Source organism: Sphingorhabdus rigui, assembly GCF_014196595.1.
Classification (GTDB): Bacteria; Pseudomonadota; Alphaproteobacteria; order Sphingomonadales; family Sphingomonadaceae; genus Sphingorhabdus_B; species Sphingorhabdus_B rigui.
The window spans coordinates 1,048,546-1,163,888 of record NZ_JACIEA010000001.1; the positions used below are offsets into that span (position 1 = coordinate 1,048,546).

At 55.4% G+C, this 115,343-nt stretch carries 102 protein-coding genes, 1 tRNA gene, 1 other RNA gene and 1 pseudogene (1 of these 105 running past the window's edge); 66 read left to right on the forward strand and 39 right to left on the reverse strand.

Going from position 1 to position 115,343, the window contains the following annotated elements:
• The 4 genes from GGR91_RS04765 to GGR91_RS04780 all read left to right on the forward strand — a co-directional run.
• Positions 1-1,479, forward strand: a 1,479-nt coding sequence (locus tag GGR91_RS04765) for a calcium-binding protein (protein WP_281370182.1), incomplete at its 5' end; no start/stop codon positions are given.
• Positions 1,479-3,299 carry an HlyD family efflux transporter periplasmic adaptor subunit gene (locus GGR91_RS04770; RefSeq protein WP_183940555.1) on the forward strand — a complete coding sequence of 607 codons (1,821 nt, stop codon included), beginning with the start codon at positions 1,479-1,481 and terminating at the stop codon, positions 3,297-3,299. The genes GGR91_RS04765 and GGR91_RS04770, both read left to right, overlap by 1 nt.
• A 127-nt stretch (positions 3,300-3,426) precedes the next feature.
• Positions 3,427-5,445, forward strand: a complete 2,019-nt coding sequence (locus GGR91_RS04775) for a site-2 protease family protein (RefSeq protein WP_183940557.1) — start codon at positions 3,427-3,429, stop codon at positions 5,443-5,445.
• Complete coding sequence (locus GGR91_RS04780) at positions 5,445-7,424, forward strand: preprotein translocase subunit SecA (RefSeq protein ID WP_183940559.1); 1,980 nt, start codon at positions 5,445-5,447, stop codon at positions 7,422-7,424. Before GGR91_RS04775 ends, GGR91_RS04780 begins: the two co-directional genes overlap by 1 nt.
• A gap of 48 nt (positions 7,425-7,472) precedes the next feature.
• Here the strand turns inward: GGR91_RS04780 and GGR91_RS04785 are convergent, their stop codons facing one another.
• The 6 genes from GGR91_RS04785 to GGR91_RS04810 all read right to left on the reverse strand — a co-directional run bounded on the left by GGR91_RS04785 (position 7,473) and on the right by GGR91_RS04810 (position 16,422).
• Positions 7,473-8,375 carry a methyltransferase gene (locus GGR91_RS04785; protein WP_183940561.1) on the reverse strand — a complete coding sequence of 301 codons (903 nt, stop codon included), beginning with the start codon at positions 8,373-8,375 and terminating at the stop codon, positions 7,473-7,475.
• 128 nt (positions 8,376-8,503) lie between these two features.
• Positions 8,504-8,950 (reverse strand): nucleoside/nucleotide kinase family protein, encoded by a 447-nt coding sequence (locus GGR91_RS04790; RefSeq protein ID WP_183940563.1) that lies wholly within the window; start codon positions 8,948-8,950, stop codon positions 8,504-8,506.
• A 1,271-nt stretch (positions 8,951-10,221) separates the two neighbouring features.
• Positions 10,222-10,611 (reverse strand): c-type cytochrome, encoded by a 390-nt coding sequence (locus GGR91_RS04795; RefSeq protein WP_322788769.1) that lies wholly within the window; start codon positions 10,609-10,611, stop codon positions 10,222-10,224.
• Positions 10,612-10,674: 63 nt separating this feature from the next.
• Positions 10,675-12,888, reverse strand: coding sequence for a catalase/peroxidase HPI (katG, locus tag GGR91_RS04800; RefSeq protein WP_183940565.1), 2,214 nt, complete (start codon positions 12,886-12,888; stop codon positions 10,675-10,677).
• 349 nt (positions 12,889-13,237) lie between these two features.
• Complete coding sequence (locus GGR91_RS04805) at positions 13,238-14,281, reverse strand: response regulator (protein ID WP_183940567.1); 1,044 nt, start codon at positions 14,279-14,281, stop codon at positions 13,238-13,240.
• Between the two features lie 8 nt (positions 14,282-14,289).
• On the reverse strand, positions 14,290-16,422 hold the full coding sequence (locus GGR91_RS04810; protein WP_183940569.1) for an EAL domain-containing response regulator: 2,133 nt from the start codon (positions 16,420-16,422) through the stop codon (positions 14,290-14,292).
• A gap of 274 nt (positions 16,423-16,696) precedes the next feature.
• Between GGR91_RS04810 and thyA the strand changes: the two genes are divergently transcribed.
• The 5 genes from thyA to GGR91_RS04835 all read left to right on the forward strand — a co-directional run bounded on the left by thyA (position 16,697) and on the right by GGR91_RS04835 (position 21,523).
• Entirely contained in the window at positions 16,697-17,629 is a 933-nt protein-coding gene (gene thyA / locus GGR91_RS04815; protein ID WP_183940571.1) for a thymidylate synthase, read from the forward strand.
• 109 nt (positions 17,630-17,738) lie between these two features.
• The gene (locus GGR91_RS04820) at positions 17,739-19,025 is read left to right on the forward strand and encodes a thiamine pyrophosphate-dependent enzyme (protein WP_246337051.1); all 1,287 of its coding nucleotides are present in this window, start codon (positions 17,739-17,741) and stop codon (positions 19,023-19,025) included.
• The gene (locus tag GGR91_RS04825; protein WP_246337052.1) at positions 19,025-20,053 is read left to right on the forward strand and encodes an alpha-ketoacid dehydrogenase subunit beta; all 1,029 of its coding nucleotides are present in this window, start codon (positions 19,025-19,027) and stop codon (positions 20,051-20,053) included. Before GGR91_RS04820 ends, GGR91_RS04825 begins: the two co-directional genes overlap by 1 nt.
• A gap of 4 nt (positions 20,054-20,057) precedes the next feature.
• Positions 20,058-21,317 (forward strand): dihydrolipoamide acetyltransferase family protein, encoded by a 1,260-nt coding sequence (locus tag GGR91_RS04830; protein WP_183940575.1) that lies wholly within the window; start codon positions 20,058-20,060, stop codon positions 21,315-21,317.
• A gap of 129 nt (positions 21,318-21,446) precedes the next feature.
• A tRNA-Asp gene (locus tag GGR91_RS04835) sits at positions 21,447-21,523 on the forward strand.
• A 12-nt stretch (positions 21,524-21,535) separates the two neighbouring features.
• Here the strand turns inward: GGR91_RS04835 and GGR91_RS04840 are convergent.
• From GGR91_RS04840 to GGR91_RS04855, 5 genes are all read right to left on the reverse strand, one after another.
• Positions 21,536-21,772 carry a DUF2842 domain-containing protein gene (locus GGR91_RS04840; protein WP_183940577.1) on the reverse strand — a complete coding sequence of 79 codons (237 nt, stop codon included), beginning with the start codon at positions 21,770-21,772 and terminating at the stop codon, positions 21,536-21,538.
• Positions 21,769-22,338, reverse strand: a complete 570-nt coding sequence (locus GGR91_RS04845; RefSeq protein WP_183940579.1) for a 5-formyltetrahydrofolate cyclo-ligase — start codon at positions 22,336-22,338, stop codon at positions 21,769-21,771. Before GGR91_RS04845 ends, GGR91_RS04840 begins: the two co-directional genes overlap by 4 nt.
• Positions 22,339-22,358: 20 nt before the next feature.
• Positions 22,359-22,529, reverse strand: a non-coding RNA gene (ssrS, locus tag GGR91_RS11790) — 6S RNA.
• A gap of 24 nt (positions 22,530-22,553) precedes the next feature.
• Entirely contained in the window at positions 22,554-22,874 is a 321-nt protein-coding gene (locus GGR91_RS04850) for a cell division protein ZapA (RefSeq protein ID WP_183940581.1), read from the reverse strand.
• Entirely contained in the window at positions 22,874-23,059 is a 186-nt protein-coding gene (locus tag GGR91_RS04855; protein WP_183940583.1) for a hypothetical protein, read from the reverse strand. The genes GGR91_RS04850 and GGR91_RS04855 overlap by 1 nt, the downstream gene beginning before the upstream one ends.
• A gap of 222 nt (positions 23,060-23,281) precedes the next feature.
• On the opposite strand from GGR91_RS04855, the gene tkt reads away from it, so the two are divergent.
• The 27 genes from tkt to GGR91_RS04990 all read left to right on the forward strand — a co-directional run bounded on the left by tkt (position 23,282) and on the right by GGR91_RS04990 (position 48,704).
• Positions 23,282-25,240 carry a transketolase gene (gene tkt / locus GGR91_RS04860; RefSeq protein WP_183940585.1) on the forward strand — a complete coding sequence of 653 codons (1,959 nt, stop codon included), beginning with the start codon at positions 23,282-23,284 and terminating at the stop codon, positions 25,238-25,240.
• A gap of 11 nt (positions 25,241-25,251) precedes the next feature.
• Positions 25,252-26,259: a type I glyceraldehyde-3-phosphate dehydrogenase gene (gene gap, locus GGR91_RS04865; RefSeq protein ID WP_183940587.1), complete on the forward strand. Its 1,008-nt coding sequence runs from the start codon at positions 25,252-25,254 to the stop codon at positions 26,257-26,259.
• Between the two features lie 2 nt (positions 26,260-26,261).
• Positions 26,262-27,458 carry a phosphoglycerate kinase gene (locus tag GGR91_RS04870; RefSeq protein ID WP_183940589.1) on the forward strand — a complete coding sequence of 399 codons (1,197 nt, stop codon included), beginning with the start codon at positions 26,262-26,264 and terminating at the stop codon, positions 27,456-27,458.
• A gap of 75 nt (positions 27,459-27,533) precedes the next feature.
• Positions 27,534-28,421, forward strand: coding sequence for a fructose bisphosphate aldolase (locus tag GGR91_RS04875; RefSeq protein WP_183940591.1), 888 nt, complete (start codon positions 27,534-27,536; stop codon positions 28,419-28,421).
• 71 nt (positions 28,422-28,492) lie between these two features.
• The gene (gene thiE, locus GGR91_RS04880) at positions 28,493-29,116 is read left to right on the forward strand and encodes a thiamine phosphate synthase (RefSeq protein WP_183940593.1); all 624 of its coding nucleotides are present in this window, start codon (positions 28,493-28,495) and stop codon (positions 29,114-29,116) included.
• An 81-nt stretch (positions 29,117-29,197) separates the two neighbouring features.
• Complete coding sequence (gene efp, locus GGR91_RS04885; protein WP_183940595.1) at positions 29,198-29,761, forward strand: elongation factor P; 564 nt, start codon at positions 29,198-29,200, stop codon at positions 29,759-29,761.
• On the forward strand, positions 29,761-30,579 hold the full coding sequence (locus GGR91_RS04890) for an inositol monophosphatase family protein (protein ID WP_183940597.1): 819 nt from the start codon (positions 29,761-29,763) through the stop codon (positions 30,577-30,579). Before efp ends, GGR91_RS04890 begins: the two co-directional genes overlap by 1 nt.
• Positions 30,580-30,680: 101 nt before the next feature.
• Positions 30,681-31,055, forward strand: a complete 375-nt coding sequence (gene ndhC, locus GGR91_RS04895) for an NADH-quinone oxidoreductase subunit A (protein ID WP_183940600.1) — start codon at positions 30,681-30,683, stop codon at positions 31,053-31,055.
• Positions 31,046-31,582 (forward strand): NuoB/complex I 20 kDa subunit family protein, encoded by a 537-nt coding sequence (locus GGR91_RS04900; protein ID WP_183940602.1) that lies wholly within the window; start codon positions 31,046-31,048, stop codon positions 31,580-31,582. Before ndhC ends, GGR91_RS04900 begins: the two co-directional genes overlap by 10 nt.
• Positions 31,579-32,286, forward strand: coding sequence for an NADH-quinone oxidoreductase subunit C (locus GGR91_RS04905; RefSeq protein ID WP_407698388.1), 708 nt, complete (start codon positions 31,579-31,581; stop codon positions 32,284-32,286). The genes GGR91_RS04900 and GGR91_RS04905 overlap by 4 nt, the downstream gene beginning before the upstream one ends.
• Positions 32,287-32,288: 2 nt before the next feature.
• Positions 32,289-33,494, forward strand: coding sequence for an NADH-quinone oxidoreductase subunit D (locus GGR91_RS04910; RefSeq protein WP_371930405.1), 1,206 nt, complete (start codon positions 32,289-32,291; stop codon positions 33,492-33,494).
• Complete coding sequence (locus GGR91_RS04915; RefSeq protein ID WP_183940609.1) at positions 33,494-33,673, forward strand: hypothetical protein; 180 nt, start codon at positions 33,494-33,496, stop codon at positions 33,671-33,673. The genes GGR91_RS04910 and GGR91_RS04915 overlap by 1 nt, the downstream gene beginning before the upstream one ends.
• Positions 33,666-34,334: a complex I 24 kDa subunit family protein gene (locus tag GGR91_RS04920; protein WP_183940611.1), complete on the forward strand. Its 669-nt coding sequence runs from the start codon at positions 33,666-33,668 to the stop codon at positions 34,332-34,334. The genes GGR91_RS04915 and GGR91_RS04920 overlap by 8 nt, the downstream gene beginning before the upstream one ends.
• Entirely contained in the window at positions 34,334-34,471 is a 138-nt protein-coding gene (locus GGR91_RS04925; protein WP_183940613.1) for a hypothetical protein, read from the forward strand. The genes GGR91_RS04920 and GGR91_RS04925 overlap by 1 nt, the downstream gene beginning before the upstream one ends.
• Complete coding sequence (nuoF, locus tag GGR91_RS04930) at positions 34,471-35,766, forward strand: NADH-quinone oxidoreductase subunit NuoF (protein WP_183940615.1); 1,296 nt, start codon at positions 34,471-34,473, stop codon at positions 35,764-35,766. The genes GGR91_RS04925 and nuoF overlap by 1 nt, the downstream gene beginning before the upstream one ends.
• 2 nt (positions 35,767-35,768) lie before the next feature.
• Positions 35,769-37,769 carry an NADH-quinone oxidoreductase subunit NuoG gene (nuoG, locus tag GGR91_RS04935; RefSeq protein WP_183940618.1) on the forward strand — a complete coding sequence of 667 codons (2,001 nt, stop codon included), beginning with the start codon at positions 35,769-35,771 and terminating at the stop codon, positions 37,767-37,769.
• Positions 37,766-38,812: an NADH-quinone oxidoreductase subunit NuoH gene (gene nuoH, locus GGR91_RS04940; RefSeq protein WP_183940620.1), complete on the forward strand. Its 1,047-nt coding sequence runs from the start codon at positions 37,766-37,768 to the stop codon at positions 38,810-38,812. The genes nuoG and nuoH overlap by 4 nt, the downstream gene beginning before the upstream one ends.
• Positions 38,809-39,297: an NADH-quinone oxidoreductase subunit NuoI gene (nuoI, locus tag GGR91_RS04945; protein ID WP_183940622.1), complete on the forward strand. Its 489-nt coding sequence runs from the start codon at positions 38,809-38,811 to the stop codon at positions 39,295-39,297. The genes nuoH and nuoI overlap by 4 nt, the downstream gene beginning before the upstream one ends.
• Before the next feature lie 12 nt (positions 39,298-39,309).
• A complete protein-coding gene (locus GGR91_RS04950; protein WP_183940624.1) occupies positions 39,310-39,930 on the forward strand; it encodes an NADH-quinone oxidoreductase subunit J in 621 nt (206 codons plus the stop codon).
• On the forward strand, positions 39,927-40,232 hold the full coding sequence (gene nuoK, locus GGR91_RS04955) for an NADH-quinone oxidoreductase subunit NuoK (protein ID WP_125230259.1): 306 nt from the start codon (positions 39,927-39,929) through the stop codon (positions 40,230-40,232). The genes GGR91_RS04950 and nuoK overlap by 4 nt, the downstream gene beginning before the upstream one ends.
• Before the next feature lie 6 nt (positions 40,233-40,238).
• Entirely contained in the window at positions 40,239-42,281 is a 2,043-nt protein-coding gene (nuoL, locus tag GGR91_RS04960; RefSeq protein ID WP_183940627.1) for an NADH-quinone oxidoreductase subunit L, read from the forward strand.
• On the forward strand, positions 42,281-43,840 hold the full coding sequence (locus GGR91_RS04965; RefSeq protein WP_183940629.1) for an NADH-quinone oxidoreductase subunit M: 1,560 nt from the start codon (positions 42,281-42,283) through the stop codon (positions 43,838-43,840). Before nuoL ends, GGR91_RS04965 begins: the two co-directional genes overlap by 1 nt.
• A gap of 2 nt (positions 43,841-43,842) precedes the next feature.
• Positions 43,843-45,285 (forward strand): NADH-quinone oxidoreductase subunit NuoN, encoded by a 1,443-nt coding sequence (gene nuoN / locus GGR91_RS04970; protein WP_183940631.1) that lies wholly within the window; start codon positions 43,843-43,845, stop codon positions 45,283-45,285.
• Entirely contained in the window at positions 45,252-45,998 is a 747-nt protein-coding gene (locus GGR91_RS04975) for a biotin--[acetyl-CoA-carboxylase] ligase (protein WP_322788770.1), read from the forward strand. The genes nuoN and GGR91_RS04975 overlap by 34 nt, the downstream gene beginning before the upstream one ends.
• An 11-nt stretch (positions 45,999-46,009) precedes the next feature.
• A complete protein-coding gene (locus GGR91_RS04980) occupies positions 46,010-46,792 on the forward strand; it encodes a type III pantothenate kinase (protein WP_183940633.1) in 783 nt (260 codons plus the stop codon).
• On the forward strand, positions 46,792-48,435 hold the full coding sequence (locus GGR91_RS04985; protein WP_183940635.1) for a ribonuclease J: 1,644 nt from the start codon (positions 46,792-46,794) through the stop codon (positions 48,433-48,435). Before GGR91_RS04980 ends, GGR91_RS04985 begins: the two co-directional genes overlap by 1 nt.
• Positions 48,432-48,704 (forward strand): DUF1467 family protein, encoded by a 273-nt coding sequence (locus tag GGR91_RS04990; RefSeq protein WP_183940638.1) that lies wholly within the window; start codon positions 48,432-48,434, stop codon positions 48,702-48,704. The genes GGR91_RS04985 and GGR91_RS04990 overlap by 4 nt, the downstream gene beginning before the upstream one ends.
• A 3-nt stretch (positions 48,705-48,707) precedes the next feature.
• Here the strand turns inward: GGR91_RS04990 and GGR91_RS04995 are convergent, their stop codons facing one another.
• Entirely contained in the window at positions 48,708-50,996 is a 2,289-nt protein-coding gene (locus GGR91_RS04995) for a coiled-coil domain-containing protein (RefSeq protein WP_183940640.1), read from the reverse strand.
• Positions 50,997-51,066: 70 nt separating this feature from the next.
• Between GGR91_RS04995 and GGR91_RS05000 the strand changes: the two genes are divergently transcribed.
• From GGR91_RS05000 to GGR91_RS05010, 3 genes and pseudogenes are all read left to right on the forward strand, one after another.
• A complete protein-coding gene (locus GGR91_RS05000; protein ID WP_183940642.1) occupies positions 51,067-51,378 on the forward strand; it encodes an Hpt domain-containing protein in 312 nt (103 codons plus the stop codon).
• Positions 51,379-51,436: 58 nt separating this feature from the next.
• Positions 51,437-52,663 carry a hypothetical protein gene (locus GGR91_RS05005; RefSeq protein ID WP_183940644.1) on the forward strand — a complete coding sequence of 409 codons (1,227 nt, stop codon included), beginning with the start codon at positions 51,437-51,439 and terminating at the stop codon, positions 52,661-52,663.
• A 94-nt stretch (positions 52,664-52,757) separates the two neighbouring features.
• Positions 52,758-52,889, forward strand: a pseudogene (locus GGR91_RS05010) (sensor histidine kinase); the annotation flags it as partial.
• On the opposite strand, the gene GGR91_RS05015 reads toward GGR91_RS05010, so the two are convergent.
• Positions 52,890-54,176 (reverse strand): citrate synthase, encoded by a 1,287-nt coding sequence (locus GGR91_RS05015; RefSeq protein WP_183940646.1) that lies wholly within the window; start codon positions 54,174-54,176, stop codon positions 52,890-52,892.
• A 272-nt stretch (positions 54,177-54,448) separates the two neighbouring features.
• Here GGR91_RS05015 and GGR91_RS05020 point away from each other — a divergent pair, with 272 nt between their 5' ends.
• Positions 54,449-56,578 carry a ComEC/Rec2 family competence protein gene (locus GGR91_RS05020; protein ID WP_183940648.1) on the forward strand — a complete coding sequence of 710 codons (2,130 nt, stop codon included), beginning with the start codon at positions 54,449-54,451 and terminating at the stop codon, positions 56,576-56,578.
• Here the strand turns inward: GGR91_RS05020 and lexA are convergent.
• From lexA to GGR91_RS05065, 9 genes are all read right to left on the reverse strand, one after another.
• The gene (lexA, locus tag GGR91_RS05025; RefSeq protein WP_183940650.1) at positions 56,572-57,258 is read right to left on the reverse strand and encodes a transcriptional repressor LexA; all 687 of its coding nucleotides are present in this window, start codon (positions 57,256-57,258) and stop codon (positions 56,572-56,574) included. The genes GGR91_RS05020 and lexA overlap by 7 nt on opposite strands.
• Positions 57,259-57,351: 93 nt before the next feature.
• Entirely contained in the window at positions 57,352-58,533 is a 1,182-nt protein-coding gene (locus GGR91_RS05030) for a molybdopterin molybdotransferase MoeA (protein WP_183940652.1), read from the reverse strand.
• Positions 58,530-58,997, reverse strand: coding sequence for a cyclic pyranopterin monophosphate synthase MoaC (gene moaC / locus GGR91_RS05035; RefSeq protein ID WP_183940654.1), 468 nt, complete (start codon positions 58,995-58,997; stop codon positions 58,530-58,532). The genes GGR91_RS05030 and moaC overlap by 4 nt, the downstream gene beginning before the upstream one ends.
• Positions 58,990-59,772 (reverse strand): indole-3-glycerol phosphate synthase TrpC, encoded by a 783-nt coding sequence (gene trpC / locus GGR91_RS05040; RefSeq protein ID WP_183940656.1) that lies wholly within the window; start codon positions 59,770-59,772, stop codon positions 58,990-58,992. The genes moaC and trpC overlap by 8 nt, the downstream gene beginning before the upstream one ends.
• Positions 59,772-60,767 carry an anthranilate phosphoribosyltransferase gene (gene trpD, locus GGR91_RS05045; protein WP_183940658.1) on the reverse strand — a complete coding sequence of 332 codons (996 nt, stop codon included), beginning with the start codon at positions 60,765-60,767 and terminating at the stop codon, positions 59,772-59,774. Before trpD ends, trpC begins: the two co-directional genes overlap by 1 nt.
• On the reverse strand, positions 60,764-61,348 hold the full coding sequence (locus GGR91_RS05050) for an anthranilate synthase component II (RefSeq protein ID WP_183940660.1): 585 nt from the start codon (positions 61,346-61,348) through the stop codon (positions 60,764-60,766). Before GGR91_RS05050 ends, trpD begins: the two co-directional genes overlap by 4 nt.
• Entirely contained in the window at positions 61,345-62,334 is a 990-nt protein-coding gene (locus tag GGR91_RS11735) for an SRPBCC family protein (RefSeq protein ID WP_183940662.1), read from the reverse strand. The genes GGR91_RS05050 and GGR91_RS11735 overlap by 4 nt, the downstream gene beginning before the upstream one ends.
• 13 nt (positions 62,335-62,347) lie before the next feature.
• Positions 62,348-63,865, reverse strand: coding sequence for an anthranilate synthase component I family protein (locus GGR91_RS05060; RefSeq protein WP_183941563.1), 1,518 nt, complete (start codon positions 63,863-63,865; stop codon positions 62,348-62,350).
• Positions 63,810-65,750 (reverse strand): peptidylprolyl isomerase, encoded by a 1,941-nt coding sequence (locus tag GGR91_RS05065; RefSeq protein ID WP_183940664.1) that lies wholly within the window; start codon positions 65,748-65,750, stop codon positions 63,810-63,812. Before GGR91_RS05065 ends, GGR91_RS05060 begins: the two co-directional genes overlap by 56 nt.
• A gap of 154 nt (positions 65,751-65,904) precedes the next feature.
• Here GGR91_RS05065 and tpiA point away from each other — a divergent pair, with 154 nt between their 5' ends.
• The 3 genes from tpiA (at position 65,905) to GGR91_RS05080 (ending at position 68,824) form a co-directional block, all read left to right on the forward strand.
• A complete protein-coding gene (gene tpiA / locus GGR91_RS05070; RefSeq protein ID WP_183940666.1) occupies positions 65,905-66,651 on the forward strand; it encodes a triose-phosphate isomerase in 747 nt (248 codons plus the stop codon).
• A gap of 84 nt (positions 66,652-66,735) precedes the next feature.
• Complete coding sequence (secG, locus tag GGR91_RS05075) at positions 66,736-67,089, forward strand: preprotein translocase subunit SecG (protein WP_183941564.1); 354 nt, start codon at positions 66,736-66,738, stop codon at positions 67,087-67,089.
• 100 nt (positions 67,090-67,189) lie between these two features.
• Positions 67,190-68,824 (forward strand): CTP synthase, encoded by a 1,635-nt coding sequence (locus GGR91_RS05080; RefSeq protein ID WP_183940669.1) that lies wholly within the window; start codon positions 67,190-67,192, stop codon positions 68,822-68,824.
• Positions 68,825-68,974: 150 nt separating this feature from the next.
• Here the strand turns inward: GGR91_RS05080 and GGR91_RS05085 are convergent, their stop codons facing one another.
• The gene (locus GGR91_RS05085) at positions 68,975-69,460 is read right to left on the reverse strand and encodes an Hsp20 family protein (protein WP_183940671.1); all 486 of its coding nucleotides are present in this window, start codon (positions 69,458-69,460) and stop codon (positions 68,975-68,977) included.
• Positions 69,461-69,911: 451 nt separating this feature from the next.
• Here GGR91_RS05085 and GGR91_RS05090 point away from each other — a divergent pair, with 451 nt between their 5' ends.
• From GGR91_RS05090 to GGR91_RS05110, 5 genes are all read left to right on the forward strand, one after another.
• On the forward strand, positions 69,912-71,162 hold the full coding sequence (locus tag GGR91_RS05090) for a lipoprotein-releasing ABC transporter permease subunit (RefSeq protein WP_183940673.1): 1,251 nt from the start codon (positions 69,912-69,914) through the stop codon (positions 71,160-71,162).
• Positions 71,155-71,826 carry an ABC transporter ATP-binding protein gene (locus GGR91_RS05095; RefSeq protein ID WP_183940676.1) on the forward strand — a complete coding sequence of 224 codons (672 nt, stop codon included), beginning with the start codon at positions 71,155-71,157 and terminating at the stop codon, positions 71,824-71,826. The genes GGR91_RS05090 and GGR91_RS05095 overlap by 8 nt, the downstream gene beginning before the upstream one ends.
• A gap of 13 nt (positions 71,827-71,839) precedes the next feature.
• The gene (locus GGR91_RS05100) at positions 71,840-72,331 is read left to right on the forward strand and encodes a glutathione peroxidase (protein WP_407698389.1); all 492 of its coding nucleotides are present in this window, start codon (positions 71,840-71,842) and stop codon (positions 72,329-72,331) included.
• Between the two features lie 62 nt (positions 72,332-72,393).
• Positions 72,394-75,870, forward strand: coding sequence for a DNA polymerase III subunit alpha (dnaE, locus tag GGR91_RS05105; protein WP_183940678.1), 3,477 nt, complete (start codon positions 72,394-72,396; stop codon positions 75,868-75,870).
• A 65-nt stretch (positions 75,871-75,935) separates the two neighbouring features.
• Positions 75,936-77,534 carry a long-chain fatty acid--CoA ligase gene (locus GGR91_RS05110; protein WP_183941566.1) on the forward strand — a complete coding sequence of 533 codons (1,599 nt, stop codon included), beginning with the start codon at positions 75,936-75,938 and terminating at the stop codon, positions 77,532-77,534.
• A gap of 35 nt (positions 77,535-77,569) precedes the next feature.
• Here GGR91_RS05110 and GGR91_RS05115 read toward each other — a convergent pair whose 3' ends face one another.
• The 4 genes from GGR91_RS05115 to GGR91_RS05130 form a co-directional block, all read right to left on the reverse strand.
• Entirely contained in the window at positions 77,570-78,658 is a 1,089-nt protein-coding gene (locus GGR91_RS05115) for a PA0069 family radical SAM protein (RefSeq protein ID WP_183940680.1), read from the reverse strand.
• An 88-nt stretch (positions 78,659-78,746) separates the two neighbouring features.
• Entirely contained in the window at positions 78,747-79,256 is a 510-nt protein-coding gene (gene moaB / locus GGR91_RS05120; protein WP_407698400.1) for a molybdenum cofactor biosynthesis protein B, read from the reverse strand.
• 4 nt (positions 79,257-79,260) lie between these two features.
• Positions 79,261-81,003: a lytic transglycosylase domain-containing protein gene (locus GGR91_RS05125; RefSeq protein ID WP_183941567.1), complete on the reverse strand. Its 1,743-nt coding sequence runs from the start codon at positions 81,001-81,003 to the stop codon at positions 79,261-79,263.
• A gap of 41 nt (positions 81,004-81,044) precedes the next feature.
• Positions 81,045-81,806 (reverse strand): uracil-DNA glycosylase family protein, encoded by a 762-nt coding sequence (locus GGR91_RS05130; protein WP_183940684.1) that lies wholly within the window; start codon positions 81,804-81,806, stop codon positions 81,045-81,047.
• A 114-nt stretch (positions 81,807-81,920) separates the two neighbouring features.
• Here GGR91_RS05130 and GGR91_RS05135 point away from each other — a divergent pair, with 114 nt between their 5' ends.
• Genes GGR91_RS05135 through GGR91_RS05165 form a run of 7 tightly spaced genes read left to right on the forward strand, consistent with a single transcriptional unit; the run spans position 81,921 to position 90,152 of the window.
• Entirely contained in the window at positions 81,921-83,561 is a 1,641-nt protein-coding gene (locus tag GGR91_RS05135; RefSeq protein WP_183940686.1) for an electron transfer flavoprotein-ubiquinone oxidoreductase, read from the forward strand.
• Complete coding sequence (locus tag GGR91_RS11740) at positions 83,536-85,185, forward strand: tetratricopeptide repeat protein (RefSeq protein ID WP_183940688.1); 1,650 nt, start codon at positions 83,536-83,538, stop codon at positions 85,183-85,185. Before GGR91_RS05135 ends, GGR91_RS11740 begins: the two co-directional genes overlap by 26 nt.
• Positions 85,185-86,015 carry a 4-(cytidine 5'-diphospho)-2-C-methyl-D-erythritol kinase gene (locus tag GGR91_RS05145; protein ID WP_183940690.1) on the forward strand — a complete coding sequence of 277 codons (831 nt, stop codon included), beginning with the start codon at positions 85,185-85,187 and terminating at the stop codon, positions 86,013-86,015. Before GGR91_RS11740 ends, GGR91_RS05145 begins: the two co-directional genes overlap by 1 nt.
• Positions 86,015-86,749: an N-formylglutamate amidohydrolase gene (locus GGR91_RS05150; RefSeq protein WP_183941568.1), complete on the forward strand. Its 735-nt coding sequence runs from the start codon at positions 86,015-86,017 to the stop codon at positions 86,747-86,749. Before GGR91_RS05145 ends, GGR91_RS05150 begins: the two co-directional genes overlap by 1 nt.
• Before the next feature lie 36 nt (positions 86,750-86,785).
• Positions 86,786-88,507 carry a dihydroxy-acid dehydratase gene (gene ilvD / locus GGR91_RS05155; protein WP_183940692.1) on the forward strand — a complete coding sequence of 574 codons (1,722 nt, stop codon included), beginning with the start codon at positions 86,786-86,788 and terminating at the stop codon, positions 88,505-88,507.
• A complete protein-coding gene (locus GGR91_RS05160) occupies positions 88,488-88,922 on the forward strand; it encodes a hypothetical protein (RefSeq protein ID WP_183940694.1) in 435 nt (144 codons plus the stop codon). Before ilvD ends, GGR91_RS05160 begins: the two co-directional genes overlap by 20 nt.
• A gap of 30 nt (positions 88,923-88,952) precedes the next feature.
• Positions 88,953-90,152: a class I SAM-dependent RNA methyltransferase gene (locus GGR91_RS05165; RefSeq protein ID WP_183940696.1), complete on the forward strand. Its 1,200-nt coding sequence runs from the start codon at positions 88,953-88,955 to the stop codon at positions 90,150-90,152.
• Here the strand turns inward: GGR91_RS05165 and GGR91_RS05170 are convergent.
• The 5 genes from GGR91_RS05170 to GGR91_RS05190 all read right to left on the reverse strand — a co-directional run bounded on the left by GGR91_RS05170 (position 90,149) and on the right by GGR91_RS05190 (position 94,821).
• Complete coding sequence (locus GGR91_RS05170; RefSeq protein WP_183940699.1) at positions 90,149-90,592, reverse strand: MAPEG family protein; 444 nt, start codon at positions 90,590-90,592, stop codon at positions 90,149-90,151. The genes GGR91_RS05165 and GGR91_RS05170 overlap by 4 nt on opposite strands.
• A gap of 35 nt (positions 90,593-90,627) precedes the next feature.
• Positions 90,628-91,056, reverse strand: coding sequence for an MAPEG family protein (locus GGR91_RS05175; RefSeq protein WP_183940701.1), 429 nt, complete (start codon positions 91,054-91,056; stop codon positions 90,628-90,630).
• Between the two features lie 67 nt (positions 91,057-91,123).
• Positions 91,124-92,329, reverse strand: coding sequence for a type III PLP-dependent enzyme (locus GGR91_RS05180; protein ID WP_183940703.1), 1,206 nt, complete (start codon positions 92,327-92,329; stop codon positions 91,124-91,126).
• A gap of 129 nt (positions 92,330-92,458) precedes the next feature.
• A complete protein-coding gene (locus tag GGR91_RS05185; RefSeq protein ID WP_183940705.1) occupies positions 92,459-93,613 on the reverse strand; it encodes a carboxynorspermidine decarboxylase in 1,155 nt (384 codons plus the stop codon).
• Positions 93,613-94,821 carry a saccharopine dehydrogenase family protein gene (locus GGR91_RS05190; protein WP_183940707.1) on the reverse strand — a complete coding sequence of 403 codons (1,209 nt, stop codon included), beginning with the start codon at positions 94,819-94,821 and terminating at the stop codon, positions 93,613-93,615. The genes GGR91_RS05185 and GGR91_RS05190 overlap by 1 nt, the downstream gene beginning before the upstream one ends.
• Before the next feature lie 54 nt (positions 94,822-94,875).
• Between GGR91_RS05190 and GGR91_RS05195 the strand changes: the two genes are divergently transcribed.
• A complete protein-coding gene (locus tag GGR91_RS05195; protein WP_183940709.1) occupies positions 94,876-95,862 on the forward strand; it encodes a threonine ammonia-lyase in 987 nt (328 codons plus the stop codon).
• On the opposite strand, the gene hemA is transcribed toward GGR91_RS05195, so the two are convergent.
• Both hemA and murI read right to left on the reverse strand, forming a co-directional pair.
• Complete coding sequence (gene hemA, locus GGR91_RS05200; protein ID WP_322788772.1) at positions 95,850-97,070, reverse strand: 5-aminolevulinate synthase; 1,221 nt, start codon at positions 97,068-97,070, stop codon at positions 95,850-95,852. The genes GGR91_RS05195 and hemA overlap by 13 nt on opposite strands.
• 129 nt (positions 97,071-97,199) lie before the next feature.
• Positions 97,200-98,003 carry a glutamate racemase gene (gene murI / locus GGR91_RS05205; protein WP_183940713.1) on the reverse strand — a complete coding sequence of 268 codons (804 nt, stop codon included), beginning with the start codon at positions 98,001-98,003 and terminating at the stop codon, positions 97,200-97,202.
• A 100-nt stretch (positions 98,004-98,103) separates the two neighbouring features.
• Here murI and plsY point away from each other — a divergent pair, with 100 nt between their 5' ends.
• From plsY to topA, 3 genes are all read left to right on the forward strand, one after another.
• Positions 98,104-98,703 (forward strand): glycerol-3-phosphate 1-O-acyltransferase PlsY, encoded by a 600-nt coding sequence (gene plsY / locus GGR91_RS05210; protein ID WP_183940715.1) that lies wholly within the window; start codon positions 98,104-98,106, stop codon positions 98,701-98,703.
• Positions 98,704-98,711: 8 nt separating this feature from the next.
• Entirely contained in the window at positions 98,712-99,806 is a 1,095-nt protein-coding gene (dprA, locus tag GGR91_RS05215) for a DNA-processing protein DprA (RefSeq protein WP_183940718.1), read from the forward strand.
• An 80-nt stretch (positions 99,807-99,886) separates the two neighbouring features.
• Positions 99,887-102,430 (forward strand): type I DNA topoisomerase, encoded by a 2,544-nt coding sequence (gene topA, locus GGR91_RS05220; RefSeq protein ID WP_183940720.1) that lies wholly within the window; start codon positions 99,887-99,889, stop codon positions 102,428-102,430.
• A 67-nt stretch (positions 102,431-102,497) separates the two neighbouring features.
• Here topA and era read toward each other — a convergent pair whose 3' ends face one another.
• From era to lepB, 3 genes are read right to left on the reverse strand one after another with little or no spacing between them, the layout of a single operon-like run.
• Positions 102,498-103,391, reverse strand: coding sequence for a GTPase Era (gene era, locus GGR91_RS05225; RefSeq protein WP_183940722.1), 894 nt, complete (start codon positions 103,389-103,391; stop codon positions 102,498-102,500).
• On the reverse strand, positions 103,388-104,056 hold the full coding sequence (rnc, locus tag GGR91_RS05230) for a ribonuclease III (RefSeq protein ID WP_407698390.1): 669 nt from the start codon (positions 104,054-104,056) through the stop codon (positions 103,388-103,390). The genes era and rnc overlap by 4 nt, the downstream gene beginning before the upstream one ends.
• On the reverse strand, positions 104,053-104,901 hold the full coding sequence (lepB, locus tag GGR91_RS05235; protein WP_183941570.1) for a signal peptidase I: 849 nt from the start codon (positions 104,899-104,901) through the stop codon (positions 104,053-104,055). The genes rnc and lepB overlap by 4 nt, the downstream gene beginning before the upstream one ends.
• Positions 104,902-105,057: 156 nt before the next feature.
• Between lepB and pgi the strand changes: the two genes are divergently transcribed.
• Positions 105,058-106,560, forward strand: a complete 1,503-nt coding sequence (pgi, locus tag GGR91_RS05240; protein WP_183941571.1) for a glucose-6-phosphate isomerase — start codon at positions 105,058-105,060, stop codon at positions 106,558-106,560.
• 93 nt (positions 106,561-106,653) lie between these two features.
• Positions 106,654-108,000, forward strand: coding sequence for a glutathione-disulfide reductase (gene gorA / locus GGR91_RS05245; RefSeq protein ID WP_183940724.1), 1,347 nt, complete (start codon positions 106,654-106,656; stop codon positions 107,998-108,000).
• A gap of 60 nt (positions 108,001-108,060) precedes the next feature.
• Here the strand turns inward: gorA and GGR91_RS05250 are convergent, their stop codons facing one another.
• A complete protein-coding gene (locus GGR91_RS05250) occupies positions 108,061-108,690 on the reverse strand; it encodes a glutathione S-transferase (protein WP_183940726.1) in 630 nt (209 codons plus the stop codon).
• Positions 108,683-109,624: an oxygen-dependent tRNA uridine(34) hydroxylase TrhO gene (gene trhO, locus GGR91_RS05255; protein WP_183940728.1), complete on the reverse strand. Its 942-nt coding sequence runs from the start codon at positions 109,622-109,624 to the stop codon at positions 108,683-108,685. Before trhO ends, GGR91_RS05250 begins: the two co-directional genes overlap by 8 nt.
• 144 nt (positions 109,625-109,768) lie before the next feature.
• Here trhO and GGR91_RS05260 point away from each other — a divergent pair, with 144 nt between their 5' ends.
• The 5 genes from GGR91_RS05260 to bioB all read left to right on the forward strand — a co-directional run.
• Complete coding sequence (locus GGR91_RS05260) at positions 109,769-111,295, forward strand: acyl-CoA carboxylase subunit beta (protein WP_183940730.1); 1,527 nt, start codon at positions 109,769-109,771, stop codon at positions 111,293-111,295.
• 9 nt (positions 111,296-111,304) lie between these two features.
• Complete coding sequence (mce, locus tag GGR91_RS05265; protein WP_183940732.1) at positions 111,305-111,742, forward strand: methylmalonyl-CoA epimerase; 438 nt, start codon at positions 111,305-111,307, stop codon at positions 111,740-111,742.
• A 46-nt stretch (positions 111,743-111,788) separates the two neighbouring features.
• The gene (locus tag GGR91_RS05270) at positions 111,789-112,574 is read left to right on the forward strand and encodes an enoyl-CoA hydratase-related protein (protein ID WP_183940734.1); all 786 of its coding nucleotides are present in this window, start codon (positions 111,789-111,791) and stop codon (positions 112,572-112,574) included.
• A gap of 101 nt (positions 112,575-112,675) precedes the next feature.
• Entirely contained in the window at positions 112,676-114,799 is a 2,124-nt protein-coding gene (gene scpA, locus GGR91_RS05275; RefSeq protein ID WP_183940736.1) for a methylmalonyl-CoA mutase, read from the forward strand.
• Positions 114,796-115,343: the 5' portion of a biotin synthase BioB gene (gene bioB / locus GGR91_RS05280; protein WP_183940738.1), read on the forward strand. The gene runs 460 nt beyond the window's last position; only the first 548 of its 1,008 coding nucleotides appear in the window; its start codon is at positions 114,796-114,798; its stop codon lies off the right edge, out of view. Before scpA ends, bioB begins: the two co-directional genes overlap by 4 nt.

Consider the following 115,343-nt stretch of genomic DNA (forward strand, 5'->3'; position numbering starts at 1 on the left):
GTGCTTGCAGGCTTTGGCGCAGACCGTGTCGAGACGCTTGGCGGCGTAGATGTGGTGCTGGGCGATAATGGCACGGTACGCTTTGATGAAGCTGGTCGTTTAGTTTCAATGTTCAGTCGCAATTTGCACCTAGGCGGCAATGATGGGATTAATGTCGGTGACGGCACCAACTTGGTTATCGCAGGCTTTGGCGCAGATCGCGTATCGAGCGGTGTTGGCGACACCACAGCGATTGGCGATAACGGGGAGATTTTGTTCGCTGCTGGCGTGCGCAGCAGGGTCCGTTCGACCGACGATAGCCCATCCACCGCCGGTGACGACAGAATTGCTATGGGCACCGGCAGGAGCGAGGCCATCGGTGGCTATGGTGCCGATACGATTAGTAACCGTGGCGGCGAGACGGTGATCATCGGTGACGATGGAACAATTCAAAATGATGCTGCTGGGCGCTATGTTTTTGCGATTACTGGAGATGCACGGCGCGGAGGTAATGACTCAGTATCGGGCGGCATTGATCGCGACGTGATCTTGGGAGGCTTTGGTGCTGATAAGCTAGCAGGTGGCGCCGGTAACGACGTGATGTTTGGCGATGCCGCGCGCATTGTTCGGACGGACGAGCGCATTGTAATTGAGGCAATGGATCTTTTTACGGGTGATGACGACATCCTCAATAGCGGGTCGGGCAACGATTACTTGGTGGGTGCGGACGGGAATGACGTGTTCCATGCCGACCTTGGTGACGACATAATGCTGGGCGAATATGGCCGTATGCAATTCGCTGTCGCAGAAGATGGCAGCGAGAAGGCGCTGTCTGTTGTAACCTTGGCGGCGGGACGTTTGGATCTCCAGCGCAGCGAGATGTTGGCGCTTTACCGAGCCGAAAACCGCCCGAACGCCGATTTTGTGCGCTCTGATAATAATGGAGAATATAAGCCGGTATCGCCTGCCACGATCGCAGATTTGGCTTCGGCCATCGCTATGCCCGGCGCTACTCCTACTTACGAAGCGTTTTGGAAAAAGTTTCAATATGTTCTAGATGTTGATGCCGACTGGCGGGGCGCATCATTCGGCAATAATGAGCTGGACATCACCGGCGACATTCAGGATGAGCCTGTGGCGCCTGAACGGGTTGAAAGTGCTGCGGCGTCTACGTCCAAATTGGGGGATGGCAAATCCAAGTCCACTGAATCCAGATTGGAAAATGTGGAGCAACGAATCCGACGTCGCGTCTCGAGGCCTCAGATGCAGGCGGATAGCCCGTTGCACGAGAGCGACGTACTTGCCGTCGGTGTTGCAGCCGGAATATTGCCCTTGGCTGTTAGCAGCGCGGTGCGAGACGGTGAGGGCAGTGCGCGCAAGAAATTGCAGAGCCTCTCCCTTCGGCGTCAACTGAAAAAGATACGACGGTGGGTTGATGTAGCAAATCCGCCGAAGACCGGGGACGCGCGTGAAAAAGAGAATTGCGAGTTGATATTATAATGAGAGAAGAAAACGTCGTTCAAGGGGCGCTTCCTCCTGCTCAGCTGGGTGTTGACGAGACGCTGAGCGTACAAGTCCAGAACTGGTTGGAAGTACAATGTAGCCAGATACCGACTGCGCTTGGCGGGTTGGTGATGTTGGTCGACGCAGAGGGTTTGCAGCCTGAAGCGCTGTGGCCTGATGCAAAGGCCGTTGAGCCCTTGCTTGATTTGAGCGAACGAGCCGGCGCACGCCGCGAAGGCCTTATTGCGCCGCTGCCTTCGTCGGATGGTTTTGGAATCGCGTGGCCTCTCATGGAGGATGGGAGTCTCATCGCGGTTGCTGCGTTAGCGATTGAGGTAGGCGATGACGCCGCTTTGCAAACGATAATGCGTCAGCTGCAATGGGGCGCAGCTGGTCTGCAATTACTGATCGTGCAAAATTTGTCGGGTTATGCGCGTGATCGAGCGAATGCGCTGGCCGCGAGCGTTGACCTCTTGGCAGAGGTGCTCGCTGCGTCACGCTTTGACGCAGCTGCGATGGCGCTGGTCACCTCCATAGCAACGCGGCTAGGCGCTGATCGGGGGAGCCTTGGGCTTTTAGAAGGAGAGGTTATCAAAGTTGCTCACGTTTCGCATTCCGCCCAAGTGGGAGATTCAGTCAGTCTGATCCAGCGGATCGAAGCTGCAATGGAGGAAGTGGTCGATCAACGTCTACCCATCGCGATACCCATGATTCAGCGTGATGATGAGGCGCCAATACGCATCGCTCACGAACGCCTTGTTCTCCAAGAGCGCGGAGCTATCATGACGATCCCACTGTTTCAGGATGGCATTGCTGTAGGTGCTTTGACGGTCGAGCGGCCGTCATATTTCCCGTTTTCGTCCGCTGAAATGAAAATTTTAGAAAGTGTGGCGGCTCTAGCCGTTACGGCTTTGCTCGATAAGAAACGAAGTGACCAACCGTTGGCGCGTCGCGCATTGCGCGAGCTGCGCGAGGCAACCGAGCGCGTGATGGGACGAGATCGCAAGGAACGTAGGATTGCCGCTGCGCTGGCGCTGGTGTTGGTAGTCGCCGCTCTTTTGGCACCCGGAACGGATCGCGTTTCTGCTTATGCGCAGATTGAACCACGGCAGCAGATTATTTTGGCGGCGCCCTTTGATGGTTACGTGCGCAGCGCATCGTCCAGAGCTGGCGATCCTGTAAAGCGCGGAGCAGTTATTGCGGTACTGGACGATAGTGATTTGCTGCTTGAGCGAGCTCGATGGGAGAGCCAGGTTAACCGATATGGCGGCGAGTTCCAAGACGCCAGCGCAACCCAAGATCGGGTTCAGATCAATGCTAGTTCGGCCGAACGCGACGAAGCACAGGCGCAGTTCGATCTGGCCAACGCCTTTCTGATGCGGTCTGTCTTGAAAGCGCCATTCGATGCGGTACTGGTTTCTGGCGATCTCAGCCAGCGCATTGGCGCTGCGGTTACGAAGGGCGAGGAATTATTTAGGATTGCACCGCGTGGTGCATTTCGCGTCGACTTGCGGATACCCGAAAGCCGCATTGCGGATATGCGGCCTGGACAACGTGGATTGCTCCACTTGTCTTCTCTGCCGTCTCAGCCGTTCCGATTTACCGTCGGGAACATAACTCCGCGGACGTTGGCTGATGGTGGTGAAACCTATTTCATCGTTGAGGCAATGCTTGATTCCCGCCAGTCGCTGGCCGTCTTGCAGCCCGGAATGAAAGGCGTGGCAAAAGTCGTTGTCGGCCGAGGTTGGTTATTGGGTATCTGGACACGCGACATTAGTAACTGGCTGCGGCTGAAACTCTGGACTTTGTTCGGGTAACATGTCGGTTTCCTTGTTCAGTTCCAGTTGGTATCGGGTGGCCGATCTTAAACCCCGTTTGCGCCGTCATTCAGCGTTGCACCGACATATGTATCGAGACCGTGTATGGTATGTTTTGCAAGACCGTATGAACGGACAGTTCCACCGCTTTACCCCCGAAGCTTACGAGTTGATCGGGCGGATGGATGGCAAACGCAGCTTACAAGAAATCTGGGAGGAAGCTTCCGCCGTCCTTGGTGATCATGTGCCTACACAGCAGGACGTGATCGATCTTGTCGGGCAACTATATCACGCAAACGCGATTCAGGCAGATCGGAATGCCGATGTGGCGGAAATGTATAGTCGCAGAAACCGCGCCAAGCGTCAGCGTTTGATACAAAAACTTATGTCACCTTTTGGTCTGAAGGTGCCTTTGTGGGATCCAGACCCATTTTTGGAACGTACGAAACATTTTGTGATGCCAATCTTTGGCACGACTGGTCTGGCGATCTGGCTGGCAACTGTTGTCGCCGGTTTGGTTCTGGCAATAATCAACGCATCCGCATTCTTCCACAACGTTGCCGACAAGGTCTTAGCTTTAGAAAATGTGCTAATGATCGTGCTGATTTACCCGCTCGTGAAGGCTATACATGAGCTGGGCCATGCCTATGCAGTGAAGCGGTGGGGCGGCGAAGTTCGGGAAATCGGTCTGATGTTCCTGATTTTTTATCCTGTTCCTTACACGGACGCATCGGACGCTACGTCCTTTCGTGACAAGCGCCAGCGTATTTTGGTGGGCGCGGCGGGCATCATGGTCGAACTGTTCCTCGCGTCTGTAGCGATGTTTGTCTGGGTGCTTGTTGAGCCGGGAGTGGTGCGGGCCGTTGCTGCTAATGTGATACTTCTTGCCGGGGTTTCGACTCCTCTGTTCAACGGTAACCCCTTGCTGCGTTTTGACGCATATTATGTGCTGTCGGACGCAATTGAGATTCCGAATTTGGCTAAGCGTAGTACGGGTCAAATCGCTTATCTGGTCAAACGCTACGCGCTTCGACTGAAGAACGTCGCTTCGCCAGCATGGTCGGATAAGGAGGCGGCGTGGCTCGCCGCATACGCCGTCCTATCCTTTGCGTATCGCATTTTCATTCTGCTGGCGGTCTCCTTTGCAGTAACGTCGCAATATGCGGTTCTAGGTGGGTTAATTGCTTGTTGGGCGATTTACATGACAGTGATTGGCCCGCTGATACGAATTGTGCGCGCGCCACAGACCGATAGCGGAATGCGGCAGGCTCAAGGTAGAATATATGCCATCGGGGCAGGGGCTTTGGCGGTCCTGCTCATATTGTTGTTCGTGATACCCATGCCCTATTCGACACGGGCGCAAGGGATTGTTTGGGTAGAAGATCAGGCGATTGTTCGCGCAGGCGATGATGGGTTTCTAAAATCCATTGAGGCTGTGCCCGGGTCCCAAGTTAGAGTGGGCCAGTCGCTAGTCACATTGGATAATCCGATAGCCAGCGCACGGCTTACTATGTTGGGAGCGCAAAGGGATTATGCGCAGCAACAGCTGCTCGCGGCGTATGATCGCCCGGATCAAGCGTTGGTGCAAAGCGGCAGCTTGGAGGTACTTGATACGGAGCAGAGAATTGCCAGCGAGCGTGCGGACGGATTGCGCCCGCGCAGCGCTATGGCCGGCGAATTTCTGTTACCAGGTGCAAATGATGCCATGGGTAAATATTACAAACGCGGAGAACGGATCGGCTTCATTGCAGATCCACGTCACATGATTGTCGTACTTTTGGTGCCCGAAGAGGATATCGTGCCCATTCGCAGAAAAGGCACGGACATCGCTGTACGCTTCGTTACGCAGGCGAGTAACCCCGTAAACGGACGTATCGTCCGCATTACCCCAGAACCACAGGACACATTGCCCAGTGCGGTCCTTTCGACCGATGGCGGGGGTCTGTTTGCGCCGGATCCACGCGCGAAAGATGGTTTAAAAACCTTCAACAGATTCTACCGTGTCGATGTAGTTGTGCCCGACCTTCGCCGTCACCGGGTCGAAGAACGTGTGTTTGGCCGGTTTCAACACAAATGGGAACCTATCGGCTATCGCTGGTCACGTAGCTTGCGGCGGATGTTTTTGGCAGGTTTAGGGTCAGCCTAATGCGGCACCCCGATCGACTTGCGCGAAGCATTTTGGAACGGCCACAGCGGACCCCTCTTAAGGAAGGAATTTTTCATACGCTGGTCCATGGCGGATATGGCATTTGGCGCCGCGCGTGGACTCGAAATAATTCGCAACTATCTGCAGTAGTCACCACTATATTGGAGGTAGGCGCTGCACTGGAGACGCTGAATGACGAGGAGTTTGATGACCATGTGGCACGGTTACGGCTCGAGCTGCTAACTCGTCCCAATGCGACAGCAGCTTTGGTGGATGCATTCGCTGCGATCCAAGAGGCCGCCTACAGGACGATTGGCCAGCGGCCTTATCCCAGCCAATTATTCGGCGCGATCGCCGTTTATCATGGCGAAATCGCCGAAATGCAAACCGGAGAAGGCAAAACCCTCACCGCTGTTTTACCTGCGGCAGCGGCAGCATTGGCTGGAATTCCTGTCCACGTTTTGACGGTGAATGACTATCTTGCCGCACGTGATGCCGAAAACCTAGGCCCCGTTTATCGTCGCCTTGGGTTGTCCGTTGGGTTGGTAGTGCAGGATAGTTCGCGTGAACAGCGGCGGGCTGCTTATGCATGTGATGTCGTATATTGTTCAAACAAAGAGATCGCCTTTGATTATATGCGCGATAGCCTTGTATTTGGTCATTCGGACCATGCCTTGCTACGCCACGCGGCTAGACTAAAGTGCGATGAGACTATGGACCGAGCGTTGACGTTGCGAGGGCTGCACTTTGCGATTGTCGACGAAGCCGATAGCGTTCTGCTGGATGAAGCGCGAACGCCGCTGGTCATATCTGGCACAAACCAACGCAATCGTCAGGAAACGAAAATTTATGCACAAGCGTTGGAGATTGCCGACGCGATGGAAGAAGAAGTTCACTTTCATGTGCGCACGCTCACACGGCAACTTGAGATGACCGCGCTTGGCGAGACAAGGACGGATGATCTCGCAGCATCACTGGGGCCCGCATGGGCAGGACGGATGCGGCGCAGGGAACTCGTCCGCTCGGCGTTGGTCGCTCGCCACTTATTGAATCAGGATGCGCATTATTTGGTACGCGACGACAAAATAATCATTATCGATGATAATACAGGGCGTCCGATGCCGGACCGCAACTGGGAACAAGGTCTTCACCAACTGGTTGAAATCAAAGAGGGCGTAACGCCCACAGCAACTTGGGATCCGGTTGCACGAATGACCCTGCAAAGGTTCTTTCGAATGTACCATCACATCGGTGGAATGACAGGCACGGCGCGGGAAGTTGCAGGCGAATTATGGGGCACATATGATCTAGTCGCCCGCAAAATCCCCACAAACCGTGCATCACGCCTAGAATATTTGGGCGCTATTGTCGCCGACAGCATTACCGAAAAATGGTGGAGAGTTAAGGAACGCGCGGTACATTTGCAGGCCCAAGGACGTCCCGTACTTATTGGAACAAATACGGTAGGAGCCTCTGAGCAGCTGAGTGAAGTGCTGACAGCCGCTGGGTGTGTTCACCGGGTCCTCAACGCTCGGCAAGACAGGCAAGAGGCGGATATCATAGCGGAGGCCGGCGCGCAGGGAGCGGTCACCATTGCGACGAACATGGCTGGGCGCGGTACGGACATTATACTTGCCGATACGGTGCGCGACGCAGGCGGGCTCCACATCATCCTCACAGAACTGCATGAGTCCGCCAGGCTTGACCGACAATTTTTCGGTCGCGCTGGCCGGCAAGGCGATCCTGGTACTTATGAAATCATAGCGTCGCTGGAGGATGAAATTCTCGTCCGCAACGTTCCGCGCATAGCAGCACGATTGGCTGCGATGGCGGAAAGCGACTATCGGGCGCGGGTGGCTATTGCTGTGATGCGATTTGTGCAGTGGCGGATGGGACGGCTGCATACTCGGACGCGCGCGGATTTACTCCGCATGGACGAATATGAGGCGACTAGCTTGGCATTTGCGGGGCGTAACTGATCGTGCTCGATGTAACTGACTGTGAACCGCTTTTAGGCCGCTTAAACCTTAGTGCTTTATAGCCTGCGTGAGGTAGAAGGGCATATCGAGCTCGATTTGCTCTTGCTGAATAGATGTCATGCCTAAATTGTCCAATATTTCAGCATATAGCCGAGGGGGTCGCAATACATGCATGAACATGAGGTTCGGCAGATCGTAAAAAGCTGGCATCGCGGCGTCGAATGTAAACGGGGTGCGTTCGAAAATAGCAATCCGGCCGCCAGTTTTTAGGGACTCCACGGCTTTACTCAGAAATACAGCGATGTCGCGGTCGGGCCAGTCGTGCAATACGGATTTGAAAAGAATGAGGTCTGCTCCCTCGGGTAACGGGTCGTGACGCAAGTCGCCTTCCACAAAGGTGACCATATGCGTTCCCAACCCATCTCCGTTTTGCATATCCCGGCCAATGTCGCACACCACTGGTAGGTCGAAAACTTGCGCTCGGCAGTCGGACCACGCGCCACATAGGGCGTGTGCCAGTACGCCGCCGTTTCCACCAACATCTATGATGTGTTTCGTTGCGCCTTGTTCCAGAAGTTTCAGTAATCCGTCCGCCTCATACCGCGACAGGACACTTAACAAACGCACCCACCGTTCAGTCGCGGCGCGGTTCTCGTCGGAGCGGTGCTTGGCTCTGTCATAACGGAACAGGTCGAATGTTGCCGATTGGGCCATGAAATCTTCGCCGGTACCAAGCAGAGCCGCGGTCAACTCCGTGAAATCGGGCAGAACAATCGCCGCCAACTCCAGCCTTGTTTCGAGCAAGTCCCGCCACTCGAGGACGGCACGGAATCGCGGCGAAAGATGCATGGCGGATTCTGTGACGTCCACAATTCCCGCCTGCTTCAACCCAGCCGCGATGAATGATTTGCCTGCTGGAGCAAACGCATAGCGTCGGCTGAGTTCTGCCATGGAAAGCGGTCCGACAGCAAGCCGATCTATGACACCGGCTTGCAGCGCTGTGGCGAGCACTTTTGCACTCATCACGTCGCGCAGAAAGAATGCTGTTTCGCGAAACGGTAGCGACGGACAACTGTTCATCAAGTTATCAACTTCATTACAGTGTCAGCGAGGACGGACAAGGGCAGGCGTCCATCGAGTACATGATCTGCCCTCGGGCGCACTATCCTGTGTTGATGCTCAAGCACCCGCCGTGTGACTTTGAGATATTGTGTAAGATAGCCCTGAAACCATGCCGGCGGCGGCGGGGTGTTTTGGTGGTAAAGCGCTAAAAAATTTCGTGCCATTGCGATATCAAACGGAATGTCGATCCAGAACAGCGTATCCAGCAGTGCAGCCGAGCCCGCATGCGCTCTCCCGAGCGGAGCCTCGATTAATGCGACTTCAACCGGCGATGTGCCAGTTTTCAATGTTGCCAGCGCGTCGCAGAATCTCGAAACGTCCATCAAATTGAAATCGCCGCCGGCGTCAAGCCAAGCATCCAACTGCAGTGAGGCTAGGGTTTCGGGACCAGAAAAATCATCCATAGCAAGTGCTGTCGCATCCGGTAGGCGTTGCAGCAGTCCATTAATAAGTGAAGATTTTCCGGAGCCAGGCGGCCCAGCAAAAGCAATTAAGCGACGAGGGGATATCATGATGGTTGGAGGTTAAGTGGCTTTTCATATTTTGTCAGGTTCTTTTATTAGGAGAATTGGCACGTGAGATGGAAGTTCCCCTTGAAGCGGGAGTTTCCGATACAGTTGTTCAGAAATCTCAGTTGGGGGACCCTGCAAAAAATTGGTTCCTATCTTGCCGCCAGTGTGGAGAGGGTAGCTATCGCTGCCGATTATCATCGAAAGGCAGACCGATTGGAGGTGAGGGAGCTGGAACCAAGGAACCACGTGTGGCCGCTGAATCTCAAATGCAATTATCGTAATTCGAACTTTCGTTCGGTCTATCGTGGACCAATGAGGTCGGTTTGCGAGTGTAGTGAAGCAAGAGGCGCGAAGAACTATCCGTGCTTAAACACAAGCAAATTGTACTACAAAAAATGCTACAAAATGCACATACAAATGGCGTTTAATGCGTTGATATATATGAAAATATAATGTCAGGATTCGTTTCCAGCCCTGTCCGCCATTTTGTGCATCTAAGTAATTGTTTTATAACAATCTTAATTCTTGTCTTCGGCAAATTTCTTTTCCATGCCAGCCGTTGCGTTGTCCGCCATGCCTGATATATTTGCCTTTTCAGCAAAACAGGTAAACTCTCGATCTGTACTGTTTGCAGGGTTTCAAAATGCCTCGATCAGAATAGACTGGAAGGGTTGGGAGCGTATTCCCGTTTCGACCTAAGAACACATAAGACGCTGGTTGCAAGTTAACGACTTGTTGCCATCGGCGGCATACCTCGCGGGGAGGGTGGTCAAAAATTCCTACGTACTGTTGCCGCTGTTGTACAATCGGTTAGTGAATCGTTCGACCAGGCTCTTTGCAACCAGTTGCAAAATCGGATCATCGCAGTGGCACTGTCCACCTATGGCATGGCTGCTTATGCGGAGAAAACGTGAAGCCGGCTCCCATATCCTATTGTGAATTAGCGATTCTTATACCTCACGAATTTACCGACTGTTGCGTTGTGAAGTTTCGCAGGGGGCAGCTTTTACCCTCACTTTGGTACATTTAGGTGGTACAGTTAGCGGTCAATGCAATGAGATAAGATGCTGATAAATTTATGTAATATGAACGTTGCGAAGTGTCCCTATCTCTCCGCCAATTTATTTGGCGCTTTTTTCAACGGTTTTGACTTAGTCACAGCATCATAAAGTCAGCAGATAGGTGACGACCTGTTCACGGGCTTTGCGTTCTTGAATGCCGTTAAAGGGCATTTTGGTGCCGGGGACCGTTTTCCTTGGATCGGTTAACCACCGGTCGAGCGTTTTGGCGTTCCACGTTAGTCCAGACGCCTTGAGTGCGGGGCTGTAGGCATATCCTGCAAGCGTGCCAGCGCGGCGGCCGCTGACGCCGTGTAGGCTAGGGCCGAAGGCTGTCTTCCCAACCTGTGTCGAATGACAGCCAGCGCATACCGCAAATGCGGGTGGACGCGCTTGCTGTGCCGTCGCCGGGCTAAATAACGGGGTTGCCGCCAAAAATAGGGGAAACGTGGCAAGAGCCACTGATAGCGGGAAATAGCGCACGCTTAGCCTCACCAGTTAAGTTGATAGATAAAAAAAGGCGACGGCAGAATGTCCCGCCGTCGCCTTCAATTTGGGTTATTGGAAGCGATCTGCGTCCATGACCTTCGTCCATGCCGCGATGAAATCGGCCACGAACTTTTCTTTCGCATCATCCGAAGCATATACTTCGGCGACGGCACGCAGCTCGGAATTCGACCCGAAAACGAGGTCGACCGGTGTTGCGGTCCACTTGGCCGCACCGGTTGCCCGGTCTTTGCCTTCATACAGTCCCGCATTCGTCGCCGACTTCGCCCATACGGTGTCCATGGACAGCAGGTTGGTAAAGAAGTCGTTGGTCAGCGTGCCTGGCTTGCTGGTGAAGACACCGGCAGTCGAACCGCTCGCATTTGCACCCAGAACGCGCATACCGCCGACCAACACGGTCGTTTCTGCAACGGTCAGGCCAAGCAAGTCCGCCTTATCGATCAGCGCTTCGGTTGGACCGAAATAGGAATCTGATGCAAAATAGTTACGGAAACCGTCGGCTTTTGGTTGCAGCTGGTTGAACGATTCCACATCGGTTTGGTCCTGTCCGGCGTCGACCCGTCCAGCCTTGAACGGAACGGTGACGTCTTGTCCAGCGGCCTTTGCAGCTTGTTCGATGGCCGCATTACCGCCAAGTACGATCAAGTCAGCGATGCTAACCTGCTGGCCGCCCTTTGCGCCCTTGTTGAACGCAGTGCGGACGGTTTCGAGCTTGGCTATAACCTTGCTGACTTCGGCAGGGTCATTGACGGCCCAATCCTTCTGCGGCGCAAGACGCAGACGGCCACCATTGGCTCCGCCGCGCATATCGGTTGAACGGAAGGTTGATGCCGATGCCCATGCTGTCCGCACAAGTTCGGCGGTCGTTAGGCCTGAAGCCAAAATGCTGGTCTTCAACTGAACGATATCCTCAGCACCGATGGTGGCATAATTCGCCTTCGGCAGCGGATCCTGCCACTTCAAGGTCACTTTTGGCGCGTCCTTGCCGAGATAACGGGCTTGCGGCCCCATGTCGCGGTGGGTGAGCTTGAACCATGCCTGTGCAAACGCGTCCGCAAACTCTTGCGGATTTTTCTGCCAGCGCTTCGTAATCTTCCGGAATCCGGGGTCTTCACGCAATGCAATGTCGGTTGTGAACATGATTGGTGCATGACGCACGTCAGGACGATGTGCGTCTGGAACCATGTTCGCAGCCGATGGGTCGGTTGGTATCCACTGTACGGCGCCAGCAGGGCTTTTCGTCTTCACCCATTCAAAGCCGTAAAGATTATCCAGATACTGCGTGGTGAACGCGATTGGGTTGGACGTCCACGCACCTTCAAGTCCGCTGGAAATGGTATCTTCCGAATGGCCTTTGCCGCATTTGTTGGTCCAGCCCAAGCCTTGCTGTTCAATGGGCGCCACGCCGGGGTCGCCGGCAACGCACTCTTCCGGCTTCTTTGCACCATGTGCTTTTCCAAAGGTGTGGCCACCCGCGATCAGCGCAGCTGTTTCGGCGTCGTTCATTGCCATCGCGCCAAATGCTCGGCGAATATCTTGAGCCGCGGCGAGGGGATCAGGAACGCCGTTTGGACCTTCTGGGTTGACGTAGATCAGACCCATCTGCGTTGCCGCCAATGGACCCTTCAAATTGCCCTTTGCGTCGCGGCGTTGGTCCGTCAACAATTTGGTTTCAGGGCCCCAGAACACAAGATCAGGCTGCCATGTGTCGACGCGACCGCCAGCAAAGCCAAGAGTTTTGAAGCCCATATCTTCCATGGCCACATTTCCGGAGAGAACCATCAGGTCGCCCCATGAAAGTTTACGGCCGTATTTTTGCTTGATTGGCCATACCAAGCGGCGTGCCTTGTCGAGGTTTACGTTATCTGGCCAAGAATTAAGCGGTTCAAAGCGCATTTCGCCACCGTCAGATCCACCACGACCGTCGCCGGTGCGATAGGTGCCGGCGCTGTGCCATGCCATGCGGATGAAGAACGGACCATAATGGCCATAATCAGATGGCCACCAAGGCTGCGATGTTTTTAGGACTTTGCGGATGTCTGCCTTGACGGCGTCAAGATCGAGTGTGGCAAATTCGGCCGCATAGTTGAAGTCGTCGCCATAAGGGTTCGCGCGCGCTTCATTTTGGCGCAGTGCGGTCAAGTCGACCTTCTTTGGCCACCATTCCGCTTTTGCTTCGGCCGTTTCGGCATGTGCCGCAGATGCGAGGGCCACTGGTGATGTGGCGGCAAGCAACGCGACTAGGGCGATGTTGCGTATTTTCATGAATAAGTTCTCCCGTTTAACCGTGGACACCCTTTTTGGTGTATGATGCAGTTACTGGCGATGCGTCGCCAAGCCCAACGAGATTGATTTGTCACAATAATCGACTGCGTTGATGATACCGACCAGAAGAGACAACCCGAGAAGGGTTGGGACATTTTTATGGAAGACGGCGAACGCGCGCCGGATATTTTCGATTATTGCAAACGCAACCTGAAGCCAGGCGGCGGATCGCGCGGTTTATTGGCCCGCCGTGTATCATCTCTGGTCGATATCGATGACGTGCTGAAGATAACGAATATCAAGATTGAACAGCCATGTCGGTGCCCGATGCAGCGTGGCCTTCGGAGCGTTAGCCTACCTGAGCAGTGACGCCATTTGGTGTGAAATACACATCTGAATGAAGGGCATCGACCGCTGTTGCGGCTTCCTGTTCCATTTGCTGAAGATAGATAAATCGATGTTCAAAGAAGTCGGCTTCACTGACTTTTTCAAGCTGTGCACAAAGCCGCGATAGCGAGCGGGCGCCCATATTGTTGCCGGAACTTTTGAACGCATGTGCGCAGAAACGGAATTCGGAAACATCGCGTTCCGCAACCGCTTTACGCAAGGGGCCCAGCGTTTGTTCCACATCCTCGACAAAGCCTTCAATCATCGCATTCACAAAAGCGTGATCGCCAATAGACAGAAGATACTGGATTTGACCTTCGTCGATCGGCGCTTCAGCAAATGGAACATCGCCGCAGATGGATACGACGTTATGCAATGGGTCGCTGGGTAACGCGCGCTGAATTAGCAGCCCATTTGTTTCGCCGCAGCAAGATTGTTCGATAGTGTTGAGAAGCATTTGCGCATCGACTGGCTTAGTGATGCGCATATCCATTCCGGCGTTTCGGCACTTGGTTTCCGTTTCTGAAGTCGCGTCGGCTGTTACGCCGATAATCGGCAGATGGTTTCGTCCGCGTTCACGCTCACGCCATATGGTACAGGTGTCGATGCCGTTAAGCCGCGGCATGTTCACATCGATCAGCAATATATCGATGCCACCCTTTTTCATTTCCTCAAGCGCCTCATCGCCGTCCGTGACTATGACAACTATATGGCCCGCAGTTTCCAAAATGGCGGTTAGTACGTTCCGGTTCGTCCGGTTGTCATCGGCAACCAAAATCCGCCTCGGCGTATAGATTGACGACGGCTGTTGTTCATGGCTGATGCTGGAGAAGAGGGAACTCTCTGCTTTTCTTGCTTTTTCGGCCTGCTCTTTTGCGCGGGAATTTTTGTTGATGAGAGCGTGAAAAGCAAAAAGGTAAGAACCCAGGCCGGAGATGCTGCCTACGACCATCCGTTTGCAAAGGATATCCTGTTCAGGTGTTAAATCACCGCGCAGCTTTTTCAAAAAGGACCTCATTGCGCCGCCAGCGTGAACGGTTCTGCTCCGTCCTTGAACAGATTGTAAAGGTCATGGACCGACAGCGGGCGACCCAAGAGATATCCTTGAACCTCATCGCAACCGGAAGTGCGAAGCAGCGTAAACTGGGCTTCTGTCTCAACGCCCTCTGCGACGACCCGCATATTCAGTGCATGGGCCAAATGGGCGATAGTGGTTATGATTGCGCGGTCGGCAGAAGATGTCTCGATCCGCGAGACAAAGGTTTGGTCAATTTTCAAACGGGTCGCTGGCAAGTCCCGCAAATATTGAAGTGACGAATAGCCCGTGCCAAAATCGTCGATAGAAATCTGAATGCCGCCCGCGCGCAAAGTTGCCAGTTGCTCGTGCACCTTCTGGCTGTTGTCTATTAACAGCTCTTCGGTGATTTCAATTGCCAGCTTGCCGCGGGGAATCGCATATTTCGAGACCAAATTGAGCATCTCGGAGCACATTGCGGAATATTGAAACTGCTTGGGCGACACGTTGACGGCTATATGTGGGAGCTCAATGCCTTCTTCGGCAAACAACGCAATCTGCTTGCATACGGCTTCAATGACCCATGTCCCCATACGGCCAATTAAGCCGGAGTCATTGGCCACATTTATGAAGTCGGAAGGGCACAAACGCCCCCTAACAGGGTGGTTCCAACGTACTAAAGCCTCAAGCCCCACATAATTGCCTGATGTTGTGTCGACTATTGGCTGATATTCCAGGAACAACTGATCGCTGTTCAGTGCGTCGCGAAGGTCGCTTTCGATGCCCGCATTCATTTGTGCGATGTGGTTCATGTGCGGCGAAAAGAAGCAGAAGCAATTTCGGCCTGCGGATTTGGCTTCGTACATGGCAAGGTCAGCCAGACGCAACAGTTCGTCGGGTGAGGTGCCATCTTCGGGAATACGCGCAATGCCGATGCTTGCGCCGATGGTCTGCTCAACACCGCCAATCGAATATGGATCACCGATTTTCGCGAGCAGCTCGGTGCACACGGCTGCGGCGCTGCCATAGTCATCGAGATTCTGAAGAACTATGGCGAATTCGTCGCCACCGATGCGCGCGGCAAAGCCATTGCTGTCCAGCGCCGAGATAAGACGTTCAGCGACTTGGCGCAGCAAAACATCGCCTGTCTGGTGTCCGCGAGTATCATTGATGACTTTAAATCGGTCAAGATCGAGCAGCAGCAGCGCCGCAGCTTGGCCGCTGGCGTTGCTCTGATCAATCGCGGTGCGCATCCATTGCGCAAGTAAGGTACGATTGGGAAGGCCCGTGAGCATATCATGTAACGCCAGATGCGTTCGGTGTTCCTCGGCAAATTTGCGCGCTGTGATATCAAGACCGGTCGTCAGGATACCAATGGTTTGGTTATCTTGGTTGAGGAGGGGGGACTTGTTGCATTGAAAAATGAGCTCAATGCCCTCACTGATAAATTTTTCCTCGAAGTTCGGTATCGAGCTCGCCGTTTCGAAAATGGCGTTATTCCGTTGTGTTTCGCGTTCAACCAGATCCGGTTCCATGATTTCCGAAATGGATCGACCGACCAGTTGGTCCGGTTCACGACCGAAAAGCGCTGCTTGATATGAATTCAAAAACAGAAACTTGCCGTTTCGGTCAGTCGCGTTGATCAAAATCGGCGTCGTGTCGATGATTTGCTCCAGCATCGACTTGCTGCTTTTATCGTCGCCATCTGAACCCGACCGGTTGTTCTCAAGGGATTGTTTGAGTTCCTGCTGTGGATAATGCTGGCCTAAGAGCAGTAATGCGCGATCGCGGAATTCGATGTGGGATACGGGCGACTGCAGAAAGTCCGTGGCCCCCGCGTCCAGAGCAGTGATCCGACATTCTCGGTCTTGCCGCGCCGTAATGATAATCGCTGGGATATGCGCGCCAACGGTGCGCGAGCGGATTTTGGCGATGAATTCCGCACCGTTCATTTCGGGCATGCGATAGTCGATGACAAGCAGGTCGGCCGTCTCGGTCTCAAGCCATTGCAAAGCTTCAATCGCGCTGTGAAAACACTTCGCGGAGAACGCTGGACCCATCATCGCGACATATTGCGCATAGACGCGCAAGTTGGTCGATCTGTCGTCTACAATGACAATACGAGCATGCATGATGCAGTCGTATCGGCAGAACCTCAAGGAATGGTTAAAAACTGGTTCGCATTTTCGGTCCGATTGGGATGAAATATTTGGTCCAGGTCCACGTCCGGCCGTGCTTTTTACCTCATGTGCATATGGTTAGCGAAAGCGATCCCTCGCAGACCCGATTGCGCGGGGCGGGGTGCGGTCCATCCCATTTCCGCTGCGGTTGCCGACCATGCGCTTAACCGAACATGTGCGCATTCCGACAGTTGCCAAAAACATGCGCTGGCCTTAGCAGTGGGGCATGCACATTACGGCACATTATGAAGAGCAATATCTATCGTTAATGCGTAGCATTTGGACCGAGGGTGCTGTTCAGCGCGATCGGACTGGCGTTGGCACCAAAGCGTTGTTCGGCGCCACTATGCGCTTCTCGCTGGCTGACGACGCTATTCCGCTGCTGACCACCAAGCGGGTGTACTGGAAAACGGCGGCGCGCGAGATGCTGTGGTTTTTGACCGGCGACACAAACATCCAGCCATTGGTTCAACAGAATGTCAAAATCTGGACCGACTGGCCGCTGGCGCGATACCGGCGCGAAACGGGCGAAGACATCACGCAGGATGCATTTGAGCAGCGCATTGTCGAAGATGATGGCTTTGCCGCGCAATGGGGTGATTTGGGGCCTGTCTACGGCGCGCAATGGGTCAACTGGCCGCGGTATGAGGCGACCGACAACGGACTATTTCGACGCGCCGAGAAAGGCATCGATCAAGTAAGCCTGCTCGTCGAAAGTTTGAAGAATAACCCGGGTTCGCGCCGCCACATCATCGAAGGCTGGAATGTCGCCGAGCTCGACCAAATGGCGCTTCCGCCGTGCCACAAGACATATCAGTTCCATGTCGCGGACAATATTTTGAGCTGCATCTTGTTTCAGCGTTCTTGCGACCTGGGCCTCGGCTTTGCGTTCAATGCATTTTCCGCTGCTTTGTTGACGCGGATGCTCGCTGCAGTCTGTGGGTATAAGGCGGGCGAGCTGATCTGGCAGGGTGGCGACGTGCATTTGTATTTGAACCATGCACCTTTGGTTGAGGAGCAGTTGAGCCGTACGCCGTCCGGCAACCCCAAGCTGAAGCTTTTGCGTACGCCCGATAGCATTTTTGACTTCCGCATCGACGATTTCGAAGTGTCGGATTATCAGCCGCAATCGCACATTTCTGCGCCCGTTGCGGTCTAATGGCCGATTAGGACAGCGATATTGACCTAAACGACAGTTTGAAATATTATAACAACCGTGGATAATAAACTACCTGAGTCGTTTCGGGTACGTAACTGCGGAGATGGTGATGGTGCACGGTATCAAGGACAATCTCGCGCCGCTTCATCTGCATGTGCCGGAACCCAAGTTCCGTCCCGGCGATAAGGCCGATTTTAGCGACATCATTGTCCCCGAAGTTGATGCTATCTCGCGGCCCGATGAGCACGCCAGCCCCGCTGACATACATGCGCTCGCTTATGGTCTTGTCCGCGTCTTGGGCGATGATAATCACGCCGTTGGCAGTTGGAACCCCGGGCTCGATGCAGATACGCTGCGGGCCATGCTGCGCAAGATGCTGCTCTTGCGCGCCTTTGATGACCGCATGTTCCGGGCACAGCGCCAAGGCAAAACCAGTTTCTATATGAAGTCCTTTGGTGAGGAAGCGACGTCGGTTGCAACCACGATGGCGCTGCATTCAGATGACATGTGTTTTCCAAGCTATCGCCAGCAAGGCATTCTGATTACACGAGATTATCCGCTGGTCGACATGATGAACCAGATCTATTCCAACAGCGGCGACCGTCTAAAGGGGCGCCAGCTGCCCATCATGTATTCCGCCAAGGATTACGGATTTTTTAGTATTTCGGGCAACCTGACAACGCAATATCCGCAGGCGGTGGGTTGGGCCATGGCGTCTGCATCGCGCGCCGATACCCGGATCTCTGCAGTGTGGTGTGGCGACGGGTCGACGGCGGAAGGTGACTTTCACAGCGCGCTGACATTTGCCGCAGTATATAATGCGCCGGTTATCTTTCAGGTCGTGAACAACCAGTGGGCAATTTCGTCATTCTCCGGTTTTGCGGGGAGTGAGCGGACAACGTTCGCCGCACGTGCCATTGGCTATGGCATCGCTGGACTGCGCGTGGACGGCAATGACGCGCTGGCAGTTTTTGCAGCCATGCAATGGGCGGCCAACCGCGCGCGCACCAATGGTGGGCCAACATTGATCGAATATTTCACCTATCGCGGGGAAGGGCATTCGACGTCGGATGACCCCGGCGCGTACCGTGCGGCGGAAGAATATGCCCTGTGGCCGCTTGGCGACCCTGTGACGCGCCTTAAGGATCATTTGGTAGCGATTGGCGCGTGGAGTGACGAACAGCATGAGGCGCTCATTCTGGAACTGTCGGATTTCGTAAAGGCGTCGCAGAAAGAGGCGGAGCAGAACGGGATTTTAGGCCACGGCCTGCATCACCCAATGGAAACCATGTTCGAAGACGTGTTCGAAGAAATGCCATGGCATTTGAAAGAACAATGCGAACAGATGTTGGAAGAACAACGCGACAAATTCGGCCCTGAATGGGAGGCGCGCTGATGTCTGAGCCCGCGACCAAAACGATGAACATGATTGAGGCGATAAATAGCGCACTCGACGTAATGCTGGCGAAAGACCCGGAAGTTGTCATCATGGGCGAAGACGTCGGCTATTTTGGCGGCGTGTTCCGCGCGACAGCGGGGCTTCAGAAAAAGCATGGCAAAACCCGCGTTTTTGACACGCCCATCAGCGAGTGCGGCATCATCGGCGTTGGTGTTGGCATGGCGGCTTATGGCCTGCGTCCCGTGCCCGAGATTCAGTTCGCCGATTATATTTACCCCGGCCTTGACCAGTTGGTCAGTGAGGCTGCGCGCATGCGCTATCGTTCTGCCAATGACTTCATTTGTCCCATGACCGTGCGTTCGCCCTTTGGCGGCGGCATATTCGGCGGGCAAACGCATAGCCAAAGCCCCGAAAGCCTGTTCACGCATGTCTGCGGGATCAAGACAGTTATTCCCGCGACACCTTATGATGCCAAGGGGCTGCTGATTGCCGCGATCGAAGACAATGACCCCGTCGTGTTTTTTGAACCCAAGCGGATCTATAACGGCCCGTTCAGCGGCTATTATGACCGTCCGGTCGAACCATGGTCCAAACATGACGGCAGCGCCGTTCCAGAAGGCTATTATCGCATCGACTTAGGCAAGGCTGCTGTTGTGCGGGAAGGGGAGGCTGTCACGGTCCTGACCTACGGGACGATGGTGCATGTTGTGAAAGCCGTCGTCGCCGAGTATGGCATTGACGCCGAAATCATCGACCTGCGGACATTATTGCCCCTGGACATCGAAACTATTGAGGCATCGGTTAAGAAAACGGGCCGCTGTATGGTTGTGCATGAGGCGACGCGTACCAGCGGCTTTGGCGCTGAATTGGCTGCGCAGGTGCAGGAACGGTGCTTCTATCATCTCGAGGCACCAATAGAGCGCGTCACAGGATTTGACACGCCATATCCACACAGCCTCGAATGGGCATATTTCCCCGGCCCCGTGCGGCTCGCCCGCGCATTTGACAAGATCATGAAGGACTGACTTTATGCCCATATTCACATTCAACTTGCCGGATATTGGTGAAGGCATAGCCGAGGCGGAAATCGTTGCATGGCATGTAAAAGTTGGCGACCGAATTTCTGAAGACCAGCCGCTGGCGGACATGATGACCGACAAAGCGACCGTCGAAATGGAAAGCCCGGTGGCGGGCGTCGTGACCAAGGTTGCTGGCGAGGCGGGCGATGTCGTCGCCATCGGTTCTATGCTTGTAGAGATTGAAACCGCGACTGACGTCAGTCAGGCGGAAAGCGCGGTAAAGGTAGAGGCGGCTGCGACCATTGAGGACGAACTGCCACATGCGCCTGAACCCGTCGCTGCTGAACCAGCGGTCGTGCAGGAAAGGCCTGCAACTGCATCGGCGCAGTCGCCTAGGATAAGCGCCGACCATAAGGTTACAGCGTCGCCCGCGGTACGCCAACGTGCCAAGGAACTCGGCGTCGAATTGACTGACGTCAAGGCGGCAGGCGGGCATGTCCGGCACGCAGATCTCGACGCGTTTTTGGCCTATGGAAGCGGGCAGGGCTATCGCGCATCCCATATCAGCGCGCGCCGTGACGACGAAATTGTCAAAGTCATCGGTATGCGCCGGCGTATTGCGGACAATATGGCCGCGTCAAAGCGCCACATCCCGCATTTCACCTATGTCGAGGAAATTGACGTCACCGCGATTGAAGCGATGCGCGCCGACCTGAACGCCAATCGCGGCACGAGGCCAAAGCTGACGATGCTCCCATTGCTTATCGTGGCAATCTGCAAGACCATCCCGCAATTTCCGATGATCAACGCCCGTTACGACGACGAAAATGGCGTTGTGACGCGCCATGGCGCGGTGCATTTGGGCATGGCAACGCAAACCGATGCGGGATTGATGGTCCCCGTCATCCGCGATGCGCAGGACAAAAATATCTGGCAACTCGCAACCGAGATTGCGCGCCTTGCCGACGCTGCACGGAGCGGTACAGCGAAAAGTGAAGAGTTGTCGGGCTCCACGCTTACGGTGACGTCGCTTGGGCCCTTGGGCGGGATTGTGACCACGCCTGTCATCAATCGACCCGAAGTCGCGATTATCGGGCGCAATAAGATTGTCGAACGCCCAATGTTTGTCGGCGACACAATCGAGGCGCGTAAATTGATGAACCTGTCGATCAGCTGCGACCATCGCGTTGTCGATGGTTGGGATGCGGCCAATTATGTTCAGGCGTTGAAAAAGCTGCTCGAAACGCCGGTTTTGCTATTCGCCGATTAAAATTTGTCGGTCGAGATGTTGGTGGCAAAAAAGCTGGGTTTGGAACTCATTTGCCCGAAAACGACCTTTTATGACAAATGCCGTTGACAGAATCTTGCGTCGCTTATAGTGCGCCCCCACCGCAAGTTAGCGGGTGTAGCTCAGTTGGTTAGAGCGCCGGCCTGTCACGCCGGAGGTCGCGGGTTCGAGCCCCGTCACTCGCGCCACTTCCCTGAAAATCAGGTTGTAGGTGGCGCGCGGAACGATCCTGTTTCCATCCAGATCATCAGCGGGCGCATGGGCGCAATCCAGATCACGCCGGCGATCAAATAAATGACGCTCTGCAATAATATGTGCAGTTGGCCGATGAATTCAGACGCGCTGACGATCAGCACAGCCCAAACCAAAATAATCAGCAATATCGCCAGCATGCCCGCGGGCTTACGCCATGTCGGTTGCTTCAATGGTCCATTCATAATGTTATCCAGGATTTTTCTGTAAGCACGGCATCAAGCGGGACGTCCCAAATATCCGACGCGAGTACAGAGGTGAATTGAACCGACCAGGCAAGGCCGATGGCGATGGAGTGATCCAGCACGCTGAGCGCGCGATCATAATGTCCCGCACCTTGGCCAAGCCGGATGAGCCTGTCATCATAGGCCAGCATGGGAACAAGGACTATATCGGGTTTACACTCAGGGGCCGTCTCAGCAGGCTGTAGAAGGCCGAATGCGCCCGGGACAAGGTCGTCATCGGGTGACCAGCGTAAAAACCGCATGGGTGCGCTTTTGCTGGTTACATGGGGCAGGGCGAGGTCACAGCCCATGGCATGCGCTTGTGCAAGGATCGCCGCGGGATCGACTTCGGAGCCCTTTGCGACATAACCCGCCACGATTTTACCGGGCGTTAGACATTTTGCTAAGGGGCTGGGGATTTTGGAAAAGGCCAGCGCCCGGTCCTGATCTGTCAAACCATTGACGTATGAATCGCGAACTTGCCGAAACGCGGCGCGCTGTGTTGGTTTGTCTAATTCTGAAGTCACAGCATTTCCCGAAATCGGTTGGCGGAACCACCATGGGTCGTTTTCCGGAATATCCTCTGACGCCAGCACGTCAGGTGGGCACCGTGTGATCTGGACCTTAAGGTTGCCCAAATGGCCCAGGCAGGGACAGCTCCCTTAGATAAATAATCGCCTCAGGGATGTTCTCATCAGCTCGTACCGGGCAGTTCCGCCATGTTCAATATAGGCGTCTAAAGTTAATTCTCAAGCCTTAGTGCCAGATTTTCTAGTCTGCTGGCCAAGCCCTCTAAAGCGTCGGCGACTTGTGATGATTTCTCGACTACCGGAGCACTGTCCGCTGCAACCGGCGCTCCACTCGTCATGTCATGCAGGCGGTCGGCCAGCAGCAAGGCCGAAAACAACAGGCTGCGCGTTTCATTCAGCCCGGCCGAGCCGCCGCCAGCTTCCCGCGCCTTTTCATCAACCATCGCACCCAAGGCCAGCAACCGCGTTTCTTCGCCGTCATTGCACGCCACAGAATATTGGCGGCCAGCGATGGAAAGTTTAACCTCAGCCATCAATTTGCTCCTGACAATAGCTGGTCGATGCCGCGAATGGCGTCCAACGTCTCTTTCTTGAGACGTTCATGGCGATCCGCCAGTTCGGCGTCAGGTGCATTCGCTGGCGCTGTTGCCAGCTTTTCCACCCGTGAAAGCGCGCGCTCTATGCGGCCAATCGCAACAATTAATCGTTCATCTGCCATGGCTTACATCCTTTTGATGAGACGGTGTAACAGACTAAAGATGTCATGCAAATGCATCAAAGCGCAATGGGCAGAAGATTCCCCGCAGGAAATGCGCGCCCGTCCCTTGACGCTGCGCGCTTGCGTCCGCAAAGGGTTGGCACCAAACGACTCGGCGGTATCGCATATGTTGTATGCGCCCGCCTCCCGCTCCCGAAGTGGAGTATTTTGTGGGGATAGAACATGACCGTTACTGAACAGCAAATGGCCAATGCAATCCGGGCGCTGGCCATGGATGCTGTACAGGCCGCAAATAGCGGCCATCCCGGCATGCCGATGGGCATGGCCGACGTCGCAACGGTGCTCTATTCGAAGTTCCTGAAATTTGATCCGAAAGCTCCGCATTGGGCCGATCGTGACCGTTTTGTGCTGTCTGCAGGGCATGGGTCCATGTTCGCTTATGCGACCTTGTATCTGACGGGCTATGCAAGCCCGACCATCGAAGACATTAAAAACTTCCGTCAGTTGGGTAGCCCATGTGCTGGCCATCCGGAGAATTTTTTGATTGATGGTGTTGAGTGCACCACAGGTCCGCTGGGGCAGGGGCTTGCCATGGCAGTGGGCATGGCCGTTGCAGAACGACACCTGAATGCACGCTTTGGCGACGATTTGGTTGACCACCGGACATGGGTTGTGGCCGGCGACGGTTGCCTGATGGAAGGCATTAATCATGAAGCCATCGGGCTTGCCGGACATTTAGGTCTCGGCCGTTTGATCGTTTTCTGGGACGATAACCGCATCACCATCGACGGCGCGACTGACCTGTCGACGAGTGAAGACATCGCCGCACGCTATCGTGCAAGCGGATGGCATGTTGAGGCATGCGATGGCCATGATTTCAACGATATAGAGCGCGCAATTCATGCGTCGCTTGCAGATAATCGTCCATCCTTGATTGCCTGCCGGACACTGATCGGCAAGGGTTCGCCAAATAAGGAAGGCACAAAAGCGCCGCACGGTAGCCCATTGGGTGCAGACGAGATCATCGCGACGCGGGCTGCAATCCACTGGCCCTATCCGGCGTTTGAAATTCCTGCAGATATTCTGGACGCGTGGCGCGCAACCGGTCAGGCAGGGGCTGAGGCGCATGCGCATTGGGCAAAGCGGCTTGCTGCTTCAAATCATGCGGAAACCTTCACAAAGACGATGGCGGGAGAGGTTGATTCCGCATGGTTACAGCCGCATCTCGAAAGCCTGATCGCCGCACCGCAGAATATCGCGACGCGTAAGGCATCGGAAATTGCACTGACGGCGGCAACGGCTGCATTGCCAGACCTGCTCGGCGGGTCAGCGGATTTGACGGGTTCAAACTTTACCCGAACTGTATCGACCAATACGTTGGATAAAAACGATTATTCTGGTCGCTATGTCAATTACGGTATTCGTGAATTCGGCATGGCCGCTGCCATGAACGGCATGGCGCTGCATGGGGGCATCATTCCTTATGGCGGCACGTTCCTAATTTTCTCGGATTATTGCCGCGCCGCCATTCGGCTGTCTGCGCTTCAGGAAACCCGCGTCGCTTATGTTATGACGCATGATTCCATCGGCGTTGGTGAAGATGGTCCAACCCACCAGCCAATTGAACAAATCATGTCGCTGCGGCTCATTCCAAACCTCGACGTGTACCGGCCATGTGATACCATCGAAACCGCAGAATGCTGGGCGCTCGCAATTGAAAGCGCGCATACACCTTCGGTTTTGGCGCTATCGCGTCAAAACTTGCCGCAATTGCGCACGGACATTAGCGAAAATATGTCCGCCAAGGGTGGCTACCGCCTCCGTTCAGCAAAGGCGGAACGCAAAGTGGTGCTGATCGGTACCGGTTCTGAAGTCGCTATCGCCGTTTCGGTCGCGGAGCAGCTTGAGGAAATGGGTATTGGCGCCGACGTCGTCTCTATGCCCAGCTGGGAGCGTTTTGACGCTCAGTCGCCTGCCTATAAGGCTGAGGTTCTGCCGTCGGATACGTTGCGCGTTTCTGTCGAAGCGGGCACGACGATGGGCTGGGAACGTTATGTGGGTGACGGTCTTCGGATCGGGATCGATAGTTTTGGTGCATCGGGCCCAATCGATGCACTTTATGACCATTTCGGCCTGACTGCCGATAAGATTACCGCGCAAATTCTCGCTAAACTTGGCTGATTGGAGCACGTATGACTATTAAAGTAGCTATTAACGGATTTGGCCGCATCGGTCGCTTGGTGGCGCGCGCGATTTTGGAGCGTGATGACCATGATCTGGAATTGGTAGCGATTAATGATCTCGCGCCAGCCAAGGCGAACGCATTATTGTTCAAGCGCGATAGCGTGCACGGCCCGTTCCCCGGAACAGTCGAAGCGGATGGCAATGACATCATCGTCAATGGCAAGCGCATTCACGTCACCGCCGAACGCGATCCCGCCAATTTGCCGCATGCCGCAAATGGCGTCGATATCGCTTTGGAGTGCACCGGCTTCTTCACCGACCGTGCAAGCGCAGAAAAGCATCTCGCTGCAGGTGCAAAGCGCGTTTTGATCTCGGCTCCTGGTAAAAATGTCGATAAAACCGTGGTGTTCGGCGTCAATCACGACGTTTTGACCTCCGCCGATGTGATCGTTTCGAACGCGAGCTGCACCACCAACTGCTTGGCACCACTTGCGAAAGTGCTGAACGACGCAATTGGTATTGAACGCGGTTTGATGACCACGATCCACAGCTACACCAACGATCAGAAAATTCTCGACCAAATCCATGATGACATGCGCCGCGCACGTGCTGCCGCGATGTCGATGATTCCGACAACAACTGGCGCGGCTCGGGCGGTTGGCGAAGTTATGCCTGAATTGAAGGGTAAGCTTGATGGATCGGCCATTCGCGTACCGACACCCAATGTTAGCATCGTCGATCTGACCTTCACGCCTGCGCGCGATACCACGAAGGAAGAGGTCAATGCGCTGTTGAAGGCCGCATCTGAAGGCGCTTTGAAGGGCGTTCTGGCCTATTCCGACGAACCGTTGGTATCGATCGACTATAATCACTGCCCAGCCAGCTCGACCATCGACAGCCTTGAAACAGCGGTCATCGATGGCAAGCTTGTCCGTGTCCTTAGCTGGTATGACAATGAATGGGGCTTCTCCAACCGCATGGTTGATACCGCCGGCGTCATTGGAAAGTTGCTTTAATCATGGCATTTCGCACGCTCGACGATCTTGGTGACATAAAAGGAAAGCGCGTATTTGTGCGCGTGGACTTGAACGTGCCGATGGCCGACGGGCGTGTGACCGACGAAACGCGTTTGCGGGCATTGTTGCCGACCGTCAGCGAACTGGCTGATAAGGGTGCCAAGGTTCTATTGCTTGCCCATTTCGGCCGTCCAAAGGGTGCGAAGCATAGCGAAATGTCGGTTTCGATGGTTTTGGATGCGCTGCAAGAGGTGCTTGGCCGCGAAGTCATGTTCGTGCCAGAGATTGCGGGTGACATCGTCGCGCAATCCATTGGCATATTGGCGGATGGCGACATCGCCTTGCTTGAAAATACCCGGTTTTGGCCAGGTGAGGAGCAAAACGACCCCGAACTTGCACGCGCCGTGGCTGCAAATGGCGACTATTACGTGAATGACGCGTTTTCGGCGGCACATCGCGCGCATATGTCGACCGAGGGCCTCGCACATATTTTGCCAGCCTATGCCGGTCGTTCCATGGAAGCGGAGCTGAAGGCGTTGGAAGCAGCGCTGGGTTCGCCGGAGCACCCCGTCGCTGCCGTCGTTGGCGGTGCCAAGGTCTCGAGCAAGCTCGACGTGCTGAACAATCTGGTGAAGCAGGTCGATCATCTGATCATCGGCGGCGGCATGGCGAACACCTTTCTCGCTGCCCGTGGCATCAATGTTGGCAAGTCGCTGTGCGAACATGATCTTGCCGACACGGCGAACGCCATTTTGGATGCGGCGGACGCCGCAGGCTGCACCGTGCATTTGCCGTATGACGTCGTGACGTCAGTCGAATTCCGCGCAAATCCGCCCGTACGCACGGTGAATGTCCATGAAGTGGCGGCGGATGAAATGATCCTGGATGTTGGCCCCGCGGCGGTTGAGGCGCTGGCTGATGTCCTGAAAACCTGCCGGACCTTGGTCTGGAACGGACCGCTCGGCGCATTTGAGATGGAGCCATTTGACGCGGCAACGGTCTCACTGGCACGCACGGCGGCGGCGCTGACGCGTGAAGGCTCGCTTGTCTCGGTTGCGGGTGGTGGCGATACGGTTGCGGCGCTCGCCCATGCTGGCGTGACGGGGGATTTCACCTTTGTTTCGACCGCTGGCGGCGCCTTTTTGGAATGGATGGAAGGCAAACCGCTTCCGGGCGTTGATGCTTTGAATATAAATTAGACATGCGGGGCCTTGCCCCGTTTTTTTCGGATGCTAATGCATACGTATGCAGCGTGAAGGTACAGGGAAGAGCGGATGAACGACCAAGAGATGTTCGAAAAAGTAGCGACGGCAACGGGCTTTATTGCCGCGCTTGACCAAAGTGGCGGTTCTACGCCGAAGGCCCTGCGCGGCTATGGCATCGAAGAAGATGCGTATTCGACCGAAGAAGAAATGTTCGGCCTCATCCATGACATGCGTTCGCGTATCATCACATCGCCAAGCTTTTCTGGCGAAAAGGTCTTGGGTGCCATCTTGTTTGAGCGCACAATGGACGGCGATGCGGACGGCAAGCCAGTGCCAGATGCACTGCGCGATCGCGGCGTTGTGCCCTTTTTGAAGGTCGACAAGGGTCTTGAGGACGAAGCAGACGGCGTTCAAATGATGAAGCCAATGCCAGATTTGGATGCGCTACTCACGCGTGCCAAAGCAAAGGGCGTTTTTGGAACGAAAAAGCGTTCGGTCATTAACAAGGCGTCGCCATCGGGTATCGCCGCAATCGTGCAACAACAATTTGAAGTGGCGGAGCAAATCCTCGCCCACGGCATGATGCCGATCATTGAGCCTGAAATTAACATCAAAAGCGCCGACCGTGCGCAAAGCGATGTCATCCTGCGCGACGAAATACTGAAAGCGCTGGATACCGTTTCGGGCGACAATAAGGTGATGTTGAAACTGTCGATCCCTGCTGAGGCGGGCACTTTTGATGCGCTGGTAAGCCACCCACGGGTGCTGCGCGTCGTTGCATTGTCCGGCGGATTTGCACGTCCTGAGGCGTGCGCAGAGCTTGCCAAAAACAAAGGCATGATCGCCAGCTTCTCCCGCGCATTGTTGCAAGATTTGCGGCACCAAATGACACCGGCAGAATTTGATGCCGCATTGGGTGGTGCAATTGACGAAATTCACGCCGCGTCGGCGACATAAGTTTGGAGAGGGGCCGGCGGCAAATGCGCAAGATGTTTGCCGCCGGCCTTAAGCCTCGCTAAGAGCGCGGCATGAAAGAATTTCCCTGCCAGTTATATCTGATCTCGCCCACCGATGTTGGCGGAGATTTCCCGCAAATCCTTGAATCCGCGCTATCTGCCGGGCCGGTTGCTGCTTTTCAGTTTCGCGTCAAGGATGTGGACCAACATGAAGCTGCGGCCTTAGCCGAACCATTGCAAGCCATATGCGCCGCGCATGATGTGGCGTTCATCGTCAATGACAGCGTCGCGCTGGCCAAGCGGCTGAAGGCCGATGGCGTGCATTTGGGGCAGGGCGATGGCGACGTTCGTGAAGCCCGCGAGACGCTTGGTCCTGACGCGCAGATTGGCGTTACCTGCCACAACAGCCGGCATCTTGCGATGGAAGCGGCAGAGGCTGGCGCGGATTATGTCGCGTTTGGGGCATTTTTCCCGACGACCACCAAAAAGGTTGATCATGTTGCGGAACTGGACACGGTTCAGAAATGGGCGTTGGTGACCGAAGTGCCATGCGTTGCGATCGGTGGCATCACCCCCGAAAACGCAAAGCCTTTGGTGGATGCTGGCGCGGACTTCCTTGCCGTTAGCGGCGGTGTTTGGAACCATCCAAACGGCCCTGCCGAAGCGATAAAGGCATTTAACGCTTTGCTTGCCTAATTGCGCTGTCGTCGTTAAAGGCCGCGTCCAACGGCACGTATTTGCGTGTCTGCTCTTTCCATCTGTTAAGCGAGTGCTCTCATGAAAATCAACGCGGTTGAAATCAAGCCGGGTAATATTCTGGAATATGAAAACGGTCTGTGGCGCGTGGTGAAAACCGCGCATACCCAGCCGGGCAAGGGCGGCGCTTATATGCAGGTTGAACTGAAAAACCTGCGCGATGGTCGTAAGAACAATATCCGTTTCCGTTCGGCCGAAAGCGTCGAAAAGGTCCGTCTTGACCAGAAAGACTTCCAGTTTTTGTATGCCGAGGGCGACAATCTGGTGTTCATGGACAAAGAAACCTATGATCAGGTAACGCTGCCAACGGACCTGTTGGGTGATGCTGCGGCATTCCTTCAGGACGGCATGGACGTTGTTATGGAAATGTATGACGACGAAGCATTGTCGGTTGCATTGCCAGACCAGATCGAAGCGACAATTGTCGAGGCCGACGCGGTTGTTAAAGGACAGACAGCGTCGTCAAGCTACAAGCCCGCGATCTTGGATAACGGCGTGCGCGTTATGGTGCCGCCATTTATCAGTGCGGGTACACGCATTGTCGTCGACGTTTACGAACGGGAATATGTCCGGAAGGCCGACTAATGCCAGCGCTTACCGGTCTGTTGACCATAATGGAAAAAGCTGCCCGTAAAGCGGGTGGCAAATTGCGCCGGGACTTTGGCGAAATCGAACATTTGCAGGTTTCGCAAAAGGGACCGGCAGACTTCGTGTCGAAGGCTGATGAGCGCGCAGAAGATACGATCTTCTGTGAACTGGAAATCGCGCGTCCCGACTGGGGCTTCCTGATGGAAGAAGGCGGCGAAATCGCAGGGGCGGAGGGCAAACCGCGCTTCATCGTCGACCCGCTTGATGGCACCAGCAACTTTCTGCACGGCATTCCGCATTTTGCGATTTCGATCGCGGTGCAGGATCCAAAGCCCGATGGTTCGGGCTGGGGCGATATATTCGCTGGCTTGGTCTATAATCCGATCACCGACGAAAGCTTTTGGGCAGAGCGCGGCAAGGGTGCCTGGCTTGGCAACCGCCGCCTTCGTGTGTCGGCCCGTCGCCAGCTGAATGAAGCGCTGATCGCCACGGGCACGCCGTATAAGGGCCATGGCGACTTTGATGAATGGGGCAAGATTTTTGCGGCCATCGGTCCATCGGTCGCCGGAATTCGGCGCTTTGGCGCGGCTAGCCTCGATCTCGCATGGCTTGCGGCAGGACGCTATGACGGCTTTTGGGAAAGCGGTTTGTCGCCTTGGGACACGGCTGCCGGATGCCTGCTGGTGCGTGAAGCGGGCGGCTTTGTGACCGACTATCGCGGACGTAGCCCGCATATCGCGGACGCGCAGGTTTTGGCGGCAAATGACATCTTGCATAGTAAGCTGCACAAGCTGCTTGTCGGGGCGATAAAATAAAGCACTAAATTGGCTGAAAAAATGCCGAGTCTTGGCCTTGCGGGGCGAGATTCTTATGCCTAAAAGCGCCGCAACTTACGGGGTCCGGAAGCGAGTCTGATATGACTGATTTGTCGCAATATTTGCCCATTCTGCTTTTTCTGGTGGTCGCGCTCGCGCTGTCGTCAGCCTTTGTGTTTTTGCCGATGGGCGTATCGCGCCTGACGGGCACATATAAACCGACTGAGGCAAAGCTCGCTGAATATGAATGTGGCTTCCCCGCATTTGAAGATTCGCGCAGCCAGTTTGATGTCCGTTTCTACCTCGTCGCGATTCTGTTCATTATTTTCGACCTTGAAGCCGCATTTTTGTTTCCTTGGGCCGTTAGCTTGGGCGAAACAGGCTGGATTGGTTGGGGCACAATGATGCTGTTCCTGTTCGAACTGGTCATCGGCTTCATTTACGCATGGAAAGTGGGAGCACTCGAATGGGAGTAATCACACCTGCACTGACGGACGCGCAAGCGCCCGATGCAGCGTTCTTCAAGGATATTGAGAGCGAAGTGAACGACAAGGGATTTGTCGTTTCGTCGACCGAAGACCTGTTCAATTGGGCGCGCACCGGTTCTTTGTGGCCCATGACTTTTGGCCTGGCCTGCTGTGCGGTCGAGATGATCCACGGCTATATGCCGCGTTATGACTTTGAACGGTTCGGTATCGCACCGCGCGCGTCACCGCGGCAATCGGACGTGATGATTGTGGCCGGTACCTTGTGCAACAAAATGGCTCCGGCCTTGCGCAAGGTGTACGACCAGATGTCGGAACCGAAATATGTCATTTCCATGGGCAGCTGTGCCAATGGTGGTGGCTATTATCATTATAGCTATAGCGTTGTGCGTGGGTGCGATCGTGTTGTCCCTGTGGACATTTATGTACCAGGATGCCCGCCAACAGCGGAGGCATTGTTGTACGGCATTATGCAGCTTCAGCGCAAAATCAGACGGGTAGGGACAATCGAACGGTGAGCCATTCCGCGCCCCTTATTCACACGCCCGACGGCACGATTGCAGCCATCACCAAAGCGCTTGGTGCCAATTTGGTATCCATTGAGGAAGCCAATGGCGAAGTCGCCGTGCATATTCACCGGGATTCGCTCGTTGAATGCATGATCAAGCTGCGCGACGAATGCGCGTATCAGCAGCTGATGGAGATGGCCGGCGTTGACTGGCCTGATCGTGATCCACGGTTTGAAGTTGTCTATTGCTTGCTCAGCCTGACCAAGAACCACCGTATTCGCGTGCATTTGGCCACCAATGAAGATCATCCCGTTCCTTCGGTCACCGGCATTTGGCCTGTTGCTGGATGGTTGGAGCGCGAAGTGTTTGACATGTATGGCGTGCTGTTTTCGGGCAATTCCGATCTGCGCCGCATTTTGACCGATTACGGTTTTTCGGGCCATCCGCAGCGTAAGGACTTCCCGCTGTCCGGCTATGTTGAGCTGCGTTATTCCGAAGAAGAAAAACGCGTGAAATATGAGCCGGTCCAACTGGCGCAAGATTTCCGCAACTTCGACTTCCTATCCCCATGGGAAGGTGCAAATTATGTTCTGCCCGGTGACGAAAAAACCGGCGAAGCCCCAGCTGCGCCAGCGGGCGTAGACAAAAGTGCGAACAAGGAAGCGGTTAAGCGGACAGCGCGCAAGCCAAAGGCGACGGGAGACAAAGCATGAGCATGCAGCAGGATCTCGCCCCGACAACTGGCGATGAAGTCATCCAGAATTATACGATTAACTTTGGTCCGCAGCACCCTGCCGCGCACGGCGTTCTGCGTCTGGTCATGGAACTCGATGGTGAAATCGTCGAGCGCCTAGACCCGCATATCGGCCTGTTGCACCGCGGTACGGAAAAGCTGATTGAGTATAAAACCTATCTGCAGGCTTTGCCCTATTTTGATCGGTTGGATTATGCGTCGCCTATGGCGATGGAGCACAGCTATGTTCTGGCTGTCGAAAAACTGCTCGACCTCGAAGTGCCCATCCGCGCACAATATTTGCGCGTATTGTTTGCCGAATTGACGCGTATCAAAAACCATACGCTAAACATTGCGCACCACATTATCGATGTTGGTGCGATGACGCCGCCTTTGTGGCTTTACGAAATCCGTGAAGACTGCATGGCGTTTTATGAACGCGCGAGCGGCGCGCGTATGCATGCGGCGTGGTTCCGCCCCGGTGGTGTGCATCAGGATGTGCCATTAAAGCTTTTGACCGATATCGCCGAATGGCTTGATGACCGTATGCCGCGTCTGTTTGAAGACGCGATGTCATTGGTGGTCGACAACCGTATTTTTAAACAGCGTAACGTGGATATCGCGATCGTCTCGAAAGAAGACGCGATCAAATGGGGCTTTTCGGGTCCAATGATCCGTGGCGCGGGCATTCCATGGGATATCCGCAAGAGCCAGCCATATGACGTATATGCCAAAATGGATTTTGACATTCCTGTCGGCACGCGTGGCGATTGCTATGACCGGTTCATGGTCCGCGTTGAAGAAGTGCGTCAGTCCGTCCGCATTATGAAGCAATGTCTTCAGCAGATGCCTGAAGGCCCTGTCTGCAGCGACGACCGCAAGGTTTCGCCGCCCAAGCGCGCGGAAATGAAGCAGTCGATGGAAGCGTTGATCCATCACTTCAAACTCTACACCGAAGGCTTCAAGGTTCCTGCCGGCAGCGTCTATGTCGCGACCGAGAGCCCCAAGGGCGAATTCGGCGTGTATTTGGTCTCCGACGGCACCAACAAGCCGTATCGTTGCAAAATCCGCCCGACGGCATTCTCGCATTTGCAGGCAATGGATTTCATGAGCCGTGGGCATATGCTTGCGGATACCACGGCGATCTTGGGTGCACTCGACATCGTGTTTGGGGAGTGTGACCGGTAATGACGCGGGAAGTGCTTTTTCTAGCGAGCGCTGCATTGGGTTCCATCGCGATGGTCGCGGCGTATCTGTGGCTGTTCCATGGCGAAGTTTCGATCAAGGAAGTTGGTTCGACCGCTGCTGCCATGATGTTTGGCGCATATTTGGGACGTATTTGGGGACGGAACGAAGCACATGGCTGATGCAGCACACACTCCAAACGAAGCGGATGCACGCGCACAATTTGGCGCCTTTGCGTTTTCGGCTGAAAACAAGAAGACCGCCGACATGTACATCGGACGCTACCCTGCCGGACGTCAGCAATCTGCGGTGATGGCGCTGCTTGATCTGGCGCAACGTCAGGTGGGCGAAGAAACACAGACGCAAGGCTGGCTGCCGGTTCCCGTGATCGAATATGTCGCAAGCTATCTCGGCATGCCATATATGCGCGCATATGAAGTCGCGACCTTCTACACCATGTACAATCTCGCGCCCGTCGGCCGTTTCCATGTGCAAGTATGCGGCACCACGCCGTGCATGTTGCGTGGCTCGGACGATATCATGGCGGCATGCAAGAACCGGGGCCTCGTTAAAGGCGCAACAACGCCCGACGGCATGTTCACGCTGAACGAAGTTGAATGCATGGGCAATTGCGCCTCTGCACCGATGGTTCAGATCAACGACGATAATTACGAAGACCTCGATTACGACAGCATGACCGCCATTTTGCAGGACTTGTCGGATGGCAAGCAGCCAAAGGTCGGCACACAGTTGCCCGGACGCCACACGGTTGAACCTTATGGCGGTGCTACGACATTGCAGGCGATGGTTGATAAGAACCATGATTATCGGGGGGAATATTGATGGAATTTCTCCCACTAATCGGCGTTCTTGTGGCTGCGTTCGTGGCGTGGAAACTGCTCAAGGGCATGTTTAAACTTGCCGTCATTGCGCTATTGATTGCCGGCGGCGCATGGTTTCTTCTTGGAGGTTTGGGCTGATGCTCGCTGACAAAGACCGCATTTTTACCAACCTTTACGGCTATCAAGATTTCGGCTTGAAAGCTGCGCAGGCGCGTGGCGATTGGGACAAAACTGCCAATTTGATGAAGGCCGGACAAGACGCCATTATCGAAGAAGTGAAGGCATCCGGGCTTCGTGGCCGGGGTGGCGCTGGCTTCCCGACCGGTATGAAGTGGAGCTTTATGCCCAAGGCACCGACGCCCGAACGTCCAAACTTCCTTGTCATCAATGCCGACGAGTCTGAACCCGGTTCGTGCAAAGATCGCGAAATCATCCGCCATGATCCACACAAGCTGATCGAAGGCGCGTTGATCGCCGGTTTTGCGATGCGCGCGCGTGCGGCCTACATCTACATTCGCGGCGAATATATTTTCGAAGCCAAGGTCCTCGAAAAGGCTGTTGCCGAGGCATATGCAGCCGGTCTGTTGGGCAAAAATGCCGCCAAGTCGGGCTATGACTTTGACGTGTTCGTCCATCGCGGCGCAGGCGCCTATATCTGCGGCGAAGAAACCGCGATGATCGAAAGCCTTGAAGGCAAAAAGGGGCAACCCCGCCTGAAACCGCCATTTCCTGCAGGCGCGGGCCTTTATGGCTGCCCAACGACGGTGAACAATGTTGAGAGCATTGCTGTCGTCCCAACCATCCTGCGTCGCGGCGCGGCATGGTTCAAAAGCTTTGGCCGCGAGAATAACCATGGCACGAAGCTGTTCCAGATTTCGGGCCATGTCGAAAAGCCATGCGTCGTCGAAGAAGAAATGGGCATTCCATTCCGCGAGCTGATCGAAAAGCATTGCGGTGGTATTCGCGGTGGTTGGGATAATCTGCTCGCCGTCATTCCGGGGGGCTCGTCGGTACCATTGGTGCCTGCCGCCATGATGATGGACGTGCCCATGGATTTTGACGGCTGTAAAGCCGTCGGTTCCGGCCTTGGTACCGCAGCGGTCATCGTTATGGACAAGTCGACAGACATCGTGCGCGCAATTTCGCGGCTTTCTTATTTCTATAAGCATGAAAGCTGCGGCCAATGTACGCCATGCCGCGAAGGCACTGGCTGGATGTGGCGCGTCATGGAAAAAATGCGCACGGGCAACGCCGAGATTGGCGACATTGATACCCTGTACGATGTCACGAAGCAGGTCGAAGGCCACACAATTTGTGCGCTTGGCGATGCCGCTGCGTGGCCAATTCAAGGCCTCATTAAGCATTTCCGTCCAGAGATGGAACGCCGCATTCACGAAGCCAAGGGCGACGATATGTTGGAGGCAGCAGAATAATAATGCCTAAAGTCACCGTAGACGGTTTAGAACTCGAAGTTCCTGCAGGCGCAACTGTGCTTCAGGCGTGTGAGATGGCGGGGAAGGAAATTCCGCGCTTTTGCTATCATGAACGGCTGTCCATTGCGGGCAACTGCCGCATGTGCTTGGTCGAGGTTGCCCCTGGGCCACCAAAGCCTCAGGCAAGCTGTGCGCTGCCCGTCACCGAAGGGCAGATCATCAAAACCGACAGCCCGATGGTCAAAAAGGCACGCGAAGGTGTGATGGAGTTTCTGCTCATCAATCACCCGTTGGATTGCCCGATTTGCGACCAAGGTGGTGAATGCGATTTGCAGGACCAGAGCGTGGCCTATGGGCGCGGTGCATCGCGCTTCGAAGAAAACAAGCGTGCGGTTACCGAAAAATATATGGGCCCAATCGTCAAAACGGCGATGACACGTTGCATTCAATGCACACGTTGCGTTCGGTTCACGGAAGAAGTCGCGGGCATTGAAGAAGTCGGCGCGATTGGCCGCGGCGAGAATATGCAGATCACGACCTATCTGGAGCACGCCATGCAGAGCGAGCTTTCGGGCAATGTCGTGGACCTGTGCCCGGTCGGTGCGCTGACGTCGAAGCCTTATGCTTTCGAGGCACGCCCATGGGAATTGAAAAAGACGCCAAGCATCGACGTAATGGACGCGGTCGGCACCAACATCCGCCTCGATAGCCGGGGCAGGGCCGTATTGCGCGCGCTTCCGCGCATCAATGATGATGTGAACGAAGAATGGGCGTCGGATAAGACACGCCATGCCGTAGATGGCCTCACGCATCGCCGTTTGGACAAGCCGTATATCCGCAAGGATGGCAAGCTTGTTGCAGCGAGCTGGGCCGAGGCATTTGACGCAATCAAGGCCAATTGGTCCGGCGATGCTGCGGTAATCGCAGGCGATCAGGTCGATTGCGAAACAATGTTTGCCGCGCGTGCGCTTGCAGGCGCGTCGATGCTTGAGGGCCGTCAAACGGGGCTTGCATATGATACGTCGAGCCTAAGCGCGGTAAACTTCAACACCACCATCGCGGGCATCGAAAATGCGGACGTGATCTTGTTGGTTGGCAGCGACCTGCGCCGCGAAGCACCTTTGGTGAACACGCGTATTCAAAAAGCCATTCGCAAGCGCAGTGCGAAGGTGTTTGCCATCGGGCCAGTAACGGATTTGACCTATAAGGTTGAATGGCTCGGCGACGACTTGAGCGCACTGGCGAAAGCGCCAAAGGCCCTTGCCGATGCATTGAAGGCCGCAGAGCGCCCAGCGATCATCGTCGGCGGCGGCGCGCTACGTTATGAGGGCGTCCATGGCGCGGCATTGGCGTTTGCGTCGAAATATAAACTCGTCCGTGATGGCTGGAATGGCTTTAACGTGCTGCACTTTGCGGCAGCGCGTATGGGCGGACTGATGCTTGGATTTGCGCATGATGGCGGTATCAAGGCGTTGGCGGCCAAGTCGCCCAAGCTGGCGTTCTTCCTCGCGGCGGATGAAGCCGATTACAGCCTGTTTGCGGGCAGCTTCAAAGTTTATGTCGGCCATCATGGCGACAATGGCGCGCATCATGCCGACGTCATTTTGCCAGGTGCAGCGTATAGCGAAAAATCGGGCACGTACGTCAACCTCGAAGGCCGCGTGCAGCGCGGGGAACGCGCCGTGTTCCCACCCGGTGATGCGCGTGAAGATTGGGCGATATTCCGTGCCTTGTCTGATGTACTTGGTCAGCGCCTACCGTTTGACAGCCTTGAGGCATTGCGTGCCGAAATGGCAAAAGCTGTCCCAGCATTGGGCGTCGAAGGCCTTGCCGATTATGGCTGGTCTGAACCGACATTGCCGTCAGCCGTAAATGGCAAGATCGCCGATTATCCGATTAAGGATTTCTACCTGACCAATGCAATTTGCCGCGCGTCGGAAACGATGCAGCGGTGCTCGGCGGAACTGGTGCACGGCACGCAATATCTGGAGGCAGCGGAATGACATCTTTCTTCCAAAGCCTTGGGATGAGCTACGAAGCCGCATGGTTCACCGCAACCATTGCGGGCATATTGCTCATTGCATTGCCGCTGATGCTGGCCGTCGCGCTCATCATTTATGCCGAACGCAAATTATGGGCAGCTTTTGCACTTCGCCGTGGTCCCAACGTGGTTGGTCCCTTCGGCGTCCTTCAGTCGTTCGCGGACGGACTTAAGGTGTTTCTGCAGGAAACAATCATCCCAAGCGCGTCGAACCGCGGACTGTTTTTGATTGCGCCGATTATTACCTTCACCGTGGCATTGATGGCGTGGGCGGTTATTCCGTTTGCTGACGGCGTTGTGCTGTCCAATATCAACGTGGGCTTGCTCTACATTCTCGCGATTAGCAGCCTTGGCGTATATGGCGTGGTCATTGCCGGTTGGGCTTCCAACTCTAAATACCCGTTTTATTCCGCGATGCGTGCGGCGGCGCAGATGATTTCGTACGAAGTCTCGATTGGCTTCATTCTGATCTGCATTGTGCTTTGGGCCGGTACATTCAATGTGGGCGGCATTGTCGAGGGCCAGCGGAGCCATATATTCGGCTTCATCAACGCTTATGCGTTCAACCCGTTGCTGTTCCCGATTGCGATCATGTTCCTCATCAGTTCCATGGCAGAAACCGCACGCGCGCCTTTCGATTTGACCGAGGCCGAGAGTGAACTGGTCGCCGGTTATCAGACCGAATATTCGTCGATGGCGTTCGCTTTGTTCTGGCTGGGCGAATATGCCAACGTGCTGTTGATGTGCGCGCTTAATGCCATCCTTTTCTGGGGTGGATATTTGCCGCCAGTGGATTGGGCGCCATTATATGCCGTTCCCGGCATCATCTGGTTCTTCGCCAAAATCCTTTTGATGTTCTTTGTCTTCGCTTGGGTGAAGGCGACTGTACCGCGTTACCGTTATGACCAATTGATGCGTCTGGGTTGGAAAGTATTCCTGCCAATCTCGCTATTCTGGGTCTTTTTGGTGAGCGGCTATCTTATGTTCACAGGACATTTCGCATGACCACCATCGCGCATCTCATCAAAACCTTCACCCTTTGGGAATTCGTCAAGGCGCACTGGTTGACCTTGCAATATTTCTTCAAGCCAAAGGCGACGATCAACTATCCGTTCGAAAAGAACCCGTTGAGCCCGCGTTTTCGCGGTGAGCATGCTTTGCGGCGCTACCCCAATGGGGAAGAACGGTGCATTGCGTGCAAGCTGTGCGAAGCGGTGTGCCCTGCATTGGCTATCACCATCGAGTCAGAACCGCGCGAAGACGGCAGCCGCCGCACCACGCGCTATGACATCGACATGACGAAGTGCATCTATTGCGGTTTCTGCCAAGAAGCTTGCCCAGTGGATGCAATTGTCGAGGGACCAAACCTCGAATTTGCAACCGAAACACGCGAGGAATTGTTTTATGACAAGGCCAAGCTTCTCGACAACGGCGCGAAATGGGAACGGGCAATTGCCGCGAACCTTGCCGCCGATGCACCCTATCGTTAAGGGCGGCCCATCGTGATCCAACTCGTCTCATTCTATATCTTCGCAAGCATCGTCATCGCGTCTGCCGCGATGGTCATCTTTGCGCGCAACCCCGTGCACAGCGTGCTGTGGCTGATCGTCGCGTTCTTTAACGCCGCTGGCCTCATGGTCTTGATCGGCGCGGAATTCATCGCGATGCTGCTCGTTATTGTCTACGTTGGTGCAGTCGCCGTGCTGTTCCTGTTTGTGGTCATGATGCTCGACATCGACTTTGCCGAACTGCGCGCCGGTTTTGTGAAAAACGTTCCGCTCGGTTTGCTGCTCGCCGTTGTTCTCGCAGCAGAGCTCGTTCTGGGCATTGGCGCGTATCAGGCGGGTGCAGTTGCACTGGGTACGCCGGAGGCTGGAGCAGCCACCGTGTCGGCGGCTGTTCCCAATATCGAAGCTATTGGCGGCCTGCTGTACAGCAAATATGTGTTCATGTTTGAAACCGCGGGCCTCATTCTTTTGGTGGCCATGGTGGGCGCGATTGTTCTGACCCATCGTAAGAGCCATGGCACCCGCGGCCAGAGCATCAGCAGCCAGGTACAGCGCCGTCCTGAAGACGCGACGCGCAATGTCAATCAACCGGTAGGGCAGGGGATCGAGTTGTGATTGGTATCGAACATTATCTCGTGGTGAGCAGCATTCTGTTTGTCATGGGTGTGCTGGGGATTTTCCTGAACCGCAAAAATGTGATCATCATTCTGATGGCGATTGAGCTCATTTTGCTGGCGGTAAATATCAACCTCGTGGCGTTCAGCGTCTTTCTTGGCGACCTTACGGGCCAGATTTTCGCGATGTTCGTGCTGACGGTGGCTGCTGGCGAAGCGGCCATTGGCCTTGCCATATTGGTCATCTACTTCCGTGGCCGGGGCACCATTGCCGTTGACGATGTCAACCGGATGAAGGGATAACATCCAGTGACTTCGATCCATATCATTGTTTTTCTTCCGCTTTTGGCTGCGCTCGTCGCGGGTCTCGGCCAACGCTTTATTGGCGCCGTTGCATCCAAGACCATTACTACAGCTGGCCTGTTCACGGCGTCCTTGCTGAGCTGGCCGATTTTCATCGGCTTTCTCAACGGCAGCGAGACCGCTTATGTCGCGCCCGTGATGAACTGGGTCCAGTCGGGTGATTTGTCATTCGATTGGGAATTGCGGGTTGATGCGCTGACCGCGGTTATGTTGGTGGTCATCACCACCGTATCCGCGCTCGTCCATCTGTATAGCTGGGGCTATATGGAAGAAGATCCCGATCAGCCGCGCTTCTTTGCGTATCTGTCGTTGTTCACTTTCGCGATGTTGATGCTCGTGACCGCCAACAATCTCGTCCAAATGTTCTTTGGATGGGAAGGGGTTGGCCTTGCGTCTTATCTGTTGATTGGTTTCTGGTACAAAAAGCCAAGCGCGAATGCCGCCGCGATTAAGGCATTTGTTGTGAACCGCGTGGGTGACCTTGGCTTCATGCTGGGTATCTTCGGCGTGTTCTGGTTGTTTGGCACGGTGTCCATCCCGGACATTTTGGCGGCGGCACCTGACAAGGTCGGATCAAGCATTGGTTTCCTTGGGTTCCGCGTCGATACAATGAGCTTGCTGTGCATATTGCTGTTCATCGGTGCGATGGGCAAATCTGCGCAGTTGGGCCTGCACACATGGCTGCCCGACGCGATGGAAGGTCCGACACCTGTGTCGGCGCTTATTCACGCGGCAACGATGGTTACCGCTGGCGTGTTCATGGTTTGCCGCCTGTCGCCATTGTTTGAAACAAGCCAGTTTGCGCTCGACGTTGTGACGATAGTCGGCGCGACGACGGCCATTTTTGCAGCGACCGTTGGCTTGGTGCAAACCGACATCAAACGCGTCATTGCGTACTCCACATGCTCGCAGCTTGGATATATGTTCTTTGCCGCGGGCACCGGCGCATATGGCGCGGCGATGTTCCATTTGTTCACGCACGCTTTCTTTAAGGCTTTGTTGTTCCTTGGTGCAGGCTCAGTCATCCACGCGATGCATCATGAACAGGACATGCGTTATTATGGTGGTTTGCGGAAACATATCCCGCTGACCTTCTGGGCGATGATGGCGGGCACCTTGGCGATTACCGGTGTTGGTATTGTTGGCGTCGGCGGATTCGCGGGTTTCTATTCCAAGGATGCGATCATCGAAGCCGCATTTGCGAGCCACTCGACCTTCCATATGTATGCGTTTGGCATTGGCGTTCTGGCGGCATTGTTGACCAGCTTCTACAGCTGGCGCCTGATGTTCCTGACATTCTTCGGAACGCCGCGTTGGGCACAGTCGGAGCATATTCAACATGCGATGCACGACCATGGCGATCATGATGAACATGGGCATGATCATGCCCATACCCATGCCGGGCACGATGACGGTACCGCTGGCTATCATCCACATGAAAGCCCGCTACCGATGCTCATTCCATTGGGCGTGCTGACATTGGGCGCGATTTTCGCTGGTTTTGTATTCCACGGTGGCTTCATTGAAGCCGAAACCGGCAAGGCGTTCTGGGCGAACAGCACATTGTTCTTCAATGAACATTTGATGCACGCCATGCACGAGGTTCCAATGTGGGTGAAGCTGTCGTCGACCGTGGCCATGCTGACCGGCTTGTTGGTTGCTTATGTGATGTATCAGCTGTCAAAGGATGCGCCGCAGCGCTTGGCTTCGGCATTTGCACCATTGTACCGTTTCTTCCTGAACAAATGGTATTTCGATGAACTATATGACGCAGTCTTTGTCCGCCCGGCCTTTTGGTTTGGACGCCTGTTCTGGAAGCAGGGTGACATTGGCATTATCGACCGGTTTGGGCCAAATGGTTCCGCGGCTGTCGTGTCCTTTGGCAGCAAGCTCGCGGTTAAAATGCAGTCGGGTTATCTTTATACATATGCGCTGGTGATGCTTTTGGGCCTTGTCACAGCGGTTAGCTGGATGATGGTGAGAACATAATGAACGCCGCAGATATGCCTGTCCTTTCAATCATGCTCGCCATCCCGATGGTGGCGGCGGTATTGTGTTTGTTCGTTCGTGCCGAATTGGCGCGCCCAATTGCGCTTGGCGCGACCCTCGCCAACCTCATTCTCGGTGTGGTGTTGTGGATCAGCTATGATCCCGCTGGCGCGCAGTGGCAGTTCACCGAAAGCGCGCAGCTGTTCGGCCCGATCGGTTGGAAACTTGGGATTGACGGTATCTCGTTGACGCTCATCATGCTGTCGGTGTTCCTGATGCCAATTTGCATCGGCGCCAGCTGGAACAGCATTCAGAAGCGCGTTGGCGAATATATGGCGGCTTTCCTGTTGATGGAAACGCTGATGATCGGCGTGTTCGCGGCGCAGGACTTGTTGCTGTTCTACATCTTCTTCGAAGCCGGTCTGATCCCGATGTATCTCATCATCGGCATCTGGGGTGGTCAGGACCGCATTTACGCGTCTTACAAATTCTTCCTTTACACTTTGCTTGGGTCGGTGGTGATGCTGATCGCAATGTTGTGGATGATCCAGTTTGCCGGCACCGCAGACATCCCAACGTTGCTCAACACCGATTTCCCTGTGCAGGCGCAGACATTGTTGTGGCTGGCATTTTTTGCATCCTTTGCGGTCAAGATGCCGATGTGGCCCGTCCACACATGGCTTCCCGATGCGCACGTTCAGGCGCCAACGGCGGGTTCAGTCATTCTGGCGGGCGTGTTGCTGAAAATGGGGGGCTATGGCTTCCTGCGTTTCTCTTTGCCGATGTTCCCAGAGGCGAGCGCCAACTTCATTCCTTTGGTCTTCGGCCTGTCGATGGTCGCCGTTGTCTACACATCGCTCGTGGCTTTAGTGCAGCAGGATATGAAGAAACTGATCGCCTATTCGTCGGTCGCGCACATGGCGATCGTGACGGTCGGCCTCTTCACCTTTAACCAGCAGGGTATTGAAGGCGCGATCATCGTGATGCTCAGCCACGGTTTGGTTTCGGGCGCGCTCTTCCTTTGCGTGGGCGTGATCTACGACCGTCTGCACACACGCGAAATCAGCCGTTATGGCGGCATCAGCGTGAATATGCCCAAATATGCATTGCTGCTCATGCTGTTCACCATGGCCAGCGTCGGCTTGCCCGGAACAAGCGGTTTTGTCGGAGAGTTTCTGAGCCTTGCGGGCGCCTATAAAGTGTCCACGTGGGCCACGCTGATCGCGACAACGGGCATCATCCTTGGCGCTGGATATATGTTGTATCTCTATCGCCGGATCGCATTCGGGCCGCAGGCCAATGCAGACGCGGCCGCGATGCAGGATATTGACGGCCGCGAAATGTGGTTGCTCGCGCCGATTGCGGTCGTGGTGTTGTGGATGGGTGTATATCCCGAAACATTCCTCGCCCCCATTCGCCGCGATGTTGCGACGATTGTTGAACGTATTGAACGGGCGGCTCCCGCTGGCGACAGCAAATTGATGGCCGTCGACCCGACCACAGCGCGCTTTCGCGTTGCTCATGAACCTAAAAAAGACGTGGCTGAGGGGAGCCATTAATAATGGAACTTAATGCTTCGCTCTCCTTGGTGCGTCCTGAGATCATTCTCAGCTTCTCGGCGCTTGCCTTGCTGTTGTTGGCTGCTTGGAAGGATCAGGCCGGACGCCTCATCAGCATATTGGCTGTTGCGGCTCTGGGTGCCGCCGCTGCTTTCACCGCCAGCGCGCTTGGTTCGGGCGCCAGCGCGCCGGCTTTTGATGGTTTGATGGTGAATGATGCCTTTGGCAATTTCTCCAAGCTGCTGATTTATATTGCCGCGGCGGTGTCACTGACCATCGCCCCGCGTTTCTTGGAAAAGGCAGGCGCAATGCGCGCTGAATATCCGGTTCTTATCGTGCTTTCCTGCATCGGTATGGGCATTATGGTATCGGCGACGGACCTGATTTCATTATATATCGGTCTGGAGCTGCAGAGTCTCTCGGCATATGTCCTTGCAAGCTTCGTACGCTCGGATGGCCGTTCGGCGGAAGCCGGCCTCAAATATTTCGTGCTCGGTGGTCTTGCGAGCGGTATGCTGCTTTTCGGTGCATCTTTGGTTTATGGCTTTGCCGGTTCGACCAGCTTTGCCGCGATCGGCCTTGCGATGGACAAGGAAGTCGGCCTTGGCCTGATCTTTGGCATCGTGTTCATCCTATCCGGGTTGGCATTTAAGATCAGTGCCGCGCCATTCCATATGTGGACACCCGACGTGTACGAAGGCGCGCCAACGCCCGTCACCGCGTTTTTTGCGAGCGCACCAAAGGTTGCAGCGATCGCTTTGTTGATGCGCGTTGTGCTTGAGGCATTTGGTTCGCAGGTTCTGGTGTGGCAGCAAATCATTATTGCGGTGGCGCTAATGTCGATCATCATCGGCGCGGTTGGCGCAATTGGTCAGCAAAACCTCAAACGCCTTATGGCGTATAGCTCGATCAACAATGTGGGCTTCATCCTCATCGGGCTTGCCACTGGAACAGAGCAGGGCATTGCTGCCATGCTTGTCTATCTGACGATTTATGTGGCCATGACCTTGGGCGGCTTTGTGTGCTTGATGCAACTCAAGGACAAAGACGGCAACTATCGCGAAGAATTTGCCGATATCGCTGGCTTGTCAAAGACGCGCCCGGCGCTTGCCGCTGCCTTTGCCATTTTTATGTTCAGCCTCGCGGGTATTCCGCCATTGTTCGGTTTCTGGGGTAAGCTGGTGGTATTCAATGCCGCTGTTGCCGCCGGCCTGCTGCCATTGGCGGTCATCGGTATCGCGGCTTCGGTTATTGGCGCATTCTACTATCTTAAGGTCGTCAAGGTGATGTACTTTGATGACGCGGCTGATGTTATCGCCGACAGCGATGACAAGGTGCTGGTCTGGACTGGTGGTATTCTTGCCGCCGCGAACTCACCACTTGGTTATTTTGCCATTCCCGTGCTCGGCGTTTGGACCGCGGTTGCGGCAAAGGCGCTGTTCTGACGCTGATATTTGAAGAGGTTGCGCTCACAGGGTCAACGAACGCGGATTTGTTGACGCGCGCAGCGCAGGGTGCACCCGAGGGACTATGGCTTCGCGCCGATGCGCAGGACGGCGGCAGAGGCCGTCTCGGCCGCACTTGGGAAAGTCCAAAGGGCAATCTGTTCGCAAGCACCATTGTTCGTCTGCGCGATACCGACCCAGCGCCAGCCAGCCTGGCTTTTGTAACAGCATTGGCCGTGTTCGACGCCATCCGGCAGATCGCGCCGCATGTGGACATTTCGCTGAAATGGCCAAATGACATTCTTTCGCGCGATGGGTCTAAATTGTGCGGGATATTGTTGGAACGATCGGGCGATGCGGTCATTGTTGGCATTGGGCTGAACCTGGTTTGGCATCCGGAAAATCTTGACCGCAAGGTGTCAGACTTGCGAACGCTTGGCGCGACACCACCGGACGCGCAGTCGAGCGTGGAGATCGTGGCCGATGCCTTCGCGCGGTACCTGTCGATCTGGCGGCTGTCGGGCACGGCCACGATTATCCGGCAGTGGGAAGAATGTGCGCATCCGCGTGGAACAGCGCTGTCGGCGCGACTGCCCGATGGCGAAGAATTGCATGGGCTTTTTCAAGGCTTGGACGATCAAGGTGCGCTGCGGCTTAGCTTGGCGGACGGCGCAATTCGTGCCATTCACGCAGCAGATGTTTTTCTAGTTTAAAGGGGTGGGCGATGTTGCTCGCAATAGACACGGGTAATACCAACGCGAAGTTTGCTTTGGTCGATGACAGCGGCGAGATATTGCACCGCTGGCGCATCGCCACAGACGCGCGCCGCACTGCCGATGAATATGCGGTTTGGTTGGATCAGCTCATCCAAATGGCAGGGTTCCGCCGATCCGATATCGATGCTGTAATCATCGCGACCGTCGTGCCGCGCGCGCTGCACAATCTACAGCTGTTGGCGACGCATTATTTTGGTTGTGAAGCGCTTGTGGCTGGGCGAGGGGCTGTTGCTTGGGGCATTCAGCTGCGTGTAGCTGAACCGAAGTCGGTCGGCGCAGATCGCGCCGTGAATGCCGTCGCGGCACATGCGCTTGCAGACGGGCATAAGATCGTGATTAGCTTCGGCACGGCGACAACGTTTGATTATATTGGCCCCGATGGCTCTTATCACGGCGGAAGCATCGCGCCGGGCGTTAATCTGTCGCTGGATGCCTTATATGGCGCAGCAGCGATGCTACCGCGAATTGCAATCGAACCACCGCCAAATGAAAGTGTCATTGGCACAACCACTGTTGGACAAATGCAGATTGGTATCTATTGGGGCTATGTGGCAATGATCGAGGGAATGATTGCCCGAATGAAGAATGAAATTGGCGAACCGGTATCGGTTATTGCGACCGGCGGTTTGGCGATCTTGTTTCAGCAACATGGCCATTTATTTGACCGGGTAGAACCCGATTTGACGCTGCGGGGGCTGGCGCTTTTGTACAGGAATAGAGAAAAAATATAATGACGACCCCAAAAAATGAACTGCTTTTCCTTGCTCTTGGTGGATCAAATGAAATTGGCATGAACGTCAATTTATATGGTTGCGATGGCAAGTGGGTAATGGTCGACCTTGGCCTCACCTTTGCCAATTCAGAGTATCCCGGTATTGACCTCGTACTTCCAGATCTGGAATTTATTGAGAAGCGCAAGAAAGACCTTTTGGGCATCGTCCTGACGCATGGTCATGAAGACCATATCGGCGCGGTGGCCTATTTCGCCGCTGACCTTGGTGTGCCGTTATATGCGACCCCGTTCACAGCAACGCTCATCCGCGGTAAGCTTGAGGAAGAGGGTATCGCGGATATCGTGGAGCTGAATGTCATTCCTATGGAAGGCGCATTCTCCATGGGGCCATTTGATTTTAAATTTGTGACGCTGGCGCACTCAATCCTTGAAATGAGCGCCTGTTTGATCACCACGCCTTATGGCAAGATTTTCCATACCGGTGACTGGAAGCTGGACGAGCGCCCTGTCTTGGGCCGCCCAACGGCCGCCGACGCGCTAACCGCGATTGGGGACACGGGCATATTGGCGATGGTGTGCGATTCTACCAACGTCTTCAATCATGAACATAGCGGCAGCGAAGGCAGCGTGAAGGACGACCTGCTAAAGTCCGTCAAGGCCGCGAAGGGCCGGGTGGTTGTTACCACTTTCGCGTCCAACGCGGCGCGATTGCAGACTTTGGGCGAAGTTGCGCGCGAGAGCGGGCGTACCTTGTGCTTTGCCGGTCGGTCGTTGCACCGGATCCTTGAGGCAGCGCAGGCCAATGGCTATTTGAAAGATCTGCCCAAAACCATCGATATGGAAAAAGTTGATAGCCTTGCGCGCCACGAAGTCATGGTTGTTGCGACAGGCGGGCAGGGCGAAGCCCGCGCTGCGTTAGCGCGAATTGCCGAAGGAAATCATCCCGTGAAGCTGGAGGAGGGCGACACCGTCATCTTCTCGTCCAAGCAGATCCCGGGCAATGAAATTGCCATTGGCATCATTATGAACAAGCTGGCCGAGCGCAACATTCTGACGGTTACCGAAAAGCAGGCGCATGTCCATGTATCGGGTCACCCGGGTCAGCCGGAACTGGCGGCTCTATATGATTGGATTAGGCCTGAAATCCTTGTTCCGGTGCATGGCGAGCGCCGTCACATGGCGGAACAGGCACGATTTGCGCTTGCGCATGGCGTTCCAAAGTCTGTCGTGCAGTCAAATGGTGACGTCGTGCGTTTGGCACCCGGCGAACCGAAGACGATTGGTAAGGAACGTACTGGGCGCCTTATCCTCGATGGTGATACCATTATCGCGGCTGACGGCGCAACATTGAACGAGCGCCGGCGTCTGTCGTGGTACGGATTGATTTCTGTCGCGTTCGCGCTTGGTGCGAATGACAGATTGCTGGGTAGCCCCGAAATCCGTTTGCATGGCGTTCCCATCGAAGAAGATCTCGATGATTTTATCGAGGAAGCAACGGCCGCTGCAGTGAAGGCGATTAAGGACAATCGTGGCGATTATGAAAAGCTGCGCGAGTCCGTACGTTTGGCCGTTCGCCGTGTAGCCGTCAGCTGGACCGGCAAAAAACCAATCGTTGATGTGATGATATTGGAGACAGCATGAATTGGACATCAATTGTCGCTATTTACGCGCTTTTTTGGGTGATGACGGCGTTTGTCATCCTTCCCATCGGTGTACGCACGCATGAGGAATTAGGGCTGCCTAAGGTACCCGGACAAGCCGACAGCGCCCCCGGGAACTTCCAACCCGGCACCATATTGTTGCGGACAACATTGTTATCCGCAGCACTGTTTGGGCTGTATTATGCTAATTATGTGAATGGCTGGGTTGACCGCCACAGTTTTGACTGGCTGATAAGCAGGCCTGTTTAAGACTTACTTCCGCAGCCGTTCGATGGCTTGGGCAAGTGCAACATATAGCTTGCCGATATCGGACGACAGAAGCGTGACACCAATGGCGTTGCCATCACGTGTGCTCAGCAACAGGCGCATGATTGATTCAAAATCGTGCACATAGCGGTTCACATGCTCGCGGAATTCGCTGTCGTCGCCATAATGATTGGCGATGATCTTAGCTTCTCTGGTATCGAGAAGGCGTACAGTGCGGCGCGTAAACACGCCTCTGTCGCCCTTAAGATACGACGCCCATGCAGTGTCAGTGATGTCGTTGGACAATATTTTCCCAACATCGATTGCTGTTGAATTCAGCGATTCCGTTAACAAGACCATGCGGCGTGCCAAGCTGTCATCATGAACAGATTCCAAGCTGTTTTTGCTATCGGCAATCCGGCCCTCAAGACTGGTGGTCATTTCACCCAGCTCGGCGAGTTGCTTGACGACCAGACGGGACGCAGCTTCGGATAGCTCTACATTGCGCTCAATCGCTTCCTGAACGGCAGAATTCATCGATGCAACTTGTGCATCCAATGCATTGGCAAGTGCGGTTCGGTTTTGCTCGGTCAGCTGATCAGCAATATGGGCGAGTTCATCATCCAATATCTTCCGGCTGCTTTCCGCAGCAGCGCGTGTCGATTCGCGAACACGAAGCAATGCGGTGACAAGCTGGCCATTTGCCTCGTCCGACATTTCTTGAAGCAGCGATTGTGTCTGTCGAAGCGACGAACCAAGCGCATCCACTTGCTCATGGCGGGCGGCAAAATGGGCATCGCTCTGGGTCATGAGTGTGTGCAAAGAGTCGCGCTGGGTCGCAATAATCTGCTCCAGACCGTTTAGCTTATCAAGCATGCTGCCACTCAATTGCTCGAGCGATTCCGCGTTCGATAACGCCGACTTTATCTGCGCGACGCCATTCGACAATTGCACGCTGAGTACATCCATAGATGCAGGAATTGTCTCGCTGATTTCATGGTTCGCCGTGCCCAGCGACTCCAACAGCTTGTGGGACTGTTCAATAAGTTGCTGGGTGATAAGCTGGTTGTCTGTCAGTGCAGAGCCAACATTGCGGGTGCTCTCTCCCAAGGCGGATACAGCAAAGGCAAGCTTCGACGTTTGGTCGGTTGCGACGCGGTCAACTTCTGAAATCTGCTGCGCGCTTGAATGAATGTGCGCGCTAATCGTCGCGATCATGGCACGGATGCGCGCCTCTTCCTGCTCCGTCTGGCTACCTACGTCGCCAAGTGCCTTACGCAAGTCGGAAAGGCTCGACTGAATATGTTCCTGACTATCGGTGAGGATCGCGTCGATATCACCCGATGCCTGCGCGATGCCGCTGGACATGGCTTGCGTTGCGCTGTCCATCAACGTTGCCATTTCGGCGCTGCGGTCAAGCGCCTCTGCACTCCGTACGTCGAGTAGTTTTGCGCTGCTGCTGAGCGACTGTTCCAATTTAACAGCCATGTCGTCGGCGCGCACTTCAACGCCATCAACATATTCGCGAACCGATTTGCCTGCATCGCGAACCCGCTCCAAAGTCGTAATGAGCGCTTTGATCTGGATCTGGGCGTCATTACCAGCGCTTCCGATCTGGTTCGTCACATCTTTCGCGGCGCTCGTAACGACCGGCAAATGCTTACGAAGTTGCTCCAAATTCGTGTTCGCGGATTGGCTTACAGCTTCGAGCGTTTTTGCTTTTTGGTCGCTATCGGCAAGCGCCGCTGTAAGGACCTGGGCTGACTCCATCAATTTCTGGGACGATTGCCGTCCAAGCGACTCGAGGTCGCGCGCATTTTGCGACAAAAACTCGCGCGCCAACGAGATTTCCTCGTTCACTGTGCGCATCCGCTGGCTCAGCAAATCGCTTTCCTTGCGTAACGACGCTGCAACATTGCCAAATCGGGTTGCTTCCCGGCTGCTGTTGCGCATCACCAATAGCCACGACACGGCGATCAACAATGCAGGGACGGTCCAACTAACAATGAGCTCAACAATGCGATTGCTGCTGAGGCCTGCTTGCGCCTCAGGCCAATAGGTCAGTGCGAAAAACGCAGTCCAGCCCGCAAGTGCGAGGATAAGGACCACCGGCACTACAAACGCCAAAACGCTATGCCGCGGCACCTCAACTTCATACATATCTTCAATATTTGCAGTGTCGATAGCATCCGGAAGCGAACCCGCTGTCGTGTCCGTTTCGGCCGCGACATTGTCGTGCGAAGATTGGTCTGAGATATGCTGCGTCAAGCCGACGATTTTTGAGCGTGTGGTCATAAATCCTTTCTTACCATATTATTACGAGAGAGAAACGCAAACTTAACACTGTGGGGTGTAAGCTCGAACAATGTCGATGGATTATGGCGCATTTGACACAGCGTTAAAGGCTGCAGTGGGGGATGACGCATCCTTAATAGCGGAACTGCGTGTGTCCTTCGTGGAGAGCGCGAAGCGCCAAATCAGCCTGTTGTCGCGGTCGCGTTGCGATGCAAATTGGCAGTATTCCAGCTGGCGTTTAAAAAGCTTGGCGGCAAGCTTTGGCGCAATACATCTCATGACGCTGGCTGACGAAGCAAGCGAAGGCGCGCCCGGGGACACTGACGTCATTCGCAAACTCAACAACGCTATATTTGATATCGAACATTTCATTGTGCAATGATTGATCCGTTTTTGTAGATTTTTATTGGCAAAAGGCAGCTAACCTTCATATCGGGTTTATGGTGTCCGCCCGCATTCCCGAAAAGCCGTCCGTCGCTTTGCTCTCCGTTACCGGTGGAGACGTGTCCACGTCGCGAGCGGCCACGGACAAGGCGAATACCGAGTTGGCCGGTGGATCACTCGTCGATTATCAGATTAAAACGCTTTTCCGCGCAGGGATTTCACGGTTTCTCGTTGAAGTGGAAAATATGGACGGGGCGATGTTGGCCTTGGCCGATCAATGGCGCCAGAAAAACGTCCTCGTTGATTTCGTACGAACGGGTGCCGATATTCAGCTCTATTTGAAGCTCGACGACCGCATTTGGGTTCAGTCTGGGCAGCTATATGTGCAGCCTGACTTTGTCGAAACGTTGGTGCAATCGGCGGACAATTTTGTAGCGACAGTGGACGGGCGCGACGAAAACAGCCTTTTTGAGCGCATCGATTTGAATACGCGCTGGGCAGGTATTTCGATTGTTGGGGCCAGCACGATTGCGATGCTGAAAGATCTACCCGAAGACTGGAGTATCATTTCCTCGCTGCTGCGGCAGGCCATCCTCGCGAATGTGCCATTGAGACTTATGTCGCAACAACATGTCAACAACGGAACCTTGAACATGGTGCAAGGTCCGCAGGATTTTGTCCAGTTAAACAGGCAGATTTTACGCAGGCGGGTTTTAAGTCAGGCGGGCCTGGTTGAAGCTAGGGTTTTGGGCCCAGTGTCAGCCAAATTGGTGCCCGTCATATGGCAAAGTCCGGTCGCACTTAAGATGGTCAAATTTGCCGGTCCAATTTTTGCATTGGGCGCGGTGGCGCTGGGTGTGTCAGGCTTCGATCTGGCCGCAACCGGCGCTGCATTTGGCGCTGTCGCAACCAATTCTCTGCGTCTTGCAACGACCGACGATCTGAACGGGCAGGGGAAATTCCCCAACCTTACTTCTGTGACCTTAGCGCTGCTTGTTATCGCGATGTTTGGTTCTGCGTATATGGACACCTCTTACACCAATGACGGCCTCTTTGCCGCCTTCGCGGTGGCCTCCATTGCGTGGATTAGTATGCGTGTCGTGTTGCCGCGATGGGCTGACGGGCTCCTCCGGTCGCCAGCCCTGCTGTCCATTCTGGCGTTAGTCGGCACTGCCGGTCTCGGTTTCACCAATGCGCTGCAATGGATTATGGTCGCACAGTTAAGTGCCTTTATGTTTGCATGCTATGATAGCGGTCCCGATAAAAAGGCGGGTCAGCCTTAAAGCGCCATTAACGGGAAAAACCATAACGGCCGCCACGAACATTCGTGGATAGGCTTTGGACGGTTTACTCGGCTCTCAAGATGATGTGCTCTAACGCACCGGCGATGGTGGGAGCGGGCTCTGCCTCTATATATCGCGACGCCTAGCACGCGCGATGGGGGGCGATCTTACCGTTGAGGCTGCAAAAGGCGGAGGCGCTAAATTCACGCTCCGCCTTCCACAATAATTAACGCTGGGCGAGGCCCGGATATGGGCGTTGGTTTGGACCCGTGTACAATTGGCGCGGGCGACCGATTTTTTGTGCCGGATCGGAAATCATTTCATTCCATTGCGCAACCCAGCCCACAGTGCGGGATAGTGCGAACAATACGGTGAACATTTCCGTTGGGAAACCAATCGCCGACAAAATGATACCGGAGTAGAAGTCTACGTTCGGGAACAGCTTCTTTTCAATGAAATATGAATCATTTAGCGCCATTTCTTCAAGCTGCATCGCAACATCGAAGATTGGGTCGGTAATGTTCAGCTCGGTCAGAACTTCACGTACCGTTTTCTGCATGACTGATGCGCGCGGATCGTAGTTTTTATAAACGCGATGTCCAAAGCCCATGAGGCGGAAGGGATCGTTCTTGTCCTTGGCACGTTCAATATAATGCGGAATGCGGTCTGGCGTGCCGATTTCGCGCAGCATGTTGAGCGCAGCTTCGTTCGCGCCGCCATGCGCTGGGCCCCAAAGACAGGCAATGCCAGCTGCGATACATGCAAACGGGTTGGCACCCGATGATCCAGCAAGACGTACGGTCGATGTTGAGGCGTTTTGTTCGTGGTCGGCATGGAGAATGAAAATCCGGTCCATCGCGCGTTCGATGACAGGGTTCACAACATATTCTTCGGCAGGAACGCCAAAGGTCATGCGCAGGAAATTGCCGGTGTAGGACAGGCTATTGTCCGGATAGACAAATGGCTGACCAACCGAATATTTATACGCCATTGCGGCGATGGTTGGCATTTTGGCAATCAAACGATGGCTGGAAATCATGCGATGCGTTGGGTCGCTGATATCGGTCGAATCATGATAAAATGCCGATAACGCACCGACGACACCGCACATGATCGCCATCGGGTGCGCGTCACGGCGGAAGCCACGATAGAATGTCGCCAGCTGCTCGTGCAGCATCGTGTGACGTGAAATCGTGTGGCTGAAATGATCGAGCTGCGCCTTGTTGGGCAGTTCACCATTCAACAGCAGATATGATACTTCCATGAAGCTCGACTGTTCCGAAAGCTCTTCGATGGAATAGCCACGGTGCAACAATATGCCCTCATCACCGTCAATGAACGTCAGCGCAGACTCGCAGCTCGCAGTAGACGTGAAGCCGGGATCGAACGTAAAATGATCTGACACGGCATATAATTTGCGGATATCGATGACGTCGGGTCCTTCCGAACCCTTCATGATCGGCAATTCAAAGCTATTTTCGCCAACGGTAAGAGTTGCGTTTTTATCGGCCATTTTCAAACTCCATACATTGCTACCCGACATATCGGGCCGCCCAACCGGGCATATTTCCGTTTAAGACACAGAACGTTCAAAACGTCGTTTGCGACTGCTTTCGGTCCTTCAAATGCCACTATTTCATGGGGAGAAAATGGCTTTGTCGTTGGCTAGCCCAATGGTAGGAAATTTAGCGGTCGTCAAGGCAAACAATAGCCAAAAATTGGGAGGTTAGTTGCCTCGCGGTATATTAGTGATAGACAGCGATTGTGGTGGGGATATCGAACATTTTGACCCTCAACAATATGCCGCGCTTGGGCGGGGGGCATCGGTGGTTCAGCGCCCTTGAAAACTGGCTTGATCGGGAGCGCGATCAACTACCTTTGTGGTTGCCGGTTGGCATAGGCATCGGGATCGTCATTTGGCAATTTGGTGGGGCTTCGGCGGCTCCAGGATCAGTGCTATTGGCCATTGCGGTTGCGCTGTTTGCGTTGCTGGCGAAACCGCATAGCCGCAGCCGTCAGTTTTTAGGGATGGCGGCAGTCGCTATTTTGCTGGGCTTTGGGCTCATTAGCCTGAAGTCGGCGGTGGTGGACCAGCCCGTGCTGGGCAAGATTTGGATTGGGGATTTTTATGGGCGGATTGAAGCCGTAGAGAATCTCACGGCGCGCGAGGTTGTTCGCCTGCGCCTTGCGACGGATGGGAAGGGCGGATTGCCTCCGGTCGTCCGCGTAAATCTTGCGCCCGAGCAATATCAATCAACATTTCAAGTGGGTGCGGTCATTCAGTTGCGGGCGAGGTTGATGCCGCCTGCTGGGCCAACCTTGCCGGGAGGATATGATTTTGCGCGCCGGGCATGGTTTCAACAGATCGGCGCAACCGGGTCTGCATTGGGAACCGTAACCTTAATTGAACCCGCAAGGACCAATGCGATGTTTTCGGCAAAGCGGGCGCAACTTACGCAGCATATTTTGGCATCCATGCCGCCTAATGCTGGTGCCATTGGCGCTGCGCTTGTGACGGGGGATCAGGGGCACATAAGCGAGGCAGATGCACAAGCGATGCGTGACAGCGGGTTGGCGCATCTGTTGTCGATAAGCGGCCTTCACGTAACCGCGGTTGTTGGATTTATCTTTATCGCGGTCAGCCGGTTGCTGTCCTTGTCGTCATGGCTGGCCTTGCGGATTTCTGTGCCCATCTGTGCGGCAGCGGCTGCCGCAATGGGGGCGCTGGCGTATACGCTTTTAACGGGTGCAGAAGTGCCGACGATACGCTCCTGCATTGCTGCTCTTCTTGTTCTCGTGGCACTGGCGTTGGGCAGGGATGCGCTTACCCTGCGTTTGGTTGCATTTGGCGCGTTGATCGTGCTGCTATTTTGGCCAGAGGCATTGGCCGGGCCAAGTTTCCAACTCAGCTTCGCCGCCGTTGCCACGATTGTCATCCTTCATGAACTGCCATTGGTGAAGCGTTTTACCGAAGGGCGGGATGAGCCGACCATATATCGATTTGCCCGAGCCGTTGTTTCACTTGTGCTCACCGGGCTCGCCATCGAAATAATCTTGGCCCCGATCGCGCTGTTTCATTTTCATAAGACAGGGCTTTATGGTGCCTTCGCCAATGTCGTCGCGATACCCATGACGACCTTCGTGATTATGCCGTTGGAGGCGTTGGCACTTTTCCTCGATTTGGTCGGCCTTGGCGGGCCGTTCTGGTGGCTCGCCGGACAAGGGATTTTAGCGATTTTGGCATTGGCACATTTTGTGAGCGGTTTGCCGGGCGCGGTGTCGATGATGCCTGAAATGCCGATCTGGTCTTATGCGGCATTCTGGACGGGGGCGTTGCTTTTTGGCTTGCTGCAAACGCACATCCGTTATGTCGGTATCCCGATTTTTCTTATCGGCATTGCGGGAATGATATTGGCGCCACGGCCCGATATATTGGTCACGGGTGACGGAAAACATCTGGCACTCGTCACACCCGAAGGAAAAGTTTCGCTCTTGCGCGGAAAGGCCGGCGACTTTGTTCGGGACATGATCTCCGAAAAGGCGGGAAGCAATGCTGTTGCGACACCGATAGAACAATGGCCGGGCGCAAACTGCACATCTGATAACTGCATTATATCGATAGCTGCGCCCAACCGAACCTGGACGATATTGGCAACGCGCACGGCCTATCAGGTCCCAGCCATGGAGATGGCCGCGGCCTGCAGGCGCGTTGACATCGTCATGAGCGACCGATGGTTGCCGCAAAACTGCCGGCCCAAATGGATTAAAGCAGACCGGGGACTGTTAGAGCAAACCGGCGGACTTGCTATCTATTTGGGCGATCAGCGCGTGATAACCGCCAACGAAAATCGCACGCATATGCCATGGGTGCAGGCGGCCAAAGCGGCACAGCAGAACGCAGATTTACATCAATGATATCTGCGCAATAGCCCCGCTAGCTTACCCTGAACTTCAACTTCATGCTGCGCATAATATTGTGGTTCATACATGCTGTTGGCGGGGTCCAAACGGATTTGCTGACCTTCGCGGCGCAGATATTTCAGCGTCGCCTCTTCACCGTGCACCAGTGCCACAACAATCTCGCCATCGCGCGCGGTCGTGGCTTTACGGATGAGGGCGTAGTCCCCGTCCAATATTCCTGCCTCGATCATCGAGTCACCGGAAACTTCAAGCGCATAATGTTCGCCAGCGCCCAACAGCGCCATGGGCACCGACAAGGAACTTTGGCCTTCCAACGCTTCAATCGGCACACCCGCAGCGATTTTGCCATGCAGCGGGATTTCCATGACGTCGTTCGCAGCCACCGGTAACTGCACCTGCGCCTTGTTGCTGGCAACCGCGGGGGTAAGCTTGGTCACATTATCGCTACGCAAGTTGCCACCATCGGGCAGTTTCATCACTTCGAGCGCGCGGGCGCGATTGGCAAGACGGCGGATAAAGCCGCGTTCTTCCAAAGCGCCAATCAACCGATGCACACCTGACTTGCTCTTCAAATCGAGCGCTTCCTTCATTTCTTCAAATGAGGGGGAAATACCGCTTTCATCAAGTCGCTGGTTAATGAACACAAGCAGTTCATGCTGTTTGGCTGTGAGCATATTCAGGGTTCCATCATGTTGAACATGAGAAGAACGATTAGAGAACAAATGGGGTTAAGTCAAGAACATTTGTGCACTGTAAGCGCGTCGCGCTCAGAACAAGCGATGATATTGAACAGCCGCGCCAGATGGCGTGGCAGGTGCATCTACATCGCGGATAATCAGCGCGTTGCTGTGCGATAGCGGCGAGACCAACCCGCTATCCCGCGTGGTAAAAGCTGTGATGGCGCCGCCTTCAACCCTGGCGCGAACATATTCTGCCCTGTTTCCGCCCTGGAACAATGGGTTGTCGCTCTTTGCCTCAAATATCTCGGGGAGCGGCGAGAGGCTGCCCGCCATATGGCGTATCAGCGGCAGCAGGAACAGAAACGCCGTTACGAAGGCCGAAGAAGGGTTGCCCGGCAAACCAAGCACTATTGTGTCGCCAATCTTTCCCGCCATGACGGGTTTTCCGGGTCGCATCGCAACCTTCCAAAAGTCTATATCTGCGCCAATATTGCGCAGTGCCGTTTGGACCAAATCATGGTCGCCAACCGACGCGCCGCCCGTCGTGACGATGATATCGGTGGTTGATGCAAGCGCACTCAACCTTGTTTCCAGATCGGTCAGCCGGTCTGCAATAATGCCCGCATCCATGATTTCGCATGGCAGGTTTGATAGCATCGCGTGCAGCATCGGGCTGTTTGATGATGGTATCTCCGCAGCACTGCACTCTCTACCCGGAGGAAGGAGCTCGTCGCCTGTCGCAACAATCGTTACATGCGGCCAACGGCCAACCCGAACGGTGCCATGGCCAGCCATAGCGGCCAACGCGCACGGTCCAGCCTCCAGCATAGTGCCTGTCGCGAGAACGGTATCGCCGGACGAAAAATCACCACCCGCCGTGCGAATATGCATGCCCGGTGCGAGTGTATCCTTCGCCGTGGCCATCACGGTGTCGCCGTCACGCGCAGCGTCTTCCTGAATTAAAATAGTATCCGCACCAGCGGGGACATGTGCACCTGTAAAGATGCGCACGGCTTGGTTATGTTCCAATGCGCCCGCAAAGGGCCGACCTGCGGCGCTTTCACCGATTACATGCCAAGGCCCGGGAAACGCAGCGGATGATAAAGCATATCCATCCATTGCGGAAAGATCGGCCGCGGGTTGTGTGCGTTTCGCATGGAGTGGGCCGTGCAGATAATGCCGTGCAGCCTTTGCCAGTTCCAATTCGACAGACGGCAGCGGCGAAGCCAGCGCCAATAATCTGGCCTGCGCTTCGGCGACCGAAATCATGCGTGCCAATCGCCCGATTTGCCGCCCGTTTTGGAGAGCAATCGGATGTCGGAAATCACCATCGACTTATCCAAAGCCTTTGCCATGTCGTACAATGTGAGCAAGGCAACGGACACAGCGGTCAAAGCCTCCATTTCGACACCCGTCGGACCGTTCAAACGCACACGTGCCTCTGCACGAATGCCATGGTCTTCAAATTCAAACGCGATGGCGATTTTGGACAGCATGAGCGGGTGGCAAAGCGGTATGAGTTCGCTTGTCTTTTTCGCGGCCATGATACCGGCAATCCGCGCAGTCCCCAGCACATCGCCTTTTTTGATATTGCCCGCGCGCACAGCCTCAAGCGCCTCAGCGGACATATTGATGCGTCCTTCGGCAACGGCTTCTCTGGCCGTATCCGCTTTGGCCGACACATCGACCATATGTGCGGCGCCATCGGCACCCAGATGCGTGAGATCAGCCATGTCCGGTCAATAACCTTTGTGTGGCAAGCTGAACATCGGCATTCCGCATCAGGCTTTCGCCTACGAGGAAGGTGTTGACCCCGGCTGCGGCCATACGTTGGCAATCGGCATGTGTTGAAATGCCGCTTTCGCACACCAGCAATATGTCGGCGGGCACAAGCTTTGCCAAACGCTCTGTCGTCGCCAGATCGACGTCAAATGTCTTCAAATTGCGGTTGTTCACGCCAACCAATTTCGATTTCAGATGCGTAAGCGCGCGATCCAATTCGGCCTCATCATGAACTTCCACAAGGACATCCAGCCCCTGAGCAAAAGCCGCATCCTCGATTTCAACCATGGCCACATCGTCCAATGCCGCCACGATAATCAATATGGCATCACCGCCCATTTGCCGCGCTTCGGCGCATTGCCATGGGTCAACCATGAAATCCTTTCGGATCACCGGCAGGTCACATGCGTTGCGCGCAGCGATGAGGTAATCCTCATGCCCCTGAAAATACGGCGCGTCGGTTAAAACGGATAGGCAAGCCGCGCCGCCCGCCTGATAGGCAATGGCATGGGCTGCTGGATCGAAATCGGCGCGGATGAGGCCTTTTGACGGGCTCGCCTTTTTGATTTCCGCAATCAACGCAATGCCAGATGCGCTTTTGGCGCGCAGCGCCGCTTCGAAGCCACGCGGCGGCGATGGGGCAGGCCAATGCGACAAGCGCTTCGGCTTTCGTTCGGCCACTTCGATGCGCTTTGTCGCGCAGATTTCTGCAAGCTTGTCGGCCATCAATATTTCACCCAACAGTTTAGCAACGCATTGGCAAGACCCTTGTCGATTGCCTCTGCGGCCTCTTCAACCCCCTCGGGCATGGTTTCAACTACGCCAGCGACCAACAAAGCCTCCGCGGCATTGAACAATACGGCGTCACGATAGGCGCCACGTTCGCCCAGCAACAATTTGCGCAACTCAGCCGCATTATGCTGGGCATCGCCGCCGCGAATGGCGTCAACCGGATGCACGGGTAGGCCGGCATCGGCCGCGGTGGTACGTTGGAACCGGACACCTTCGGGTTCGACCACGGCGACTTCGTTGCCACCGGCCAAGCTTAATTCATCAAGACCTTCATCGCCCGAAATGATCCGTGAATGCTCCGTACCAAGGTGATGAAGTGCCTCAGCATACACAGGGACATAGGCAGGCCGCGCAATGCCGATCAGCTGGCGTTTTACGCGTGCCGGGTTGGCAAGCGGGCCCATCAGATTGAAAATCGTGCGCTGACCGATGCGTTGGCGGATCGGTTGAATCCGCTTCATCGCAGGATGATGGTTGGCTGCGAACAAAAAGCAAATGCCTAAGTCTTTCAGCGTGTCTTCCGCCATGCGTCCCGCGCGTTCCATGTCGAGACCGAGGGCCTCAAGCGTATCTGCCGCACCTGCCTTTGAAGAGGCCGCGCGATTGCCATGTTTCGCAACAGGAACCTCGCACGCCGCGACCACAATAGACACGGCGGTGGAAACATTAAGCGTATGATGCCCGTCACCACCCGTGCCACAGACATCAATCGCGCCTTTGGGGGCATCAATGGGGATCAGCCGGTCACGCATGGCTTGCGCAGCGGCGGCAATTTCCACCATCGTCTCGCCGCGTGCGGTGAGTGCAACGAGGAACGCCTGTATTTCATCTTCAGAGGCACGTGCATCAAGAATGTCCGCAAATGCCTGTGCGGCCTCGTCATGGTCAAACAAATGCTGCGGGTCGGGCAGGGGACCAAAGGGGTTCATGCTCTGTCCTTCACGGCCATACCGGCAATGCGCATGAAATTGGCCAGCATCGCGTGACCATATTCGGTGGCAATGCTTTCGGGATGGAATTGAACGCTGTGGATCGGCAGCGTTGCATGGCGAAAGCCCATGACATGGCCGTCATCGCTCGTTGCATTCACGACAAGGGACGACGGCACGTTTTCGACGATAAGCGAATGATAGCGCGTTGCCTGAAACGGCGACGGCAGGCCTTCAAACAATCCGCTCCCGTCATGTGTGACGGGCGATGTTTTGCCGTGCATCAATCCGCCCCGCGCAACGGTGCCTCCGAAATGCTGGCCGATGGTCTGGTGGCCCAAGCAAACGCCCAGCAACGGCTTTCCAGCTTCTGCGCACGCCGCGACGAGTTCCAGGCTTACGCCCGCTTCATGGGGTGTTTTTGGCCCGGGCGAAATGAGAAAAGCCTCTGCACCCGACGACAGAGCCTGTCCGGCGGACATATCATCATTGCGGACAACCTCAACCTCCGCGCCAAGCTCCATCAGATAATGGACGAGGTTCCAAGTGAAGCTGTCGTAATTGTCGATGACAAGGATCATTGTTTAAGGCCTACATCCGCCGAAACGCGGTCCTTTACGATTGCGAGTACATTGTTTTGAACGTCGCCCAAAAACCGTTCTCCCCACCATTGAAAATATCCAACCAGCCTGACTTTCATGCGGTAGTGCGTTGTCAAAACGAGCCGCGTACGGTCGGGACCAATGGGTTCGAGGCGGTAGCTTCCTGAAGCGATATTCAGGAAAGGACCAGCCGGAGAAATGTGCCGGTCTGTGTATTCCTGAATGGATCTGTCGGGAAAGGAAAAGGCCCAGGTCATTTCGCGGTTAGGCACCACAGACTGCACAACCTCTTCAAAGCGCGCGGATTTACCCCATAGGGCTTTACGCACGGTTCTATGGGATTCACGCGAAAGAACCGCCTCGGTTGGCCGCGGAATGCCGACGACATCATGGGTGAAATTCGCTTTGCCCTCATCCGCGCGGATATCGCGAATGCTGGCAAGATAAGGCCAAATTTTTTCTGGCGACGCATCAATTTCAATGGAACGTTCCACGCTGGCATTCGTCCAATGGACTGGCCACATTTGATCCCAAATCATCATCAGCAGGGGCAACAACAACCAGCTAGAAGCGTAAAACCTGTGCTGTTGCTGTGCAGCATGCCGCCGCCGCCGCCGGGCATTCAGATGTTGAACCAATCCGCCCGCAATGGCCGCCGGAATCCAGATCGGAATAACCAGCACAAGGCAGACCGCGCCTTCGTCAAAAACCGCAACTGCAATTCCCGTGAGGGTTAGAAAAAATATTGTTGGCCAGAAAAAACAGCCCATGGGTGAGCGTGATCCAGATGGATCGACATATTGCGTGACGAGGCCGCCCAGAGCCGCAGGGATGGCTAAGAGAGCAGTTACCGTGGAAATTTGGGAGTCGTCTTCCGGACCATAAAACAGGAAGAGCATGGCGCCGATGAGAATGCCGATCAGCGTCAGCGTAACCCGCGTTCCAGAGGTTTGTTCGATTGTCACGACAGCGCCTCCCTCATTGGCCAAATCCCGCCTCGCCAGCTACCCTTACCGCCTCACGCGCTGCCGCAATGAGCGCCCCGGCTTTTGCCTCGCACTCGCGCTGCTCATATTCGGGATTGCTGTCCGCGACGATACCGGCGCCGGCTTGCACATGGAGGACGCCGTCTTTTACGATGCCGGTCCGCAAAACGATGCAGCTGTCCATGTCGCCATTGGGCGAAAAATAACCGACACCGCCCGCATAGGCGCCGCGGGTTTCGGGTTCGAGTTCGGCAATAATTTCGCAGGCGCGCACCTTGGGCGCACCTGAAACGGTGCCGGCGGGAAAGCCTGCGAACAAAGCATCGATGGCGTCTTTATCGTCAGCAAGCTCTCCAACAACGTTGGAGACGATGTGCATCACATGGCTGTAAAATTCGACCATATAGCTGTCGGTGACAGTGACGCTGCCACCTTTGGTCACGCGGCCAACGTCGTTTCGGCCCAAGTCCAACAGCATCAGATGTTCCGCGCGCTCCTTGGGGTCAGCCAATAACGAGGCGCGGTTTTCAGCGTCTTCGATGCTGCTCTTGCCGCGCGGGCGCGTTCCAGCGATTGGCCGGATTGTGACCTCGCCGCCGCGCGCGCGGACCAATATCTCCGGACTGGAACCGATCAGCGCAAAGCCGGGAAGATCGATGAAGTATAGAAATGGCGAAGGATTAATCCGGCGCAAAGCGCGGTACAAATGCACAGGCGGCAGATCAAAAGGTGCCGTGAAACGCTGGGCAAGCACGACCTGAAATATATCGCCTGCCTCAATATAATCTTTGGCCGACGCAACCATCTGGGCATAGCGGCCCTCGGGCAATACGGGTGTGAGTTTGATTTCGCGTTCTTCGGATACTGACATCGCGCCGGTCAAGGGCACTTGACCTAGGTTCAATAACCGCTCTGTCTCATCGAGGCGCTCATTCGCCAATGCCACAGCCTGTGCATCATTCAGGCCCGTCCAAACTGGCGATACGAGGAACACTTCGTCTTTCAGCCGGTCGAAGACCAATATGACAGTTGGGCGGACGAATAGCATGTCCGGCAGCTCAAGCGCCGATTGCGGCGCCCGCGGGAGCTTTTCGACCAAGCCAATTGTCTCATAACCGAAATAGCCCACCAAGCAGGCAAGGGCGGGGGGCAGCTCTTCGGGAACATCCATGCGGCAGTCCGCGGCGAGTGCCCGTAACGCATCCAGGGATGGCAGAGGAGAGGGCGCAAACGCGGTCCTGTCGGTCATCCACTGACTATTGATTTCGGCTTTATCGCCGGCCGCCCGAAACACCAGATCGGGTGCGATACCAATCAGGCTATGCCGTCCGCGTGTTTCGCCGCCTTCAACCGATTCCAGGATGAAATCACCGCGTTCCGGAACAAACAGCTTCAGCGCCGCTGATACCGGGGTTTCGGTATCAGCAATGCGCTTGCGCCATATGAGTTCAGGTTTAGTTGCCGTCACGGTTGGTGAGGCGGGTGCGCACTTCTGCGATCCCGTCTTCATTCTTTTCAACACCGGCATCCTTCGATGCAGCGACGATCAGCTGTGCCGCATATTCCTGCTGCAATATGCCGGAAAGCTCTTGCTTGCGGGCACGAAGCAGATCCGCATTGCCGCTGGCGTTGCCTTTGATGACATCGGTCAGATACACCACATACCATCCGCGATCGCCGCCAGCCTGAACAATTTTGGCGGTGCCTTTTTTCATGGCGAACATGAGCGACAATGGCGGCGGCACGGGCTGGCCTTCGCGATAGAGATCCGCGCGCGTGCCGGTCAGCCGTTCAATCTGCGCGCCTTGGACATTGGCCGCGGCAAGAGCCGCCTGAAGCGATTGGCCGCTATCGACCAGCTTGCGCAAACGGTCTGCAGCCGCCCGCGCACCCTTTGCGCCTTCGGAAAACGCCCATTGTTGCTGAACCAAAGCGCGGACGTCGCTAAGCGGTGGCGGCGCGGCCTCATCATAATCGGCAACAGCGATCATCGCGAATTTCTCGCCGGGTACCAGCTCGATCAGCTGGGCTTCGCCGTTCGTTTCCATTTGGAATGCTGCGGGCAAAATGACCTGCATTTCCGGAATAGGCTTATATGCGGGGTTGGAGATATCCTGACCCGTCGCCAGCAATTTCGGCGAGGTATTCACCGTCAGGCCGTTTTGCTTTGCAATGTCAGATATCGTGCCGCCATCGGCAAATGCATCTTCGATTTCCGAAGTCATCTCGATCAGCATTTCTTCGCTGCGTGTCTGCAGTAATTCTTTTTCGATTTCCGCGCGGGCAGCGGCAAGTGACTTTGCAGCGACATTGTTCACGCTGTCGACACGTGCGACGGTCCAGCCCAGCTTGCCGCGGGCTGGCTTTGCCAATGTACCCTGCTTTGCGGCAAAGACCGCGTCTGCAACCGCAGCGGTCGCGGTGCTCGCCAGGCTGCTTTTGGTGACGTTGGCGGTTGTCGTTACGGACAGACCCAAGCCGTTGGCGACGTCGGCCAATGATTTGCCCGCCGCGACTTGGCTCATGACAGACTTTGCAGCAGCTTCGGTTGGCACGATCACTTGGCTGATATTGCGGCTTTCCGATGCGGCAAACTTTAAAGCATTGGCTTTATAATATGCCGCGATGTCGGCTTCCGTCGGTTTTGCACGACCTGCAATGATAGTCTTATCAAAAATGGCGTAGCTGATTGCGCGCTTTTCAGGGATCGTGAATTTTACCGCGTTATCCGAATAGAATTTGGCCAGTGCCGCAGTGCTTGGCGGGGCCTTGGGCAAAAATGCAGTGGCGGGAATCGAAGCGATTTGTCCCGCACGCTGCTCAAGCATCAACGATGCATAAGGCAGAGCCATGCCATCGGGCGCCGCCGGACCGCTTGCCGCAGCCGGCAAGATTTGCTGCGCAAACAAATTCTGTGTCAGATCGTCTCGGATGGCTTTTTCACTGACACCAATTTGTTGGGCAAAGGCGCGAAAGGCGTCTGCACTAAACTTACCATCAAGCCCCATGGACCCGGGTATTTTGCGAATCTCCGAATCCACGAGACGCTTGCTGACGGCGACACCATATTCTTCACCAAAGACAGTGATGGCGTAGCGATTGATTAGCTGGTCGAGCGTTGCATCCAATCCACCACCTTCGACAAAACCGGCCATATTGAGGGTTGGGTTGTTCTGACGCTCTGCCTTTAAGCGATTATCAAGGGCATCGTTAAGCTCACCCAATGTGATGTTCCGGTCACCCACGCGAGCGACGTTACCGCCACTCAAGCCACCAAAGCTGCCTGATCCGGACACATCGCCAAGTGCGAAGGCGATGGCAATCATCCCGATGAATACCAACGCGAAAATTGCGCCGAATTTGGAGTAAATGAGCGAACGAATGGAGGTAATCATGAATTGCAATTTCCTGATATCACGGACTGTGCCGATTGTTGCGTGACGCTTTAGGCGGCAAGGCTTTGGCAATCAAGGGATAGACTTGCTCCGATTGTCGAAAGCATGCCAGAGCCCAAACAAGATTCGCAAACCCTAAAGATAGGATAATGGCATGCGTAAGTTGGTTGTCGGAAACTGGAAGATGAATGGCGTGGCAAGCGACTTAGCCGAGATTGCCGCTATTGCGGAAAAGTCGCTCAGTTATCCGGCTGTAGAATCCGCGTTATGCTTGCCAGCAACCCTCATCAGCCGCGCGTGTGATATTGCACAAGACTTGCCCATTGGCGGACAGGACTGCCACATACAGCCATCCGGCGCACATACCGGATGTGTGTCGGCGGATATGTTGGTTGATGCGGGGGCGTCTTTGACAATCGTCGGACACAGCGAACGCCGCGCCGCGCAACATGAGCAGGATCACGAGGTGCTGGCAAAGGCGCAAGCCGCGCACAAGGCGGGCCTGAAAGTGATCATCTGTGTCGGGGAAACGCTTGCCGAGCGGGACGCAGGCAATGCGCTACATATCGTTTTGGGACAGGTTGCAGGTTCATTACCCCAGAACATATCTGGCGACTGGTTGAGTGTTGCGTACGAGCCCGTTTGGGCCATCGGCACCGGGCGCATTCCTGAAATGGCGGATGTACGGGAAATGCACGGCGCCATTCGTGCAGCACTGGTCGATCGTTATGGCACGATCGGCAATAGCGTCCGGATTCTATATGGCGGTTCCATGAACGGAGACAATGCGGCCGAGCTTTTGGCGGTTGAAAATGTCGATGGCGGGTTGATTGGCGGCGCAAGTCTGACCTGCGCGAAATTCGAACCCATTTTAGCAGCAGCGCAAGCTTTCGGTGAATAGCATTGAAGAACAGTCATGCGCTCGCTATGTGAGCGCAACAACCGGCAACTTATTGCCTTTCATTATTCGGAATTCATCATGGGCATTTTCCATTTTCTCATCGTTGTTCAGGCTATTATCGCAGCCTCGCTTGTTGGCATTATCCTGATGCAGCGTTCTGAAGGCGGTGGTTTGGGAATGGGCGGAAGCCCCTCAGGATTGATGTCCGCACGTGGTGCAGCCGACTTTCTGACGCGTATGACCACCATATTGGCGACCTTGTTCATCGTGCTTTCGATTTCATTGGCGTTCGTCGCTGCGCAAAAAGGTGGCACGGGCGAAATTGATAACAGCCTTCAGCGTACCGAAGTGCCTGCGACTCCAACTGCACCTGCGACGACTGCTCCAGCAGCCCCAGCTTCGGCGGCGCCTGCAACCGAAGTTCCGCTGGATAAATAATCGCTTCGGCACAAAAAACGGTTTTTACACAGGTTATTTTTCGGTGAACAGATTCGTTCGCTTGTGTTTTACCGCAAACGTGTCTTAAGCCTTTTCTCCCATGGCACGGTTCATTTTTATCACCGGTGGCGTGGTCTCCTCGCTTGGCAAAGGTCTTATGGCAGCATCGCTTGCTGCCCTTTTGCAAGCGCGCGGATACCGCGTTCGAATCCGGAAGTTCGATCCTTATCTCAATGTTGATCCAGGCACGATGTCGCCTTATCAGCATGGCGAAGTCTATGTGACTGATGACGGGGCGGAAACCGACCTCGACCTTGGGCATTATGAACGGTTTACGGGCGTTTCTGCACGGCAGTCCGACAACATAACGTCGGGTCGCATTTATCAGACCATCATTCAAAAGGAACGTCGCGGGGATTATCTCGGCGCGACGGTTCAGGTCATCCCGCATGTGACGGATGCTATCAAGGAATTCGCCAAGGCGGATACCCAAGACCTTGATTTCGTTTTGTGCGAAATTGGCGGAACGGTTGGCGACATTGAATCGCTGCCCTTCATCGAAGCCATTCGCCAGCTGCGAAACGAGCTTGGCCGCGAACGGACATTGTCCGTGCATGTCACCCTTGTTCCCTATATTGCGGCGGCAGGCGAGCTGAAGACCAAGCCGACGCAGCACAGCGTGCGCGAACTTACATCATTGGGTATCCAACCCGATGTCCTTTTGTGCCGATGCGAACATCCGCTGCCCGAAAATGAGCGCGCGAAAATCGCTGCATTTTGTAACGTACGCAAAGAGGCGGTTATTCCTGCCTTGGACGCGAAAAGCATTTACGCAGTTCCGCTGCAATATCACGCAGAAGGCTTGGATAATGAAGTCCTGCGCGCGTTCGGACTGGAATCAGATGGTGAGCCTGATCTTACCCGCTGGGATGATATCATTGACCGCCAGTTAAACCCCGAAGGTGAAGTCACCATTGGCGTTGTCGGCAAATATGTTGGCCTTGCCGACGCATATAAATCCTTGAATGAAGCACTAACGCATGGCGGACTTTCGAACCGCGTAAAGGTGAACATCAAGTGGATCGACGCTGAACTGTTTGAGCAGTCGGAACACGACATTGCAGCAGCGCTTGAGCCCATGAATGCTATCCTCGTTCCCGGCGGCTTTGGTGAGCGCGGGTCGGAAGGTAAGATTGCAGCCGTCAAATTTGCACGGGAGCGTGAAGTTCCGTTCTTTGGCATTTGCCTCGGCATGCAAATGGCGTGCATTGAAGGTGCGCGGAACACCGCAGGTATCACCGGCGCATCAAGCACCGAATTTGGCCCGACCACCGAACCCGTTGTTGGCATTATCACCGAATGGATGAGCGAAGAGGGCATCCAGAAACGTGAAACGGGCGGCGATCTCGGCGGCACGATGCGCCTTGGCGCCTATGACGCAAAGTTGGCTGGAAACAGTCATGTCGCGGGTATTTATGGCACGCAGGATATTTCTGAGCGGCATCGTCATCGCTATGAGGTCAATGTTCATTACAAGTCTGCGCTGGAGCAGGGCGGTCTTGTGTTCAGCGGGATGTCACCAGACGGTGAGCTGCCAGAAATCGTAGAGCGCCCGGATCACCCGTGGTTTATCGGCGTGCAGTTCCACCCAGAACTGAAATCGCGTCCGTTTGCGCCGCACCCGTTGTTTGCAAGTTTTGTTGCTGCGGCGGTGAAGCAAAGCCGACTGGTGTAACGATTCGGTACGCTTTCATCGGTGCATTGGCATCGACAAAGCGACTCTTTCAAAAAGTTGCAATCGCCGTTCACACCCGTGCGAACCCATTGCGACCCGGGCTAATAAGATGTGAAGGGGCGGACGAGCAATCGACCGCCCCAAACAAATTTAGGCTGCGTTTGTGCCTTTTTTCTTGGCGCTATCTGCGTGCTCAATCACATTAGCTGCAGTTTTGCCGCCAATTGCGATCTTGCGTGGTTTCAATGCTTCCGGCACTTCGCGCACTAACGATATAATCAAAAGACCATCGGCCATATCAGCGTCGGTCACATGAATATGGTCCGCAAGTTGGAAGCGACGCTCGAAATTGCGGCTCGCGATGCCCATGTGCAGAAAATCGCGATTGTCGTTGCCTTCAGCCTGCTTGCTGCCCGTGACGATCAACAAATTCTGCTGTGCTACAATGTCAATCTCGTCGGATTTGAAACCCGCTACTGCGACGGTGACTTGATAGTCATTTTCGCCGGTGCGTTCGATATTGAAAGGCGGATAGTTTTCGTTTGTGGCCGCGCGCCCGGTATTTTCGAGCAGTTCAAACAAGCGGTCAAAACCGACTGTGTTCCGGCGATATGGTGTAAAATCAAAACGTTGCATATCAAATTCTCCATCAAGCAATTTGGTGTGTGCTAACCCCGCAAGCGCAGCAGTCAGCTATGTCGTTTTGGAGCCTTTCGACCTCCGGTTGATGAGATGGGGAGTGCACCCAAAATTGCAAGATGAAAAAATGCATCGCAAAACAAAGGCACAAAAAACAAGGCCGCCCGGATGTTTCCGAACGGCCTCGCTCTGCAGCTTTGCTAGCGCGTAGTTTCAGTCCTCTACCGGTCCCCACCGGCGGGTCTGATTTTCCCCCTGAACCATCGGCCTGTACAGGCTCTCGACGAATTCCACGCCGTCATCATCCTTTGCGGGCTGCTTTGCAATTGGAACCACACTCCACCGAACGCTTTTTCAAAGGCTGTTGCACCACTGCAACAATGCTTGCCAGTCCTCATGGTGGAACCTAAGAACCGGATATGCCGAAAACATTGACGAGTGACCGCACATGATATTGTCGCGATATGAACGCATGGTGGCGCGCCGGTATCTGCTGCCGGGCAAGGGCGAGGGTTTTATCTTCCTCGTCGCGAGTATCAGCTTAGTCGCGGTTGCGCTTGGCGTAGCTGCGCTGATCATCGTCATGAGTGTCATGAACGGCTTTCGCGCTGAATTGTTCGACAAGATTGTTGGCCTGAACGGCCATGCTGTTGTTCAGGGCTATGGCGGGCGGCTTCAGGACTGGCGTCAGATCTTGAATGATGTTGAAAAGACGCCTGGCGTAACCGATGCCACTGCGTTGATTGAACAGCCACTGCTCACCACCTTCGATGGCAGGGTCGAAGCGATTCTGGCGCGTGGAATGTCGGTGAATGACATCCTGAAGAATGAAACGCTAAAAGGGAAAACTGTCGCTGGAAGCTTGAGAGCGTTGCGCCCGAATGAGGATAAGGTCGCTATCGGTTCGAGACTGGCCCAAAATTTGGGGGTTCAGGTCGGACAAAGCATTACGATCATCAACCCTGCTGGACGGACAACGCCTTTCGGAACGGTGCCGCGCGAAATTTCTTACGAAGTGGCCGCGATCTTTGAAGTTGGCGTTTATGATTATGACAAGGCGTTCGTCATCATGCCCATCGAACGGGCACAGGTGCTTATGTTGTTGGGTGACGAAATCGGGATGATCGAGATTAAGACCGAAAATCCCGACAAGGTGAACGAGATTCTCGCGCCGCTTTTGCCCAAACTCGAAAACAAAGGCCTAATCGTGGACTGGAAAAGCATGAACGCATCGTTGTTTGAGGCGTTGGCGGTTGAGCGCGTCGCCATGTTTGTTGTGCTTTCGATCATCGTGCTCGTTGCCGTGTTCAACATCCTGTCATCGCTCATCATGCTGGTGCGGGCCAAAACGCGGGATATTGCGATATTGCGGACCATCGGGGCGTCACGAAAATCACTGTTGCGGATATTTATGACCGTGGGATTGTTGATCGGGTCGTCTGGCATTGTGCTTGGCCTGATATTGGGCGCTATCTTCCTGTATTTCCGGCAGTCGGTGGTCAATTTCATTCAACTTCTCACAGGCCAGAATTTGTGGGACCCATCGATCAGGTTTCTCACCGAGCTGCCATCGCGAACAGACCCAGTCGAAGTATTGGCGATTTGTGGGCTGGCGCTGCTGTTTAGCTTCCTTGCCACCTTGTACCCCGCGCTGAAGGCGGCAAGTACTGATCCAGTTCAGGTGTTGCGTTATGAATAATGTCGTTGAACTCATCGATGTGCGCCGCAAATTTGTGCAGGGCGATGTCACCATACAAGTGCTGCGCGGTGTCGACCTTGTGGTTGGCAAGGGCGAACTTGTGGCATTGCTCGGTCCGTCGGGTTCTGGGAAATCAACGATGCTACAGGCGATCGGTCTGCTTGAGGGCGGCTTTTCGGGTTCCATCAAATTGGATGGAGAAGAAGTCAGTTCGGCAGGCGTTGATCGTCAAACCGAGATACGCCGGCAGAAACTCGGCTTCGTGTATCAATTTCATCACTTGCTGCCCGATTTCGATGCGCTTGAGAATGTCGTCCTTCCCCAATTGATTGCCGATGCAACGCCAGAGGATGCGGTCGAACGCGCGACCCATTTGCTCACGCAGCTTGGGCTTTCTGAGCGGCTCCACCACCGGCCGTCCAAACTCTCCGGCGGCGAACAGCAACGGGTTGCCGTCGCGCGGGCGCTTGCGAACCGGCCAAAACTGGTACTGGCGGACGAACCAACGGGTAATCTGGATGAACACACCGCCGACATTGTGCTGGGTGAGTTCATGGCATTGGTGCGTGAGCAAGGCTCATCGGCCATTGTTGCGACGCATAATGAGCGCCTTGCGGCCAAAATGGACCGCGTCGTGCGTCTAAAAGATGGAAGATTAGCCTAAGCTAAGGGGATAGATGATGTCAGTTTACGATTTTTCGGTCAAAATGCCCGGTGGCGCAAGCGAAGCCATGGCGGCGCATGCGGGCAAGGTCTTGCTGGTGGTAAACACCGCCTCGAAATGTGGCTTTACGCCGCAATATAAGGGCCTTGAGGCGCTGTATCGGCAATATAAGGATCAGGGGCTGGAGATATTGGCGTTCCCGTGCAATCAGTTTGGCGCGCAGGAGCCGGGCGACGAGGAAGAGATCAAAAATTTCTGTTCACTGACCTATGATGTGTCATTCCCCTTAGCGTCAAAAATTGACGTCAATGGCGACAATGAAGACCCGCTTTGGCATTATCTCAAACAACAGCAAGCTGGCCTGCTGGGATCGCGCGGTATCAAATGGAACTTCACCAAATTTCTGGTGGACCGAAAGGGCAATGTGGTTGCCCGCCATGGCCCGCAAGTCAAACCCGAAGCGCTTGCCAAGGACATTGAAAAGCTTCTTGCGCAGCCTGCCTGATTGTCCACAGATTAGCCGAAAAGTTGGATTGTCGAATCTAGCGGGTCATCTAACATAGCTTTATGTCCTATGTGCCTTTCGTCCCTTTGCGCGTATTTTCCGCTTACACCATGTTGGAAGGCGCAATCGAGCCCAAGGCGATTGGCGAAGCCGCAAAAAAGCTAGGGTTTCCGGCGATTGCGATTTGCGACCGCAATGGTCTCTATGGCGTTATGCCATTTCAGGATGGCGCAAAGTCAAAGGGCGTACAGCCGATCATTGGCGCGCTCCTTGGCGTCCGGCGGCCGACAAGCGATGGCAAGTTCATCCGCGACTGGTTGCCATTATTTGCGCAGGACGAAAGCGGGTATAATAATCTGTGCCGTCTGGTCTCCATGGCGCATCTTGACCGTCCCGAAGATTTGGACGCGCATGTTACGCTGGAACAGCTTGCCCAGTTTTCCGATGGCCTGATTGCGCTGACCGGCGGCGCTGAAGGGGCTGTCACGCAGCTGCTGAGCGACGGCCAACACAATGCCGCGGGGGAATATCTATCACGCTTGCAAGCCTTGTTTCCGGACCGGCTATATATTGAGCTCAGCCGGCGCAACGATAGCCGCGAAGAAGCTGCGGAAGAGGCGCTGATCGATCTCGCTTATGCCCGCGACATTCCAATGGTTGCGACAAACCCGGCATTTTTTGCCGAACCGGATTTCTTCGATGCGCATGACGCAATGCTGTGCATTTCCGATGGCGAATATGTCGAAAGCCAAGACCGCCGGCGGAGCAGCCGTGACACTTGGATCAAGACCGGCAAGCAAATGGGCGCTTTGTTTGCCGATGTGCCTGAGGCTCTGGCCAACACGCTTGTTATTGCCCAGCGCTGCGCTGCACTGGCGCCGTATCGAAACCCCATTCTGCCAAGCCTTGCAGGGGATCGCACGGCGGAAGATGCGCAGTTGCGTGAGGACGCCCGTTTGGGACTGTTGGCGCGTCTTGAGACCGCAGGCATTACCGATGAAGCAACACGTCAAGTGTATTTCGACCGGCTGACGTTTGAAGCGGACGTCATTTGCTCGATGGGCTTCTCCGGATATTTCTTGATCGTTGCGGACTTCATTAAGTGGGCAAAGGAGCAAGACATTGCGGTGGGCCCCGGCCGTGGGTCCGGCGCGGGTTCGCTCGTCGCGTGGGTGCTAACCATTACGGACCTTGACCCCATCAAGCTTGGGTTGCTGTTCGAACGCTTCTTGAACCCCGACCGCGTTTCCATGCCGGATTTCGACATCGACTTCTGCGAAACGCGGCGCGGAGAGGTGATCCGTTATGTGCAGAAAAAATATGGCACACGGCAAGTCGCGCAGATTATCACCTTTGGTAAGCTGAAAGCCCGCGCGGTTCTGCGCGATACCGGGCGCGTTCTGCAAATGAGTTACGGCCAAGTGGATCGGCTGTGTAAGCAGGTGCCAAATCTTCCCGCTGATCCGTGGGATTTGAAGCGCGCATTGGCGGGGGTCGCCGAATTGCGTGAGGAATATCGTCGCGACGCGCAAGTGAAGCGCTTGTTCGATCTTGCTATGAAGCTTGAGGGCTTGCCACGCCACAGTTCAACGCACGCCGCCGGTGTTGTTATCGGCGACCGTGAATTGTCCGAGCTTGCGCCTTTATATCGCGACCCGCGTTCGGACATGCCCGTTACGCAATTCGACATGAAATATGTCGAAAGTGCGGGCCTTGTGAAGTTCGACTTTCTTGGGCTGAAGACACTGTCCGTTCTGCAAAAAGCCACACAGATGCTGGCGAAGCGCGGGGTAGACATTGACCTTGGGCTTTTGCCGCATGATGACCCGGCGGTGTATGAATTGCTGCAGCGCGGCGACACTGTCGGTGTGTTCCAGCTAGAATCCGAAGGGATGCGGCGGACGCTTGCTGCGGTTAAACCAACCAATTTCGGCGATATTATTGCGCTCGTATCGCTCTACCGCCCGGGCCCAATGGACAACATCCCGATGTTCGGTCGACGCAAGAATGGCGAGGAGAGCATCGAATATCCGCACGCGCTTCTTGAGCCCGTATTGAACGAAACATACGGCATCTTCGTCTATCAGGAACAGGTTATGCAGGCCGCCCAGATATTGGCGGGATACAGCCTTGGCGAAGCAGATTTGCTCCGCCGTGCGATGGGTAAGAAGATACAGGCCGAAATGGACGCGCAGCGCGAACGTTTTGTCACCGGCTGCGCCACCCATGCCATTCCGCCCAACCGGGCAAATGAGCTGTTCGATTTGATCGACAAATTTGCGGGATATGGTTTCAACAAAAGCCACGCCGCGGCCTACGCCGTGCTGGCATATCAAACAGCATGGATGAAAACCCATCATCCTGAAGAGTTCTTCGCGGCATCCATGTGCTTCGACATGCATCAGACCGACAAGCTTGCGATATTCATGGATGATATGCGCCGCTTAGAGGTCGTGTGCTATCCGCCCGACATTAACCAAAGCGAAGCCGAATTTACCGTTGAGACAAACGCCCATGGCGAACATGCGGTCAGATATGCGTTGGGTGGTATTAAGAATGTCGGCGAACGCGCCATGGAAGTTCTTGTGGCCGAGCGAACTGCGGCAGGGCTTTTCAAAAGCCTCGATGATTTCGCCAATCGTGTTGACCCCAGTCAGATAAACCGACGCAGCCTTGAAAATCTCGCTGCTGCAGGCGCATTCGATGCGCTGGAGCCAAATCGCGCCGCCGTGCATGGCGCTGCAGAAACGCTTTTGGCTGCGGCACAGTCTGCGCGCGATTCTCGTGAAAGCGGGCAGGGCGGGCTGTTCGGTGAGGGCGGCTCCGACATGGCAGCCTTACGGATTGATGGGCGGCTATCATGGGCTCCGGGCGAGCAGATGAACCAAGAGAAAGACGCCTTTGGCTTTTATTTCTCTGCCCACCCATGTTCGCAATATGATGCGCTGGCCGCGAGCCATGGCGCAAAACCTTATGCGGTTTGGCTGGAGAGTGGCCCCATCCCAGAGGGCGTTCGTCGCGCCGCCACGATGTCTGCGCTCATTGAAGGCGTTCGCTGGCGTGAATCCCGCAAGGGCAAGCGGTTCATGATTGCCGATTTTTCGGACATGAGCGGACAGTTTTCGGTGCGGTGCTTCGATGAGGCGGTGGGCAGTCAACTGGCGGAATGGGCGAAGGATGCCGAATGTCTTTTGCTGCATTGTGAAATGGATATGCGGGCAGGGGACGAAGTGCCCAGCTTCACCGTCAAAAGCGCAAAGGCGCTGAGCGGGCTGACAAGCGTATCGCGGTTAAAAATGCAGCTGGATGTGTCGCAAGAAACCGCCATCGCACGTTTGGCCGAGATGGTTGAACCGCTGCAAGGCGGGCGGAGCGAACTCATCATCAAAACGCGGTCTTCCGAAGGCCAATGGGTGCAGATCGTACTGGGCCGCAAATACCGTATAGACGCGTCTTTGCTGGACCAAGTAAAGGGCATTGAAGGCGTAGATAATGTTGAACTTTCACCGATTGGGCCGAGCCTAGCATTGGTGCATTGATCGGGAATATACACGGCAATATACGCCAAGAATATTGGCGACGTCAGATGAGGGAGAGAGCTTGGATGTACGGTACGATGCAGGATTGGGATCTTCGGGTAACCCATTTAATTGATTATGCAGCGCGCGAGCATGGCACGCGCGAAATCGTAACGCGTTGGGCTGACGGTACTTTTGAACGGACAAATTGGGCGGGTGTCGCGGCCGAAGCCCGCAAGCTGTCGCAAGCCTTTGCTGGCTTTGGCCTGCAAAAAGGCGACCGGATCGCAACCTTTGCGATGAACCACCATCGGCACCTTGCCACTTGGTACGGGGCCATTGGTTTTGGCGGCGTTATTCATACCGTCAACGTCCGGTTGTTCGACGAAGACTTGATCTACATCATGAACCACGCCGAAGATAAGGTGTTGATGTATGATGCTATGTTCCAGCCAATTATCGACCGAATAAAGCCGCATCTGAAGACTGTTGAACATTATATCGTGTTTGACCGCGACGATAGCTACGGCGCGTTGATCAATAGCCAAGACGGCAATTATGAATGGGCGACCGGTGACGAGCGTGACCCATGCATGCTCTGTTATACCAGCGGTACGACGGGTAATCCCAAAGGCGTTTTGTATCAGCACCGTTCAACGATGTTGCACGCGATGGCCGAAATCGCGCCGAGTATATTCGATCTCAGCCCACAGGCAGCATTGTTGCCCATCGTCCCGATGTTCCATGCGGCAAGCTGGGGTTTGCCATTTGCGGGGGCTGCGGCAGGCGTTAAATTCGTCTTTTCCACCACCAATGATGCGGCGACGTTGCACGGGCTGATGCTTCAGGAAGGTGTCACGCATAGCGCGGGTGTTCCTACCGTTTGGCTCGCCATGTTCGCGCATCTGGATGCGGAGGCTGCTGCTGGACGCGATGCGTCGCTCGGCAAATTGCGTCTTGTCACCATCGGCGGTTCTGCTGCACCGCGCGCGATGATCGAACGCCTCATGAAGGCGGGTGTCCGCGTATCGCACGCATGGGGCATGACCGAAACGTCACCTATTGGCACAATGGGCGCGCCCACGCCCAATTGGGACGAATTGACGCTTGATGAGCAAATAGACGTTGTGTGTAAGCAGGGCAGAACGCCATTTGGCGTCGAACTGCGTGTCATTGACAAGGACGGCAATGTCGCCCCGCGCGACGGCGTGACATCGGGCGCGCTTCAGATACGCGGACCTTGGGTCATCAAACGTTATTTCAAGGCTGACGCTGACACGGTCGATGCCGACCAGTGGTTTGACACCGGCGACGTTTCCGTTTTGCATCCCGATGGTACGATGCAGATCACTGACCGCGTAAAGGACGTTATCAAATCGGGCGGCGAGTGGATTAGCTCGGTTGAGCTTGAAAATATCGCCGTTGGTTGTCCCGGAATTGCGGAGGCCGGCGCGATTGGCATTCCGCATCCCAAATGGGATGAACGCCCCGTGCTGATTGCCGTAAAGAAACCCGGCGCTGAGGTCGATGAAGCCATGGTGAAAGCATATCTCGCCGAACGGATCGTAAAATGGTGGATGCCAGACCGGGTGCTGTTCGTTGACGAGCTTCCACACACCGGCACCGGCAAGATCCAAAAGGTTGCGCTGCGCCAGCAGTTCAAGGATTTCGTTCTAGAGGATTGACCCCAAAATTCTGGGCAGCCGAGCAGCTGAGATTTTCAAAAGAGGCTCAGCTGCCCATTGATATTTGGCGGCACGAACAGGTCGGTTCTGACATTCCATTTGGAACCGTCCAAGCCATGTTTCTTTCGCGCGATTTGCATGCGGGTGCGTATCAAATCTGCCCAAGGACCATGGCCCTTCATCCTTGAGAAAAATTCGGCATCATTGTCTTTACCGCCGCGCATATCGCGAATGATATTCATGACCTTCGCCGCGCGGTCGGGGAAATGAACATCAAGCCAATCGCGGAACAAAGGCGCGACTTCATGCGGAAGGCGGATGGGTATCGAACTGATGCTCGTTGCACCTTGTTCTGCTGCGGCGGCGGCGATTGCCTCAATCTCATGATCGGTTACCGCCGGAATAATCGGCGCAATATTCACATGCACATAGATGCCGGCGTCTGAAAGTTTGCGCACCGCCGCAAGCCGGGTCATCGGCGATGATGCCCTGGGTTCCAATGTCCGCGCAAGTTTCGCATCAAGCGAGGTTACCGATATCGCAACACCCGTCAGTTGCTTTGATGCCAGCTGGCTTAACAGGTCGATATCATCAACTACGCGCGCGGATTTTGTTGTGACCACAATCGGGTGTGACGTTTCCACCATCAGCGCCAAGATCGATCGCGTGATGCGATAGGTTCGCTCAATCGGTTGATACGGATCGGTATTGGTTCCGATCGCGATCGGCGCTGGGCGGTATCCCGGCTTGGCGATCGTTTTGCGCAAGATATCCGCGGCATTTGGCTTGGCGAAAAGACGGCTTTCGAAGTCCAGACCCGGCGACAGATCATGATAGGCGTGCGTTGGCCGTGCAAAACAATAGACGCAGCCATGCTCGCACCCGCGATATGCGTTTACCGAACGGTCAAAAGGGACGTCAGGAGAATTGTTGAACGAGAGTATGGATTTGGCGAACTCTTCGGTCACCGTCGTCTTAAGTGCCGGCTTTCCGCCATCTAACGCTTCGCGCGCGTCCAGCCAGTCTCCATCGGCAACACGGCTATTGAGGTTAAATCGCGTTGGCACCGCGTTTGTGGGCGCCCCGCGTCCCTTTGTAACATCGCGTTCGACTGCATTCTCCATAGGCAAATCATGCCATAAGAATGAGAACATATAAAGAACAAATATGCGTTCAGCCCAATAGAATCGCGAACGGCCGTAATCCCCGCATTTACCTTTCGGACAGGCGCGGCATCAGTTCGACGAAATTGCAGGGGCGGTGCCGGTTATCCAGCTGATGAACCAAAATCTGGTCCCATCCATCCTTCACCGCGCCGTTTGATCCGGGCAGGGCAAAGATATAGGTGCCGCGTGCCAACACCGCGCAGGCGCGTGACTGTATGGTCGATGTGCCAATGCTGGCGAAGCTCAGCCAACGAAATAACTCGCCAAACCCTGGAATATCCTTGGTCTTAACGCGATCCAGTGCCTCCGGCGTAACATCGCGCCCGGTGAGCCCCGTGCCACCCGTGGATATGACAACGTCGATATTTTCGTCATCGATCCAATTGTGCAGGCGTGCGGTAATCAACGCGGTATCGTCACGCAAAATTGCGCGTTCGATGATCTTATGCCCCGCCGCCCTGATGCGTTCAGCCAATAAATCGCCGCTGGTGTCCTCATCCGGTCCACGGGTGTCGGATACCGTCAGAAGCGCAATATTGACGGGTTTGAAAGCCATGTTGTTATCGAGCGGCAATGGAGCCTCCTGTCACGCGGCGCGCGGTTACGGTGCCATTGGCGTCCGGAAATTTCGGCCACATATATTGGGCGAGCCCTTTCAAGCTGCCCGAAGCCTTGTTGGTCCGCATCTCGTAGATCCAATAGTTGCGCAGGATAATCGCGACATAGCCCCGCGTTTCCCAATAAGGGATGGATTCAATGAAAAGCAGCGGATCGCCATTGTCGCGAATTTCGCTGTTCCAGCGCGCAAGCGGAGCGGGGCCTGCATTATAGGCCGCAATCACCTTGGGCAGCAGGCCACCCGTAGCGGGCAAATCGCGCAATTTTTCGAGGTAGGATTGTCCATATTCGAGATTGATCGAAGGACGATCAAGCTGCGACGCCGCAAATGATGCACCGCGTGCACGCGCCATATCCTGCGCGGTGCCCGGCCGCACTTGCATGAGCCCACGTGCGCCCGCCGGGCTGACCACGTCCGTGCGGAAGTTGGATTCCTGCAACGTGTGTGCATAGACAAGGGCCGGCGTTACCCGCCAGCCACCGAGAGGTTCCCAATTGGGCATGGGATAGCGCGCCATGGCGTTGCTTTGGTTGCGTGCGGGGCCATAATGACCCAACCAAAATTGGGTGGAGGCAAGGTTCAGCGATCCGGCCAGCTGCGCCAAATTTGTATGCTGCCGCGCATCGCCTATGCGCGCTTGATGGCGCAACGCTTGATCCGCAAGTTTCGTTTGGCCAATTTCCGCCAAGCCGACCGCAAGGATTGCATTCTGCTGATCTTTCAGGCTGGCCCAATCAAGCTTTACGACTTTGGCTGCCCGGCGGGCGATGGGCTCCATGCCGAGCGCTTCGCTCGCCAACAGACCATAAAAGGTTTCGGGCAGCTGCGCCGCTTTTTGCATTTTTGGCTGCACAAATTGTGGATATTTCGCCGCCATCGCCGCGCGCGCGCCCCAAAACAGGCCTGCTGCCTTCAGGTCGTCATTGGCAGCGAGGCGTGAGACCACATCAAATGCCTCATATGCCTCTGCATATTCACCCAACCGCCATGATGCCAAGCCATGCACCCATGCCGCCTGTGTGCCCCATTCGCCACCGGCCGTGCGCGCGAGTGAAGCAACGCGTTTCGCAGACTGGTCGTCATTTTCGATATAATAGGACCATGCGACGCGATATTGAAGCTCGGTCAATGCTTCGGGTGAAAGCTCTTCGACCTTGGTTTCGAGATATTGTTCCGCGGCCAAGGACTGGTCATTTTTGATGAACTGCTGAAGCTCGCCGCGGATGATATCGCTCGCCGCGTTTGCAGGCAAGTCCCGCTTTGGCGCACCACCAAGCCATGAGAAACGGCGGATGCCCGGGCGTTCAGGAAGAATATCCGCGCCACGCTTGCGCGCCATTGTTGCAAGCTGCTCCGCTTGCGGAAGATAGGGTGCCGACTGCAAAAGATCGTGCAATTGCGCGACCTCAACCTTTGGACTGTCTGGGGCAAGATATAATTCGGCGCGCGCCATGGCGGCCATTGGTCCTTGCGGCGCTTCATCGATTAACCGTGCAGCCTCTTCCCATTTCTGGTTTCGAATTGCGTCGTAAATGGCCGAAAAAACGGCCTTTTCCTTGGCATCCAAAACCGTTGGAGCAACCTGCGTAGAGACAATCGCACGAAAGCCCTCGCTGGTATTTGCATGCGCAGCCGCCACCGGTGACAGCGCCAATAGTGGACCAAGCCAGCTAAGCGCGCGCATTCTACTGTGACGCACTTTTGCACTATGCACGTTCTTGGCGCTCACAAGGCATCCCTTTTTGCAAACATCTGCAGATCTCTCCACGCCTGTGCCTTCATGGCAGGCCGCGCGATAAGCGTACGCGGATGGAATGTCGTCAATGCGACGATATTGCGGCCATCATGGTTAACATTTCGCAATTCTGCGCGGGCGTTCATAAGATCGGCGTCTAACAGAGCCTTGCAGGCGGATGAACCGAGTAAAATCACCGATGTGGGTTTAATGAGGCCGAGTTGATGGCGCATATAATGGCCCAATTCCGGCAGGATGTGATCGGGAAGCTCCCCCGTCGCCGGCACCGTGGTTGCAAGCCACGTCCGGTAACAATCCGAAATGTGGATACCAATCGCCGCCAACATACGTTCCAGCAAAATGTGCACCGCAGACGTTCCCGCGGTTGCTTCGTCGGCATCCGTTAAATCGGGTAGATCGGATATGATAACAATTGCGCTGTTTTCGGCGCCAATTGGGGGAATATGAACTGGGCCTAGGTCGTTGCCAGGAAGCGGTGCGCCATCGCGGACCATCTGCCGCAAGGTCGCAATATCATTCGGCCAGGCAATAGACGGAACGTGCGGTGCAACAGGGGCATTTGCGGCACTGTTATTGGCGGTAGCAGCCGGTTTTGCAGGATCCGTCACTTCATCGGCGGCCAGCCAGTTGACGGTTTCATCGCCCACGGCAGAATCCACACCGGCCAGCGTCCACCAGCCAGTTAGCGATTCAACAGCCGCCAAGGCTGCAGTTTCTGCACGATCCCCCATAAATCCCTTCAGTCACTTGTTGACGACAGGGTCAATTGCTTGGCATGGCAATTCCCACGAGCTGTCCGAAAATTCGGATGGCCTGATTTACATGCCGGGTAAAGGATAAAGGCAATGAGTGAACGCGAGTCGATGCCATATGATGTTGTTATTGTGGGTGCGGGGCCAGCAGGGTTATCCGCTGCGATACGCATTAAGCAGCAGTCCCCCGACACCAGCGTTTGCATATTGGAAAAAGGGTCAGAGGTTGGCGCGCATATTTTATCCGGCGCTGTCATAGATCCAAAGGCGCTCGACGAGCTGCTGCCGGATTGGCGCACGATGGGCTGCCCATTGGCGGATACACCCGTGAACGACAACCAGCATTGGATAATGACCAAGACCGGCAAGTTTAACATGCCGCATTTCCTGACGCCCGGTTTCATGCATAACAAAGGCACCTACACAGGCTCGCTTGGCAATCTGTGCCGCTGGCTTGCGGGGCAGGCGGAAAATCTGGGCGTGGAAATCTTCCCCGGATTTTCGGCTGCAGAAATTCTGTATAATGCGGACGGCTCGGTCAAGGGCGTGGCAACAGGCGACATGGGCGTCGCGCGCGATGGCAGCCACAAAGATGATTATATGCCCGGCATGGAACTGCACGCCAAATATACCTTCTTTGCCGAAGGTGTGCGTGGACATCTGACCAAATTGATTAAGCCGCAGTTCGGATTGGACAAGGATTGCGAACCACAGGTTTATGGCATCGGTCTGAAAGAATTGTGGGACATTCCCGCGGAACAACATTCGGCAGGCCGCGTCATTCACAGCCAAGGCTGGCCATTGACCGACGCAAATGGTGGCGCATTCCTGTACCATCAAGCAAACAACCAAGTGGCCTTAGGCTTTGTGGTCTGGCTGAACTATTCCAACCCCTATCTGTCACCCTTTGAAGAACTGCAGCGCTGGAAAACGCATCCAGAGGTCAAGAAGATTTTGGCCGGTGGCAAGCGCGTTTCCTATGGCGCCCGCGCGATCAGCGATGGTGGCTGGCAGTCGGTGCCAAAGTTGGCATTCGCGGGCGGCGCATTGATTGGTTGTTCGGCGGGTTTCGTCAACGTGCCACGTATCAAGGGCACGCATACCGCGATGAAATCCGGCATGTTGGCAGCAGATGCCGTTGTGGAAGCACTGGCCGCGGGCCGCGAACATGACGAGTTGACCGCTTATCAGACCGGTTATGACAATAGCTGGGTCTCCAAAGAGCTGCATATGGTGCGCAATGTCCTTCCGCTGGTCGAAAAATACGGCAATGTTGTTGGAACGATGCTGGCGGGCGTGAACATGTGGCTCGAAAACTTTGGTATCCGCATGCCTTTCACGATGAAGCATCATCCAGATCACAAGGCGCTCAAAAAGAAGAACCAAGGCGAGCGGATCGATTATCCAAAGCCAGATGGTGTGTTCAGCTTTGACCGGCTGTCGTCGGTATTCCTGTCGAACACCAACCATGCCGAAGATCAGCCCATCCATTTGCAGGTCAAGGATATGGACCTGCAAAAGAACAGCGAGTTCATGGAATTCGCGGGACCTTCAACGCGTTATTGCCCCGCAGGCGTGTATGAATGGATTGAGGAAGAGGGCAAAGACCCGCGCTATCAGATTAACGCCCAAAACTGCGTACATTGCAAAACCTGCGACATCAAAGACCCCAATCAGAATATCAATTGGGTGACGCCGGAGGGTGGCGGTGGGCCGAATTACCCCAATATGTAAGCTGACCGCCGCGCTCTTTTTATGCGCGGCGCCAGCTTATGCTTCCGTTGATGACGGCGTCACCGCCTATGTGAATGCGCGTGCGGCAGAATTTGACGCGCGTCACGATGAGGCGTTGGCGGGATATCTCAAGCTGTTTGAAGAATCTGCGGACAGCGAGACATTGGCGAAGCGGGTTTACCAAAATGCGGTGCGGCAAGGTGACTTTGCCGCAGCACTGAAATCTATTCGCGTTCAGGAACTGAGAAATGACGTTCCGCCAGAGGGGCCGTTGTTCCTGTTCACCGACGCCTTTCAAAAACGTCGCTGGTCATTGGCGTTGCTGGCGGCCGACGAATTGGAAGCCCGCAGCAATTTTGGCTTTATGGCGCCGATATTGCGCGCTTGGGTATCCGTCGCGACGACGGGCACGCATGACTTGACCCTTAAAGAGGGAAATACGGATTCGTTTTTCAATTTCTACGCCGTGGACCAGATCGTGTATCTTGATCTCGCCACGGGCCAAAATGCCAAAGCGAAATTGGGACTGCGGAATATGGTCTCGGTTGGTGGCGACGCCATGCGTGATCTCTTCATCAGCGCCGGCCCCGTTTTTGCGCATAAAGGCGATACCGCTTTTGCACATGCAATGCTTGGGGCCGCGATGGGTTCCGAGTTCGATGGCCAGTTTAACAAAGCTGACGCAGCTGCAAAGAATATCACCCCCAATGTCGGGCTTGCTGCACTATATGTCCGGATCGCAACGTCGCTGATTGAGCAGGATGTGCCGGAGCCCGGCCTGGCACTTGCACGGTTAGCCCTATGGACCGCGCCGGAATATCCTCCTGCCATCATCACCACGGCACATGCGCTGGGAAAATTATCTGGCGGCCGTGATGCAGTTACACTTTTGGATAAAATTCCGTCAGCTTCACCTTATTGGACACGAGCCGTTTTCGCAAAGGCCGCGTTGTTACGCGATATGGGTGACAATGAAGGTGCAGTTGAACTGGCGCGCCTCAGTTATGATCAGAATGCGAATTCGGCTGCGCGCGCAACCTTTCTTGGCCAAATGTTGCAGCAAAATGGCCGTCTGCCAGAGGCTATCGCCCAATATCGGCGCACAATGGATTTGGACGACTTCAAACGTCAGGCACCCAAGAGCCGCGCCTCATTTCATGTGATGCTCGCCAGTGCATTGGATGAACATGGCCAATGGGACGAAGCAAAACAGGCGCTTCAAAACGCGATTGCTTTAGACCCATCCAATGCGAGCGCGCTGAATTATCTGGGTTATTCCATGCTGGAGCGGCGCGAGGACGTGGTCAACGCAGAGGCATTTGTGCGGCGTGCATATGATGCAGAGCCAACATCATCGGCTTACGCAGACTCGCTCGGCTGGGCCTTGTTCCAAAGCGGCAAATATGATGATGCTGTAACCATGTTGGAAAAAGCCGCGTCGATCGAAAATGCTGACGCGACGATTTTTGAGCATCTGGGCGATGCATATTGGCGGGCAGGTCGCCGGCGCGACGCGCGACATGCGTGGAATAGCGCGCAAATTTCGGCGGACGCAGCGGTTGCTTTGCGCATATCATCAAAGTTGGAAGCAGGCCTGCCGGGCGATATCAGGACGCCGAAGTGATGCCAGCGGATACCGAGACCGCCTTTGCCAAGATCAATCTTGCGTTGCACGTGCGCCGGCGCCGCGAAGACGGCTATCATGACATTGAAACCTTGTTCGCCTTTGCGCAGCATGGCGATCAGTTGCAGGCATCGCTTTCTGATAGGCTTGAGCTCACGATCGTCGGCCCCTTTGGCAGCGGACTTTCCGTCGATGACGATAATCTGGTGATGCAAGCCGCGCACCGGCTTCGCGCGCATTTTTCCATCACCGGCGGCGCATCCATCCGTTTGACAAAAAACCTGCCAATAGCTTCGGGTATCGGAGGCGGTTCGGCCGACGCTGCGGCAGCGGCTCGGTTGTTGAATCGGCTGTGGGATATTCAGGCCAGCGAGCAGGAACTTGCCGATATATTGCAGCCGCTGGGCGCGGACATTCCCGCCTGCGTTTTTAGCCGCACAAGTTTTGGCAGCGGAACCGGAACAGCGCTTATATTGCGCGATGACACCGCGGTGCCTGCGCGGCATCTGTTACTGGTCAACCCGCTACAGTCGGTATCGACAGCCGCCATTTTTACGGCATGGGACGGCAAGGACAAGGGACCAGTGGCGCGGGGCGACATCTGGCAAGCGACGCTATCGGGACGAAACGACCTTGAACCCATCGCGGCGGGCATTTGTCCCGCCATCACGGACATTTTGCAGGCGCTTGCGCGCGCCAACCCGGCCATGGTTCGCATGTCGGGGTCAGGCGCGACCTGCTTCGCGCTTTTTGCGGAGGCCAAGGATTTGGAAGCGGCCAAAGCGCATTTGGATCCCCATTGGTGGTCGATGGGAACGGAGCTGCGATGATGGCTGATCCTTTCCGGATATTGGGCGAACCCAAAATCGGGGGCATCCTGATTATTGGCGACCATGCTTCAAATGCGGTTCCCGGCGACGTGGCGTTGGGATTGGACGCTGATCACCTCAATGCCCATATTGCATGGGACATTGGCGTTGATCCGGTCGCGCATATATTGACGCAAGACACGCGTTTTGCCGCATTCCTCGGACGTTATTCGCGCTTGGTCGTCGACTTAAACCGCGAAGAGGACGAAGCAGGTGCCCTCCCAAGCGAAAGCGATGGACGTCGCATTGCTGGCAATGATTTGGACGAAGCGCAGCGCGCGGATCGGATCGCGCGATACCACCGGCCCTATCATGACAGGCTAGAAACACTTTTGCGGGAGTGCCGGCCAGCACTCATATTGTCGCTGCATAGCTTCACACCCGCATTGAAGACGCGACCAGATGAGGCGCGGCCATGGGATGTTGGTGTGCTGTACAATGCGCACGAAGCGGCATCGAAAACGGCTATCCGTTTCTTACAGGATGCCGGCCTTAACGTCGGTGACCAGCTACCTTATTCAGGCAAATTGCTGAACGCGACGATGAACCGGCATGCAGAAGCCAATGACATTCCCTATGTCGGGATTGAAATGCGACAGGATTTGGTCGGCGATGCTGCGGGCCAAGCAAGATTTGCACATATTTTGTCGGAAATGTGCCATTTTGTTTCGGAACAGCTTGGCTTAACCACATAAAAACGCGTAAAGGCCGCGGCGATAATGGAGACCATCATGCCAAACCAATTCGACAAATCCAAATTGCCCAGCCGCCACGTTTCCGTTGGCCCGGAACGCGCCCCACATCGCAGCTATTATTATGCGATGGGTTTGACCGCTGAAGAAATTGCACGCCCATTTGTCGGCGTTGTGTCGGCAGGCAACGACAGTGCGCCATGCAATACAACATTGGACGCGCAAGCGGACATCGCGCGTAAGGGCGTAGAGCAGGGCGGCGGCATGCCACGCCGGTTCAACACCATCACAGTGACCGACGGCATCGCCATGGGGCATCAGGGTATGAAGTCCTCGCTGGTGAGCCGCGAGGTTATTGCGGATTCGGTCGAGTTGTCGGTGCGTGGGCACTGCTACGATGCGCTGGTTGGCTTTGCGGGTTGCGACAAGTCGCTGCCGGGGATCATGATGGCAATGCTGCGGCTGAACGTGCCATCCATCTTTGTCTATGGCGGCTCAATTCTCCCCGGTCGCTATCATGAAAAGGACGTGACCGTTAAGGACGTCTTTGAAGTCGTTGGCAAATATGCGGCGGGCGCATGCCCGTTGTCGGAGCTTGAAGAGCTTGAGCGCGTTGCATGCCCAGGGCACGGTGCCTGTGGCGGTCAATATACCGCAAACACCATGGCGTGCGTGGGCGAGGCGATTGGCCTATCGCTTCCGAACAGCAACATGGCACCGGCGCCTTATTCCACACGTGACCAAATTGCGCATGCCGCAGGCGTCCAAGTGATGGAGTTGCTCGCGAAAAACATTCGACCACGTGATATCTGTACGCGTGAAGCCTTTGTAAATGCGGCAAGAATTGTTGCGGCTACCGGTGGGTCAACCAATGGTGCGCTGCATTTGCCAGCGATGGCGCATGAGGCGGGTATTTCATTTGATCTGTTCGACGTTGCCGAGGCGTTCAAAACAACGCCTTATATGGCGGATTTGCAGCCGGGTGGTCAATTTGTGGCGCGCGACATGTACGATGCGGGCGGTGTGTACATGCTGATGAAGTCGTTGCTGGCCGAGGGGCTTCTATATGGCGACTGCATGACCGTCACCGGCAAGACGCTGGGTGAGAATATCGATGAAATCACATGGAACCCTAACCAAAAGGTGATTTATCCAGCAACCGCGCCAATAACGCCGACGGGTGGTGTTGTCGGCCTTCGCGGTACTTTGGCACCAGATGGCGCAATCGTGAAGGTCGCGGGTATGGACCGCCTGACGTTTACAGGTCCTGCACAGGTTTTTGACTGCGAAGAAGATTGCTTTGCCGCGGTTGAAGCACGACAAATCCGCGAAGGCTCGGTCATTGTCATCCGTTATGAAGGACCAAAGGGCGGCCCCGGCATGCGCGAAATGCTCTCGACGACGGCGGCTCTATACGGGCAGGGGATGGGCGAGAAGGTTGCGCTCATCACCGATGGACGCTTTTCTGGCGCCACACGCGGTTTCTGCATTGGCCATGTCGGCCCCGAAGCGGCCGAAGGCGGGCCCATCGCTTTGATTGAAGATGGCGACGAGATCATGATCGATGCCGAAACCGGTGTTATCGACCTCAATGTATCTGCCGAAGTTCTTGAAGAACGGCGGAAACATTGGACGCCACGCGCCACCGATTATGGGTCAGGCGCAATATGGCGCTATGCTCAAAATGTCGGGCCTGCCTATAAAGGCGCAGTCACACATCCCGGTGGCAGCGCCGAAACGCATGTCTACGCCGATATCTAAATATGCGGCAGTAACTTTGCTGCTCGCCAGCCTGGCTGGCTGCGGCAGAGATGGTTCGGTCCCGATCGCGCAGGCAGAGAAAGACGCAGGCGACCAAGCCGCGCGTGATGGCAAGATTGTGTGCGCCTTGGCTGGCTCTGATACGTTCGAACGGACATGCACGACGGAGCAAATTACGGGGCCGGATAGCAAAATGTTGGTCATCCGGCATGCCGATGGCGGTTTCCGGCGGTTTACTATTTTAACCGACGGTCGCGGGCTCGCCCCTGCCGACGGTTTTGATGAAACGCGTATCCGCGTGCTCGGTGCCAATAGGATTGAGCTATCGTCCGGTGACGACAAATATCGGCTTCCTGCGCAGATAAAAGGGCAGGGCAATGCCGGAGAAAAGGGCGCAAGCAAAGACGCCGGTTGATTGCGCGCGCCTTCACGGGCATGGGGCGCTATGAGCATAGCAGAAGAGATTATCAGGGTCGCAGCGCGCGGCGACGGCGTAACGGCCAATGGACGCTATGTGGCGCACGCAGCCCCGGGCGACATCGTCGATCCCGCAGGCGGTTTGATCCACGGACCGCATCATGCAACGCCGCCGTGCCAGCACTTCCCATTATGCGGCGGATGCCAATTGCAGCATCTCGACGAAGACAGCCTGCGCTTGTTTGCTGCAGAGCGCGTCACGCATGCGCTGGCGACGCAGCAGGTCGAGATCGGAGAAGTCATGCCCGTCCATTTGTCTCCACCCGCCACGCGCCGACGCATTGCGGTCCGTTCGGCATGGGCCGGAAAGCAGTTTCAACTGGGCTTCAGCACCGAAAAAAGTCACCGTATCATAGACTTGCGACAATGTGATGTCGTGGTGCCGGAGCTATTCGCATTGCTTAAGCCATTGCGCAGCCTGCTGGAGCCACGGCTTAACCGCGCGCGTCAGGTTCAGATCAAATTGGCGATGGTCGATCAAGGCGTTGACGTATTGATTGAAAACTGGATCGCCAACGATCTCGATACGCATGAGACCTTGTCGGAATTTGCGAAAACCTATGGCCTTGCCCGCCTGTCGCTGGATGAAGGCTACGGACCCGTTCCATTTTATGAGCCAGAGCCTGTTACCGTCACCCTTGGCGGTGTTGCTGTGGGGTACCAGCCTTATGGTTTCCTGCAGGCGACCGTGGATGGCGAGGCGGCACTGGTGCAGGCCGTAAATGACATTATCGGCGAAGATACCATCGTGGCGGATTTGTTTGCAGGTTCTGGGACATTTGCGCTGTCGATGGGCGCTGGACGAAAGATTTACGCAGGCGAGGCTGATCTTCAGGCCAGTCTGGCGCTCAAGGCTGCTGCAGGCCGTTCGGGCCGCACTATATTTGCGGAGCACCGTGACCTTTTCCGCCGGCCGTTATCGCCAGATGAACTGAACCGGTTCCAGACCGTCGTGCTTGATCCGCCGCGCGCAGGAGCAAAGGAGCAGGTGGCGAACCTTGCCGCTTCCACGGTTCCGTCGATTGCTTATGTCAGCTGTAATCCCGCGAGCTTTGCGCGGGATGCAAAAACATTGGTGGCCGCTGGATACAGGTTGCAGCGGATTTGGCCTGTTGGGCAATTCCGCTGGTCAACCCATATCGAGCTGGTTGGGCATTTCAGCCGTTAGTGTAAAAGCACCGCCATTACGGCATGCGCGACGAGCATCATGAGTGCCAATGATGATAGTGCAAACAGTCCAAACCGAATGAGAACGCGGTTCGACAAAATTTGTACCAAGCTATGTGCGACACGAAGGCCGACATATACCCAAGCAATCGTTGCGTTCAGATTGTCGCCCTGGCCAACCATGGCAAGTGTCAAACATACCGCATAAAACACCGTAGGTGCTTCATGTAAGTGATTGTAATTGTCTGCAACCCACGAGGCTTTTTCTTCGCCTTTGGCAGCTAGCGCATCGCGCAAGGCACCGGCGGAGGAACCGACAATCTTGCTTCCGTCAATCCCTGCGCGGTTCATGGCGGGTATGCGCGTGGCATACATCCATATCCAGATAATCATCGTCCATGCCGCAAGCGCGACAACTGGTCCTAATATTGCACTATTCATATCCACTCTCCCCTTAAAACAAATTCATAACATCTTCAGATCGTCGCCAGCAGCGCTTGAACTGCCAATATCGTCAGGCACAGGCTCGACAGCAGGAAAAATACGAAACGTATTGCCACGGTATTGACCGTTGCCTGCCAAATGCTGTGGATCACGCGCAACACGGTATAGCCCCATGCCAGCGACACCGACAGCGATGTTGCCCCGCCGGAAATCGCAAGAATCATGATCGTTGCATAAAAGATGGTCGGTTGCTCCATCAAATGCGCGTAATTGTGCGATTTCCAGGCAACCGATGGTGATACATGCGGGTCAATATCCTGACCACGTCCGCCCGGTGCGGCCTTGCTAAGGTCCATGCCGATCTTCGACATTGCAGGAAGGCGCGTTCCAGCCATCCAGAAAAGCATGATGATTGACCAGACGACCAAAGCCGCTGCTGGTGCTAAAATCGACGTATCCATAATGAAAACCCTCCCAATTGTTATAATTGGAAGGGTGCTTCACGTAACATTGATTGTCAATTGCAACTTATTGCGCGGACCGCTTGCCGATCTTCACAACATTGCTTGCGTCATTGGCGGGCAACTCGGCATAAAGGCTTGCCATGGGTTCATCTTCGACCGGAACCGTGTCGGTCTCGCCAAAGCCGTTGAATTCGGTCCGCATCGCGCAGCCATATGCGCCCAGCATGCCGACTTCGATATAATCACCGGCTTGCACGTCATCGGGAAGGATGAATGGCCCCGCCATATGGTCCATATCGTCGCAGGTAGGGCCGTAGAAGCTGAATTCTGCCATCTGGGTACCAATTGACGTATCCGACCGTTGAAGCGCCACAGGGAAGCGCCAGCCGATATGTGCTGCATCAAACAATGAACCATAGGCACCGTCGTTGATGAACAGTTCTTGGCCACGGCGTTTTTCGACCTTCACCAGCAAGGACGCGTACTCGGCGCACAATGCACGGCCCGGCTCACACCATAGTTCGGCGGAATAGCTGATTGGAAGATCTTCGAAGCAATTGTGGATGACTTCAAAATAGCCCTCAAGCGCGGGTGGCTCCATGCCTGGATAGACCGATGGGAAACCGCCGCCGACATCGACAATATCAACCGTGACAGACGCTTCAACGATAGCAGCACGCACATGCTCCATCGCCTCGGCATAAGCAGCCGGCGTCATGGCCTGACTTCCAACGTGGAAGCAAATGCCCAAGCTGTCGGCGACCTGACGGGTCGCAACCAACAGATCCGCTACTTCGGATGGATCTGCGCCAAATTTTGAAGCAAGGCTGAGTTTCGCATGCTCTGATGACACGCGGATACGCACGCATAGCTCGAGATCCGTAGCGCCATCGGTGGCACGCACGATCTTTTCCAATTCCTCATGGCTGTCGAGGCTGAATGTGCGAACGCCATGGTTATGGTAAGCTTGCGCAATCGCGCGTTCGCTTTTCACAGGATGCATGAAGCACAGCTTCGCATCCGGCAGGAACTTGCTCACCAACCGCACTTCACCAAGCGAAGCGACGTCATAATGGGTGATGCCCGCGTCCCACAAAGTTTCAAGCAATGCAGGCGACGGATTGGCCTTTACCGCGTACAACGACTTACCCTGAAACTTCTCAACGAAGAACCGGGCGGCGCGCGAAGCGGCATGCGGGCGAAGGAGCGTGATAGGTTCGTCAGGGCGCTGGGCGCGGACTACAGCTAGAGCGTCAAGATACTCGTGCAACTCAAGGGACCCCCAAAAAAAATAACGTGAAACAACAAGGCTGCCTTGCGGTTATTGGAAGTCCCCCTGGGGCAGCGGAGGCGTCCCTTATGAAAAGCAGGGGGCTATGTAAAGTGATTCGTTGCGTTTTTAGCTGAGCCGGTCCCTAAACTCGGTCCAGTCGAATGCGCGAACACATTCCAACGCGTCTGTTTCGCTGTTCCAAAGCCAGATGGACGGAAGCGGAACGCCGTTGAAGGTGTTCGTCTTCACCATCGAATAATGCGCCTGATCAAGAAACGCGAAGCGCGCGCCGGCCTCTGCAGCGACCGGAAGGCGGTAATCACCGATGATATCGCCAGCAAGGCAGCTGGGGCCCCCCAGACGCACCGCAGGGCCGTCCTGAAGCTCGCCAAGCATCGCAGGGCGATAAGGTGCCTCAATGACGTCAGGCATGTGGCACGTCGCGCTGATGTCGGTGATACCGACGGGCAAACCATTTTCAAACACATCGAGCAGTTCGCCAATCAATATGCCGGTATCAAGCGCAATCGCTTCACCGGGTTCAAGATAGACGTCGAGGCCGGTTTCAGCGCGGACCTGCTGAATAAACGCAACAAGGTCGTCGCGTTGATAATCCGCGCGGGTGATGTGATGTCCGCCACCAAAGTTCAACCAACGCAATTGGCCAAAATAGGGCGCGATCTGGGGCTTCAGCGCCTCCCATGTGCGCTTGAGCGGTTCAAAATCCTGCTCACACAAGGTGTGGAAATGCAGACCGGACACGCCCTCCAAATGTTCTGGTTTGAGCTGGCTTACAGGGAAACCAAGGCGTGAACCAGGCGAGCAGGGGTCATATTTCGCAACTTCGCCCTCGGCATGTTCGGGGTTGAGCCGAAGCCCAACATCGACGCTGTCATTCAGGAATGCCGCAAAACGTGTATGCTGGCTGGGGCTGTTGAAAATGACATGATCAGAAATCTCGACGATTTCGGCCATGTCGGCTTCTTTATAGCCAGCGCAATAGGTTGCGATCTCGCCTTTATAATAATCGCGGGCAAGGCGCGATTCCCACAGGCCTGAACTGCACACGCCATCGAGATATTCACCAATGACGGGCGCAACTTTCCACATGGAAAACGCCTTCATCGCGCACAGGATTTTCGCACCGGACCGTGCTTTTACATCCGCGAGAATAGCAAGGTTCCGCCGCAGCGCCGCTTCATCGACGACAAATGCCGGCGATGGAACGCGATGCAGGTCGAAATGCGCAAATGCGCCAGGATCACCAGCTTTGGTTTCCATTAGAACGTCAAAGGTCCGTCCAGTTCCTTCACCTGCCAAGGCAGACCATGCGCGTTGAGCATGTCCATGAAGGGATCGGGATCGAACTGCTCCATGTTCCAAACACCAGCACCCGACCATTTGCCCGTGAGCAGCATGGCAGCACCGATCATCGCGGGAACGCCAGTGGTATAGCTGACCGCCTGATTGCCCGTTTCGGCATAGGCATCTTCATGGTCGCAGATATTGTAGATGTAGAGCGTTTTTTCTTTGCCGTCTTTGCCAAGGCCAGTTGCGATACAGCCAATGTTGGTCTTGCCCTTGGTCGTTGGGCCAAGCGAGGCAGGTTCAGGTAGAACGGCCTTCAGGAACTGAAGCGGAATGATTTCCTTGCCTTCATACATAACAGGATCAATCCGGGTCATGCCAACCGCCTGAAGGACGTTCAGGTGGGTGATGTACGCATCGCCAAAGGTCATCCAGAAACGGATGCGCTTGATTTCGGGCAGATGGGTTTTGAGGCTTTCGATTTCCTCATGGTACATAAGATACATGTTCTTTGGACCAACCGCTTCAAAGTCAAAGCTCTGCTTCACCGACATTGCGGGGGTTTCGACCCAGTCACCATTTTCCCAATGGCGGGCGACGGCGGTGACTTCACGGATGTTGATTTCCGGATTGAAGTTGGTGGCAAAGGCCTGACCATGGTCGCCGCCATTGCAATCAAGGATATCGAGCGTGTCGATGCGGTCGAAATGATGCTTTTTCAAATAGGTCGTGAATACCGATGTCACGCCGGGGTCAAAGCCTGAACCCAATAGAGCGGCGAGGCCGGCATCCTTGAAACGATCCTGATATGCCCACTGCCAGTGATATTCGAACTTGGCGACATCCAGCGGTTCATAGTTCGCCGTGTCCATGTAATGCACGCCCGCAGCAAGGCACGCGTCCATTATGTTGAGGTCTTGGTAAGGCAGCGCGAGGTTGACGACGAGGCTTGGCTTAATCTGGTTCAGCAAGGCGGTTGTCGCGGCAACGTCATCTGCATCAAGGCCATAAGTGTCGATAACGACGCCCGTACGTTCCTTTACCGAAGCGGCAATCGCATCGCATTTCGACTTTGTGCGGCTTGCGAGGCTGATATGGCTAAAAATATCCTGGTTCATGGCCATTTTGTGGACCGCAACCGATCCAACGCCACCAGCGCCAATTACCAATACCTTGCTCATATGCCATTTCCTCTTATCAGAGACTCGTTAAGCGCACGCATATAGGGGCCTTTTATGACAGAACAAGAATTGGCTGTAGCCACCAAGACGCCAACGCACGAAGGGGTGCAGCGGGCGATGGTCAAGATAGCCGCTATTCTGCCAAAAACGCCCTTGCTGCCGCTTGAGGTCGATGGCGTAACGATTTGGTGCAAGGCCGAAATGCTGCAGCCCATCGGCGCGTTCAAGATTCGCGGCGCGTGGCATCGGCTCTCCGATTTGAACGAAGACGAGCGTGCGCGCGGCGTCGTTGGCGTATCGAGTGGCAACCATGCGCAGGGCGTCGCCTGGGCGGCGAAGAAGCTTGGCATAAATGCGACCATCGTCATGCCTTCCAATGCCCCGCGCATGAAGCTGGAGGCGACAAAGGCGCTTGGCGCGCAAGTGGTATTATATGACCGCGCAACGGAATCGCGTGAGGCAGTGGCCGCCGGGTTGATTGCACAAAGCAACGCGACGCTCGTGCATGCCTTTGGTGATCCGTGGGTTATCGAAGGGCAGGGCACCGCCGGTATTGAGATTGCCGAGCAGCTACAAAGCCTTGGCATATCAGGGCCAGATTTGATTGTTTCCTGCTGCGGTGGCGGCGGACTTGCCGCGGGCCTTGCGCTCGCCTGTCCTGACGCGGACATCGCCATCGTTGAACCCGAGGGTTGGGATGATATCATCCGTTCGCTTGAAGCAGGCGAGATTTTGCCCGTTAAAGACCTTTTGCATCCAACCTATTGCGATGCTTTGCAAACACCGCAGACCTACCCAATAAACTTTGACGTCCTTCGCAACCGCGTATCGCAGGGCGTGTCGGTTACCACCGCAGAAGTGGCTGCTGCGATGCGATTGGTGTTTGAGAAACTCCACCTCGTGGTTGAACCGGGCGGCGCAGTCGCGCTCGCGGCCGTCCTCGCGGGAAAGATAGAATTAAAGACGGTAACCGCGGTTACATTATCCGGCGGGAATGTGGACCGGGAAACCTTTATGCAGCTTTTGGCTCAAGCAGCCTGAGCAGCGCGGATATCCATCCGGCCCCAAATTTCGACCAATGCGCGCGTTAAATCGCGCATCATCGCCTCGGTATGCTGAGGCCCCGGCGTGAAACGCAGGCGCTCTGTTCCGCGCGGTACAGTGGGATAGTTGATCGGTTGAACATATACGCCATATTCAGCGAGCAATATGTCGCTGATCTTCTTGGCCTTCACCGGATCGCCGACCATCAATGGCACAATATGCGTATTGCTGACCATCACAGGCAATCCCGCTTCCGCAAACAACGTCTTTAGCATGGCAGCATTGGCGTGCTGCGCGGTGCGCTCTTCGCTTGATGCCTTAAGGTGACGAACCGATGCCAATACGCCTGCCACAAGCACAGGCGAGAGCGATGTCGTAAAAATAAATCCGGGTGCGTAGGACCGAATGACGTCAATGATCTTCTGATCAGCGGCAATATACCCGCCCATCACGCCAAATGCCTTGCCCAGCGTACCTTCAATAATCGTCACGCGGTCGGCGACTTCGTCCCGTTCGCTAATGCCGCCGCCACGTGCGCCATACATGCCAACTGCATGCACTTCATCGCAATAAGTGAGCGCGTTATATTTGTCGGCCAAATCGCAAACGGCACCGATCGGCGCAACATCGCCATCCATCGAGTACACGCTTTCAAAAGCAATCAGCTTCGGCGCCTCCGGATCATCTGCTGCAAGCAGTTCTTCCAAATGCGCCAGATCATTATGCCGCCAAACGCGCTTTTCACAGCCCGCATTGCGTATACCGGCAATCATGGATGCGTGGTTCAATTCATCGGAATAGATGATGCATCCGGGCAAAACCTTAGCCAATGTCGACAGTGTAGCATCGTTGGAAACATAACCCGACGTGAACAGCAATGCGCCATCCTTGCCGTGCAAATCGGCAAGTTCATGCTCCAGTTCGACATGATAATGTGTGTTGCCGCCAATGTTGCGCGTCCCGCCAGAGCCAGCGCCTACGTCATGCAACGCATCTTCCATTGCGGTGATAACCTTGGGGTGCTGCCCCATGCAGAGATAGTCATTTGAACACCACACGGTGATGTCCTTGGGGCCGTTATGTCCGGCGAAGCAGCGCGCGTTGGGATAATTCCCCTTGTTCCGCAAAATATCAATAAACACGCGATAGCGGCCCTCGGCATGAAGACGGTCAATCGCTTTTTCGAAAACAGCATCGTAGTTCACGGATACTAACCCCGGGTTTAAGCCGCTGCTGCGGCGCATCGACGCCCATTAGTCCCCGGAAATGGAAAAATCCAGCGCGAACGACTTGCAACAAGCGGCATAATGGACCGTTCTATGCGATATTTTCGCTTAGAGTGATTTGATTTGCGACAAACCAAAGCGCGATAGGGCGGGGCGCAGGCTTTCGAGCGCATCCAGCGGCCCCGTTGTAACGAATATTCCGTCGGTCTGTGCATCCGGCCAACGCTGGTCACGCGTCAGGTGGCTAATGCGCCGCGCTATACCCGCTGCGCCGTCGACGAACTGCATGTGCGGCGCGACCGCGCGAAGCTCATCCTCAACCAAAGGAAAATGCGTGCACCCGAGCACCGTGACATCCAAAAGATCGCCGCCCTCTTGTTCGGTTAGGCCACCCATGGCCCGAATATAGACCGAAGGGTCGACGGCCTCTCCGCGCATTTTTGCCTCGGCTGCTGCCACCAACTCAGGGGCCGCGTGGCGCAGCAATGTCATATGTGCAGCATGGTCGGCGTGCAGCCGGTCAACATAGCTCTGACGCACGGTCGCGGCCGTGCCAAGAAGACCAATGACACTCGTCTTACTCGCTTCCGCAGCGGGCTTTATGGCTGGAACGGTACCAACCACGGGGACATCAAGCGCGGCGCGCACATGGGCGAGGGCGATGGTGCACGCGGTGTTGCAGGCGATTGTTACAAGGCGCGGCTGGTACCGTTCGACAAGACGGCCAAGCAAGGCGGGAACCCGCGCCGAAATTTCTGCCTCGGTCTTGCTGCCATAGGGCAATCCGGCATAATCCGCCGCAAAGACGATGGGTGCATTGGGGAGCGCAGCTTTGACAGCCCGCAGTACCGATAGGCCGCCGATACCGGAGTCGAAAAACAATATGGGCGCGTCGTCGGGCGAATGAGGCATCACTAATCGTTAAACGCCGCCACGCTGGCTGACAAGTCGGTGGCCTTGAGCAGGCGGAACAAAACAGTTACGTCATACAGATATTTAGAGGATTCGACCAATGGATGATATTTGGATCAACATGATTGCGGGTCTTCTGCTCGGCTATCTGCTCGGTTCCATCCCGTTCGGGTTGTTGCTGACCAAGGCATCGGGCGGCGGCGATATCCGGAACATCGGATCAGGCAATATCGGCGCGACCAATGTGTTGCGGACCGGACGCAAAGGGCTTGCCGCACTCACTTTGTTGCTGGACCTGCTAAAGGGTTTCTTCGCAGTCTTTATCGCCACGCATTATCTGCCCGGCGGCGCAGTATTTGCGGCTGCAGGCGCGTTCTTTGGCCATTTGTATCCCATATGGCTGGGCTTCAAAGGCGGTAAGGGGGTCGCGACCTATGCCGGCATCATGTTCGGCCTGTTTTGGCAAGGCGGCGTTGTCTATGCCATCGCGTGGATTGGTGCGCTTGTGATTTTCAGGATCTCTTCACTCGCTGGACTGCTGGCGGCATTATGCGCACCCATAGCCGCGGCTTATTTCGGTCGATATGATTTGGTGGCCCTGTTGGTCGCATGCACGTTGATCGTGTTTTGGAAACATCGGACCAATATCGAAAACCTGTTGGACGGCACCGAACCGCGTATCGGCAAAAGCAAAAGCTGACCACGGCAATGGGGGGCAGCCAAGCAAAATTTGATCAGCTTCGGCTCATTAGATCACCCAATATTGGTCCTGTCAGTTATCGCCAGCTCATGGGGCGCTTTGGCAGTGCAAAGGCTGCGCTGGAGGCTTTACCCGACCTCGTTCGTCGCGGCGGGGGCGGTCCGTCGCTTCTTGCCGATGAGGCGAGCATCGCCCGCGAGTTGCAATTCGTTGCGAAATTTGGCGGGCGTCATATTTTCATTGGCAATCCCGAATATCCATCTTTGCTGTCGCATTTGGACAATGCGCCACCCGTCCTGTGTGTGAAGGGTGATTTGGGGCTGCTCAACCGCATCGCCATTTCCATCGTTGGTGCGCGCAATGCGTCAGCTGGTGCGTGTCAGTTTGCACGGCAGCTGGCCTATGATCTTGGCCAAATGGAATTCCCGGTGGTCTCGGGACTGGCGCGCGGGATTGATACCGCCGCGCATGCTGGTTCGATTGAAAGCGGAACGATTGCAGTGATCGCAGGCGGACTTGATGTTGTTTATCCGCCGGAGAACAAGGCGCTTCAGGACGCGATTGCCGAACGCGGCTTGCTCATCGCGGAACAACCGCCCGGGACAGAACCCCGTGCGCGGCATTTTCCATATCGCAACCGGATTATTGCAGGGATATCGGCGGGCACGGTTGTGGTTGAGGCTGCACCAAAATCCGGATCGCTCATCACCGCGCGGCTTGCGGCGGAGGCGGGGCGTGAAGTCATGGCCATTCCGGGGTCGCCGCTTGATCCAAGATCACGGGGCTGTAACCAGCTGATCCGCGAAGGCGCAACGCTTGTGCAGAATGCCGAAGAGATCGCCGAACTTGTCCGGCCGTTGGATCACCGCATGCGCGCGGCGCCGGCGCGCTATGTTGCATCTGAACCGGCAACTATCGGTGATGACACCAATGATGAGCGGCAAGCCGTCATCGACCTGATGGGCATGACCTATGTTTCGGTGGATGAATTGGTGCGCCAATCGGGCAGCAGTCAAGCCATTGTGCAGATGGTTCTGCTCGAAATGGAACTGGCCGGAAAACTGGAGCGTGGGGCAGGCGGAAAAGTACGTTTCGCCGCATGAAATTTTCGTCTTGACGACACCCCTCCAACCCCATCAGCCTATACGCGTACGCGAGAGATTTTAGAAAAGTCCATATTATCATGCAATTAGTCATCGTTGAATCACCTGCAAAAGCCAAGACAATCGAGAAATATTTGGGCCCCGGCTTCAAGGTATTGGCGTCCTATGGCCATATCCGCGATTTGCCGCCCAAGGATGGTTCGGTTGATCCTGAAAATGGCTTTGAAATGCTGTGGGATAATTACGCCGACAAAGCAAAGCAGCTGAAGGCGATAACAGACGAGGCCAAAAAGGCCGACGGATTGATCCTCGCGACCGACCCTGACCGTGAAGGTGAAGCGATTAGCTGGCATGTGCAAGAAGTGCTCGCCAAGAAAAAGGCGCTGCCCGCAAATGTCGGCCGCGTGACCTTCAACGCGATTACGAAACAGGCTGTCACGGACGCCATGAAGCATCCGCGGGCGTTGGATATCGACTTGATCGATGCCTATCGGGCGCGCCGTGCACTGGATTATCTCGTTGGCTTTACGCTGTCGCCCGTATTGTGGCGCAAACTGCCGGGCGCAAAGTCCGCAGGCCGTGTTCAGTCGGTTGCGCTGCGCTTAATCGTTGAGCGTGAACGCGAGATCGAAGCGTTTCGTGCGCAAGAATATTGGTCGGTGAAGGCGGCGATGGAGCATAAGGGGCAGAAGTTCGATGCCCGCCTGACCCAATATCTCGGCAAAAAACTCGACAAGATGGATTTGAAAACCGAGGCGGATGCAGAGCAAGCACGCGCCGCGGTCGAGGCCGGTAAGTTCACCGTCGATTCTGTTGAAACAAAGCCGGTTACGCGGAACCCACAACCGCCCTTTACAACATCGACACTTCAGCAGGAAGCCGCGCGCAAGCTTGGCTTTTCGGCCAGCCACACCATGCGGATTGCGCAGGGGCTGTATGAAGATGGTGCAATCACGTATATGCGTACGGACGGCGTCCAAATGGACCACAGCGCCATTTCGGCCGCGCGTAAAACGATCTCTGACCGCTTTGATAGCGGCTATCTGCCCGACAAACCGCGGGTCTACCAAACCAAAGCCAAAAACGCGCAAGAGGCCCACGAAGCTATTCGGCCAACCGATTTCTCCAAGGATAAGGCTGGTTCGGGCGATCATGGCCGTTTGTATGACCTGATCTACAAACGCGCGATGGCCAGCCAAATGGCATCTGCACGTATGGAGCGCACCACGGTTGATCTGGTCGACGGTACCGGACAGACCGCGCTGCGCGCCACGGGGCAGGTGATGAAATTCCCCGGTTTCTTGGCGGTGTATGAAGAAGGCCTCGACGATAGCGAGAGCGAAGACGGCGCGATTTTGCCGGCGATGTCCGTCGGCGATGCGCCCGCGAAGCATGCTGTCGAAAAAACGCAGCACTTTACACAACCACCACCCCGTTTTTCCGAAGCGACGCTCGTGAAAAGGCTTGAGGAACTGGGTATTGGTCGTCCATCAACATATGCGTCGACCATTCAGGTTCTGAAAGACAGGGCATATGTCCGTGTTGAAAAAAATCGTTTCTTTGCAGAGGAATCGGGCCGATTGCTCACAGCATTCCTCGAACGGTTTTTTGAACGTTATGTCGCGTATGATTATACCGCAGGGCTGGAAGATCAGCTCGATGAAATCAGCGGCGGCCGTGCAAACTGGCAGGCGTTTTTGGAATCCTTCTGGCGCGATTTTAAGCCAAAGACGGCTGAAGTCATGGAGCAGAAGCCTTCGGAAGTAACTGCTGAACTGGATATCTTCCTGTCGCCTTATCTGTTTCCTGAGCGTGAAGACGGCACGGATCCGCGCCTATGCCCGAAATGCGGTGAGGGCAGGCTTGCCCTTCGCGGCGGCAAATTTGGCGCGTTTGTTGCGTGTTCCAATTATCCCGATTGCAAATATACGCGGAAATTCGCGCAGCCAGGTGGCGAGAATGGCGAAGATACGGGGCCTGAAGTGCTTGGGCAACATCCAGAAACGCAATTGGAGGTTAGCCGCAAATCTGGCCGTTTTGGCCCCTATTTCGAAATGGGTGAGGGCAAAGAGGCCAAGCGCGCATCTATCCCGAAAGATATTCCTGCAGAGGATATCGGCCTTGAGTGGGCGATAAAGCTGTTGTCCTTGCCGCGCACAGTCGGAACCCACCCCGAAAGCGGTGAACCGATAACCGCAAGCATTGGGCGGTATGGGCCATATCTGGCGCATAATGGGAAATATGCACGGTTGCAGTCGACGACCGAAGTGTTCGAAACGGGCATGAACAGTGCGGTTGCAAAGCTAGCCGAAGCGGCTGCCAATCCGGGTCGTGGGCGCGGTGCCGCCCGTGCTCCGTTGAAGGAGCTTGGAAAGCATCCACGTACAGAGGCTGAGCTCAAGCTGATGGAAGGCCGCTTTGGGCCTTATGTGACCGACGGCACGACCAACGCGACTTTACCCAAGTCGATTGCACCCGACGAACTCACCTTGGAGGAAGCGGCGCAATTGATCGACGCACGCGCGGCCATGCCATCAAAAACTAAGAAAAAAGCGGCTCCGAAGAAAAAGGCTGCACCTAAGAAAAAGGCGGCGGCCAAGCCCAAGGCAAAAGCGGCGAAGTAAGCCGCAGAGAAACATGTCATCCCTGCAGAGGCGGGGATGACGTCTCTCAGTTTTCATTTGCCCGCGGTTACTCGACCCATTCGAGCCCGATATCGCGGTATAAAGTGCGATCCTCGTCCCACTTTGCGTGCACCTTCACATGCAAATATAGGTGGACCTTCACGCCCATCAATTTGGCCAACTCCATGCGGGCCGCTTCGCCAATCGCCTTGATCCGTGCGCCGCCTTTGCCAAGCACGATCGCGCGCTGGGTCGGTCTGGCGACAAGGATCTGCTGGTGGATTTCCAACGAACCATCTTCGCGTTCGCTATATTTCTCGGTCTCGACGGCGCTGGCATAAGGCAGCTCTTCATGGAGTTGCAGATATAGCTGCTCTCGCGTGATTTCAGACGCGATCAGGCGGTCTGTGGCGTCGGAAACCTGATCTTCAGGAAAATGCCATTCGCCCTCGGGCATGGCATCCGCCAGCGCCTGTTTGAATTCATCAAGGCCATCACCCGTCGCTGCGCTGATATAATAAATTTGTTCAAAATCGCATTTTTCGGTCAATTTCGTCGTGAGCGACAGCAGCTTTTCCTTGGCGGCGATATCCACCTTGTTCAGCACTAACCATTTGCGTTCAGGACGATCCTTAAGCCCCTCCAATATCTTTTCGACCTTTGGACCGGCACCGGCGCGGCCATCAACGATCAATGCAATCATGTCCGCATCGCCCGCACCGTCCCATGCTGCGGCAACCATGGCGCGGTCAAGGCGGCGTTGCGCCGCAAAAATGCCTGGCGTGTCGACCAATATGATCTGCGTTTCGCCGGCAAGCGCGACGCCCAGCATCCGCGTGCGCGTCGTTTGCGCCTTTGGGCTGACAATCGCGACCTTTTGACCGACCAAAGCATTGACCAGCGTTGATTTGCCAGCATTTGGTGCGCCAATAATGGCGACATGACCGCATTTTTTGGTCATGCGTAGACTTCCAAAAATGCGAGCGCGGCGGCCGTTTCAGCAGCCTGTTTGCTGTGCGCTGTCGCGGTGACTGGGTCAAAACCTTTTACAGTGACGGTAATTTCAAATGTCATAGCGTGGGGAGGGCCTTCTTTTTTCGTTATTACATATTCGGGAACCTTGCGGCCATGTGCAGCACACCATTCCTGAAGCGCGGATTTGGGATGCTTTGGTGCACCATTGGCGGTTTCAATCAACGGACCCCACAGGCGTTCGATAAGCGCGCGCGCGGCGTCGATGCCGTGGTCTAAATAGAGCGCACCAATCAGCGCCTCCATGACGTCACCAAGCACATTGTCGCTTTGCTGCGCGCCGTCGTCGCGCGCTTGTTTGCCAAGCCGCAAATGATCCGGAACCCCATGTTGACGGGCGATATCCGCACATGTCAAACCCGATACCAACGCGTTCAGCCGGTGCGACAAGCGACCCTCGGCTTCCTCGGCATATCGGTGGTACAGCATATCCGCGATGACCAGACCCAATATCCGGTCACCCAGAAACTCAAGCCGTTGATAATCAGCCTGTCCGGTGCTGCCATGCGTCAGCGCGCGGTGATATAGCCCCAGATCCGACGGCGGCTTGGGCATTAATGCCTTCAGCCAGTTGTCTTTATCGCTGTTGGTCAAAACCCTTGTCCAATGCGGTCAGGACGCGCAGCGGTAAACCATGTCCATGGCAGCAGCCAATGTGACGACCCATCGGTCGAAAACACCGACACCAGCGCGCGCCCAACGAGATTTTCTTGTGGCACGATGCCGATGGCTCCGGGCTTATCAATGGGTGTCCAGCGGCTGTCCGCGCTGCGGTCGCGGTTGTCCCCCATCAGGAACACGTCCTTTTCGCCGACAACAAAGGCTTCGGTGTTGTCGCCTTCCAATCCGTTGGCGAGGTCGAGAATTTCGTAGCTCTTGCCCTCGGGCAACGTCTCGCGAAAACGCGGGTACCGGCATTGCGTGCCACCGTCGGGGCTGGCTTCTTCCATATCGGGACGCCAGCATGGGAAGGGGTTGCGGTCCATTTCAGCGGTGTCGCGCATATTTTGCGTTACCGGAATGACAAGATCGGCAATGCGTTCTTTTTTGACCGCGACACCGTTAATCTCCAAAATGCCATCACGCATTTGGATCACGTCACCGGGAAGACCAATCACGCGCTTAATATAATCTGTGCCGTTGGACATGGGTGCCTTGAACACCACAACATCGCCGCGCTTTGGCTCGCTGGCGAATATCCGCCCGGGAATGAGGGGCAAGGAGAAGGGCAGGCTATATTTGGAATAGCCGTAAGGCCATTTTGCAACCAACAGATAATCACCGATGAGCAAGCGTGGCTGCATCGATTCCGAAGGAATATTGAATGGCGACACGATAAAACTGCGCAGAATGAACACGAATAACGCCAACTTCAAAAGGAAGCCGCCAAATTCGCGCCATTCGGAAGGGGGCGCTGCGGGTTGCGGATGTGCGGTCACGTTCGCATCGTCCGTCTTGTCGGTGGGTGAAGTCACATAATCTCGCAAATTAATGTCGTCTTATGACGGATTGGCTGGCCTTTTATCGCGTAGACGCGCTATTTGCCAGCGTCGAGATTCACAGGCGACATTCGCGCGATTGATAAAGGGTATATGATGACGGATCACAGCTGGGCTGGACTTGAAAAACAGCAAGAAAAAACGCTGGTTGAGCTGTTTGCGTCAGACCCCGACCGCGTTGCCAAAATGACCATAGAGCAGTCGGGATTGCGCTTTGACCTGTCGAAAACCCATCTTGACGACGCCATGCTGTCCCAATTCGCCAAACTTGCCGAAGACATGCATTTGGGCGACGCCAAATCGGCATTGTTTTCGGGCGCAGCTATTAATGTAACCGAAGGCCGTGCCGCCGAGCATGCCGCAGAGCGCGGTAATGGGGATGTGCAGGCCGTCGCCCATGCGCGTGCGCTTCAAGAACGCATGCGCGGCCTTGTCGAAGCGATCGACGCCGGATTTATGGGCGACATCAAGCATATCTTGCACATCGGCATTGGCGGATCCGCGCTTGGGCCCAAATTGCTGGTCGATGCGTTGGGCCGCGATGGTGCGCGGTACGATGTTAAGGTTGTATCGAACATCGACGGCGCTGCGCTGACGGAGGCTGTGAAAGGCATGGACCCGCATAAGACCATCGTCGCGGTCGCATCCAAGACCTTCACGACGACGGAAACCTTGCTGAACGCAACCAGCGCGATGGAGTGGATGCGCGACGGCGGTGTTGCTGATCCTTATGCCCAGTTCGTGGCGCTTACGGCCTACCCCGACAAAGCACTTGAATGGGGCGTCGATGAAAGCCGGATATTGCCGTTCAATGAATCGGTTGGCGGGCGCTATTCACTTTGGTGCTCGATTGGCTTTCCCGTTGCGCTCGGGCTTGGCTGGGCCGTGTATGAAGAACTGCTTGAAGGTGCAGCGGCGATGGACCGGCATTTCCGCCATGCGCCACTGTTGGAAAATGCGCCGACATTGGCTGCGTTCTGCGACCTATATTATGCCCAGATCAAGGACTGCCAGACCCGCGCAGTTTTTGCGTATGACGAACGGCTGCGATTGCTGCCCGATTATCTGCAGCAATTGGAAATGGAATCAAACGGCAAATCGGTGACAGCCGAAGGCGCGCCGCTCGGCCGCAACAGCGCGCCCGTCACATGGGGCGGGGTTGGTACCGACGCACAACATGCGGTCTTCCAATTGTTGCATCAGGGAACGCATCTTATTCCTGTCGAATTCATTGCCAGCAAAACGCCTGGGCACGACTTTGACACCGCGCATCATGAAACGCTGTTGGTGAACTGCTTTGCCCAAGGCGCGGCGTTGATGGCGGGGCAGAAGTCAGATGATCTGGCACGCAACTATGCGGGCAACCGCCCCTCAACCACGATATTGATGGACGATGTGACACCATCTGCGTTGGGCGCATTGATTGCGTTTTACGAACACCGGACTTTTGTGAATGCGGTGTTGCTGGGCATAAACCCGTTTGACCAATTCGGCGTTGAGCTGGGCAAGCAGATCGCAAAAAGCATCGGCGAAAATGGCGCCACTGGCTTTGATCCATCCACGACGGCATTGATCGCGGCGGCATTGGGCGACAACTGACCTGACGTGTTTGTTCGATAAGACAGAATAAAAAATGCCATTGGCATATGCGTTGCGGCGCAACCATATGGCCATGACATAAGGAAAAATCGCATGGCTGAATTTGAGTATGATCTGTTTGTCATTGGCGCTGGCTCGGGCGGCGTTCGCGCATCGCGGATAGCCGCGTCACACGGCGCGCGCGTTGCCGTTGCCGAGGAACATCGCGTTGGTGGCACATGCGTTATCCGCGGATGTGTTCCAAAAAAGCTGCTCGTGTACGGATCGCATTTCGCCGAAGATCTTCACGACGCGCAGCGTTTCGGATGGAACATGGCCCGTGCGACGTTCGATTGGAACATCTTGCGCGACAATGTCGCAGCGGAAGTGAACCGCCTTGAGGGTCTTTACGGACAGACGCTTGGCAACAACAAGGTTGAGGTGTTTCGCGAACGCGCGGTCGTGACGGGGCCGAACAGCGTGCGCTTGGCAAGCGGGCGCGAAATTTCGGCGGCCTATATCCTCATTGCCACAGGCGCTTGGCCATCGGTTCCGGAAATAGCCGGGGCGGGGCATGGCATCACGTCAAACGAAGTATTCAGCTTGCCCGAACTGCCCAAGCGGGCGGTGATCGCAGGCGGCGGTTACATCGCCAATGAATTCGCGGGTATCTTCAACGAACTTGGCGTCAAAGTCAGCCTTGTGACCCACGGCGACCGCATTTTGCGCAGTTATGATGACGAAATTGTCGACCGCCTCGTGGACATTAGCGGCCATAAGGGCATCGATATTCGCTTCAACTGTAGCTTCAAATCCATCACCAAGCAGGATGATGGCAGCTTGGTGATCGAAACCAATCAGGGCGAGACGATTGAAACCGATTTGCTGCTGTGGGCCATTGGTCGGACGCCGCACAGCAAAGGCCTTGGCCTTGAAGACGTTGGCGTCGCGCTGGGCAAGGATGGTTCGGTACAGGTTGGCGACGACAATCGGACCAACGTGCCCAGCATTTACGCGGTGGGCGATGTCACAAACCGCGTTCAGCTTACCCCCATTGCGATCCGCGAAGGCCATGCTTTTGCCGACAGCGTCTTTGGCAACAATCCGCGCACGGTAAATTATGACTGCATACCGACTGCAGTGTTCAGCAATCCGCCAATTGCCAGCGTCGGGATGACCGAGGCCGAAGCCCGCGCGGCGCATCCGGACGTCAAAATTTACAAAAGCGATTTCCGCGCGATGAAGAATGTGCTGGCCGACCGCAATGAACGCGCATTGTATAAAATGGTCGTCGCAGGCGCAAACGAGCGTGTGGTCGGGTTGCACTTGATTGGGCCGGACAGCGGCGAGATCCTTCAAGCAGCGGCTATCGCGGTTAAGGCAGGGCTGACGAAGCAGGATTTCGACGACACTGTCGCGCTGCACCCCAGCATGTCCGAAGAACTGGTGTTGATGAAATAACCGAGAACGTCACCGTAGCCCTGAGCCTGTCGAAGGGCGCTGATCGGTTCTCGCTGAGGTTTATGGAAAGACAGTAACTTCGTCGCCCGCTGTCCATTTGGGGTAGCGCGTCATGATCTGGCCAAACAGGTCTGACGCAAGCAGTCCGTTCAGCCACGCCTGAAGCGCAGGCAATGGCAATGCATCGAACCATAGCGGGTCGGTTGCGGCAAACTGGCGAACAAAGGGAAACAAGGCGGTGTCGGTAAACGCAGGCGCGCTGCCGCCCAAATAGGGTTGCGCCGCCAATATTGCGTTCAGGCCCGACAAATGTTTCAGCGCCGCGTCACGATGTTTCACACCGTCCGCCAAACCATAACGATGCGGATATTTATACCGGTCCAGCGCCTGTTTGAACGGGCCATCATTGGCCGCGATCATGCCCGCATCCGCATGGGCCAACCAGTTTTCGGGATCATTTTGCGCCAATGCCCAGCGCATGATGTCCAGGCTCTCGTCGACAACATGACCATCACCCACAACTAACACCGGAACTGTGCCCTTTGGCGACACGGCGATCATTTCCGGTGGTTTATCCCGAAGCACCACTTCGCGCAGCTCGACTTGGGCGCCACTCACCGCAACCGCCATCCTTGCCCGCATGGCGTACGGACATCGCCGGAAACTGTAGAGGATGGGCAGATCAGTCATCAAGCCGAGGATTGACGCCGATATGCTGTTTGCCGCGCTTTTTGGCGAGCGCGATTTGTTTCTGCCGCTCGGCGAAACGCGCGCGGTCTTCGTCGGTGCGTTCGGCATAGCAAGCCGGGCAGGCGACGCCTTCGATGAAATGTGCTGACGCCTTGTCGTCCTGCGAAATCGGCCTGCGGCACGCGTGGCACAATTCCATTTCGCCAAGCTCAAGCCCATGCTTCACGGACACACGCTCGTCGAAGACAAAGCATTCACCCTGCCATTTGCTCTCGGCCTCTGGAATATTCTCCAGATAGCGCAATATGCCGCCTTCTAGGTGGTAGACCTCGTCTATCCCTTCAGCCTTCAGGAAGGCCGTCGATTTTTCGCAACGTATGCCGCCGGTGCAGAACATCGCAAACTTGGTTTTACCGGCAGCCAGTTCATCGCGATGCGCGCGAAACCATTCGGGAAATTCGCTGAATGATTTGGTCCGCGGATCGACTGCGCCTTCAAACGTGCCAATCGCAACCTCATAATCATTGCGGGTATCGATGAGGACGGTGTCCGGATCGGAAATCAACGCGTTCCAATCCTCTGGCTGCACATACGTGCCGACTTCACGTTTCGGGTCGATGCCGTCTACGCCCAGCGTTACGATTTCCTTCTTCAGCCGGACTTTCATCCGGTAGAAGGGCATTTCATTGGCATGCGAATATTTGACGTCCAATTCTGCGCAGCCCGGAATAGCGCGCAGAAATGCAATGAGGGCGTCGATAGCAGCAGGCTCTCCGGCGACTGTGCCGTTGATTCCTTCATGCGCCAACAAAATGGTGCCTTTGATGCCGCCCGCTGTGCACTGCTCGTGGATTTGCGGCTGCAGCATTTCAGGCGCATCGAACGATACAAAGCGATAGAGCGCGGCGACTTTGATGGGGTGAACCTGTTCCATGACGTGGCCCTATAGCGTCCTTTTTCGCTTTTGGCAGCTTTCAATATTGCTGACATAATCGTAAATTTAATCGCACGATTAATTTGCAATTGCATCGCCACGATGCCAAAGCTTCACGCAACAAAATTGCTTATGGGGAAAACCATGTCGGCCAATATCGCTGAACTGGAATTGCGGCGCGCAGCGTCCAAATTGGGTGGCGGACAAAAGCGCATTGACGCGCAACATGCCAAGGGTCGCCTGACCGCGCGCGAACGCCTTGATATCCTGCTGGATGAAGGCAGCTTCGAAGAACTTGACGCCTATGTGACGCATAATTGCACCGACTTTGGCATGGCCGAACAGAAGATCCCAGGCGACGGCGTTGTCACCGGCAGCGGCACCATCAACGGTCGCCTTGTTTACGTTTATAGTCAGGATTTCACGGTATTCGGCGGGTCGCTTTCCGAAGCGCACGCGATGAAAATCTGCAAGGTCTTGGACAATGCGATGAAGGTCGGCGCGCCCGTCATTGGTCTTAATGACAGCGGCGGCGCGCGTATTCAGGAAGGTGTTGCAAGCCTTGGCGGCTATGCCGAGGTGTTTCAACGCAATACGCTCGCAAGCGGCGTAATTCCACAGATCAGCCTCATCATGGGCCCATGCGCGGGTGGTGCGGTATATTCGCCAGCGATTACCGACTTCATCTTCATGGTGAAAGACAGCAGCTATATGTTCGTCACTGGCCCTGATGTGGTCAAGACGGTGACCAACGAAGTGGTGACACAGGAAGAATTGGGCGGCGCGGTTTCGCATACGACCAAGTCGGGTGTTGCCGACAATGCGTTCGAAAATGATATTGAGGCGCTGCTGTCTGTCCGTGATTTCTTTGACTATTTGCCAGAGAATAACCGCACCGGCGTTCCTGAACGGCCAACCGAGGACGCGTGGGACCGTATTGAACCGAGCCTCGACACCTTAATCCCGCCAAGCGCGAACCAGCCTTATGATATGCATGAGCTGATCCGCAAAACGGTGGATGAAGGCGACTTCTTTGAGGTTCAGCCAACGCACGCGGCCAATGTCATCATCGGTTTTGGCCGTATTGAGGGCCGCACCGTGGGCATCGTCGCCAATCAGCCCATGGTGCTGGCGGGCGTGCTTGACATCAACAGTTCCAAAAAAGCGGCGCGCTTTGTCCGCTTCTGCGATGCGTTCGATATTCCGATCATTACCTTTGTCGACGTTCCCGGATTTTTGCCTGGCACAGCGCAGGAATATGGCGGCATCATCAAGCATGGCGCGAAATTGCTCTTTGCTTATGCCGAGGCGACTGTGCCCAAAATCACCATCATCACCCGCAAAGCATATGGCGGCGCATATGACGTGATGGCGTCAAAGCATTTGCGCGGCGACCTCAACTACGCATGGCCGACTGCTGAAATCGCGGTGATGGGCGCAAAGGGCGCAGTTGAAATCATCTTCCGCGGACTTTCGGCAGAAGAGCAAGCGGTGAAGACAGCGGAATATGAAGACCGCTTCGCCAACCCCTTCGTCGCGGCGAGCAAGGGCTTTATTGATGAGGTCATCTACCCGCATTCCACGCGGAAACGGATTGCCTTGGGCCTTAGAAAATTGCGCAACAAGGCGTTAGAAAACCCTTGGAAAAAGCATGATAATATTCCGTTGTAAGGCAGAAGCATGAAACTGGGTCGTCTCAACCATATCGGCGTCGCAACGCCTTCCATTGCGGACAGCATCGTCTTTTACCGCGACGTGATGGGCGCGACGAAGGTTCATGATCCGTTCGACCTGCCTGATCAAGGCGTGAAGGTTTGCTTTGTCGACACACCCGGTTCGGATGGGGCGTTGAACGGAACGCAGATTGAGCTCATCGAGCCGCTGCCGGGCAATGCGCCTATCGCTGCTTTTCTGGAAAAGAACCCAGCGGGCGGGCAGCACCATGTCTGTTATGAAGTGCCGGACATTCATGCTGCCAAGGCGGAGTTTGAAGCCATGGGCAAGCGGGTGCTCGGCGAGCCACGTATTGGCGCGCACGGGACGCTGATTTTCTTTGTGCATCCTAAAGATATGCAGGGTGTGCTGACCGAAATTATGGAAGTGCCGCAGGGGCATTGAGAGTAACGTCTCTCCCGCCTGCGGGAGATGTCAGGGAGAAAGCAAAATGACATATGAAACCATCCGCCTCGATATCGCGGACAATGTTGCAACAATAACCCTCAACCGTCCTGAGCGGCTGAACGCGATGGCGCCGCAAATGGCGGACGAGATCAGCGCCGCGCTTGACCAGTTAAACGGTGCGCGCGTTGTTTTGATCACCGGCGAGGGCCGTGCCTTTTGTTCGGGCGCTGACCTGTCGGCACGCGGCGCAGGCGCGTCGGTGAGCGGCGGGCAGGGGGCCTATTCAGCCCTGACCAAGAGCTACAACCCGTTGATGCTCAAGCTTGCCAAGCTCGACGTGCCGATTATCACCGCGATCAATGGCCCCGCAGCCGGCGTTGGCTGCAGCCTTGCGCTCGCCAGCGACTTTGCGATTGCGGGTAAATCTGCCTATTTCCTTCAGGCCTTTGTCAACATCGGACTGGTGCCAGACGGCGGCGCAAGCTGGATGCTTTCGCGGCTGGTCGGCAAGGCACGCGCGACCGAAATGATGTTGCTCGGCGAGAAAATCCCTGCGGATAAAGCTGCAGATTGGGGCCTGATCTACAAGTCTGTCGATGATGCCGAACTGATGACGGAAGCCAAGGCTTTGGCCACACGGTTGGCCAACGGGCCAACGGTCGCCATTGGCATCATGCGTCAGAATATCGCTGCGGCGTTGGATGCGGATTATGCAACGGCCCTGCTGCGTGAGGCCGAAGGCCAAAAGATTGCCGGTGACAGCAACGATGCCCGCGAAGGTGCGATTGCGTTTTTGCAGAAACGTAAGGCCGAATTTAAGGGGGCTTAACCCACCCATTTTTCATCCTGAACCCGTGTCAGGATGAAGCGCGCAGGTGGACTGTTATCCCGAAACATGTTCGGGATGACGATATCTTAGTTTGGAACAAAATGACGAATATCGACGACTGGAAAAAGGCGGCTGACAAAGAGGTTAAGGGCAAGGACCTGACTTGGCATACGCCCGAGGGTATTTCGGTGAAGCCACTGTACACCAGTGCGGACGCTGGCGACCCCGGACTTCCCGGCTTTGCGCCGTTCACGCGCGGCGTGCGTGCGTCGATGTATGCAGGCCGTCCGTGGACCATCCGTCAATATGCCGGTTTCTCGACCGCCGAGGAATCCAACGCCTTTTACCGCCGCAACTTGGCCGCCGGGCAAAAGGGCCTTTCGGTTGCCTTCGATCTCGCCACCCATCGCGGCTATGACAGCGACCATCCGCGCGTCGTTGGTGATGTCGGCAAGGCCGGTGTCGCTATCGATAGCGTCGAGGACATGAAAATCCTGTTCGACGGCATTCCGCTCGACCAGATGTCGGTGTCGATGACGATGAACGGCGCGGTCATTCCGATCCTGGCGTTCTTCATCGTCGCGGGTGAAGAGCAGGGGGTTTCACAGGCCCAACTCGACGGCACCATTCAGAACGACATCCTTAAGGAGTTCATGGTCCGCAACACATATATTTACCCGCCCGAACCATCGATGCGGATCGTTTCGGACATTATCGCCTACACCAGCGCGAACATGCCGAAGTTCAACAGCATCTCGATCTCCGGCTATCACATGCATGAGGCCGGCGCGACCGCGGTGCAGGAGCTTGCCTTCACAATCGCCGACGGCAAGGAATATGTGCAGCGCGCGATGGCCTCTGGCTTGGATATTGATGCGTTCGCAGGGCGGCTGTCCTTCTTCTTTGGCATTGGCATGAACTTCTTCATGGAAGTGTCAAAGCTGCGCGCCGCGCGCACATTGTGGCACCGCGTCATGGATGAGCTCGGCGCAAAGGACGAACGCTCCAAAATGCTGCGTACGCATTGCCAGACATCGGGCGTGTCGTTGCAAGAGCAAGATCCCTATAACAACGTCATCCGCACCACGGTTGAAGCCATGGCCGCGACCCTTGGCGGCACGCAGAGCCTTCACACCAATGCGTTAGACGAAGCCATTGCGCTGCCGACGGAATTTTCGGCGCGCATCGCCCGCAACACGCAAATCATCCTGGCCGAAGAAACCGGCATCACAAAGGTCGTCGATCCTTTGGGTGGCAGCTATTATGTCGAAGCCTTGACCGCCGAGCTGGTTGAACAGGCGTGGAAAATCATCGGTGAGGTCGACGAACTCGGCGGCATGACAAAGGCTGTCGCATCGGGCATGCCCAAGCGCCTGATCGAAGAAGCCGCCGCTGCGCGTCAGGCACGGGTCGATAAGGGTGAGGACGTCATCGTTGGCGTCAACAAATATCGCCTGGAAACCGAAGACCAGCTCGATACGCTGGAGGTCGATAACGACTTTGTCCGTCAGGGCCAGATTGCACGCCTTGCCGCCACGCGGGCGTCGCGTGATGAAGCGGCGTGTCAGGCCGCATTGAGTGCGCTGACCGAAGGGGCGAAGAGCGGCGCGAACTTACTGGCGCTTGCAGTAGACGCCGCCCGCGCACGCGCCACGCTGGGTGAAATATCCGACGCAATGGAGGCTGTGTTTGGCCGCTATGCAACCACCCCTGTGCCTGTGCAGGGTATTTATGGCAGCGCGCATGAATTCGACAAACGCTGGGCGCAAGTGCTCGACGGCGTCGCATCGGTTGGCCGCCGCTTGGGCCGCAAACCAAAATTGCTCGTCGCCAAAATGGGGCAGGATGGCCACGATCGCGGTGCGAACGTCATTGCCTCTGCATTTTCCGACATGGGCTTTGATGTTATCAGCGGGCCGTTGTTCCAGACACCCGAAGAAACCGTTGTTCTGGCGCTTCAGCATGATGTTGATGCCGTGGGTGCCTCCAGCCTTGCTGCAGGTCACAAGACACTGATCCCAGAGCTCATAAAGGGTCTGCGCGAAGCGGGGCGTGGCGACATCAAGGTCATTGCAGGCGGCGTGATTCCGCCGCAGGATTATGATTTTCTGCGCGAAGCCGGCGTTCAGGGCATTTACGGCCCGGGCAGCAACGTTGTTGAGTGCGCAGCCGATGTTTTGACGTTATTGGGGCACAACATGCCGCCTTTGGGAGAAGGCACATGACCGTCCGCACCGATTGGACCCGGGCAGAAATCGCGGCATTGTTTGACCTGCCGTTCGACGAGCTCGTCTATCAGGCACAAACCGTCCACCGCGCGCATCATGCGGCCGGGCAGATCCAGCTTTGCACATTGCTATCGATCAAGACCGGCGGTTGCCCGGAAGACTGCGGCTATTGCTCACAGTCCGTCAAGGCAGACAGCGGCGTCGAGGCGACCAAGTTGATGGATGTGCAGGCCGTATTGCAAAAGGCCGCCGAAGCCGCGGACTCTGGTTCGCGCCGTTTCTGCATGGGGGCGGCTTGGCGGAACCCCAAAGATCGGGACATGCCAGCGATTGTACAGATTGTTCAGGGCGTGCGCGCCATGGGCATGGAAACCTGCATGACGCTCGGTATGCTGACGCCCAAGCAGGCCGATATGCTGGCCGACGCAGGGCTCGATTATTATAACCACAATATCGACACCTCGCCTGAGCGGTACAACGAAATCATCACCACGCGGACGATGGACGACCGGCTCGACACTTTGGCCGAGGTGCGCCGTGC

Excerpts from the sequence above, each read along its gene's own strand:
- GGR91_RS04770 (WP_183940555.1), top strand. The coding sequence starts at position 1,479 with ATGAGAGAAGAAAACGTCGTTCAAGGGGCGCTTCCTCCTGCTCAGCTG.
- GGR91_RS04775 (WP_183940557.1), top strand. The coding sequence starts at position 3,427 with ATGAACGGACAGTTCCACCGCTTTACCCCCGAAGCTTACGAGTTGATC.
- GGR91_RS04780 (WP_183940559.1), top strand. The coding sequence starts at position 5,445 with ATGCGGCACCCCGATCGACTTGCGCGAAGCATTTTGGAACGGCCACAG.
- GGR91_RS04785 (WP_183940561.1), bottom strand. The coding sequence starts at position 8,375 with ATGGCAGAACTCAGCCGACGCTATGCGTTTGCTCCAGCAGGCAAATCA.
- GGR91_RS04790 (WP_183940563.1), bottom strand. The coding sequence starts at position 8,950 with ATGGATGATTTTTCTGGTCCCGAAACCCTAGCCTCACTGCAGTTGGAT.
- katG (WP_183940565.1), bottom strand. The coding sequence starts at position 12,888 with ATGAAAATACGCAACATCGCCCTAGTCGCGTTGCTTGCCGCCACATCA.
- GGR91_RS04810 (WP_183940569.1), bottom strand. The coding sequence starts at position 16,422 with ATGCATGCTCGTATTGTCATTGTAGACGACAGATCGACCAACTTGCGC.
- thyA (WP_183940571.1), top strand. The coding sequence starts at position 16,697 with ATGCACATTACGGCACATTATGAAGAGCAATATCTATCGTTAATGCGT.
- GGR91_RS04820 (WP_246337051.1), top strand. The coding sequence starts at position 17,739 with ATGGTGCACGGTATCAAGGACAATCTCGCGCCGCTTCATCTGCATGTG.
- GGR91_RS04825 (WP_246337052.1), top strand. The coding sequence starts at position 19,025 with ATGTCTGAGCCCGCGACCAAAACGATGAACATGATTGAGGCGATAAAT.
- GGR91_RS04830 (WP_183940575.1), top strand. The coding sequence starts at position 20,058 with ATGCCCATATTCACATTCAACTTGCCGGATATTGGTGAAGGCATAGCC.
- GGR91_RS04840 (WP_183940577.1), bottom strand. The coding sequence starts at position 21,772 with ATGAATGGACCATTGAAGCAACCGACATGGCGTAAGCCCGCGGGCATG.
- GGR91_RS04850 (WP_183940581.1), bottom strand. The coding sequence starts at position 22,874 with ATGGCTGAGGTTAAACTTTCCATCGCTGGCCGCCAATATTCTGTGGCG.
- GGR91_RS04855 (WP_183940583.1), bottom strand. The coding sequence starts at position 23,059 with ATGGCAGATGAACGATTAATTGTTGCGATTGGCCGCATAGAGCGCGCG.
- tkt (WP_183940585.1), top strand. The coding sequence starts at position 23,282 with ATGACCGTTACTGAACAGCAAATGGCCAATGCAATCCGGGCGCTGGCC.
- gap (WP_183940587.1), top strand. The coding sequence starts at position 25,252 with ATGACTATTAAAGTAGCTATTAACGGATTTGGCCGCATCGGTCGCTTG.
- GGR91_RS04870 (WP_183940589.1), top strand. The coding sequence starts at position 26,262 with ATGGCATTTCGCACGCTCGACGATCTTGGTGACATAAAAGGAAAGCGC.
- GGR91_RS04875 (WP_183940591.1), top strand. The coding sequence starts at position 27,534 with ATGAACGACCAAGAGATGTTCGAAAAAGTAGCGACGGCAACGGGCTTT.
- thiE (WP_183940593.1), top strand. The coding sequence starts at position 28,493 with ATGAAAGAATTTCCCTGCCAGTTATATCTGATCTCGCCCACCGATGTT.
- efp (WP_183940595.1), top strand. The coding sequence starts at position 29,198 with ATGAAAATCAACGCGGTTGAAATCAAGCCGGGTAATATTCTGGAATAT.
- GGR91_RS04890 (WP_183940597.1), top strand. The coding sequence starts at position 29,761 with ATGCCAGCGCTTACCGGTCTGTTGACCATAATGGAAAAAGCTGCCCGT.
- ndhC (WP_183940600.1), top strand. The coding sequence starts at position 30,681 with ATGACTGATTTGTCGCAATATTTGCCCATTCTGCTTTTTCTGGTGGTC.
- GGR91_RS04900 (WP_183940602.1), top strand. The coding sequence starts at position 31,046 with ATGGGAGTAATCACACCTGCACTGACGGACGCGCAAGCGCCCGATGCA.
- GGR91_RS04910 (WP_371930405.1), top strand. The coding sequence starts at position 32,289 with ATGCAGCAGGATCTCGCCCCGACAACTGGCGATGAAGTCATCCAGAAT.
- GGR91_RS04915 (WP_183940609.1), top strand. The coding sequence starts at position 33,494 with ATGACGCGGGAAGTGCTTTTTCTAGCGAGCGCTGCATTGGGTTCCATC.
- GGR91_RS04920 (WP_183940611.1), top strand. The coding sequence starts at position 33,666 with ATGGCTGATGCAGCACACACTCCAAACGAAGCGGATGCACGCGCACAA.
- GGR91_RS04925 (WP_183940613.1), top strand. The coding sequence starts at position 34,334 with ATGGAATTTCTCCCACTAATCGGCGTTCTTGTGGCTGCGTTCGTGGCG.
- nuoF (WP_183940615.1), top strand. The coding sequence starts at position 34,471 with ATGCTCGCTGACAAAGACCGCATTTTTACCAACCTTTACGGCTATCAA.
- nuoG (WP_183940618.1), top strand. The coding sequence starts at position 35,769 with ATGCCTAAAGTCACCGTAGACGGTTTAGAACTCGAAGTTCCTGCAGGC.
- nuoH (WP_183940620.1), top strand. The coding sequence starts at position 37,766 with ATGACATCTTTCTTCCAAAGCCTTGGGATGAGCTACGAAGCCGCATGG.
- nuoI (WP_183940622.1), top strand. The coding sequence starts at position 38,809 with ATGACCACCATCGCGCATCTCATCAAAACCTTCACCCTTTGGGAATTC.
- GGR91_RS04965 (WP_183940629.1), top strand. The coding sequence starts at position 42,281 with ATGAACGCCGCAGATATGCCTGTCCTTTCAATCATGCTCGCCATCCCG.
- nuoN (WP_183940631.1), top strand. The coding sequence starts at position 43,843 with ATGGAACTTAATGCTTCGCTCTCCTTGGTGCGTCCTGAGATCATTCTC.
- GGR91_RS04980 (WP_183940633.1), top strand. The coding sequence starts at position 46,010 with ATGTTGCTCGCAATAGACACGGGTAATACCAACGCGAAGTTTGCTTTG.
- GGR91_RS04985 (WP_183940635.1), top strand. The coding sequence starts at position 46,792 with ATGACGACCCCAAAAAATGAACTGCTTTTCCTTGCTCTTGGTGGATCA.
- GGR91_RS04990 (WP_183940638.1), top strand. The coding sequence starts at position 48,432 with ATGAATTGGACATCAATTGTCGCTATTTACGCGCTTTTTTGGGTGATG.
- GGR91_RS04995 (WP_183940640.1), bottom strand. The coding sequence starts at position 50,996 with ATGACCACACGCTCAAAAATCGTCGGCTTGACGCAGCATATCTCAGAC.
- GGR91_RS05000 (WP_183940642.1), top strand. The coding sequence starts at position 51,067 with ATGTCGATGGATTATGGCGCATTTGACACAGCGTTAAAGGCTGCAGTG.
- GGR91_RS05005 (WP_183940644.1), top strand. The coding sequence starts at position 51,437 with ATGGTGTCCGCCCGCATTCCCGAAAAGCCGTCCGTCGCTTTGCTCTCC.
- GGR91_RS05015 (WP_183940646.1), bottom strand. The coding sequence starts at position 54,176 with ATGGCCGATAAAAACGCAACTCTTACCGTTGGCGAAAATAGCTTTGAA.
- lexA (WP_183940650.1), bottom strand. The coding sequence starts at position 57,258 with ATGCTCACAGCCAAACAGCATGAACTGCTTGTGTTCATTAACCAGCGA.
- GGR91_RS05030 (WP_183940652.1), bottom strand. The coding sequence starts at position 58,533 with ATGATTTCGGTCGCCGAAGCGCAGGCCAGATTATTGGCGCTGGCTTCG.
- moaC (WP_183940654.1), bottom strand. The coding sequence starts at position 58,997 with ATGGCTGATCTCACGCATCTGGGTGCCGATGGCGCCGCACATATGGTC.
- trpC (WP_183940656.1), bottom strand. The coding sequence starts at position 59,772 with ATGGCCGACAAGCTTGCAGAAATCTGCGCGACAAAGCGCATCGAAGTG.
- trpD (WP_183940658.1), bottom strand. The coding sequence starts at position 60,767 with ATGAACCCCTTTGGTCCCCTGCCCGACCCGCAGCATTTGTTTGACCAT.
- GGR91_RS05050 (WP_183940660.1), bottom strand. The coding sequence starts at position 61,348 with ATGATCCTTGTCATCGACAATTACGACAGCTTCACTTGGAACCTCGTC.
- GGR91_RS05060 (WP_183941563.1), bottom strand. The coding sequence starts at position 63,865 with ATGAAGACGGGATCGCAGAAGTGCGCACCCGCCTCACCAACCGTGACG.
- GGR91_RS05065 (WP_183940664.1), bottom strand. The coding sequence starts at position 65,750 with ATGATTACCTCCATTCGTTCGCTCATTTACTCCAAATTCGGCGCAATT.
- tpiA (WP_183940666.1), top strand. The coding sequence starts at position 65,905 with ATGCGTAAGTTGGTTGTCGGAAACTGGAAGATGAATGGCGTGGCAAGC.
- GGR91_RS05080 (WP_183940669.1), top strand. The coding sequence starts at position 67,190 with ATGGCACGGTTCATTTTTATCACCGGTGGCGTGGTCTCCTCGCTTGGC.
- GGR91_RS05085 (WP_183940671.1), bottom strand. The coding sequence starts at position 69,460 with ATGCAACGTTTTGATTTTACACCATATCGCCGGAACACAGTCGGTTTT.
- GGR91_RS05090 (WP_183940673.1), top strand. The coding sequence starts at position 69,912 with ATGATATTGTCGCGATATGAACGCATGGTGGCGCGCCGGTATCTGCTG.
- GGR91_RS05095 (WP_183940676.1), top strand. The coding sequence starts at position 71,155 with ATGAATAATGTCGTTGAACTCATCGATGTGCGCCGCAAATTTGTGCAG.
- GGR91_RS05100 (WP_407698389.1), top strand. The coding sequence starts at position 71,840 with ATGATGTCAGTTTACGATTTTTCGGTCAAAATGCCCGGTGGCGCAAGC.
- dnaE (WP_183940678.1), top strand. The coding sequence starts at position 72,394 with ATGTCCTATGTGCCTTTCGTCCCTTTGCGCGTATTTTCCGCTTACACC.
- GGR91_RS05110 (WP_183941566.1), top strand. The coding sequence starts at position 75,936 with ATGTACGGTACGATGCAGGATTGGGATCTTCGGGTAACCCATTTAATT.
- GGR91_RS05115 (WP_183940680.1), bottom strand. The coding sequence starts at position 78,658 with ATGGAGAATGCAGTCGAACGCGATGTTACAAAGGGACGCGGGGCGCCC.
- moaB (WP_407698400.1), bottom strand. The coding sequence starts at position 79,256 with ATGGCTTTCAAACCCGTCAATATTGCGCTTCTGACGGTATCCGACACC.
- GGR91_RS05125 (WP_183941567.1), bottom strand. The coding sequence starts at position 81,003 with ATGCGCGCGCTTAGCTGGCTTGGTCCACTATTGGCGCTGTCACCGGTG.
- GGR91_RS05130 (WP_183940684.1), bottom strand. The coding sequence starts at position 81,806 with ATGGGGGATCGTGCAGAAACTGCAGCCTTGGCGGCTGTTGAATCGCTA.
- GGR91_RS05135 (WP_183940686.1), top strand. The coding sequence starts at position 81,921 with ATGAGTGAACGCGAGTCGATGCCATATGATGTTGTTATTGTGGGTGCG.
- GGR91_RS05145 (WP_183940690.1), top strand. The coding sequence starts at position 85,185 with ATGCCAGCGGATACCGAGACCGCCTTTGCCAAGATCAATCTTGCGTTG.
- GGR91_RS05150 (WP_183941568.1), top strand. The coding sequence starts at position 86,015 with ATGGCTGATCCTTTCCGGATATTGGGCGAACCCAAAATCGGGGGCATC.
- ilvD (WP_183940692.1), top strand. The coding sequence starts at position 86,786 with ATGCCAAACCAATTCGACAAATCCAAATTGCCCAGCCGCCACGTTTCC.
- GGR91_RS05160 (WP_183940694.1), top strand. The coding sequence starts at position 88,488 with ATGTCTACGCCGATATCTAAATATGCGGCAGTAACTTTGCTGCTCGCC.
- GGR91_RS05165 (WP_183940696.1), top strand. The coding sequence starts at position 88,953 with ATGAGCATAGCAGAAGAGATTATCAGGGTCGCAGCGCGCGGCGACGGC.
- GGR91_RS05170 (WP_183940699.1), bottom strand. The coding sequence starts at position 90,592 with ATGAATAGTGCAATATTAGGACCAGTTGTCGCGCTTGCGGCATGGACG.
- GGR91_RS05175 (WP_183940701.1), bottom strand. The coding sequence starts at position 91,056 with ATGGATACGTCGATTTTAGCACCAGCAGCGGCTTTGGTCGTCTGGTCA.
- GGR91_RS05185 (WP_183940705.1), bottom strand. The coding sequence starts at position 93,613 with ATGGAAACCAAAGCTGGTGATCCTGGCGCATTTGCGCATTTCGACCTG.
- GGR91_RS05190 (WP_183940707.1), bottom strand. The coding sequence starts at position 94,821 with ATGAGCAAGGTATTGGTAATTGGCGCTGGTGGCGTTGGATCGGTTGCG.
- GGR91_RS05195 (WP_183940709.1), top strand. The coding sequence starts at position 94,876 with ATGACAGAACAAGAATTGGCTGTAGCCACCAAGACGCCAACGCACGAA.
- murI (WP_183940713.1), bottom strand. The coding sequence starts at position 98,003 with ATGCCTCATTCGCCCGACGACGCGCCCATATTGTTTTTCGACTCCGGT.
- plsY (WP_183940715.1), top strand. The coding sequence starts at position 98,104 with ATGGATGATATTTGGATCAACATGATTGCGGGTCTTCTGCTCGGCTAT.
- dprA (WP_183940718.1), top strand. The coding sequence starts at position 98,712 with ATGGGGGGCAGCCAAGCAAAATTTGATCAGCTTCGGCTCATTAGATCA.
- topA (WP_183940720.1), top strand. The coding sequence starts at position 99,887 with ATGCAATTAGTCATCGTTGAATCACCTGCAAAAGCCAAGACAATCGAG.
- era (WP_183940722.1), bottom strand. The coding sequence starts at position 103,391 with ATGACCAAAAAATGCGGTCATGTCGCCATTATTGGCGCACCAAATGCT.
- pgi (WP_183941571.1), top strand. The coding sequence starts at position 105,058 with ATGACGGATCACAGCTGGGCTGGACTTGAAAAACAGCAAGAAAAAACG.
- gorA (WP_183940724.1), top strand. The coding sequence starts at position 106,654 with ATGGCTGAATTTGAGTATGATCTGTTTGTCATTGGCGCTGGCTCGGGC.
- GGR91_RS05250 (WP_183940726.1), bottom strand. The coding sequence starts at position 108,690 with ATGACTGATCTGCCCATCCTCTACAGTTTCCGGCGATGTCCGTACGCC.
- trhO (WP_183940728.1), bottom strand. The coding sequence starts at position 109,624 with ATGGAACAGGTTCACCCCATCAAAGTCGCCGCGCTCTATCGCTTTGTA.
- GGR91_RS05260 (WP_183940730.1), top strand. The coding sequence starts at position 109,769 with ATGTCGGCCAATATCGCTGAACTGGAATTGCGGCGCGCAGCGTCCAAA.
- mce (WP_183940732.1), top strand. The coding sequence starts at position 111,305 with ATGAAACTGGGTCGTCTCAACCATATCGGCGTCGCAACGCCTTCCATT.
- GGR91_RS05270 (WP_183940734.1), top strand. The coding sequence starts at position 111,789 with ATGACATATGAAACCATCCGCCTCGATATCGCGGACAATGTTGCAACA.
- scpA (WP_183940736.1), top strand. The coding sequence starts at position 112,676 with ATGACGAATATCGACGACTGGAAAAAGGCGGCTGACAAAGAGGTTAAG.